Genomic DNA, 115,343 nt, shown 5'->3' on the forward strand with positions numbered 1-115,343 from the left:
TTTTTGTGATGAATAAAAAGAGCAGTGTATCAAGGGTGGTTTCTGAATAACACGCCTTAGATACTATTTAAATATATTATCTCTTTGCGTGCTATTCTTTTACCGCCTTATATGCATTTAAGGTTTAATAAAAAGAATAACATAATAAAGGAGATTGTAAAAATTGAGAAATTTTGAACGTTGTGAAAAGTATTATAATAAATATGGAAAGTTCTTCGAAGAAAACAAAATGCTTGGTCCAAATGCTATGTGGCTTATTGAAATCCTTTCTGAAAAGATGGAGCTAAAGCCAGGTATGCGTATACTAGATATGGGCTGTGGTATGGGACTTACATCAATATTTCTAGCTAAAGAGTTTGGTGTAACTGTATTTGCAAACGATTTGTGGATAAACCCTTCTGATAATTACCGTCGTTTTGTTGAAATGGGTGTAGAGGATAAGGTGTTCCCAATTCGCGCAGAAGCTCATGCTCTGCCATATGCTGATAATTATTTTGATGCAGCAATAAGTATTGATGCATACCATTATTTTGGTACAGATGAAATATATTTACCTAACTATTACTCTAAGTTAGTTAAACAAGGCGGGCAGTTTGGAATTGTGAGCCCTGGACTTACAAGAGAGTTTAGTGATGGATTACCAGAGTCCATGAAGGCACATTGGGAGCCTGATATGTACTGTTTTCATAGTGCAAAGTGGTGGAAGGATTTGTGGCAAAAAACTGGTATAGTTGATGTTACTTATGCAGAAACCATTGAAAATGGTAAGGACATTTGGAGAGCAACCGCTGATTATGATTTACATGATGCTGATACAGAAAACTATCTTACACTTATAGCAATGACTGCAACTAAGAAGTAAGGTCAAGTATTTAGAATCCTAGAGATTCAGATAAACTTAATAAATTCTATAGCCTTAACCGCGAATTGTATGTGGTTAAGGCTATTTTTATAAGTTGAAATACTGATCCATAAATAAATAAATAAATAAATAAGTAAAATTACTAGTATATTTTATTTGACTTTAGCCTAAGGCGAAAGTTTAGAATAAAAGAAGGATAAGTTCTAAGGGGGGGAAGATATGAATAAAGGTTACAATATTAGCGAAATAGCTGAAATGTTTAATATTACTACAAACAAGATTAGATTTTATGAGAAGAAGGGATTGCTGACACCCATAAGACAGGATGATAATCAATATAGAAGGTTTAATGAAGAGGATATTGTAAGGCTACAATCTATATTAACTTATAGATCCATAGGTATTAGTGTTGATTCAATTAAAAATATACTGAAAAGTAATGAAAAAGAGAATTATTTAACTCACTTTAATAATCAATGGCAATTGGTCAATGATGAAATTCATAGACTTAATACAATAAGAAAGTCTTTGGAGCAAGTGATTGATAAAATCTATGAAGAAAATGATGACTTTAAGGTGAAGGAAGATTTGTTAGAGATAGTAAGTGAAAGCAACAAACTGAATGATATAAAGAATCAGTGGAAGGATAAGTGGAACTTTAATAGCTGGGCAAGATCCTATGATAAAGATGTTAAGAGGGATATAGGAGAACTAAAAATATATAAGAATTACGATTTAATCCTACAGAAGGTATATGATTTAGTGGAGGCTTTGGGTAGAAAGGATCTTAAAGTTCTTGAAATAGGTGTAGGAACAGGTAACTTAGCAGAGAAGTTTTTAAATGGTGGCTACAATATCATAGGAATAGATCAGTCCAGAGAAATGCTTTCAGTAGCAAAGGAAAAGTATCCTATGCTTAAGGTGAGACTCGGAGAATTTTTGAAGATTCCTTATGACAATAAATCCTTTGATGTAATCATCTCAACCTATGCTTTTCATCATCTAAACGAAACTGAAAAATATATTGCTATAGAGGAAATTATGAGAGTACTGAAGGATGATGGAGTAATTGTTATGGGGGATTTGATGTTTGAAAGTAAAGCTTCTGAAGAGGAAGTTTTAAAAGCTTTACCTCAGTCCCAAGTAGAGGAGATAAAAGATGAGTACTACTCTTATATTGATTTGCTGAAAGCTGAATTTGAAAAATATAATAAGAAACTTCAGTATTATAGAATAGATAAATTTAACTATATAATAGAAGTGCTATAAAGTATGATATTATAAAAATAGATAAAAGAATATCCATTGGAGCAGGAATAAATTTTATTAGTAAGTGGTACATCTATATACAGCATAGGAGGAGCAATAAATGAAGTTTGATATTTATAAGATTGCCGATAATTATAAGTTAACTGAAGTAGAGAGACAAGTGCTTGAATATATAATTAATAATATAGATTTGGTACTTAATAAAGGCGTTAGAGAGGTTGCCAATATAAACTATACCTCTGCAGCTACAGTGATTAAATTATCTAAAAAGCTTGGATATACAGGATATACAGATATGATATATCGCTTGAATTTTATCGTTAAAAATCAGGAGAAAAATCAGGATAGAACCTCTGATATAACTAGCTTTATTGATGGAATAGATAAAGTTAAGATAGATGATTTTGTAGCTACTCTTATTGAGCATAGAGAAGATATTATTTTCATTACTGCCACTGGTTTTTCTGGACCTATAGCTGAATTTTTTTGTAGGAAAATGCTTGTGCTAGGTTTTAAGTGCATTAAGACTAATTCCTATGGGGTCTACGATAATAACCAAGTAGGTGGTTCTTTAGTTATAGGCATATCTAAAAGTGGGGAGACAGAGAGCGTTACTAAGGTTATAGATTATGCCTCTAAAAATAATTTAGATATCGTAAGTTTTACCGGAAATCAAACAAGTTATATGGCAAAGAAATCAACAATTCACTTTTCTATTTTAGATGATAAAGAGCTTGATGATAGAAATATAACTGCCAATTATTTTTATGCAAGAGTGATGATTGTAATGGAGTATTTACTAGATAAGGTTATGAACAGTTTGTAGAGTATTAAAGAGACTATCTTGAGTTTTTCTCAGGGTAGTTTTTTCTTTTTATAAATTGCAATTAAATTAAATAGGTGGATAAATAAGTGTAACTGCCTTAAAGCATAATATAAGTTAACGAATAAAAAGAAGAATTTGTTCTATGTAAATGTAAACATGTTCACTCTTTGGTCAACATGTTGCTGAAATGGCCAAAGCTATTAACAAGGGTTATTAAACATGTTATTCTAAGTTCAGGTAATTACCAAAGACAATTTATTAAATAGTAGAGGGGTATATTAAATGAAGGATAAGATTTTAAATGGCATGCAAAAGTTTGCCAAAGCTATGATCGGACCGGTCTTATTTTTACCAATAGTAGGTATGTCTATTGCATTAACTGCAGTTTTTACTAATACAACCTTTGTTACTGAAAAAGGTATGATTTGGACCATAGGTAAATTCTTTAATGGAATGCTATCGCCTATTATGGGTAACTTAAGTATTTTATTCTGTGTGGGAATAGCTATGGGAATGGCTAAAAAGAAAAAAGCGGAAGCAGCTTTCGTTTCTATAATGTCCTATATTTTATTTTTAGGTGCAAACAGTAAATGGTTAGAACTATCAGGCAAAATTGCAAAAGGGGATACGGCTGGAGCATTATATGGAACTGGACAAACAATACAACTTGGTTTCCATGTAACTGATATGGGTGTATTTCTAGGAATGATCTTAGGTGTTCTAGTTGCCTTAGTTCACAATAAATATGTAACAAAAGAATTTAAAGGTGCCATGGCTCCTTATGGTAACAGCAAGCTTGTATTTGTTATGATGATTCCTATAATTGCAGTATTTAGTATTGGTACTACTTATGTATGGCCAACCGTTGCTAGCGGAATTACAGCTTTAACAGGATTTATGAGCTCGGCAGGAGCTATTGGAGTATTTGTATATGGATTCTTAAATAGATTCTTAGTACCAACTGGATTACATCATTTAATATGGTCGCCATTCTTATACTCATCTGTTGGAGATCAGATGATGATAGGCGGACAGAATGTAATAGGTGCAAAACCAGTATTCCTTGCATTATTAAGTGATCCAAGTGTAACAATGATGAGAGATTCGGCAAGATTCTTAACTTATGGTTTAGTTAAAACCTTTGGTGTTATTGGTGTGGCCTTAGCCTTTTACTTCACAGCTAAGAAAAGTAAACGTAATAATTTAAAAGCTCAGCTTGTTCCATCAACCTTAACAGCAGTTATTGCAGGTATTACTGAACCTTTAGAATTTACCTTTATATTTGCAGCACCACTATTATGGTTCGTATATTCAGTGATTGATGGCTTGTTCCAGATGTTTGTTTACTTATTAAATGTAAGAGTTTGTGCTACAAATGGTATTTTAGATTTCCTTGTTATAAACTTACCAGCTGGAGTGAGTAAAACTCATTGGCCTATATATGTATTAGTTGGTCTTGTTGAAATCGTTGTAATCTTCTTTGTATTTAAATTTATGACTGAAAAACTAAATCTAAAAACTCCAGGAAGAGAAGATGATGACGCAGATACAGCTATGGATTTAAATGAAAATGCTGCAGTTGTAAAAAAACAAATGAAATCAGGTAGTAAGAATAATGAAGAAGCAGAAGATAGAGAAAAAGCTATAACCATCATAAAAGCTTTAGGTGGTAAAAAGAATATTTTATCTGTAGATAACTGTTTTTCAAGGCTTAGAGTAGAGGTTATTGATAATACCATAATTGATGAGAAAGCTTTAAAAAATACAGGAGCTTCAGGAGTAGTTAGAAAAGGCAATAATATTCAAGTTGTGTATGGACTTACAATAAATAAAATTAGAACAATCGTAGATGAAGCTTTAGAAACAATTGAAACATTGTAGTAATTTTAAGGAGGAATAAATAAAATGAAAACATTCAAACTAGTAATCGTAGGCGGTGGAAGCACATATACACCAGGAATCGTAAAAAGTTTACTTTCAAGAAAAGATGACTTTAAGATATCAGAGTTAAGACTATATGATATAAATGAAGAACGTCAAAATAAGGTTGGAGTAATAGTAAAAAAAGTTGTTGAGATGTTTGATCCAGAGGTAAAGCTCATATTTACAACAGATCCAGAAGAAGGCTTCAAGGATGCAGACTTTGTATTTGCTCAAATGCGTGTGGGTCTATATAAATTAAGAGAGCAAGATGAAAAAATTCCGCTAAAGTATGATGTAGTTGGACAAGAAACCTGTGGACCAGGAGGACTTGCTTATGGCTTAAGAACCATATACCCTATGGTGGAAATGATAGATTTCTGCGAAAAGTATGCAAGCCCTAACTATTGGATTGTAAACTATTCTAATCCTGCGGCAATAGTGGCAAAAGCTATGCATAAGTTAAGACCAAAGGCTAGAATTCTTAATATATGTGATATGCCAGTGGCTATTATGAGAAATATGGCTAACATTTTAGATTGTGATAGGCATGATATTGAAGCAGATTACTTTGGGTTAAACCACTTTGGTTGGTTTACAAAGATAAGAGTAAAGGGTGAAGATAAAACCGAAGAATTAAAAGCTTATGTAGCTGAACATGGATATATTCCGCCAGATTCAAGAAGTGAAGTAAGACATAATGATGCTTCTTGGCTTCATACCTTTGACAATGCAAAATATATAATGAGAATGTTCCCTAAGTATCTTCCAAACACTTATATGCAATATTATCTACTAGGAGACAGCATAGTTAAAGATGCAGATAAGAATCATACTAGAGCTAATGAAGTAATGGAAGGAAGAGAAAAGAAGATATTTGATTCTGTAGATCAATATAGTGCAACTGGTGAAATAGATCTTACTCAATTCTTCACAGGAGTACATGGAGAATTTATCGTTGAAGTAGCTATGAGCTTAGCTTTTGACTTGAGAAAGAGACATCTAGTTATGGTTGAAAATAATGGTGCTATTAAAAACCTACCAGATGATGCAATGGTGGAAATACCAGCTTACATCACGAAAGACGGTCCTGAAGCAATTAGAGTAGGCGAGATTCCAACCTTCTATAAAGGCTTGATAGAACAGCAAGAAGCTTGTGAAAAACTAGTGGTAGAAGCTGCAATTGAAGGTTCTTATGAAAAAGCCCTTATGGCATTTACCATGAACAAACCAATACCTTCAGCCTTTGTAGCTAAGCAGATCTTAGATGAGATGATCGAAGCTAATAAAGATTACTGGCCAGAATTAAAATAGTAGAGGTGGATATGTTTAAGAATTTGTTTAAAGGTGTAAACAAAAATAAAAAAGTTTTATATGCTTTTGTTAATGGGACAAGTATGGATTTATCAGCTGTTAAGGATGAGGTTTTTTCTCAAAAGATGATGGGAGAAGGTATAGCTATTTCTCCAGTAGATAACAAGGTTTATTCTCCATGTGATGGAAGAATCGTCACAATTATGAAGGAAAGTAAACATGCTGTTGGTATAGAGACCGAGGATGGAATGGAAATCCTGATACATGTGGGAATTGATACGGTAGCTTTAAAAGGTGAAGGTTTCAATATACACTGTGAAGAAGGCCAGAAAGTAAAAAAAGGTGAGCTTCTAATAAGCTTCGATAAGAAACTACTTAGGGATAAAGAATTAGATGATACAATTATGCTCATACTTGCAAATCAAAATGATCATGAGATTTTAGACTTATATGTTGATGAGAAAATGGCTGCAAAGGACAGTGTAATACTAGAATATAAATAAGGTATAAGAAAGCAGGCTTTCCTTTAGGGGAAAGCTTGTTTTCTTTTAAATAAGTATTTCTATGCCATAAGTATTTGATGAGTTGGTGATGGTATTATTTTTATGATAAACTATATTTGAAATGATAGTATAAATATTTTAATAAGGTGGGAAATAACAATGACGAAGACACTTGATGATAGTACATATGCTACTACACCGGGAAGTTCATCCAATAATTGCTGAGTTTGTATTGGATGATGTTGATGTTATTGAAATGAGAAAACTCAAGATAAATGAACAAATGTGGGATTATGTTTATAAACTAGGAATAGGGTATACTGAAAAATATCCCAATACATATAGGGATGGAAGACCAACTTACTCCATAAATCCTGCTATAATTAAATAGTAGCTATTAAAAATAAATAGATAATCTAGATTCTAAACAAACAGATTAGTTAAGAACGGTAGGATTCTGCATACTTATAGTCATGGGAAAAGGGTTAAAGGAGAGTGGATTTTATGGGACTATTTGGACCAAGTAAAAAAGAAATATGGCAGCAGCTAGCACGAGAAATTAATGCGGACTATGTATATAATGGAATTTGGAAAGGTGATAGAGTTGAGGCACATGTAGATAATTGGACTGTTGTGCTTGATACCTACGTAGTTTCCACAGGAAAATCAACAATAACCTACACAAGAATGAGAGCACCTTTTGTAAATCTTGATAATTTTTACTTCAAGATATATAGAAGTGGTATATTCAGTGGGATCGGAAAGATGTTTGGTATGGAGGATATTAATGTTGGATATCCACAGTTTGATGATGCTTTCATAATAAAAGGAAATAGTGAAAGCAAAGTAAAAGCTTTGTTTGCAAATGATAATATAAGAAGATTGATAGAATATCAGCCTAGTATAAGTCTTGAGATTAAAGACGATGAAGGATATTTCAAATCACACTTCCCTGATGGAGTTGATGAGCTTTATTTCAACGTTGTTGGTGTAATTAAAGATGTAGAAAGACTAAAAGAGTTGTACGAGCTTTTCGCAGAAGTGCTAAAAGAATTATCCGATATAGGGTCTGCTAGTACTGAAGAACCAGGGGTAGTTCTATAGATTATATAAGGCTATAGAGAGTGGAGAACTTATGAAAGTGTATGATAAAGATAAACAAAGAGAGCAGTGGCTTAAGCATGAAGCCATGGGAAAAGGTAGATTTTTAGTATTAACGACGGCAATATTAATTGGAAGTGTACTTATACCATTGATTGTATTTTATATAATTATAAGGAGTATATTTGGCGATTTAATAGATCTTAGTAATTTAACATTACTTTTAAAACTTTCAATTTATATAATTGCTATGGTGTTTTTCTCTATAAGGAAGGGTTCAAAAGCTTGGGACAAAGAAATGAGACTACTTCATGGATATGAAGTAGTTGAACTTGATGATGCTGAACTAAAGAAGCATATTTTAGATGGTGAGAAGATTAAAGCTGTTAAGAGGTATAGGGATATCACTGGTGCAAAACTAAAGGATGCTAAAAAATATGTTGATATAGTGTGCGAGAAGTATTTATAAAAGTTGAAGGTATATGCTTTGTGAATTAATGAACTAAAGAGTTCTTATTTCGAAACTTAATTTATATTTGTTTGAAAATCCAGTCTTTTGGTGATTATCTGGCATGTATAAATTAATAGTTGAGCTATGAAATTTTTATAATATATGAGTATAAGAAAAGTGGCTGTTGAATAACAAATAACAGCCACTTTTTGCTTTAAACTATGTTTAATTATAGTGTTCATATTATTAAATTTTTTATAAGAAACCTGTTTGTCTTTCTTACATTATATCTAAAAATTGCATGTTTTTAGATATAATGCAATGATAGTGCGTAAAGACAGCTACTTAGTATGAGAAGTCTATGACTTGGTAAACTATACTTTAAAAGTATCAATCTTAACCTTCAAGGCTTCAGCAAGCCCATGTATAACTCCTGTAGCACTTTCTATACTTTCTATTCCTGACAGCTGTTCTTCAGAAGCCGCAGCTACATGTTGAGCTTTATCAGAGAAGGTCTTAGCCATGGAATCTACTTCAGTGACAAGAAGTGAGACTTCCTGAGAACTAGCGGATATTTCTTCAACTGTTGCGGAAACGTCATGAATCTGTTCACTGACTTTTTTAGCAGAGTCTACGATACTAGTCAAAACATTTTCAAATTCATGTACTGTTTTTAGTTCTTCTTTTACGGATAGCATAACCTTGTTCATATTTACAACTGAGGAGTCTGTCTCACGTTGTATTGACATTATTATCTTTGATACTTCACTAGCTGACTGAGCACTCTTTTCTGCAAGTTTTTTTACTTCATCAGCTACTACGGCAAAGCCTTTTCCTTGCTCTCCAGCTCTTGCAGCTTCGATAGCAGCATTTAAAGCAAGTAAATTTGTTTGTGAGGCTATTTCTGTTATGGTAGCAATTATGCCGCTGATATCTTTAGATTTTGCACCTAAAGCTTGGATGATTAAGTTTGTCTCATTAACAGAAGTACTTACATTATTCATTTGTACAATAGATTGTCTTACAGAGGTATAACCTTGTTCTGCTTCTTCCTTCATCTTAATAGAGGCGTCAGTAACTTCTAAGGAATTTCCTGCTATATCTTGCATTGCTTTTACTATCTCTTCAAAAGAAGAGGAGATATCATTGCTTTTTTCAAGCTGAAGATCAACACCAGAAGCTACCTCCTGCATTGCGTTAGACACATGGTTAGCAGCCAAGGAGGATTGAGAGGTAATTACGGATAAATCCTTAGAAGAACTTGCCACTTCATCTGTAACTACTTTTGCTGAAGATACTATTGAGGCAAAGGCCTTTGCAATATTATTCAATGAGTCTATTACTAGTTTTGTTTCATCTTTAACTGGATGATTAATATGTACATTTAAGTCTCCTGAAGCAAGCTTGTTTGAAGCACCTTCAATAACATTTATAGTTTCCTTAATTGCTAAATAGAAACCAGCAAATAGATAAACTATAAGTAAAAGTGCTAAAATAATGACTCCTATAACTATATCTCTTTTCAAAGTTTCCTTTTGCATATCATTTTGCAATAGCTGAACTAATATATCAGAAGATTGATTAATTAAACCATATACATTGTCAATTACTGCTGTTGCCTCATTAAAATATTTATTGGAATCCAATGTAATGACTTCTTTTTCTATTAGTTCAGTATTTATTGTATTAACAAGAGTAGTTGTTTCATCTAATACGCCACCAGTAACATTGACTAATTTATCTTTAACCTCTGGATTGTTAGCATATATTATAGTCATGTCACGTCTAGTACCATGGATTGAATCTAGCATAGATTTAGTAAGGGAAAGAAGTCTATACTTTTCATCACTTGTGATATTTTTCTTAGTTGCGATACTAGAGCCTAAAGCTCTTGATTGTCCTATTTGTTCTGTGATATTAGGAAGTTTATTAATAACCATATCAGATAAATAGAATTCTCCAAGATTATTTAATAAAGAGAGTTTGGAGCCATCTGAAATATCCATTTTTAAATCCAAAGTGTTTGATATTAAGTCTGTATGTCTTTTAACTGAATCTGCTTGGGAAAGGTTAAAACTTTCATCCTCTAATTTTGCCCAAGTATCCTTTATTTCGCTCCACTTTGAGGAGGTTGAGAAAGCTTTACCATAGCTAGCATCTAGCTTTGCTATATTATCAACAATTTTATCGATCTCAGAATTTTTTTCAGTTATTGTTGACTTATTATCAGTCTTTCCGCTTAAATAGATAGACATTAACCCTCTGTGCTGTTGAAGCTTTTGAATTAATGAACTAACTTCTGCCCCGTATTTTAGACCGTTAAGTTGATTTTTGGATACGTTTACGGTGGAAGTTAGGTTTTCAATTTGAAAGAACAAAAGGATTGATAGTGGAATAAGGAATATGATCATTATAATTCCAAATTTTTGAGGATACTTCAATCTGTTCATAAGTCGTATTGCCGGCTTAAATAGGTTGTGCATGATATTTTCCTCCAATAAAGTTTCATCATTTGTTTGTTAAATATTAAAATTATACTATTATAGTGTAGCATAAAGGAGAGGCGTGATAAAGCCGTTTAGAAGCACTTTATGTTATGAAAGTAAAGGGGATATTAAGAAAAAAAGACATCTCTCACAGCAAATTACTACCATGGGGAATGACTTGTGTTATTTACAGAAATTTCTTATTTATGGAAGTTAACTTTATATATCAAGATTATTTTATTAAAGTATTTAAAATAATAAACGAAAAAGAATTAAATGGTAACTTTGTGGATATTATGTAAAAATTATGATGAGACGTTTTGAGTAAGAGTATCATAAAAATTAGAATTATAACATTTAGTACTTATTGGGTACATTATAAAGCTTTTGCAATTAAAATGTTTTATGAGGGGAGGAGTAGAACCTATCAAGGTTCTCAAGCTAAATGGAGATAAATAAAGTCAGTACAACAATACAAACGAAAGATTATTCAAACTATAGAAACGTAGAAAAGGATAAAGAAAAGCTTCAAGAAGATAAGCTAAATTATCTAAAGGATAACTTAGTATTATCCGAAAAAGGAAAACTACCTACTGCAGAAGATTTTAAGGAACTGTTTGACTGGACAGGAGAAATCGGAAATGCAGGGTATAAGGATGGCTATGTAAATGGCACAGTAACTAAGTATAATGAAATACTAAAGAAAATTGACGAAGCTGATTTTGCTGATGATATAAAGACTGAGAAAAAACAAAGACTTGAAAAAGCTTTTAATATGAACTCAGGTTTGTATGCTTCATCAGTGAAATGTAGAATATGGTTTATAGAAAACAAAGATAACCTAGGTATACATTTTGCAGGAACTTCTCCTCAAAAGTCCTATGAGCTTATGGATAAAGATACTGCAAAGCAAGTTGAGAGTGATGTAAGATCCATGTTTGATAATACAAAAAAATACTATAAAGAACATGGAAGCTTAAAAGGAATAAACTCAAAAATAATTACAGGTACTTCAAAGACTTTTTCTTCAGATGATTTAGGTTTATTAGAAAAGATGGAAAAACATATTGATGATTATTTCGGCAATACATATGTAGCTTCAGACTCTGTTGATGAGATAAAAGCACAAATGAAGCAAAAGGTTTCTGATGCAGGCTTTAGTAATTTTGCCAGTAATATATTCTTTGACTTTATAGATAAGAAATTTTCTAATTAAAACAAGAGTAGGCAGTTTTGTGTAAAAGCAAAGCTGCCTATTATATTAAAAGGAAAAATTTATACACCATATATTGACTTGCGAACGGGTGTTCTTATATAATAAGAATGATAAAATTTAGAGGTGAGAAAAATGGTGTTGAACAAGAATATTGAAATGGTAGCTGCCTTTAACAAGGATGGAAAGATAGTACCGGTAAGATTTAGAGTATTTTCAGAGGATGATAGTTATAATGTTTTCACTATAAAAAAGATATTAAAGGTTGATGAAATAAAGGTTGATAGAATTGAGAGCATCGTATTCAACTGCATAAGTACTATCAATAATATAGATAAAAACATTGAGATTAAATATATTAAGGAAACCTGTAAGTGGTACCTTTATAAGATGAGTGGTTAAGTTATAGGAAAATAGCCTGACATCAGAAGTATGATGTCAGGCTATTTTCTTACTAATGAGCTATGGATGTACCGCTTCGCAATAAAATTTATTGTTTTTAAATTCTCTCACCAGAAGCCGTGAGAGTTTTAAAAATAGATTGCGGTTCGAAAAATGGTACATCTATAAAACTAAATCATCAACTATTTTACCATCTTTAATAACTATATTACGCTTACAGTAAGAAGCGATACCGCTATCATGGGTGATGATAATTACAGTTTTACCTTGTGCATTTATATCAAGTAAGAGTTTTATGATCTCTTCTCCATTCTTTTGATCTAATGCACCAGTAGGCTCATCTGCAAGAATTATATCAGGATTCCCAACTAATGCACGAGCAATAGCCACTCTTTGCTGCTGACCTCCAGAAAGCTGAGAAGGTTTTTTCTTTTTACATTCTTCAAGGTTTACTTTTTTAAGATACTCTAAAGCTTTTATCTTGCTTTCTTTTAAAGGAATTTTTCTATATTTAAGAGGAATCTGTATGTTTTCTAAAACAGAATACTCATTTATTAATGCAAAGGATTGAAAAATAAAACCTATTTTTTTATTCCTTATCTTTGCTAATTGTTGACTATTTAGTTTAGACACCAATTCATTGTCTAAATAATAATCTCCAGAGGTAGGGATATCTATGCAGCCTAAGATACTAAGAAGAGTTGATTTACCTGAGCCAGAAGGTCCAGTTATTGCAACCATTTCACCAGCTTCAATCTGAAGACTTACATCATCCAAAGCTTTAGTGCTCACATCTCCGTTTCCGTATATTTTACTTATATTATTAATCTTGATTAACGACATAACTTTACACATCCTTTATAAGCTCAGAAGGCTGGAATTTTCTGATTCTAAGTATTGGAGCCAAAGAAACAAATGCAATGATTATTAAAGCTGTAGCTACTACAATGCTAATCGTGGTGCTACCAGTAGACTCTAAGTACACTTTATTACCATCATTATTTTCAGTAGATTTACGAAGTATTAGAATAATTGATGTAATTATTCCTAAAGACATCATAACTAAAAGTGAAACTTCAGCAAAAAGCATCAAACATAAATGTCTTATAGAAGTGCCCATGGCAAGCTTTATTCCAAATTCTCTTTTTCTTTTTAGAACTAAGGATAGATAAACCGCTATAATGCCTAGCAGAGCCAAAATTATAATAATAAAAGCAATTATTAATTCAGAAGAATAGAACTCTAATTCATCATGTATTCTTTTTTGTATTATATCCGCAGGTAACTTTATTCTAAAGGGCAGTCCTAAACGCTCAGCTTCCTTATCAGCTTTTTCTTTAAAGGCAGAGTAGCTGTTCATATCCTTTAACTCTATATATACATCTTGGTAGTACTTAGTGTAATTAACAACACTTTGCATGTCTTTTGGTAAATCTTTAGTTTCTAAATAATGAAGAGGAGTAACTATAAAGTTTTCATTAACAGCAGTAAAATTACTTATGTCATTATTTAGAGGAACAAAAACATTTGGTTTAAATATTCCTATTACTTCATATTTTGTTTTAGCATAGTCTTCAATTATGTCTCCAACCTTATGTTTAGATTTTAAGTCAGCTGATATGACAATAGGGATATACTCCTTTGTATTGTAGTCTTCAGAACTTAACATCCTGCCAGCTTGGATATTGTTTGAGAATTTATTTATGAAAGTATTATCAATTGCACATGCTTTAGTAAAGAGTTTTATAGCATCTTTATCAGTTGGCAATACATCTAATGGAATACCATTACTAGAGATATTTCCAGTGACTTTAACTTCGCTTAAAGACGTTGTGTAATCATACCATTGTTTAAGTTGTTCAATTTTTGAAGGTAAAGATTGTTCATGTGCTGGGTCAACTACACCTGGTCGTACCCAATTTTGATTTATGAAAGAAGTTGCTTTTTTATAATCTGCGATATAACCAATTTTGCTTGCTGCAAATATTGTTGAAAAAAATGTTATGGTTAGCTGTATATAAACCACCAAGTATAATTTCTTTCTGCTTTTAATTGAGGAAAATAGTTCACTTAAAAAATTCATTTTTCTATACCTCCTTACGATTTAAGCACAGCAGCAGGCTGCATCTTCATAACTTTTTTTAAGATTATGAAGGTTACTATGAATCCGCAGATTACTGAAAGTAGTAGTATAAGTATGAAATTGGCTAGTGAAGGAGTTATAGAAAATTTAAACAAATCTCCTAAGGAGTAGTTAATGCCATACTGAAGAAGTATTGATATCAATGCACCTGTAAGGCTTAAGGCTAGCATTTCTTTAAGTATTTCATAACCTAAAGTATAATTGCCAGCTCCAAAGGTCTTTTTTACTGCAAATTCTTTAGTTCTATCTAAAATCCAAAATACAGATATATTTGCTACATTTATTATACCTATTACTAGCATTAATAAAATTTCGAATATAGTATTTTTTAAACGGTCATTACCAAAGGAAGTGCTGATAACTCTTTCATTTTCTATAGTTGCATCTGGATCCATTTGTAGGATGCCTTCATTAAAGGCTTTCGATTCAGAAGTTGGTTTCATATCATTTTTTCTAATAAGCACAGATAACTGCATATCTTCATTTATTGTAGCTTGCATTGAAGTTGATAGAGCTTTAAGAGGTATGTAAAGGCTGTTAGCAAAGGTATCAGAATTCTTGGTTCTTCCCACAATGCCTATAATCTTAAAGGTATCATTTCCTATATTGATATATTTTTCATCACCTTTAGTATAGGTGCTTTTATCTAAATTTTTTCCTATTACAGCAACTTTAGCACCTTTCTCTATTTCAGTTTGATTAAAATATCTTCCATCTAAAATAGGAACTATATATTCAGGGAGAATCTTATAATAAACTGCAGTCATATTGGCGGTTTCAGATTTTGTTATACTTAAGCCTTGCCTAAATATTTGTACTTCAGCATTTTCACCAGTGGTTTCTGATAATTTAATAAACTTCTCAAAATCAATTGAATCAGAAAAGTTAATAGTTTTTCTAGCAATGTGATCAGGATTGCCATTATTAAAATCTAAATCAGATTGTTTGGCATATGTGCTGTAACTCAGTCCCAAGGAGAGAGCTAGGATGCACACTGCGTATGTTATTATGAGGAAAAAGGAACCTAATGGATGGGTCTTTATTTGAATTAGTAAGCTTTTCAACATAAGATAAGACCTCTCTTATTCGATAATTAGTTTTATAGAGTTGGAAATAGCAGTTAAATCGGAAGTTTTTTCCCAAGGAGCATGAACAAAATATCCAGTAAGATAGTATTCGCCAGGTTTATCTGGTGTCTTAATAGTAATCTTTTTGAACATTGGATTTTTCATATCTTTGAAATATAAATACTGTTGACCATCTATTGGAATTTGATTGCTGTTTAAAGTTAAAAAAAGTATCCCATCAGTTGCTGCTTGAGGAAATCGTAAAGCAAGAGAAATGTTTTCGTTTTTCTTTGCCTTAATCACAAGAGATGATCTTTCAATTCCATTACTTTTCTCGGTTTCTGGAATAAATTTTCGATTAATTATTAGAGTATTTTGATCAACAGCTCCAGGATAAGTAATATCCTTTCCAGAACTCTTCTTATCATTGGGATCATAGGAAGTTTCATTTCCTATATTTAAATCAACACTTCTACATATGGAATCACCAATACCTTCTCCAACATATTTGGTGCATTGGGATACTATGGTTAGCTTGTGGGTTCCAGCAAGTGATGAGGTGGGGATTGTCAAAGTAAGTTTATTATGATCATCGCTTTTTGATTTGTATATATATCTATTAATTTTTGATGTATCATTTCCTACAGAAAATTCCACTTGCTTATAATCAATATAGGCTGTAATAGCAACATCTATATCTTCTTTAGGGATTGGATTTACACCACATGAGGTTTCAAGAACAAACTTGAAATCTTTCGAGTTCCCAATATTTATAGATGATTTTGTGTACAGATTATTTTTTTCATCAAAAAAACCAAGTACTAACATAAGAGCACTAATGCTAGGGTGTTTCGTGAAATCACTTATATCTGTAGCATCATCTTTATTAATAGTTGAATTTGCATTAGATTGCTGCAAATCTGTATTTTCTAAGTTGTTAGAAGACTGAGTGCAGCCATAGAGTAACGTCACTGACATCAGTGTTATAAGCAGAAAAAAAGTTAGTATTTTTTTCATAGTATAGCCTCCTTAAAATTTCAGAGTTATAAAGAAGTAGCAATTATACTTGTTATAATAAACTAGAAATGTTACACAAAGAAAATTTATGTAACATTTCCAGTTTGAATATAATTAGTATGTGGCTGTATATAAAGTTGTACTGTAACCTGGAATACTGAAAGAATGAGTTCCATTTACGTGTGTAACGGATGAACTAAATGAATAAGATTGTGATGCTGATGCTGAGTTAGGACCAGCAGTGTATTGGTTTCCTACAATTGTACTATCAGAATAAGCATATAGTTTTACGTAAGCTGTACCTGAAGCTCCTGAAATGTAGCTTGAAGCACCAGCGGTAGTTATACCTCCTCCAGATGGTCTACTACAAAAAAGTGTCCCTGAGACAGATGCGCTACCTAGTTGTGCACTTTTACTATCTGAACCTGCGAATGCTGTTGTTGAAGCTAGTACAGCAAATACTGCTGTTAAAGCTGCTGTTTTTGTAAATTTTCTCATTTTTGTTCTCTCCCTTTAATCTTAATTTTTTATAATTTTCTAATCTTCGGCCGAAGATACGATGTAAATATCTATAAATTACAGTATAAACCAGTAAATACAGTTATTGCAGGGTGTTTTTTTGGACAAGGGTATAAAATTTTAGGAAATAAGTATTTTTTAGTGTCTTTGTATTGGAAAAGTTGTGAAAATTGAAGTTGGAAATTATATTTTTTGAACTATATTTGGATTATGTTGTTTGTAATATATTGTTCTTTTAAAAAAATAAGTACTTAAAGTATACTAGAAAATGAGTTTTGGTTATTTTTGAATTAGCAAAATCTAATTTGTTAAAAAGTTTCTATCATTAATTACTCTATTATGTTAGCAATAGGAAGCAATCTTGCTGGTATTGGTGATGATAATTATGCTCTTATGTTGATAGTTTATTTCTAGTAGGTATTGTTTTTTATCAGATAAGCCAATAATATATTTATTTGAAATAATAGGCGCACGATTTTCATAATCGATAAAGTTTTCAGCAACATCTGTTTTTGAAGTTGATATTTTGAAACTGAACTTTGAGCTCATGTACAATTTATGGACGGCCAATTATTTGTTTAGTAAGCGGCTATCACTCAATAATTAATTTTATAGACTCAGAAATAGCAGTTAAATCGGAAGTTTTTTCCCAAGGAGCATGAACAAAATATCCAGTAAGATAGTATTCGCCAGGTTTATCCGGTGTCTTAATAGTAATCTTTTTGAACATTGGATTCTTCATATCTGAGAAATATAGGTATTGATCGTTAGCTATAGCAATCTGTTCGCTATTTAGAGTTAAAAAAAATATCCCATCATTACTTGCTTGAGGAACTCGTATTGCTAGTGAGATTTCTTTTCCTTTTTTTGATTTAATTACCTTAGAAGATCTCCTAATACCATCACTTTTTTCATTTTCAGCTATAAAGTTTCTATTAATTATAACCATACGCTGATCTATACCTCCTAGATAGGTAATACTCTTCGCTGTAGTTTTTTTATCATCGGTTTTATATGTTGTTTCGCTACCTATATTTAAATCAAAAGTCTTACATATTGAGTCAATAAAGCCTTCACCTACATATTTAATATTCTGAGATATAATAGTTAATTTATGAGAACCTAAAAGTGAAGAAGTAGGAAGTATTAATGTAAGTTTATTAGATACATCATTTTTAGCTTTTGAAATATATTTCTTTAACTTTGTTGGATTGCCCTCTACAGAAAAATCCACTTGTTTGTAATCTATATAAGCTGTAATAGAGTAATCGATTTCTTGTTGTGGTTCAGGATTTACATTATATGAAGTATCAACTATTAACTTTAAATCCTTTGAAGCTTGAACATTTATGTGGCCTAAGGAAAATCTTTTATTATTCTCATCAAGTAAATTGATTCCTAATCCTAAATTACTAGTGCTTGAATGCTTATTATAATCAGAAATGTCTTCAGCAACGTCATTTGTAGAAACTTCAGTTTCTTCAGTTTGTAGTTGCTTGGAAGTGTTTGTGTCGATGTTTTTGTTACAACTAACCATCAAAGTTGCAATAAGTGAAATGGACAGTAATAAATAGAGTATGTTCTTTTTCAATGGATATCCTCCTTTTAATATAGACGAATCATTTTTTAGCTTCACAGTAAGTATTATTTTGAGTTTAGATACTGAAGTAGTGTATGACTGGCAAAATTGGTAATGCAGTTTAGTAAATAGGCACATAATAAGTAAATCTGTTAGCTTATTCAACAATTAGTTTTATAGAGTTAGAAACAGCAGTTAAATCAGAAGTCTTTTCCCAAGGAGCATGAACAAAATAAGCATTTAGCGTGTATTCACCTGATTTTTCGGGAGTTTTTATAGTAACCTTTTTAAACATTGGATTTTTGATATCTGAAAAATATAAATATTGTTGATCATCTATAGGGATTTGTTCACTATTTAGAGTCAAGAATAGTAGTCCACCGTTATCTGATTGAGGGAAACGTAGTGCTAAGGAAATACTTTTATCTTTTTTTGCTTTGAATATTTGGGGTGGCAGATCTATACCTTTATTGGGATCGGTTTCTACAATGAAATTTCTGTTAACTATAACTTGGCCTTGGTCTATATAAGCCTTTGGAGAAGTTATGTTTTTTCCAATACTTTTTTTACCGGTCAGTTCATAGGATGTTTCTTTACCAATATTTATATCAATACTTTTACATATGGATCCTGGAAAACCTTCGCCTACATAATCATTAATTTGAGAAACAATTAGCAAACGATGCGAACCTGTTAATGATATGGTTGGTATAGTTAAAGATATTTTATTAGACATATCATTTTTTGATTTAGATGTGTATCTTTTTAGTTTTGTATTATTAATTGAAAATTCTACTTGTCTATAATCTAAATAGACAGTAAGTGCATAATTTATTGATTCTTGATTTACTGGTTCGGCAAAGTATTTAGCGTCAACCACCAGCTTTACATCTCCACCAAAAGTAGTATTTATGCAATTATTTTTAAGTTCTTTGGAGTTTTCATCAAGTAGTTCTAATACATATCCTAAAGTGTTTATACTTGCATGCTTATTATAGTCTGAAATATCTATGATATCAGCATTGTCAGAAGTAGATGATTCATTAGTTTGTAGTTCCTCATTAGTATTCAAGTTTTTAGAAGTCCTTGTACAGCCAAAGAGAATTGGTAGTAGTATCAAAAGGATCGTAAGAAAACTAGCTAGGTGCCTCTTCATAATAACCTCCTATAGAAATATAAGTAACTATTAACTTACTCCACAATAAGCTTTATACTACTACATAAAGCAGTTAAATCAGATGTTTTATCCCAAGGGGCTTGAACAAAGAATCCATTAAGGGAATATTCACCAGGTATATCAGGAGTTTTTATAGTAAGTTTTTTAAACATAGGATTTTTCATGCCTGAAAAATATAGATACTTCTGCCCATCAATAGGGATTTGCTCATTGTTAATAGTTAAAAATAATATTCCGTCATCATTTGCTTGTGGAACTCGCACGGCAAGTGAAAGCTCTTTTCCTTTCTTTGCTTTAATCACTAGTTGGTTACTCATCATTGTTTTGTGGAAGTTTTTACCTCCCACTTATAATTATAAATGACATTTATTACGAAATTCTTTCGGGATTCTTTCAAAAATCTTAACATTTATAGGAAAAGCATATTTATTTGTAATATTTTTGACTGAAAATATTTGGTGATACATTTTAAAAGCTATAAAATGTACGTATCAGATATCAAAATTGAGATTTAAGGAGGTTAGACATAGGTAAGATGATTAGAGATGATGGTATGAGGGAAGGAAGAGAAGCTGAAAAAGTTGAAATACTTATTAAGTTGTTAATTAAGAAGTTTAAAAAGCTTCCACTTGAATATGAGGGGAAAATTAAGCAGTTACCTATAACAGCAATAGATGTTATTACCACAGATATTTTTGATATAGAAGCAATAGAAGATTTACAAAAGTATTTTTAGGAAAAAGATAATTAAAAAGAATATGGAAACACTAGTTCGTAGAGCGCTAGTGTTTTTCTTGTTTTTATGGTAAAATATATGTATGCAAAGGGCTATGCTTATAGGGTTCACATATAGAAACTTAGGTTATACTTGTTCGACTAATGCTATATTTAGTGATTATTGGTCTTATATAATTTGAAGGTTGAACTAGGAAGCCTATGAGTTATGTGCGGAAATTAAATAGTAAATCCATATAACATATCAAAACAGCCTAAGTAAAATATAAAAAAAGGTGAAGCAATGTATAATCATATAATAGCTTATTTAAAGACATATTTGAAAACATATAGTAAGAGAACAACAATAAAGTTAAATGAATTAATAGAGAATGCACCGCAAGGGTATGAACGTGAAGATTTAGCAAAGGCTGTCAAAAGAATTATGGCTAATAATATACTTATAGCAAAAAATATTAAAAACAATGATGGTAGAAAAGATCCTTTGCCACTTAGATTCACTATAAACAAAAATGAACTTAAAAAGGATTATATTAGAAAGATTCAAGAGTATAAATCTAAGCTGAGTAATGAACTAGATTTAGAACCATTTTATGATGAAGCAGAAGAAGAGTTCGATAAAGCGCTTCCGTACATAAATAAAGTGAATGAATACATAATTTCAAATGGTTTGCCTAAAGAAACTGCAACCTCTCAAGAGAGGTCTTTTCATATAACTGGTGACGAGAAGTGGATAGATGAAAATGGTGGAAAGTCAGTCCTAACAAAAATTAAGATATACGACAAGCTTAAAATACATAATGGTTCTGATCCACTGATGCTTGCAGTGAATGTTTTAGCTTTTGATAAACCACAGCACTATCACTTAATTGTAGAAAATAAGGCGACATTTATAGCTCTTTTAGAAGTTCTATCTGAAACAGAGTTTTGTTCCTTAATCTTTGGTAGTGGTTGGAAAATAGTGGGGAATATTAATATGCTTGAAAAGCAGACAGGATTAAAGGAAAATAATGTAGTATATTATTTTGGTGATATAGATAATGAAGGTTTAGCTATATATAATTCCTTAAGTGAAAAAGTATCAGTGAAACTAGCTACAGAGTTTTATAGAGCTTTACTTAAGACGGATTGTAAAGAAGGTAAGAAAAATCAAAAAAAGAAACCTTCTGCCTTGAAGAATTTTTCAAAGCATTTTGATTTAGAAGAGCAGAAGCTTATACTAGAAAAGCTAGACACTGGCTATTACTGGCCTCAGGAAGGCTTGAATAGAACAGAACTTCAGCACATATGGAGGAATAGTACATGGAAATAAACATAGGAAATGTAGTTGAGAACTACAGAGAAAGAATTCAAAGACTGGCTTTATTCGATCCTTTATATGCATTATCGAGAAAGGGAATGAAGGACGACAAAGGAAAAGAAGTTGATTATTTTAGTTTTGGTCTTTTAACCTTACTTTTCTTTTTTGAAAATATGCTTATAAGAAATAAGAAAACAGGGGTAAAGGAGCTAGCACTATTTTTGCAGGAGCTTAGCAAAGATGAAATAACTATGAATATTGTAGGTTATGAAAGAGTTGCGAGAACTATAATTGATACCTTTAGACCACCTACAGGAAAAAGAAATTCTAAGAGCTTTTTTAATTGGGAAACAAAGCAGCAAGAAACTGTTCAGTATTCCATATTAAAGGCTGCAAAGGCGGATTTAGAGACAAATACTCAGTACTATACTCTTGATGAGCAGGGACTTGAGCTTATATTTGCCACTAAGGAGTATTTTAATGAGTTTCAGCTTTCTATAAATCAGCTAGTACTTAGAAAGCAACTTGAAAAAGGTGAGTTTTCAGGTGCTCTAAGGCAGATAGATGAGATGAATCTAGATGTTAAGAATCTGCAGGATAGAATAGTGAGGATTAAGCATGAGGTCAATAGAAGTATTGTATCTAATGAAACCTATGAAAGATATAAAAATATAATTGAAGATATAAATAATAGACTTCAAATGGAAGATGAAGAGTTTGAAGAATTAAAAACCTTTGTAACGGAAACTAGAGAAAAGATAGCTGGAGACTTAAGCAAAGACGAAGATAGAAAGGCTTACGAGCTTATTATAAAGATAGATAAGGAACTGGGAGAGGTTCATTATAATCATAGAATGCTTTTTAAAGATAGCATTATCCTTAAAACCTCTGCACTTCAAGCAGCTCAAGAATCATTATATTATGTAGGGATAGACTCCTTTAATTTCAATCAAGAGATAACAAGTAGAGTATTTTCATCTCCTATTCCATTAAATGAAACAAGACTACTTATAGAGCCTTTTCTTTATCTAGAAAAAAGCAAGGTATGGTCACCTTTAGCGGTATTTTCTCAGCAGAGAATTGAAAAAACTGATAAGAGTGAAAATACACAGGACTTTTTAGCAGTTACAAGTGATGAAGAGATGAAGCTAGATATAAAGCTTCAAAGTAATAACTATAGATTGATTGCTTCCATAATACTTATGGCAATGAAGGCGGACACTGAAATAACTCTTGAGGCAATAGTTGAATATATGAGGAATAATTATTATGGTGAGATATTAAATCATAGAAGTTTTTATGACTTCTTTATAATACTTCATCAGAAATCCCCAGTAACACTAGAAGAGCAGCAGGAACAAGAGGAAGGATTATTTGGACAAGTTTATAAGCTGCTAGCTAGTAAAGGAAAGAAACTTTATGTAGAAGAACTAAGTAGCGTACTTAAAGTTACAGATAGATTTGAGATAAAAGACATGAGCTTTAGATTGGAGGAATTTTAATGACAGTTTACAGCAACGAGCAAGTGATACAAAGCTTTAAGCTTTATTCTACACTAGCTATGAAGGGATACGGAGAAAAAGAGGATTTAAGGCTTTATATGTCTGATGATGTTATTAGAGGACTTGTGGACCAGTTTGCTAGAGAGGTGGAGTGTACAATCTTCTCTTCAGGGGAAGTGATATATATGATTCCTATAGCTCACAATTCTATTTTCCATGTTTCAAATGAAGCTATAAGAAAAGCATATCTTCCAAGTAAGGCTGTTAACTTAGATTTATACCTAATGTATTTATCTGTGATAGTTTTATTTGGTGAGTTTTATGATAGCTATCAAACGAATGAAGCTACAAGGGATTTTATTACCGTATCTGATTGGCTGGATAGTTTAAATCAGAGAATTTATATATTAACAGAGCATGAAGAAGAAAAACTAAAAGCTCTTGATCAAGAGTTTGAATACAATTGGTCTTCTATAATCCAAAAGTGGACTGATATGGATGAAATAAAAGAAAAGGTAAAGGTTCAGGATGCTAGAACCATAAGCAGAAAGAGCTTTTTAAATACGGTTAAGAAGTTTTTAGAAGATCAAGATCTTATAAAGGATATTGGAAATGAAGAGCTTGAGCTTACTGAAAAAGCAAAGACTATAATCCAAAGATACTATATGGAGTACGACTATAATCGTGGAATACTTGATTTTATGTACAATATGGATAAAAAGAAAGGGGATGAAAGATAATGCCCGCAATCTCAAAGATTCGTTTTACTAATGTAGTTTATGAAAATGGTGAAAAAAGATATAATGATGATATTTTCGAGTTTGATAGTTATAACGGTGCTATACTCCTTGAAAACGGAGGAGGAAAAACAGTTTTCGTTCAAACAGCACTGCAAGCAATACTTCCAAATATTGAAGTGGCAGATAGAAAGGTTAAGAATACTTTAGCACTTCAAAACACCTCAGCACATATAGCAATAGAGTGGATATTGAGCGAAAGACCAAGAAGATATGCTGTAACAGCAGTTACCTTATTTATGAATAAAGAGTACATAGATTCTTATAAGTACGTATATGAATATCTAGAAACAGATGACAATTCTATTGATAAGCTTCCTTTTGTAAGAGAAAGTATTAATGGAAGTAAGAGGCCTTCAACTAAGGAAGAAATGGCAGAATACTACGGTTATATGAGTCAAAATAGAATGAATGCTAAAACCTTTAAAACTAATAAAGAATATCATACTTACATAGAAGATAATTTTAAGATAATACCTTCAGAGTGGAGGAAAATAGCTTTAATAAATGGTGCAGAAGGTGGAGTTGAAGCTTTCTTTGATGCGTGTAAAACCACTGGGCAACTAGTTGATAACCTTCTTATTCCTACAGTAGAGGAAGCTTTAGCTGGAGAAGGTACTAAGGATTTTGTTGAGATTTTTGAAAGACAAAGGGAACATTTTAAAAAGTACAGACAGCTGAATGCTAGAATAGAAGAAAGCAAAAAGGTTGAAGAGCAGATTAACTTATATTCAGGTGTATTTGAGCAGTTTGATGAAGCAAAGGCTGAAGAGGTAAAGGCTAAGGAAGAACTAAAAGCCTTAGATAACCAAATAAAGCTAGAGGCAGTTGTAATCAAGGATAAGCTTACTAAAAATAATAAAGAAACCGTAGCTCTATATGAAGAAGAAGAGCTTTGGAAGCAGAGAAATCTATCCTATGAGATAAAAAACTTCGAAAACAGTATGATTAAGGAAGAAAAAGCTTATAAAGAGGTATTGGAAGACTATGAAAAACTAAACAACACAAAGCTAGAAAAAGATAAGAAGTACTCTAGTTTGCAAATTGCAAAATATAAAAAGGATATAAAGCTTGAAGAGGAAAATGCTGAACTAATAAATAAGCAGCTAGAAGCTTTGGACAAAGATGAAGCTGTTGAGGATATTAAAGATAGATTATATGATAATGGCAGAAGAATTAGAGGCTACTACCTAGATAAGGAAGAAAAGCTGGAAAAAGAAAAGAGTATAATTGATGGACAGATAAGCAATATAACCCAGCAGATTAAAGCTAATAAAAATGATTTAGAAGCTATAAAAATTAAGGAAAAAGCTTTGTTAAAAAGTAAAAATTCACTTGAAGGAAAAATAGAAATTCTGATAAGTGATATCAATAGAATAAACAAGAGTATTTTAGATAATCCAAATGAAGCTAACATAAAAGATGAAGTTAAAGTATGGAAAAACAGAATAACTGATCTTGAAAATAAAATCTTCGAAGTTAATAAACAAAAAAGAATCATTATAGAAGAACAGCAGAACCTAAAGGAAGCTTTAGTTGAGCTAAGAAAGACTCTAGAAGGTGTTAAGGAAGAGAAAAACAAATTAGCAAATGAACTTGGAAACATCGATGAAAACAAAGTAGAGCTTCTAAGCAAAATAAAGGAATTTAGAAGTAGCTGGTTAAGCTTTGAGGCTGACTCTATATATTCAAAGCAAGCAACCATAGTTACCCAAGTTGAAAGTAAGTTATTTAAATTGAAGGAAGAAAAGGAAAAATCCATATTCCAGGAAAGATTATCTCATAGATATGCTGATGATTATAAGGATAGTGAGTACTATACTGCAGATGCCATTCTTGAGAAAAAGATAAGTGAATGGAGAAACAGCTTCAATTATTTAGAAAGTGGTACAAGATATCTACAAAGGATATGTAGAAATGAAGGAAAATCAGAAGAGGAGCTTATTAAAGCCTATGGTTACTGGCCGCTTTGCATAGTGACTTCAGATGAAGAAGTAGGAAAAGTAAAGGACAGAGTTAATAAGAATATTAAAGATATTTCTCACCCTGTAATAGTATTAAGTGAAAAACAAGCAAAAGATAGGATTGTTGGGGAAGCTGATTTAACAGAAAATAATATAATATATCCTTTAACTTGGGCTAAAAATATCAATCAAACATATTTTGAAAATTGGCAAAGAGATATTGTGGTAAAGGCTGAAGATACCACAAAGCTTCGTGAAGAAAAGGAAGCTCAGTTAAGTGATTGCCAAGCTTTACATAGAGATGTAACTATATTTTATAACAAATATCCATATGAACATTACTTAGAACTTTCAAAGGCTTTAAAGGATACTAAGGAAAAGGTAGAAGAAATCTTAGTATCAATAAAAAACCACGAAACTAGACTAAGTGAAATTGATATTGAACTTAAGAAGATAGAGGTTGATGTTAAAGAGTTTGGTGGAGAGCAGAGAAATCTTGAAGAAAAGGTAGTAAAAGCACAAGAGTGCTTAAGCAAGAGTAAAGAGAAAGAAGAAAATGAAGCTCAGATAAGCCTTATTAATAAAGATTTAGAGCGTATAGAAGGAGAAACTTTAAGAGCTGAAAGAATCTTAAAAGAAAATGAAGAAAGTAAAGCTCAGTTAGATCTTGAGTTAAATGATAAAAAAGGGGACATTTCAGCTTTAAAGGCTGAAGAACTTTATGAGGAAGTAAGCACCCTTCAGCCAGTTTTTTCTGATTCAAGTAAAGAAGTGTTGGTTAAGGGGAGGAAAGTACTTCAAGATCAGCTTAACAATAAGCAGCAAAATAGAGGTCAGTTGGAAGAACAGCTGAAAAGCTCAATAAACTTCAAAAAATATCATGAAAAGCAGCTATCAGACTTTATAAAGAAATTAGAAATCACCGTAGATGAAAAGCTTGAATTTCCTCTTAGTGGTGACAAGGAAATCACTAATTTACTTGATGAAATAAAAGCTTTAAGAGAGCCTTTGGAAAAGTTAAAGGCTGAAGTTGAAGAAGCTAGTAAGAAATTTGACAAAAGTAATACCTTGTATGAGCTAAAAAAAGAGGAGTATCTAAATTCTTATAAAGAAATAGTAAGTTTTAGTTTAGAATTAGAACTTATAAAACCATTACTTTCAAAAGAAAAAGAAGAGCTGAAAAAGAAAAGGGTTTATCTATCAAGTGAAAAGGAAAGACTTGAGAAGGAAGAAAAAAGTATAGAGAATATTCTACGAAACTTAGAACTTTTCAATGCAACTTATGGATATTTAAGTGAAGAGATAGAGCTAAAGGATTTATCAGAAGAGCAAGTTCAAAAGCTTCCTTATAATAGGATAGAGATTGTTGAAGCAGCAAAGAAAAAGTTAGAGGCTGCAAAGAAGTTCTTAGATAAAAAGTATTCTGAGGCAGAAGAGCAAAAAAATGTGTTTGTGAAATTCTGTGAAGCTGAGATCCTTGATGTTAAGCTAAAAGAGATGGCTACAGCAGGAGTTAGATTTAAAAACACCTTTAAAGATATAGTTGAGTGGCAGAAGATGATGAGTGAGAGAATCTCCCGTACCATAGAGATTGCTCAAAATGATATACGTGAACACGATAAAGAAGTACAACAATTTATCAATCAATTACATTCTTATCTAGTGACAATGGTTCATGAACTTAAAGCTATTCCTAAAAAGACAAGAATAAAGGTTGAAGAGGAATGGAAGGAAGTATTCATCTTTAATGTTCCTGAGTGGGAAGAAAAAGAAGGTAAGGAAGAGCTGGCAAAACATATCGATTGGATGTTAAATCAGCTTGAAGGAGATCGCTTTAAGGATGAAAATGGTATGGAGCTTGCAGAGCAGGCTAAGAAAGAAATAGAAAAATGGCTTCAGTCAAAGCAGCTTTTACAAATAGTAATGAAGCAAAATACCATCAAAGTTAAATGTAGAAAAGTAACCAATGACGGCAAGATGAGAAGTGCACCATTCTCTTGGGAAGTATCAAACTCTTGGTCTGGAGGAGAAAAGTGGAGTAAAAATATGTCCTTATTCTTAGGAATATTAAACTACTTAGCTGAAAAAAGAAAACAGATAATGCCAACAACTAGACACTACAGAACAGTGATTGTGGACAACCCGTTTGGTAAGGCTTCCAGTGACCACGTTCTTGATCCTGTTTTCTTCATAGCAGAGCAACTAGGCTTCCAGATAATAGCCCTTACAGCTCATGCGGAAGGAAAATTCATAAGAACTTATTTCCCAATAGTATATAGCTTGAGACTTAGAAGTTCTAGTGATAACAGCACTCAGATAATGACTAAGGAAAGGGAAATAAAGCATACCTTCTTTAGAGACAATGATCCTGATACTTTAATAAGACTTGGAGAAGGAAGGCAGTTAGGCTTTGATTTAGATAGCTTGTTTAAAAACAGCGAAGCTTAAGCTATATAGATGAACCACTTCATAATTGAATCTATATTTTCAAATTCTCCTCTCAGAACCCAGAGGAGTTTTGAAAATAGATTTCGGATTGAAGTGGTTCATCCTTATATAAACCAGTTCCAAATAGAATCTATAAATAAAGTAAACTACCATTAATAGTCAAATGACTTCTAGTATATTTAAGTTTATAGAACTGGTACATCTATATAATAGAAACTATTGTATTAACATATATAAGTACTATTAATGAGATACAAAAAAATGTAAAGCTAAAATATATAAAAGATTCATGTAAGTGGTATATGTAAAGAAATAAGCTGGTAAAATTAAAAAATTGTAGCCTGCAATCAATTATTATGGTTGCAGGCTAATTTTCTTATTATTTATTTTTAAAATTCTCTTATTATCCCTATCATTATGATTTGAATAATTATATCAATTTATAAATTAATACTTTTTATAAATTCCAATACCTTTTTATGTAAAAATGGTTGAATCAAAGGATAAGTCAAACTATCAGGAATATCATCAAACAATTTAATTTCACTTATCTCGAAATGAGGTAGATTATCTAATGTTTCTACTTCTGAATAAAATAGCTGTCCAAAAGATTCAGTGTAATCAACATATTCACTTCGCTCAACAGCATAGGTGCATATTGGTATTAACTTAAATTTTATTGCCCCCGTTTCTTCAAATAATTCTCTGGAAGCAGTATCGTTAATATTTTCATTTTCTTCTCGATGACCTCCAGGAATTTCCCAAGTATTCCTTTCCTTATGTCTTACATAAATCCACTGTCCATTAAATTTTGTCATTATAACAGCAAAAGATAATTTATTGTCTTCGATTGTATTCAATTCATAAAAGTTTACTTTAAGCATACAATGCCTCGCTTTCTTAATTCACCATAATCTATTAACTCCACTTTATTATTTAAAGTTATATATGCACTATTTCAATAATTAAACTCCATATAATGCTATTACTACTATATTGATCTTAAAGATAATAGCATTAGCTCAAAGGCAAATACCAAATACAATTCAACCTGTATATAGTTCATAATATAAATAAACTGCTTTATATTAGAATCAATACAAATGAAAATTTGTAGAACTATTGAAATCTTGAGTTGGAGTTTAAAGAGTAAACTAGTTTATTTTTATAAGCTTCTGTATTAAATAAATGTTGGTATTTTATAGCCTGTCCTTCTAGGTAATTGTAACAACATTTATTTAATACATAGTAGAAGGCTTTAATTATAGTAATATACAGCAAGCACTTTAAGTCTAATTTTCGCAAAACTTCAAAGTATATTAAGGCTATAGATAATTCTTATATTGATTTTAACAATATCTATATATTAGTTTTCACAACTTTATTTTTTGCTAGCAAAACTATTGTATCTATTACATCTAGAACAAAACATAGTTGCAGCAGAATGTGCAATACTAGTTTTCCTGTCTTAATCCTTTTTTCTTTATATAAAATTAATGAGAAACCTATTCCATAACTTGCAGTAAATATCACTGTAAGGTATGCAAAAAAAACAGGAATTAAAAGTAATAATGGTATAGGTGTGAAGATAAAAAGTCCTCTGGATGCAGCAAAAAATAGTAAGAACAATAAAACATATATAATAAAATTGATAACAAAGTAAGGAATCACTCCAAATTTAAGTGCTTTCATATTCTTTCGCATTGAGGTATAGTCACCGTTTTTTAAAAGAATAAAAGAATTTACAGCGTTTATTCCTGCAAAAACTATATTAAAAATTTCTGAAACAGTAAGTGCAAACACTAATAGCCACTTCAACCAACTGCTATTGTTAAGATCTATTAGCCATCTCACCCAAAAAACTAATGTAAATATTACTATAAAGAGGTTGAAGTATAATCCTATCAGTGCGTTTCTAACATTTTTCATATATCTACTCCTATTAATAGTTTATAAGTAATGCATAATATATAGACTTAAAGTCTAAAGATTGCAGCAAAATATGTTATTATCCAGAATACCATTAATAATATATATAGATATTTGTATAATGGATTTATATTTACTAACGCTTGATTCATATGAGAATCGTTTGCTGTTTTTTTATTTTTATTATAAATCCAGATGTTGTGAAAAATCTTTATTAAAGAACATACCATTACGATTATGAAGGAAATCCTAAATAAACCTTCAGGAGCTATATTCATAAGAAATAAGATATTGATTACAGTGCTAAATATAAAAGCGGTTATCATCAGTTTATAATTTGTAATTTTCATAATAACACCTCAGATTAATTTGAATATTTAATTAAAATACAATATAATGTGCAGTAAATGTAGTCATAAAAGTAAGTGTTACTTTACCGCTTTGATTAACGAAGCTCTAGTCCATCTTTTCTCTACTGAAATATTACTGAAACCTATATCAGAAAGGAGAGTAAGTTCAGTATCTAAGGCAAGAGGAACATCAATATGAATAGTTCCAAATGGAACTTGCTGCTTTTTATATAGCTCTTCTGCATTTCTAAGTAGGTTCGTCTCAGTGTCTTTATCTTTACAAACAGTGTCACCGTTTATGAAATAGGCACCAGTTTTTAAACAATCATATATTTTTTTATAGAGTGTAGTTTTCTGCTCTATATTAAAATGATGCAGAGAATAAGTTGATAACACAAGGTCAAAGCTATTTTCTGCGAAGGGAACATCAAAATATGAACCGCAAATTGTATTTAAGGTTACCTCTGGATGCAAGTCCTTTTTCTGCAGTTGTTCTAGCATGCCTGGAGATATATCGATGGCACTAACATTTGCCGAATATTTAATTCTTTCTATTTCTAACCCTGTACCACAACCAAGAACTAAAATATTTTTAGGTTCTCCACATAAATTGAACTGGTTTTCGATTTCATCATAGAATTCACCCATACCGAGATCTTCATAAAAGTTTCTGTCATAATCTGAAGCACATTTATTGAAATGAGCATCCATATTTTCTACTTTAAACATAATCATTTACCTCCTTAAGTTTTAAAAATTTTTAATGAAATAATTATTTATTTTTTACATATTGCTATAAGTGGTATCTTCATTTCTTTTTCAGTCATTCCAGCATGATTGGAAATGAACTGCTTTGAGTCTTCAGAATATACAATACCTTTATCACTAATTGCTATTGCTAAATAGTCTCCTATAAATTCTTCAAACTTAGGATGTATTTTTCCATCACCAAATATGTTCTTTTCGATAACTTCTTCCTTTGAATAAAGTAAAAAGTCGTCGCCAAAATTATTATTGAATTCAATAGGAAAGTCATCCAAATGTTCATCTTTTATATAGAAGGCTGTAGCTCTTGTTTCAATAGAAGTTGGACGTTTTAACATATTAAGTAGATTAGGATAATCACTCAAAATATAGTGTTTCAAATTACAATGTCCATGATCTGCAGTAACAATAACCAATGTATCGGATAAACTTTTGCACATATCTGCTACTTTTTCTTCAAGTTCTTTTATATTCTCAGTAACCACACTGTTATAACAACCAAACTCATGCATTAAGCTATCAGGGGTTTCCCAATATCCATATATGTATTTTTTCTCGGAGGTAGAACATAACCGTTTGACTTCATCAGTTAATTCATCAAAGGTTTTTATTTTATTACTTCCGAATTTTGATACACTATATGCGTTAGCAATACCAGCAGCTTTTATTTTTTCGTAAATACTTTTATACGGTATAATTTTACTGGCAACATGATAATCTGCAGCCTGAATTTCTGTGTCTTTTTCAGTATTGATAAATGCGTTCACAATTTTATCTAGTTCACTAAAATACAAGCTCCATCCTAACCAGCCATGTTCCAAAGGGGTTAAACCAGTTTCTATAGATGTGGTTGCTGATGTAGTAGTTGGAGGAAACACAGATGAATATTCCTTAACTAAATTCTTTCGAAAAAAACTATTTTCTGATAAATGATATTGTAATGCATCAACTCCTAGTCCATCCAATAGCAAGACAACTACATTTTTATATTGATATTTCAAAAGCTCATCCACTTCTTTTAGTGTATTATGTTCACTGTCGGCACCAAAATGTTCTAAGATAGAGCAAGCAAGATTCACGATACTATTACTATAATCAACAAACATATTTTTCTCCTTCTGCTGCAAAAGATTATTGTAAATAATCTTTAATCTACTATTAATGGCAATTGTATTTTGAAACTAATTATACATAATATGTATAATTAAGTATATAAGTTGATTTTAATTTTCAACACTATTCTTTACCAAAGTGTAAGTTTAAAAAGAAATATTTTCAGATAAGAATTATATAGATAAACTACTTCATATTAGAATTTATCCAAATAAAGCTTCGTAGAACCATCGAAAGCTTTATTTGGAGTTTAAGGACTGAAGTAGTTTATCAGTTCAGCGGAATAGATAATCCAGTTCTATCTAATAAAACCAAGTAATACTTCTATTAACTATTAATGATAATAGGGTTATCAACTATAGATTTTATTTAGAACTGGTTTATCTGTAGTTAATGAAAGTTGAAATTTATATGGTGATTACTGTACAATAAGGATATAACATGCATATTTAATTTAATCAGAGGCTCTGCTTAAATTTAATTTTAATGCAGTATTTTAACAGTGCTTAGTTAAAAGAAAGAGGTTTTTCATGAACGATAAAAATCAGTTAAATTTCTCATTTATCCTGCTGATCGGTATTATAATGTTACTGCCTACGTTTATTATATCTTTTGTCCAAAAAGGCAATCTTATAGATAAAGCATTCTTTTTCATTTCTTTATTAGGGTATGTTCTAATAATAATTTCAGCAATATTAGGATATAGGAAAAATTTAAAAATTAAATATAAAGATTAATGATAAAAGAAGACAAGCTTAGTGCTTTTATAATTTAAGCTATATAGCTTGTATGGATGGTAAATTTTATAATTAAATTTATATTTTTAAAATATTTCATAAGAACTAATAAAAGTTTTAAATATATGTATATATACAAAATAGTTTATGGAATTAAAAAACTAAAAATAATAAATAAAAGAGGGACGAGATATATAATGGGAGAGAAAGCAAAAACAAGTAGAAGAGGCTTTATAAAAGGCTTTAAATATGGATTTTCAAAAAGAATGAGGGAGGGAGCGGCTAATAGACTTATAGAAATATTAAAAAAGCAGTTTGGTGGGATACCTACAGAGTACATAGAGAAGATAAATGAATTGCCTTGGGAAACTCTAAAACTTATAACAAAGGAGCATTTAACTTTAGAAGCCTTAAAGGATTTGGAGAGATATTTCTAAAGTTTCTCTGGATCCTCAACATAAAATTTGAACACATAAGCTTTAATATGATAATTAGCTATAAGAATTTTAAAGATAAATAGGATTAAAAAGAGATGTGCGAACGAATGTTTGCATATTTTCTTTTTTATTGGAAATAATATCATGTATAAAGAAGTGGAAAGGATAACTATCTATGGATTATAATAAGATTGAAGATGCTGTATTTAAAAAGGCTATGGAATTTTTCAAGGATAATGCAGTAAACTTCTTCGGAATAGACACAAAAATAGTTGCTCCAGCAGATACTGAGATTAAAAATGTTGATATCAAAACAAATTATACTGATTATCTTTTTTACACCGAAGACAATAATTATCTTCATTTTGAGTTTCAGACTACAGATAAGAAGGAAGATATAAAAAGATTTTTGTACTATGATGCATCTTTATTTTATAAAGATAGGCGTAAAATAAGAACAGTTGTTATATATTCAGCAGATATTGATGAAGCTCAAGTACATATCGACGCAGGAAGTATAAAGTATGACATAGAAGCATTTTATATGAAGAATTTAGATGGTGATGAAAAGCTTGAAATATTGAAAAAGAAAATCAATAATAAGGAAAAACTTACTAATGAAGATATATTGAATTTAAGTTTCTTACCATTAATGAGTAGTAAGGTAAGTAGAAGTGAAAGAACATTAAAAGGAATAGAATTAGCAAACTCAATCGAGGAACCTGACGTAAAGTTGCAGTGCTTAACTTTATTATATGCGTTGTTTGATAAGTTTGGAGATCAAATATCAAAGCAAAGATTTAAGGAGGTATTTAGTATGACTGATATAGGTAAGATGATTAGGGATGATGGAATGAAGGAAGGAATGGAGACAGGAAAAGCTGAACTTCTTATAAAATTATTAAACAAAAAGTTTAAAAAGCTTCCACAAGGATATGAAGAAAAAATCAAGAAGCTTCCAACATCTACAATAGAGCTCATAGCTACAGATATTTTTGATATAGAAGCTTTAGAGGATTTGGAGAGATATTTCTAGCAGTAATGTAGATAAGTAAATGAAGGTTATAAATAAGCAGCCTGCCAGGTTAAGTTTAATATGGCAGGCTGTTTTGCTTTATAATTTTAGAGCAATTTCGTTTAGTTTTTCTGCCATTGAAGTTATTCCTTCGAGACTTGCTGCCATTTGTTCAGTTGCGGCTGCTTGGTCTTGGCTTGAAGAAAGAGAACTTTGGCTCTTTGTACTTGACTCGGTGACTTTAGCTATAATCTTGTTAGTTAAGTCTTGAATTGTAGGGACTGTGCTTTTTGACTGTTCTGATAGTTTTCTGATTTGAGTTGCAACAACTCCAAAACCTCTTCCTGATTCACCAGCTCTTGCAGCTTCTATAGCTGCATTTAGGCCAAGCATCTTGGTTTCATCTGCTATTTCCTTTATAAAGGAAGAGATTTCGTTTATTTGACGAGAGAGAAGGATTATTTCATTGATGCTTTTGTTTAGTTCTTGTTCATTTATATGTATATTTGAAGCGGAGGAGGCCAACTCTTCCACGGTAGATGCTATTTCTGATAAGCTCTTTTCAAGGCTTGTGGACATTTCCTTAAGATGTTCTGCGGTTACTTTAGGGATAATAAGGCTAAAGGTTCCTACAATTTCATCATTGTTTTCATCCATCAAAGGATAACCAACAGATAAAACTGGTACTCCATAGAAGGAATCGTCATATTCTTTAGATACAGGGCTTTTTGTTTTAATAGCTATCTCTGCAACTCCACCTTTATTAAGAGCATGTCCAACTTGTAACTGAGGAAGCTTAAATTGATTGGAATGCTGTATATCTATAAAATCAGATAAATCTGAGGTGGCCATAACTGCACCATCTGGAAACATTTCAGCTAAGATTGGAGCAAAGTCTTTAAAAGCTTTTATCACTGGATGCACCACGGGAAATATGGTAGAGAAGGCTCCTATAACTTGCCCATCATCATCTATTATTGGTTCAGAAGTGATTTTTAGCCTTATACCATACAATGAACGTGGAACATTTGCTGTAATTGTTTCTTTTTCTCTCATGGCTTTAGCTGCAATACTGTTTGAAATAACTTTTTCGCCAACGTGAAATATATCAAGATCAAATTCCTTTGAAGCTCTTCGCCAAACAATGGAGTCTTCGCCTGTCATTACATATATAACACCTCCAGGTATCATATCTGCTTGAGTCTCACATAGACTTTTAATAAATTCAACTGCCTTTGATAAAATCATAAAATACTCCTCCTTATAAGTAATTAAATGTTTTGATGTTAATTTTAGATAATCTTGTTTAGGCAATATAATTTATAAAAGATAAAAATGCCATTGGCTTCTAGGTATTACTATTTATGATGACATTTAGGCTGAAGTTTTGCTAGAACTATTGAATAGAATATTCTTTAGATTTTAAGATGTTTATTATTACGATTATTGCTGCTGCAATCTAGTGTAAAGAAGCTATATAGTATTTTTATCTGTAAATAAACGAAAGTTTTCAGTATTCTTTATTAATAATTTTTTGATACTGTAATAATAGAATGTAGAAACATATACGTACAACTATTTAACATTATACAATACAATGATGTAGAATGCACCATAAAATGACAAAATATTTGTAACTTTAAAAATATATAGAGTTATTTTTAAAATTAAATGACATAAAGAGATTAAAATTATTGCGTTAGAGTCTATTTAAAGTTAAACTATATGGAACTAATTGGGTCAGGATGATATAATTACAAGTGGTTAACAAAAGTGACAAGATCTGATTAACCAATAATTTGAGATAAAGTAGAAAAATATAAATTTAAATTAAGTGTAAGGTTAAAAGGGAAGGTTGAGAGATAAATGGAGATTAATAAGATTTTAGAACATTGGAATATGGAAAATGAACCTAGTAAGCAAATTTATAGTTCTGCATGGCAGATTGGTGATAAATATGTGTTAAAAACAGGTAATGATATGGATAAGCTTCGTAGTAACTTAGTAATTATAAAAGCTTTATCAGAGCAAAATATACCGGTAGCTACAGTGGTAAAGACTAAGAATGGGTTAGATTATATAGTTGAAGATAATGCTTATTATTTTATAAGTAGGAAGATTGATGGAGAGCATTTAACTAATATTTATGATGATGATTACTCCGAATGGGCGCATTTAATTGGACAAGTAATCGGAAGGCTGCATATAGCTTTTAGAGCATGTCAAACTAGGATTTATTGCTATGATAATGACTTTTATGATGAAATTGTTGGATGGGTAACTCAAACCTTTAAAGATAAAAATATTACTTTGATACCAGATCATATTCTAAATGAAGTTGTTTCTGGATTAAAAGATATATATCCGAAGTTACCTCGCCAGTTAATACATAGGGATATACATCCTGGAAATATGCTTTTTCAAGATAAGCTATTAACTGGTTATATAGATTTTGATCTAAGTCAGATCAATGCACGAGTTTTCGATTTATGCTATATGGCTTTGAGCTTCTTGATTGATAATACTGATGATAAGGAAAAGACAACAAAATGGTTTGAAATGCTAAATAGCTTAGTGGATGGGTACGGTACGATAACACCGTTGACCTTAGAGGAGAAAAAAGCTGTTCCAGTTATGATGATGGCTATAGAAATGCTTTTTGTTGCGTACTTCACTGATAATAATGATGCTGAATGCACTGAAGGCGCTGCAAAAATCTTATTGTGGGTATGGGAGAATAAAGAAAAGATCCAACTACAATAAAATTAAAGTGGAGGATACAGATAATGATAAGGAAAGCGAATATTAATGATAGTAGGCTAGTGGCAGAATTGGCTATATTACTATGGCCCAACCATGAAATCAATGAATTAGAAGAAGAGATGATAGAACATATTAATTCAGAGAATGAAGCAGTTTTTATTTATTTTAGCGAAACTGAAGCAGCTGGATTTGCACAGTGTGGTTTAAGGAACGATTATGTGGAAGGAACCGATAGTAGCCCTGTTGGTTACCTTGAAGGTATTTTTACAAAGGCTGAGTATCGAAACAGAGGTGTAGGAAAAAGTCTCCTTACTCAATGTGAACAGTGGGCAAGAAGCAAGGGGTGCAGTGAGTTTGCAAGTGACTGTGAACTAGACAATACAGAAAGTCTAAAGTTTCACTTGAAAATTGGTTTTGAAGAAGCAAATAGAATAATTTGCTTTAAGAAAGGTTTGTGAAAGAATGATTATTATGGAAAACTCCTTTGAGAATATTGAAGGTTTTATTGAGCATCTAAAGAAAAATGAAAATATCATTGGTATTGTTGAATATGGTGGAAGAACTTATAAAGACATGTCTATTGGTGGAGATTACGACTTAACTGTAATTTTTGATAAACCAGTATCTAAAAATTTTTCAGGAGTGCATTTTCGAATCAAAGATATCCCTGTTGATTGCATGCTTTTATCGAAAGAGGATTTCATGTCAGACATGCCTCTGGATGAATTTATGTTGGTTCATCTTAATTGCAAGATATTATATGATAAGGACAATACAATCTCAGAGTTAATAAAAAGAGCCAAACTACATGGGGTGCTTCAAGAGAGTTATCAGATTTTGAGAAGATGATTTTTAGATTTTCTTTTAAACATGTACTTGATAAACTAGAGAATAGATTGTATGATAATGAACTATATACAAAATATTTTATTTACTCATCAATGGATTGGTTCTTATCCTGTTATGCTAGAATTAAAGGATGGGAAATCGGAAAGCCTAAATTACACTTGAAACTTATCGAAGAGCAAGAACCTGGATTATTTGAGGTTATTTCAAATTTATATTCAGAAAACTGCTTAGATAAACAGTTTGAGTTAATTAGTCAATGTGCACAGTATATGCTTGATTCTATTGGTGGTCCTTGGAAGGAAGAGGAGATTATATTTCACCTACTACCAGATGGGGAAAATGATGAAGCTGAGCAAAATGAGTTTTTGGAAATTTTGATGAACTAAAAGATTCCTGTGTTGAAACTTAATGTATATTTGTTCCAAAGTTAATTAACTATGATTTTTAGAATGTATAAATTCATAGTTCAGTTAAGAACTTTTTAGTAAACACTAATAATACTAGCAATCAACTGATAAATAAAAGGAGAAATATTATGGAAATTAATAAAGTAGTTGAAAATAAAGTAGAAATAGCAGTGGTAAAAAGCAGTGAAGTGCTGATAACAGATGTTCAATCTGCTTTGGATTTAATAGCTACTGTAAGCTATGAGACTGGTTGTGATGCTATGATTTTAGATAAGCCATCAATAGTAGAAGAATTCTTTGATCTAAAAACAAAATTAGCAGGCGAAGTTCTTCAAAAATATATAAACTATCGCATGAAGCTTGCAATAGTAGGAGATTTTTCAGGCTATACAAGTAAGAGCCTTAGAGATTTTATTTATGAAAGCAACAATGGAAAAAACATATTCTTTTTAAGCAGTGAAAAAGAAGCTTTAGAAAAGTTAAGTAGAGTATAAATAAAGGCAACCCATCGAGGTTGCCTTTCAAATTGAAAATTCTAAAATATGTTTTAAATATAATGTATTTTTAAAAATATTAATATAGTAATACTTTATAATCCCTTAATAGTTTTAGTAAATTCATCTTTTTCTTCTTGATCATCAAATAGATTAAACCAATCATATATTTCTATGGCGAAATCTATAAAAGCTGTTCCTTGAGCGGTTATGATATTTCTGTCTTTTACAACTCTTGCATAAGAGAAATTTTCTCTTGGAAAAGGGTCTTTCTCACCAAATACTTTAATATGATTTTCAGTCCATTCAACAGCAGGGGTGGTGTATTTTACATCATTAAGAATACCGGATTTCGCTAAAAATACTGTACCTGCACCGCATATACCAGCTATTAATTTTTTCTTTGAATTTAAACTATTAATTAATTGCAGTAATTCAGGTCTAGTATCACCATACCATCCACCGCCAATAACTAATCCATCTACATCTTCATCCAACACTTCGCTTACTAATTTTGCAGGTTTGTACAAAAATCCTGAACGGCTTTTTATGATTTTATCTTCGTATGCAATTGTAATTATTTCTTTACCTGCACCAGCTCCAAGTAAGTGAGTGGTAAAGGTAACTTCATAATCGGCCATTGCATCAAAGATAAACACTAGTATCTTTTCCATGTAATATCCTCCTATCTTGTATGTAGGTTATAAAAAGTTTTAATATTGCTGACTATAACATTTGTTAGTGCTATTTTAAAATCTCCTCAAAAATAGGATTTGATTTTTTATTTATAAACCAAGTTGAAGATCCATCCATTAAAACTCCTCGTGTATTTATATCTTCGCCTACCCATAGCATATAATCCTTAGTAGAATTGTCTTTAAAATATATAGTTACAGTATAATCACATGATCGTATATCAATTTTCGCATAAGTTTTCTTGTTATCATTTAGTGCTTTTGTAAATCTATCTATAGTAGTGTTATCTGAAAGTGTCCATTTTTTCTTGTCCGACTGCCTAATTACTTCAATTGAACTGATTTCCTTACTATTAAATACAGTATTATTGATATAAAGTGCAAATGATGCAATTAGCACAACGAAAAAAAGTAGGATTAGAAAGATTTTTTTCATATTTATCACCCCTAAAAACTTATTAAGAAAAGATAATAGAGAATTATATGTTCATGTTTCAATATTTAGCTTAGAAATTATAATTAGTTTTATTAGTGTTTTTTGTTTTTCTGAAATTGTACAAAAAGACCAAAGGAATAGATATTAGTAATACTGCAATTCCTACAAAGAATGATGAATAAATAAGTCCAAAGTTAATATAACCAAAGTACTTAGTTTTGTAGTAGTCTCTTCATGTTTGTCATATCAAATGCCATAATTGAATCGGCAATACAGTGCATTATTAAGGAAACAAAAATTTTGAATTTACTGGATGTAATATGAATTTATTATCCTATAAAATTTTTATATATACAAGTAATTCCAATTACAAAGTGCTAGAATACTGATTGAAGGATCGAACTTCACTAACACTAGATATTCATAGGAATTTTATTGTAATATGACAGTATGATGACGTATTATGTGTGATATCTTATAGATATGGATGTACCACTTGCTAATAAAATTTATTGTTTTAAGTTCTCTCACCAGAACTCGTGAAAGTTTTAAGAACAGATTTAGGTTCGAAGTGGTGAATCTATAGATTAACTTTAAAAAGAATATATAAATCAAGGAAAATTACATTATTAGTTAATATGTCTTCTAGTGAACCTTAAATTCATGGAATTAAAATGATTATATTTAGAAACAAGATATATAAGGAGAGTAATTATGAAATACGAATGGAAAAAGCAAGAAAAGAATTTATATTTACCAAAAGATAAACCAGATTTAATTACAGTACCAAAGCAAAAATTCTTTATGATAAAAGGAAAAGGAAATCCTAATGACGAAGATTTCGCTGAAAGAATAGGGGTATTATATTCGTTAGCCTATGCTGTTAGAATGATGCCAAAGCAAGGTTACACGCCAGAGGGGTATTTTGAATATACTGTTTATCCGCTTGAAGGTGTATGGGATCTTACAGAAGAGGGAAGAAAGCTTGATACCTTAAATAAAGATGAACTATTATATACCATAATGATTAGACAGCCTGATTTTGTCACTGAGGAAGTTGTAAGTAAAGCCTTTGAAAATGTTAGAAAGAAGAAGCCAAATCCTTTATTAGAGGAGGTAACTTTTGAGACTATGGAGGATGGATTATCAGTTCAGATGATGCATATTGGTTCTTATGATGATGAACCACAAAGCTTTGAACAAATGAAAAATTTTATAAAGGAAAATGACCTTGAAATTACAACACTAGTACATAGAGAAATCTATATTTCAGATACAAGAAGAACTGAAAAATCCAAACTAAAAACTGTTTTAAGGTATAGGGTTTATCGTAGGTAATAAACCATTAAAATATAGGAACATCAACATAAATATTTTTAAAGTGCAAAGTAATGTGACCACTAAAAAGATTGGTTATTACTTTGCACTTTATTATCAATAACTTTAGTAAACATAGGCTAAATAAAGACTTTAAATATAAATATTCTTTGGGAATGTAAAGCTTACACCTGTAGCAAAATAAAATTCTCAGCATATAGTAATATTAGATTACTTAATAGTAGAGGGGAATTATGGCAGGTTTTAACAGAGTTATAGTAGATAAGAAATTCTTAAGAAGAAATCTAGTTGAGGAAGAGGATATATCTAAATCTCTAAGCAGGTTCATAGATAACTCCATAAACGCTAGAAGAGAAGTGACAACTAGTGAAAACCCTTGTAAGATTTATATAAATATAAACAATGACTTACTACAAATCAGTGATAATAGCGGAGGAATCCAGAGTAAGATCACAGACAAAGATATCTTTAGAATAGGTTTTGAAAATGGAGATCATATTTCAGGATTAGGTATCAAGAAATCATTTTTTAAGCTGGGAAATAAAATAGAGATATTTTCAAACAAGAAAAGATGCTCTAGAAAATTTTCCTTAGATCTTAATTCAAAAAGCGATGAGCTTGAATCCCAAAGTGAAAACTTAGCTTATGATTCAAAAATAGTAGAAGGAACTACTATCATAATCAGTGACTTAGAGAAAAGTTTGAAGAAAGAATTAGATAATAGATACTTTATGGATAAGATCTTAACGAGACTTGGCAGGATGTATAGTAAGTTTATCGAAAAGGGTGAGCTTATAATTTTGATTAATGAGAGAGAAGTAGCGGCAAGAGGAATTATGGCTAAAAAACTTAATTCCTGCAGGATATTAGGCGGCTATGAAGTGACTTTATATAAAGGTTCTAAGGAAGATTATTCTGGAATTGATTTGTTCATAAATGACTTTATGGAATACGAAAGAGTGAAGAATAGAGAAGTTAAGTGGAATCTACTAAATGAACAAAAACACACTTACACTGACTGTATTGTTGAAATAAGCTATCATGGTGATAAGGAAAAATTCTTAGATGAAAAAGAGCTGCTATTTACGGAAGTTATAAAATTTATAAAGGATAATAAAATGTACTTCCAAAGCAGCACTATAATCATTCAATATGATATGCCGATTGGAAAAGTAGAAGAGTTAAAGGAATACTATGACGAAGACACTGCAAAAGCCATAGGAATTAGAGGGTTTGATAGGTTATATGAGGAGTATCTTCATGGAAAGCTACAAGATCATAAGTAGAAGAAAATTCCTTAATGTTTAATATTGACTAATTTAGCTGCTTTTGATAGCATTATAGATATTAAAAGAAACTTAATAATATAATGTTTTATAGGGTTCCGCAGTTTTAATTTTGAAGCTGGTCTGGTCCAAGATAAAACGCACAGCTTGCTGTGTTCACGGAAGGATAAAAGCCTGGGAGATATTTAATTATATCAACCATGGCTTTTTTTATTCTTTAGTAATTTATACCACAATTATATGTGTAGATAATTATGTGAACATACTTAAGACATAATATAAGTTGAAGAATAAAAAAGAATAATATGTCGCCTGTAAGATTCTTCACATACGCTTAAGAAAAGGCAGGTGAACAAAACAATCCACTAAAGAAAATCGCTTTTGCGAGTTTTTTATTTTAAGGAGAGTGAAGAATATGAAATGGTTATTTTTAGTTATCGCAGGTCTTTTTGAGGTATGCTGGGCAGTGGGCTTGAAGTATTCAGAGGGATTTACAAAGGTTATGCCAAGTATAATTACAGTAGGTGGCATGATAGCAAGCTTTTATTTTTTATCATTGGCACTTAAAGATCTGCCACTAGGTACTGCATATGCAATTTGGACAGGAATTGGTACTATAGGAACGGTTATTTTAGGTATAATATTGTTCAAAGAACCTATGGACATCATAAGATTGATCTGCATTGCATTTATAGTAGCAGGAATAATAGGCTTGAAGCTAGTCTCACACAGTTAAGGCTCTTGATGGTTCGATATAAAAAACAGTATTATATGGTTGTACTAACTCATGGTAAAACTTATTATTTTTTAGTTCTATCACCAGAACCATGAGAGTTTTAAAAATAGATTTCGGATTGAAGTGATACATCTCTTTAAAGGTCGTGTACTTAGGAAAAATGTTTTCCTAAGTACATGGCTTTTATTTTTAAGGAAGATTTAGATATTATTTTAAACTTTCAATATTAAATAGAAGTGGTAAGGTAAAGGATTAGCTGACATACATAATTTAATAGTTCAGTTAGAAACTCTATAATAAGCTAAATCTAAATATAAATCTTGTGGAATAAATTGGACGCAGTTGATATAATTACAAGTAATTAACAGATTTGTGTATGAGTTTTATGAGAAGGTTATTGGCCTTTTTAAAATAAGCTAAGAGAAGAAAGGAAGAGATAAGGATGGAAAAAAGTCTAAAGTTATTTGGAGGACTAGTCGCAGGGTTAGTCTTGGTGTATATCAATACGGTAATATCTAGTTATGATATTCTAGATAACGCATTTGGATTTGTTTTAAATGGGGTAATGAGAGGAATGTCTCTTATGGGGCTTATAATAGTTGAAGTGACAGGTGTGCTTCTATTTATTGAAAGCATAAAAGCTTTTTCTAAAAAATCATAGGTATTATGTGCAGATGTTTGTTGACTTTAATTTTCAACTGCTTAAAGGCTATTTATGAGAAAAAGAAGTAAAAGGAATTAACTATACTTAGATAGCACAAGTACATTATTTATAATCATAGGAGGAAAACAATGAAAGATAAATTTACTAAGTTTATGTTAGCAGGAATATTACTTTGTCTAATAGTTATTGCAGATAAACCTACTAGTAATCAAAATGGTACATTTAATCCGGCCACAGTTAATGTTAATACAGGGCAACAGGTTATACAACTTGCACCTAATAGAATTGCTGTTGTGGACAATAGTAGTAATTCTGGTATGGAAGGAACTATACTAGTTTTTGACTACGATAGTAATACTAAAAAGTTTAATTACTCAGGAACTATGAATTATTATGATTATTTTCGAAATCCTTCTAAATATGGAGTATTTAAAAATTAGTTTCGGTTAAAGAAAAGAGCTATTCCCAATTTTGGATTGTTTTTTGGATTCATTGCATAAGAAATACAATCACAACTATATTATTAGCATTACATTTATTTTAAGAAAGTTGAAAGTTCATAATTAAATTCGTAAAAAACATTATAATAGATGATTTAATAGGTATGAATTATTTGCAAGAAGCCCTCAAACCCTGATTTTGTAAATAACTTTTTAAATAGTTATATATTTTAATAGATATATTTTTAAAAAGGTAACTATTTTTGATTTTATAATTTTTTATAGGGAAATTCTTTTATATTTATCTATAGATCCCATCTCTATATATAAATACATTCAGACTTTTAAGAAATTAAGTGATTAAAGGAGAAAAATGCTACAACATAAAAATTTAAAAGCGATTTTATTTGATTCTGGACGAGTTCTTATTGATCCGCGAACAGGAGACTGGTTCGTGCCTCTAAATTTTAACAGGTATGTTGATAAAAGCAAATTTGATTTTCTAGATGAATTGCTGATACAACTGTCTTTTTACAACTCTATAAAGTTTTTAGAGGGAAAGAGCATTGTTTTAACTGAAGAAGAGGAGTTTGAACACTTTGTAGAATTTTATAGAGTTTTATCAAATGAGTTACCAGGTTTAGAGCTAAATGAAAACCACATCGTTGAAATAGCTAGGGATACAGTGTTTAATGACGAAAAATTTTTATTTTATGAAGATGTGTTTGAGGTTATACCACAGTTAAGCAAAAGCTATAAGCTTGGAGTAGTATCAGATACTTGGCCTTCACTAGAGCGAGTATTTAAGAATGCTGGGCTAAGAGAGTATTTTTCAACCTTTGTTATGTCATCAAAGATAGGCGTTATAAAGCCAGATGAATTAATGTTCACTACCGCTTTATCTGAATTAAATATTAAGCCAGAAGAAGTAATCTTTATTGATGATAATATAAAAAATATTGAAGGTGCAGCTAAGTTGGGTATGCAAGGCGTTTTGATGATAAGAGATAAAAATATTAATGCTTGCACAGAGTATGAAACCATTAGCAATTTAAAGGTGCTTCTAAGTTTATTAGGGTAGATAAATATTCTAGAGTTTGAAATGAGGAAAATATAAAACCAAACTGAAAGTGGTGAAAAAATGAGTAGAGATATTATATTTAAAACAGAGGAATATGTGTTCAGCTATAGGGTTGCAGGACTTTTGATACAGAATGGAAAAGTCTTATTGCAAAAACCAGTAGATGATACGGGATATGCAATTCCTGGAGGACATGTTGCACTTGGCGAGACAAATGAAGAAACATTGATTCGTGAGTTTAAAGAGGAAATAAATGCAGACATTAAAGTAGACAAACTAAGATGGGTAGGAGAATTATTCTTTCCGTGGGGAGATAAACCTTGCCACCAAATATGTCTATTTTATGAGGTTTCATTAGCAGGAGATATTAATATACCACTTGATGGAACATTTTTTGGTACTGAACAATTAGAAGGAAAGTCCTTCAAATTAGAGTTTTCATGGGTTGATACTAAGGCTATAAAAAACATAGAATTATACCCTATTGAGGCAAAAGAGTATCTTTATGAGGGATTAGATGAAATAAAACATTTTGTGTACAAACAGGATTAAGGATGCAAATTTTAAATTATAAAAAGTTGTATACAAGTATTTATGTATAAGGGGAATTTTTATGAAAAACTTTATGATTGGAATGTATGGAAAGTTTGATAGTAGAAAATTTCATAGAGATTTTAGAGATAACTTTTATGGAATAGAAGCATGTCTTTTTGAACATGAAAGTGATATAGAAAAAACGAAGAGAATATATAGCAGTTAAAAAATAAGATATAGTGCTTTTTATAATAAGTTTTTTATGGGTAAGTTAATTAGGTGGTGGTATACATGGTAAATGAGTTAATTTATGAGTTAAATACCCGTGGTGTTGATTTTATCAAGGTAGTAGATATATCAATGCTCTCGAAAAAAGAAAATAGGGGATACAACATCGCTATTTTAATAGGAATAGTTTTAAGTCCTGATTATATTTTACGCATTTCAAAAGAGAATAAAGTAGATCATTCCGAGTTTGGAGAAAAGGAAGATAAGGCAGGTGACCTTTCAGAATGGACGGCTGATTTTATCATTAAAAAAGGATATAAAGCCTTTGCTCAATCGGATAGAAATCTAATACATGGATTTTTTGATGAAATTACGAAAACTACTCCACTGCCACATAAAAAAGTTGGTATATTAGCTGGATTAGGTTGGATTGGGAAAAGTAATTTGTTAGTTACCTCGGAATACGGAAGTGCATTGTGTTTGTGTACCGTTTTAACAAATGCCCCGTTGCCAACTGAAAATAGGAAACTAATAATGCCTAAATGTGGTGAGTGTACTGTTTGTAAAGACATATGTCCGTCGAGTGTAATTCATGGTACTACTTGGGAACCAGGTATGAATAGAGATTTGATAGTTGACGTGTACAATTGTACTGGCTGTTTAAAATGTTTAGCCAGTTGTCCATGGACGCAAAAGTATATGGACAATAATATTGCTAAGCAAGATCAGTGTAAGTCATATTAATTCGCAACTTTCTACTAGGGTACAACAATGGAATAATGAGAAAATTAGAATTTATATTTTATTTAGGGGGTACATTATGCAATGCAAGATGTGTGAACAACACAAGAACATCTCAACTGATCCATATTTTATTATGGAATTAGAAACTGGATATGTCATTTTAGGATGGTATCAGAGGTTCAAGGGATATACTGTTTTTAACTGTAAAGGACATGGCCCAGAATTACATAATTTAGAGCGTAATTTTAAAATTAAACATCTTGAAGAAATGTCCATAGTTGCAGAAGCTGTTTCTAACGTGTTTAAGCCAGATAAAATGAATTATGAGCTGCTTGGAAATGGATGTCCTCATATTCATTGGCATCTATACCAAGGGTGAAGGGTGATACTCCTACCGTAAGCTCAGTTTATCAATTACCGAATAGTATATTGTTTGATGAATCCACAAGACCAAGCGATGAAGTAAGAAAAGATTATATAAATAGAATTAAGAACGAAATTGAAAGATTAATCGCTGCAAATTTTATTTCTTGAAGTGAATCGGATATTCTTATGTGGAAATATATATTTAAATATTATTTTAAGAGGAGATCTATATGGAAATTATTTTGTTGCTTATTGCAATTATTATTACATACTTTACCATTAAACTTGCAGTGAAAAATGCAATATATGAAAGTTTAGAAGATATAAGAGGTAAAATCAAAGAAGCAATAACTGACGGATTATATAAGATCAATATAGATATCAAAGCTTTTTGCTTAATATCTAGTAAGGTGTAATTTAGGAGGACTATTATGGGAAGATTAAGAGCTCAAGCTATTGTAGTTGAGGAGGATAGAATATTACTAGTAAAAACACATCTTGGCAACAGGTATGATTATGAACTACCTGGTGGTGGAATTGAAGAAGGGGAAACCCCAGAAGAAGCTGCTATAAGAGAACTATTTGAAGAAACAGGAATAAAGGGAGAAATAGTAAGGCTAGCTTCAAAATATTATAATGGATTTTCGCAAGAATATAATTATTCTTTTTTAATAAATAGAATAGATGGTGAAATTACACAACAATATAATGCGGTAAACGAGAAAAATTATATTTGTGCAGTCGAATGGAAAAAGCTTAATGAAATTAGTGAAAAGAACAGAGCAGAACTTTTTAGTGCAGGGGTTATGTTCAGTGGTTTCTGTGACGAAGTAGTATCGTGGGGAGCAAAAATTAGTTATCCTTCTGAAAAAGATGAAACAGTGAAATATTAGAATAGCTCGTAGTTTATTATTTGAAACACCTCATTATCCACAATGGATCTTGTGGTGTTTTTTATCTATCAATATAAAAAATGCCACTTAACTAATGAAATAACAAATGATAACAATGTTCTTTTAAAATCGAATAATACAGTGAAAATATATTATTAAAATCGGAATTTCACTATACAATGCTGGGATAAATTGGGTTAATATGTTATAATTACAAGAGATAAAGTGGTAGTAGTAAAGTTTGAAGAACTAATTCATGTGTTTTTAGGAACTGATTGATAAGTTTTAATTAGATTGTAATATTAATTTTATCTGTAAATCTATTTTTGAGTTAGATAACAAAGAATATGACTTTATATATGATAGTGGTTGCTTTCATCACTTACCTCCACACAGAAGAATTTCATATGTGGAACTGTTAAGAAACTCATTAAAGCAAGGTTCTTACTTTGGTCTAACATGTTTTGCTTGGGGAGAAAAATGTGCAGATGAAGTTACAGACTGGGAGTATTATGAAAAGCACCGAGTGGGTGTTGCCTTTACCAAGGAAAAACTTGAGCAAATATTTTGTAAAGACTTTGAAATTATAGAGATAAAAAAATATGAAGAGGGAATAGAAGGTGCATTACAAGGCTTAGGTTTTATGTGGACAGCCTTATTTAAAAAGAAATAACTTTTGATATAGTGAACAATATTTATGTTATTAAGTTGAGTAATAGATTATATATGATATTTTTTGTGAAAATACATATATGGATTTGTAATTTTAAAAAAGCCTTCTACTATGTATTAAATAAATGTTGTTACTGCCAAGTTAGGGGACAAGCCATGAACTACCAACATTTATTTAATATATAAGTAAGGGTATAAAAATATATATACATACGGGTTCTGCTGTATGAGGTATTAGTGCATGAGTAATTTATATAAGATCAAAATAGAAGTTGTCTTATGTGGAATTTGAAGATTATAAATATAAGGTGGTGCAAAACATGAAAGTAAGAAAAACGGTTAACGAGGATATTGACCTGCTCATAAAGATTCGCATGGAATACCTATCTTCAGAAAAAGGTGTGTCTTCTTCTGAAGAAGTACAAGATATTAGGACTAAATTAAAAGAATATCTTACTAAGCATCTTAACAACGGATTTATTGCTATCATTGCCGAGGATGAAAATGAAGTATTAGCAACTGCATTTATGTCAATCGTGGAAAGACCTCCGATAATAGCGTTTTCATCGTATCTTGTCGGTACTGTATACAATGTTTTTACATACCCTCAATATAGAGGAAAAGGCATTGCAACTAAAGTTATGACTGAACTTTTATCGGAAGCAAAGCTATTAGGCGTTGCTGCAGTTGATTTAATGTCTACTGAAAATGGGAAAACATTATATAAAAATCTTGGATTTCGAGTATCAAATTATACATCAATGAATAAGTTCCTCTGACTCCAGCAAAATATAAGCATGATCAGGAGTTATATTAAGTCACAATATGAAAAATATTGTGACGTAGCTGATGAAAGTAAAAATAAGAATTATGCTCTTTGATAACTGAATAATGTAGTGGGAAAATAAAATTTAAAATCTTCAGTTATCTAAAAATCATAATGAATTATTGGTAATGATATAATATAATTACCAATGATTAAGCTGGAATCGTAAATTATTATGAGAAAGAGGTAGATGACAATATGAAATCAACTTTTTTTAATGATGTAAAATCTTTTTATAATAAGTATCAAGTATCTTCTTTGTTTTCATTATTCTGCTTGGCTATGTTTGTTGTTTATGAATTCGGCAAATCTTTAGGAATTATTATTGCACAAATTACTTATTTTATAAATCATTAACTAAAGATATGATTTATAAACAACATTAAAATTTAACGTCACAAAGATAAAAACTGAATAATTACTTAAAACACTACATTATTCATAATTGAGTTTTGCAGTATTTTTACGGCGTAATACAAAAATATGGAGATAATAACTTTAACAATATATAAATTTGGATTTAATAATAAAAACAATAGAGGAGATGTTTAAAAGTGGGAACTTGGGGATATGGAATTTTTGATGACGACACTGCTTCAGATATAAAAGGGGATTTTGATGAATATATAAAGGAAGGACTGTCTGTTACTGAAGCAACAGAGAGTATATTAGAAGAATATCAAGAGATTATTGAGGAAGATGAGGAGGATGGTCCTACTGTGTATTTAGCGTTAGCATCTCTTCAAATGACACATGGACAATTACAAGCAGATATTAAGGAGATAGCGTTAGAAATTATAGAAAGCGGAAAAGGGTTTGAGATTTGGGAAGAGTCTGGAGAAAATGAATTGGATGAACGAAAGAAGGTATTAAACCAGTTAAAGCTACAATTATTGAGACAATAGGCAAGATATACTTTTCTGAGTTAACCTTATATAAATTAAAAATGAAAGATTATTTGAAACACCGCATTATTCATACTTGAATTTTGCGGTGTTTTTTCGTCGCTGTTGAGGCCTAGTTCAGCTTAATAAAATAAGGTTAAAATACGTAAAAGTTCTTTAGATATTGAATAATTATATGAAAATACTGTAAAAATATTCATTCTCTATAGATATCATAGTAAAAAGTGTAATATAATTACATTTGTAAAATAAATACATATAAGAATGTTATATACTTTGTGGTTAGGAGAGATTTATGAATAAAAGAATAGGAATGTATTCAGCTATAGTTACATTAGTTGGAGTGGTTGGATTTGCAGTATCAATGTTTTTAGGAAGAGATGCAGGAGGTTATCTTTTCAGTCTTTTTATTTCTTGGGGCTTTGTTCCTATGATATGTTCTTTTTCTGCAATTGGTAATAAAGAAAATAAAGCTGCAGCATATACAGCAATTGCTTTTTCTTCTGTTTATGCAGTTTTGGTTGGATTAGTTTATTTTGCCCAATTAACAACAATTCGGCTATCTGAATTAAATGAACAAGCACTTGCTATATTAAATTACAAGAATCTTGGCAGTCTATTTTTCAACTATGATTTATTTGGTTATGCTTTCATGGCTTTATCAACATTTTTCATAGCTTTTACCATAGAAGTTAAGAACAAAAAAGATAAATGGTTAAAAATACTTTTACTAGCTCATGGAGTTTTTGCAGTGTCCTGTGTAGCAATGCCTATACTTGGTGTCTTTAATGGAAGTACAGAATCTGGAAATGCCAGCGGAGTTATAGCTTTAGAATTTTGGTGTGCTTACTTTATTCCTATATGTATCTTGTCTTATCAATATTTTAAGAAAAATCAAGAGAACTAATTACTTTTATCTTAAAGGAGTTTTATATGTTGAAGAAGGATAACAATGTTAAAGTTAGATCTATAAGAAGTAATATATTTAGAGTTAGTTTTGATGAAGAAGTAAAAGACTTTGTTACCAAAGATGGGATAGCAGCTATAGCCTACTTTTTTTATAATATGTTGATTCTTTATTTATTTGGTTTGATGATGTTTAAGACGAGGATTTATTCCGAGTTTAGAACTTATTCTAATATAAGTAACGATATGATATATAGGTTCATTTTCTATATACCTATAGTAATTTTGCAGTTAGCTCCAGTGTTTATATTTATTAAAGTACGGAAGCAAGGTTTGAGAAGCATAGGATTAAAAAAAGACAAAATTTTAAAATCAATATTTCTTGGAATTATATTTTCAATGCCGTTTAATATACCGTTAATAATCAGTGAAATTAGCGAAAAAGGAAAAATCCTAGGATTAACTAACTTGATTCTTACTTTCGTATACTTTTTTATAGAGATTGCGCTAGTTGAGGAAATTAGCTTCCGTGGTTTTATTCAAACAAGAATTCAAAGTCTAATAAAGAGTAAATGGGTAAGTATACTGGTTGTAGGAGTTATGTTTGCTCTTATGCATATACCTTTTCAGATTATTAAAGCAAATATGCCTTTAGGTGATTTTATAGTAAAAGATTCATTTCATTTAGTATTTACATTTGTTATTCATGTATATCTAGTTTATATATACACTCGAGATAATAATATCATTTCTTCTTCAATTACCCATACTTTAATTGATTTCATACCATCAATATTTATTTAATCAATTAATTTCAATACAATACATTAGCAGTCGTAGATTAATATAGAAAAAAGAGGTGAATACAATGGCAGTGTTAATTAAGCCATGCTTTATTTATGACCTATTATGTTATGCTGGACAAAGATTTTTCGAGCTTGGCGAATATTACTTAGAAGATCAAAAAGACTTAATTTATAAAACCAATAAAGAGCTAGAAAAGTATAACATAGATGACTTTAATTTAAGTGGACCAAGCATGTCTTCAATGTGCATGGTACTCAGTTGTTTTACAGACAACAAAGATATAGATAAGTTAACCATAAAAGATCTTATAGAAATTATAAAACATCCGGAAAATTTATCACTAGTGGTAAATGAAAGATTAAAGGATAATGATTTTTTACTTAACGACGCCAATTATACGATTAAATGGCTTAAAGAGGGCGGAACTGATGGATATGTTAAACTTCTAGAGGCATTAGATGAAATTAATTTTTATAAAAGCTGGGTAGATAATGCCTTACCTAGAGTTCTAGAAGAATGTGAAAAACTAAGAAGTAAGATAAGCCAATATAATTTGGATAATATTTTTGGGGACATCCTCAAAATAAGGAATGAGAATAGGATTGATGACGTTAATATATTTGTATCTTTGTATAGTCATCCAGTATGTTTCAGTCTTTACAATAAGAGCTTTTTAAGTAGCTGTATTTCAGACTTTGTAGATGGTAAGATGTTTGTTCAAATTATTGCCCATGAATTAATGCATGGTTTTTCAAATAATGAAACAATTAATATCTTAAGGGAACTTGTTAGCAGAGATGATTTTCTTAAGAAGACCTACAAGACCTTAGTTGAGAAATATTCTGGAGCTGAAGAGGAGCAATTTGTAGTAGCAGCAGAGTATTATTTAGCTGTAGTAAACGGATTAGCTACATATGAGGATATTATTGAAACAGCAAAACAAAGATATGGAGGCTGTATGCCGCTTTCACTTATTATTTTTAACTTACTAATTCAAGAGAAATCAGTACCTGTAAACTACAACCTTTGGCTATCACAAAAGTTTAAATTAGGCTTTATAAATGGTGAAAATATAGAGAAACAAGTCGAAGAAATAGCTCCAGGCTTCGTGAATTGCTATGAACAAAGTTAGGTTTGCAGTATTTACTGATTTACATTATGAGCATATTCATGATGGGCAGAAAAGAATTGAAGATTTTGTAGTCAATGTAAGAGACATAGATATTGATTTTGTTATTCAATTAGGAGATTTTTGTGAACCAAAGGATAGTAATAGATTTTTACTAAATATGCTTGATAGCATAGGACAACCTCATTATCATGTGATTGGGAATCATGATTCTGATCTATACCCAAGAGAAGAAGTCATGAAATTTTTGAAAATGGACAACAGTTACTATTCCTTTAATAAAGGGAAAGTTAAATTTATTGTGTTAGACACCTGTTTCATAAAAACTAAAAAGGGCTACGAGCCTTATTGCAAAAAGAACTATGACAAAACAAAAGACATATATCCTATACTTCCAGATTATGAACTTAAATGGCTGGAAGAGCAGCTAAGTGATGATAGTGAGTACTATATAATTTTTTCACATCATAGCTTTGAAAATGAATTTGCTAAAAGAGGAGTATACAACAGGGGAGAAGTGAGAGATTTAATTAACAGAGTGAATAATACAGGTAAAAAAGTTCTTTTATGTGTTAATGGACATGATCATGGAGATTCACTTGAAAAGATAGAAGAAACCTATTATTTTGGTCTTAATTCTATGTCATATATATGGGTTGGCCCAGAGTACGAGCATTTCTGCTATTCAAATGAAGTTCACAATAAATATACTTTTATAAAAGACTTGGTATTATATAAAGATGGCTTATATGCTGTTACTACAATTACTGAAGATGGTGAACTTAAAATAGAGGGCGTAAATGGCGATTACCAAAACATCTCACCAAAAGAGCTAGGACTAAGTGACAGGTGGAATGGTCGTTCTATACTGCCCATAGTTTCTTCGTTAGACACGAAAAAATGATAAAAATATAAGTTTATGGGGTGTGATTATGTTAGTATGTCCAAAATGCAAATGTGAATATGAAGAGGGGTATACAGTCTGCAATGATTGTAACTGTAAGTTAGTTCATGGACCTATGGATACTGATAAAAATATATCTACTAAAGATAAGCCAAAGATAATTGGATTAACAGGAAGGATATTAATTTTCGGAGCTATATTTGTTATAGGAATTATAATTTTGATGAATAACACTAAGTTAGCTGATTCTGATATGACAAATATTATGAAGGATCATGGTGGAAGCATGGACACTAGCTATTACTTGATTTATTTGGAACAGTCTATAATAAAATACAGAACACTAGGATGTATATTATCAGTACTTGGCGGTTTGGGTGTATTGGTAAATACAAGGATTAGGGAATGATGTAAAAGCTATGGTTAATATAACTAATTTACTGTGAGGTGAAATCTCTGGACGTGGAACAATTAATAATAGCAGGAATATGTAGTATTGCATTAGTTGTAACAGTAATGATAAAAAGAAAAAATAAGAAATATGAATGAAAATTTGAATTGAACAGGAGAATAAAGATGGTAAAAAAAATAATAAGTACTGATAATGTAATCATTAGAAAAGCACAAAGGAAGGATGCTTCGGAAATTATACTATTAGTTAAACATGTTATGAGTGAAGCTCCATTTTTTCCAAGAACTCCAGATGAGTTTGATTTTACTACTGAGCAGGAAGAAGAATATATAGATAATATAGCACTATTTTTAGTAGCAGAAATAGATGGAAAGATAGTAGGTTCAGCCACTTTAGATAGGAGCAATTTAAGTATGTTAAGTCATACTGCTGATTTTGGAATAACCATCTTGAAAGAATTTTCTGGACAAGGTATAGGTAGCTTATTACTGGAAAAAGTTATAGACTGGGTGGAACTAAAAAAAGTTGAGAAAATAAATTTAGAAGTTTTTGAAGATAACTTGCCTGCTATATCACTTTATAAAAAATTTGGATTTATAGAGGAAGGTAGAAGAAGAAAAGCTATAAAAGCAGGTGAAGCATATAGGGATGTAATTTTAATGGGCAGATTTTCTAATGAATAATAATATAAAAACATGCTTATTTTAAGAAATATTTGAGGGAAAACATGTAAAAGAATAATCCAAAATGGAAAAATTAGAATCAAAGTTTATCCGTATTGTCATAAGGGGGATGTATATGAACAATAATATAGAAATTGTAAAAAATCTATACTCTGAAGAACATGCAATAGTTGGTATGCGCGATTACACTAATAAAAAACTAAAAGTTTGGGAAGATGAAGTAGTTTCCTATTTTCCAGCTAAAGCATCGGTTCTAGATATAGGTTGTGGCATGGGCAGAGAAGCATTTTGTTTGTATGATAAAGGATTTAAAATTACGGCTATTGATATTTCTGAAAATGTTATAGAACCAGCAAAGCAATTTGCGATAGAAAGTAAACGGGATATTGAGTTTTTATTAACAAATGGACTAGATTTACCCTTTAAAAACAATACTTTTGATGTTGTAATAATATGGGCACAGACTTTTGGCCTTTTTTATGGAGAAGATAATAAGATACATATTTTAAAAGAATGTAATAGAGTTTTGAAAAGAGATGGAATGCTTAGTTTTTCTGGACATGATAAAGAATTTATAGAATATAAATATCCTCAATATCTTGATGGTAAAAAGTTCTTTGCTTATGCAAATACAGATTGTTATTGGGAAGTTTTTACCACAAGTGAGATGGTAGATTTATCTCAAAAAGCTGGATTTGAAGTTATGGAGTGTAAAAGAGGTATGGTTTATAAAGAAGAAGATGGTCCAATACTTCATTGTGTATGCAAAAAATGCATGTGAGGATAATAGGGTGCTAGGGGTGATCGGAGGATTTCATTTATTTGAAGTAGATGAACAAGTTAAGAATACTGTTGATTATTTAAAATCATATAATATAAAGGAACTTTATCCTTGTCATTGTACTTCATTTGCAGTTAAAGCAGAGATACATAGAGTTTTACCTTTAAAAGAAGTCGGAGTAGGTCTTGAAATTAATTGTTTGTAATATAAACTTTATAGTATACACAATATTGTTTTGAAACGAAATTACTAGTAAAACAGCATATATATTTTAAACACCGCAGTATTCAGAAGTGAATTATGTGGTGTTTTTCGTTTCAATATAAGAATCAACACAAGTAAATTAAGATATATGACATAGTTGAAAATTCATATAAAAGAGCAAAAGAATCCCAATAATTAATCTTTTGCTTTTTTATAGGTTTCAAATGCGTTGTCAAGTGCTTGAACAGCCTGTTCAGTAGGCATGTTTTTTAGTAAAGCTGCGCACTTATTGCAAAGTACACTTCCTTTACCCTGAAGAACATCCTTACTTCTTATATCACTACATGGATTACGGTATATTGGTACATTGCATAGCTCACATCTTTGATGTTTTTCATATTTACCGTGTGTTTCTGTACTACTTTGATCATTCATAAAATCATCTCCAATAAGCTTAATTCTATTATATCTTATGCAAAAATAGATTTAATAACCTGGAAAAATGCAATAAGTTAATGAAAAATGAAAACATATTAGGATGCAATACGAGAAAATTCTAGATAGATTGAAATTTAAAGTAAGGACAATATACGTGGAAATTCAATAATGAAGAATTTTAATAAAAATAATCTCCATTTATAGAAATAAATTTAAGTTATATGGTATAATTGACAGTGGACTGTTTTTAGTGGTAAATAACTACAAACTATCTAAAATTTATATTTTACGGAGGTGTAAAAATGGATTTAAGACTTACATTTAACGAAGTTGCGTCTGAGTATGACAGAATGAGACCATTGTATGCTGAGGAGTTGTTTGAGGATGTTATAAAATATACAGACTTAGACAGCAGCAAAAATGCACTTGAAATTGGGATTGGTACGGGTCAAGCTACATTACCTTTCTTGAAGAGTGGCTGCAAGGTTACTGCTATTGAATTAGGGAGTAAGATGGCAGCGTTTACAAAAGAGAAATTCTCTGAGTTTGAAAATTTCAATGTTATTAATGATGATTTTGAAAGTATTGTCCTTGAGAATAATTCATATGATTTAATTTATTCTGCTAGTGCTTTTCAATGGATAAATCCGCAAATAGGGTATCCAAAAGTTCTTGAGCTTTTAAAAAGCGGAGGAGCATTTGCAAAGTTTAGTCATTCACTTTATCAAGAAGAGGAATTTGCAGCTGTAGCTTCTGCAATGGACAAGGTCTATGATAAATATAGAAATGATTTTTACACTGATCCAAGGATAAGTTTAGATAAGGTCCATGAAGGATATAAAAAGGTGTTGACATCTATGAATCCACCTTCACCCCATAACAAAGAAAGAAGCCTAGAACATGCTAATTGGATTAAACAATATGGATTTTCAGATGTGATATATAAGTGCTATCATCAAACTTTAACATATGATTCAGAAAGCTACGTATCATTAATAAGTACTTATTGCGATCAGATAGCCTTGCCTGAGAACACAAGAAAACAATTTGCAAAAGAAATAAAGGAAGCAATTGATAGTAATGGAGGAAAGTTTGGTCTTTCTGATACTATAGATTTATATTTAGCTATAAAATCTTAATTATATTAGTGTATATAATTTAATATCAATAAAAACACTACATGATTCATAATTGAATTATGTGGTGTTTTTTATAGAGAGCTTTATTTGGTATAAAACGATGTTATTAACTATGTTTTAATGTAACTAAATTGTATTATTTTGGAGATAGCATATGTTATAATTTTGTATATTACAACACTTTAATAAAATAATTCAAGTTGATAAAAGTTTATATTTATAAATTATATGATGAAAGCAGTAGGAGAAAGGATATGGAAAAGTGGGAATACAAAATTATCATTTGCCAAAGGAAAAAGGGTTTTTTTCATATGATGGTTGGGACAAAGACATACAATCACTTCTACCGGGACTAGGACAAGATGGATGGGAGCTTGTAAATGTGGTAGCAGTGTGCTCATCATGGGATAATTCAGGAGCAACTACTGAGGAAAAATGGATTTTTAAAAGACCGAAGAGTTAAGAAGTGAAGGCTTGTATGAAATTCAAAAAGATCTAAAGATACTAGTCTTTATAAGAATATAGTTACGAAAGAGGGCGGATTGTATGGAATGTTTATGCAAAGAAGAGAGTTTTGATTTAAAACTTCAAGCAAATCTAACTCCTGACCCATTAGGGTGTGAGCGATGTGACTGCATTGTAGACATGGATGATATGTCGTTATCAGATGAGCTTAGAAGAGAAATACGAATTTGGCTTTATAACTATAGTGAGTTGGTAAGCAAACAAGTAACTCCAGAGGATTTATTTAAATATTATCAGCAACATAATAATAGAGGAGTGGTTCTAGCCGAAAGAATAGAAATTGAACTGGGAGATAAATTTAAAGTTTCTTATTATCCGTCTTGATTAAAATTTTAACATCTATGGTTGCGATGAAAAGGAAAAAGCAATAGCACAAGCTGAAGTACATTTCTAAGTGAAGAAAATATAAGATTATTTTCTTTGAGGATTGTAATTCAAATGCAAAAGTGAGTACGTAGAGAGCAATTTGATTTTAGGAGGATCTATGAAAAATATAACTAATGGTCTTGTTAAAACAATATTTTTAAGTTTATGTAGCATATTTTACTTCTTAGAATTCTTTCTTTACTATGTTTTTTCATCTCCAGTTGATCCAGGCTTTGAAGAAAATCCAGCTGGGGATCTAAGAGTTATGCTGATTTTATGTTTTATAAAACTAGCTATAGTCATAACATATATCATGATTTTAAATAAGTTAAAGCTGGAACACTTAAATAGCTATATTTTGATTTTTATCTTTTCTATAGCTGGAGTTGGGGTTGTTTTACCTGAGATTCAGTATAATCATAATTTGAATATATTTGTAGCAATGAGAGTCTCCATACCAATTGTACTCAATGTAGCAATAGCCAGTGTACTAGGATTTAATTTATGGAAGAGCATGCCTTTAGCTAAAAGGCAAAGGCAGTAGATAAAATTATTTTAAAAAGATGACGTGATCAAAATATAAGTATGTTCTTGAAAAAGTGAATCTAGAATGATTCTTTAAAATAGAATATTTTTATATGTAAAAATATTCAGTTGACGTAAAGATGGCATTATGCTAAATTAATTTTAGTAAGTTGCAATTTATGAATTATAAAAACTTAATATATTTTAGTTTTCTAGGGTTCCGCAGTTTATAACTGGCTGGTCCAAGAGAAAACGCACAGTTAAATGTGTACACGGAAGGATAAAAGCCTGGGAGATATTTTAATAATATTTCCTTAGGCTTTTTTTATTGTATTATAATCCTAAATAAAGGCTAAAGCTTAACAAAGTATAATGAAAAAAGTGTTGAGTCAGTAGCTTGTGATTTTTAATTATTTTAGAATAATGCTTCAAAAATTAGAAAAGTTAGGAGTGATATTTGTGAAATTTCAGTACGCCCCAATTTTGTTGGTGATTTTATCTAGCTTATGTTATCATCTATTTCAAAAATCAATGCCATCAAATCTAAATCCTATTGCTGCACTAATTGTTACTTATGCTTGTGCATTAGCTGTATCTATTGTAGCTTTCTTTATCTTTGCACCTAAAACCAACTTAATTCAATCACTTGGTGGTGCAAATTGGGCAAGTTGTTTATTAGGACTAGCTGTGGTGGGAATAGAGCTTGGATTTTTATTGGCATATAGATCAGGGTGGAGTATAAGTTCGGCTAGTCTTTTATCAAATATTATGGTAGCACTTTTACTTATTCCAATAGGACTTTTGCTTTACAAGGAAAAGATTTCTTTGACAACCATTGCAGGTGTTATATTATGTATAACTGGCCTAATACTTATTTCGAAAAGATAATAGTTATGTGGTTAAGAAGCTGTTGATCAGACTGTTTTATAAATACTAATAATCAAATTATGCTAGACGGAACGACAAATCAACAATAAACAAGTAACGATAGAGTATATGGAGGAATAAAATTTATGGAAAACTTCGTGATAAAAGAATGTGGTTTAAAGGAAGCAGAAAAAATTAAATATATTGGTGAAAAAACCTTCTACGAAACTTTTTCTGATGAGAATTCAAAAGAAGATATGGAAAACTATTTAAGAGAAAATTTCTCTTATGAGCAAGTTGAAACTGAAGTGAAGAATAGTTTTTCAAGATTTTACATAGTGGAAAATAATGAAAAAGTAGTTGCGTATATGAAAGTTAATTTTGGTAAAGCACAAACAGAGGAAGGTCATGATAACAGTTTAGAAGTCCAAAGGATTTATGTATTAGAAGAGTGTAAAGGTAAGCAGATCGGCAAGCGACTAATACAAAAAGCAATAGAGTTTGCAAGAGAAAATAACTTAAATTATGTTTGGCTTGGAGTATGGGAACACAATATAAATGCAATAAAGTTTTATGAAAAGTTAGGATTTGAGAAGTTTGATACACATATTTTCAAATTGGGTGATGATGAGCAGACAGATAATTTAATGAAACTTATATTATAAGCTTTGTTAAGGTGTTATTTTTAAATTTAGTAGTTAACAATCTAATGATTAAAGTCACTAACCAAAGGATATTTATATTAAGACACCGCATTATTCATGAATTTGAGTTTTGTGGTGTTTTTCTATTGTAATATTATAAAATTCAGTAGGGTCAATGAATGAAAATTACAATTAATATTCTTTAAAATTGAAAGATGTGACAAAAATAAAAGTTAGTAACTAAGCAAACTATAGAGTATATGGAACCAATTGGATTAGAATGATATAATTACAAGTAATTAGACGAGAATTGTAGGAAATTGGATCATAAAGATTTCTTGATTAATGTTTGTCCAGTAGGATTTTATATTGAGGTGGGTAAAAAATGTTTGATATTAGATTTGTAGAAAGCAGCGATAAGGAATTTTGGTATACACTAGATAAACATTTGCCTGATAAAGAATTTGAGAAAAAGGTTCGAGACAAAATGGGTTATGTTATTTTGCAAGATGAAAAACCAATAGGAGTACTACGATACAATCTGTTTTGGGATAACACTCCATTCTTAACACTGATTTTTATGGATTGGCCTTATCAGAAAAAAGGTTTCGGCTTAAAGGCTATGGATTCTTGGGAAGAGGAAATGAAAAAATTAGGTTATGGAATGACTATGGTTTCTACGCAAGTAGATGAAGGGGCACAGCATTTTTATAGAAAATTGGGATATAAGGATTGTGGCTGTCTAGTTGTAGACATTCCAAATTATGAACAGCCTATGGAAATGTTTATGGTAAAACAATTGTAATGAAAATTATAATTTGTATATTTGAGTTAAATGAGAACCATATGAAATAAATTTGATACTAGATTAAAGGCTTAATTTTTATAAATGAGGTACTGATTGTTAAGAAATGTGGTTAGATAATATTTTGATGGTATTGTCAAGTTAGGTTTAAACATTTTTAATATTAATAGGGGTGACATAGTGAAAAATAAAAAAATATTAAGAGTATCAATAGCAATGGTTATAGCATTAGTTTTTATAGGAACTATCTATTATTTCAAGACGCGCATTTCGATATGGCAGTTCAATATTTCTAAAAGTGAATTAAAGGATGTATTAATAAACACTAAAGATAACAATTATATTGTTACAAATCCAAAGTTGATATCTGAAATATCGGAAGAAGTATCTAAGATGAAGAAACTTAACAAAGTTGAGATGAATAACTTTCCACCTAAAGAAAAGAATATTGGATACACGAAACTAATGATACAAACTAAGAATAATTACACCTATGGAGGCTCATTTTGGAATGATGATAATAATGGAATAATGTTAGACAGTAATGGATATTATTGGCATGTGAGTAGTGATTTAATTGAATTGATAGATAGGTCAATAAATGATTCTAAAAAACTATAAGTATAATAAACAATCTTACATAAGAGTTTAATTCATTAGGAAATCTTTATTAGTAAGTGTAAGTTTGGTAAATAAGTCCAATATAAAATTCAAAAAAAATAGTTAAACAAAGGAGGCTATAATAATGTTCAAAAGCGGCAATGTAACAATAATAGTAAATGATTTTAATAAAGCAGTAGAATTCTATGTAGAAACCCTTGGGTTAAACTTGCAGTACAAAATAGAAGGCCATTTGGCACAAGTAAGCGTGCCAGGATTAACAATTTTATTGATTTATCCTAATGGGGAAAATGGATCAAAGCAAGTAAAGTCCGATAGTGTTTCAATTGGTCTTGAGGTAAAAGAATTAGATTCAGCTGTGGAATTGCTAAAATCAAGAGGTGTTAAGTTTTATCATTTCATGGACTCAGAAACTTCTAGATTTGCCTACTTTAGTGATCAGCAAGGTACTTCACTATACTTAGTTGAGCTGAGAAAGCAACCTAATGCGAGTGATATTTAACGATTAAAGATATGCGATAGTAAGATCATGATGTATGGTTTTATTATCGCTATTTATATTTTAAAAGTTTCCTTTAACAATCATGATGAGTTTTTAAAATTGTTTTTGGATTTAATTGGCAAAGCTTTAGATCAATTTTATATAAAACAAATTGGGCATGGAGATAAGTATGAAAGCGATAAATGAAAAATCGAATTTTATAATATTAAGAAATACCAAAGAAAGTGATTTGGATTTTGTAGTTAATTCTGAACGTAATCCTGAAAATGCTAAGTATATCGGGCAATGGACAAAAGAGCAGCATAAGGATTCATTATTTCAAGAGGACATTCTGCATTTAATAGTTGAAGAAAAAGCTACAAATAAACCTATTGGTTATGTGATTCTAGCAGGTATTACAAATAAAAATAAAAGTATAGAATTTAGAAGAATTGTAATCTCTAGTAAAGGTAAAGGATTAGGAAGAGAAACACTAAAATTAGTTAAAAAAGTTGCTTTTGAAAACTTACATGCCCATAGGCTATGGCTTGATGTTAGATATAAAAATCAAAGAGCGCAAAGGCTTTATAAATCAGAGGGATTTGTGGAGGAAGGAATATTAAGAGAATGTATTTTGTATGATCAAAACTATGAATCTTTAATAGTAATGTCAATTCTGAAAAATGAATATACTAGTGAGCTTAATTCGTAAAAATCTTTATGTAGCTCAAGATATTTAAATATGGATGTGCAATCTAACTTAAGTATATTAAAAAAGGAGCAAACTAATGGGAATAAGCATAGAACTAGTATCTGAAAATAATGCAGCAGAAATTTATAGTTTTGAGATAGATAATAGGGAGTATTTTGAAGAAATCTTACCATCAAGAGGAGAAGAATATTATAGGCCAGAAGTATTTGAAAAAATAATAAAAGAAATAATTGAAGAGCAAAATCGAAATGAATGTTACATGCATATTATTAGAAATGAAGCAGGAAAAATGGTTGGAAGAATTAATTTTTTCTCTATAAGAGGAGAAAATATTAAAACAGCAGAACTTGGGTATAGGATTGGGGAAAATGATGATAGGAAGGGTTATGCAACAGAAGCAGTGGAAATTGCTATTGATAAAGGTTTTAAAGAATATAACTTTAAAAAGATTGAAGCAGGCACAGCTTCGGATAATATTGGATCGCAAAGAGTGCTAGAAAAGAATCAATTTGTACTAGTTAAAAAAATCGAGAAACATGTCCAATTAAATGATAAATGGATAGATAGCTTTATATATGAAATAAATAAGTAATTAAAAAGGTCATATGAAAGTTAGAAGATGATGACTGTTTTATATGGAGGTTTTAGTAAGATGGAGCTTAGTAAATTTATACTTCATGGAGAAATATTATCTTTGCAAGGTAAAATTGATGGGACAGATTATAGATTCGGCGTAAAATGGAAAGATCCTAAAAAGCCATACGATGAAACTTGGGAGCTTAAATCATATTCAAATATTTTAACTGGTGAAAAGAATTTAACTGAAGAACAAATTAAAACATTTATGGATACGATTAATGCTAGATGGAATTGGAACATATCAGATAATTAATAATTGTCTACATACATAGAACGTAGAAATAAATTTATATTTTTAACGTTATTAATAAGAAGCAATGGTTGTCTTAAAATAGAATTCTAATATATGGGGTGATGGTATGTTGATCTTAACTTCAAATGGATTGTCTTCAGATAAAATTATTGGGGAAATGAAGGAACTCTGCGAAACTCTTTCTAAGGCAGTGATAGTTACAACTGCTTCAGCTGAATATAAGGAAAATGATTGGCACATTCCACGATTGACTGGAGAGCTAAAGTCAGTTGGATTAAGTGTAGATTATTTTGATTTTGATTATGAAAAACCAGAGTTACTTCTAAATTATGATGTTATTGAAATAAACGGCGGTAATCCGTTTTATTTGTTGAGCTCTATGAGAAAATCAAATTGTGAAGACATTATGGAAAGATTGATTCAAGAGAAGATAGTTGTTGGTGTAAGTGCAGGTTCTATTGTACTGCAAAAGAATATAAATTTAATTGCTCAGTATAGCCCTGAGTTAAATAAGGATGTTCATCTAGAAGATTTTTCAGGTTTTGGATTTTCTCCTATAGAATTATTGCCTCATTATAGCAGATTTATAACAAAGTTTGATAGATTTGAGGAAAAGGCAAAGGAATATGAGCTTGCTAATAACTGCAAAGTAATAAGAATTGATGATGGACAAGCGGTTGTAGTCAATTCAAAGGATTATTGGATAATTTAAATCATATAGAAGATAAAATATTTAATAAAAATATAGAATGTTTTAGAGTTCTGTAACCTCAAGTAGTTGAGTTAGTAGTATAAGTTACGATGCAATAGTTGAAAATTACTGATAGAAAATAAGGGGATGAGAATTTTGAGAATTGGGATAATAGGGCCAAGTGAGAAAGAAATAGCAGGGTTTATAAATAAAATAACAGAGAGAGAACAAATTGAACATGCTATGCTAAAGTTTTATTCAGGTATTTATGAGAAAATCGAAGTGGTTTCAGTAGTTTGTGGAGTATGTAAGGTTAATGCATCAATAGCTACACAAATTTTGATAGATAAATTCGAAGTTACTCATATTGTGATGATAGGAGTTGCAGGAGCATTAAGCAGTCAACTTGAAGTAGGAGATATAGTTATTTCAAATGAAGTTGCATATCATGATGTTGCAAGTGGAATTTTAACAGAATATCATCCTCGGATGGAAGATGTATATTTTAAAGCAGATAGTAAATTAATAGAGTTGAGTATGGAGGCCGCAAGACCTTTGTCGGTTACAAACAAGATTTATACTGGAAGAATAATTACTGGCGAAACATTTATAACTCATAAAGAAAGAGAGTATTTAGTTCAGCAATTTGATCCTTTATGCGTTGATATGGAGAGTGGTAGTGTAGCTCATACATGCTATGTTAATAATATACCTTTTGTAGTCATTCGTTCAATGTCAGACAATGCAGATGAAAACAGCTCAGAACAATTTAAGATTAATGCTGAGACAGTAGCACAAAATTCTATAAAAGTAGCTGAAGGAGTTATAAGAAAGCTGAGTTTATCTTTAGTATAGAATGACTTGAAATAATCAAGTTATAGCAATTAGTTATGACGCAGTACCTAATAAATATTAATAGAAAGTAAGGAGATATAGTTATGATTTTGCCAACGCATATAGTAGCCTCTGGGGGAGTGGTTACCAATGAGAAGGAGGAAGTTTTGCTTATTAGGAATCCGCGTAAAGGTTGGGAGTATCCAGGTGGAATTATTGAATCAGGTGAAACAGTTCCACAAGGGTTAATTAGAGAAATTAAAGAAGAAACAGGAGTTGTAGTAGAGATAATTAATGTTATTGGTATTTATTCAAATACTAAAAAGAAAAAGGGATATAATGGTGTTGAAGAAGTACCAACAATTGTAAACATAGATTTTGTTTGTAAGTACATTTCTGGTGAGTTAAGAACCAGTGATGAAAGTGTTGAGGTAAAATGGTTTTCCAAAGAAGAGGCGTTAAAGATAATAAAGCCTAAACAAAAGTTAAGATTTGAAAGGGCATTAAATTGTGAATCAGGCTTTTCTTGTTTGGGATATGAAGTTAATTCATTAGATGAAATCGATGTACATGAAGAATATTTATTTGAGAGATAAAGGGATTGTTATAAACGATGGTTAAAATATGAAGATGTAGAGATATGGTCAAAATTATGTGTCCAGTTTGTAAAAGTAACATAGAAGATAAGGTGTTAAAAAATGATTATGAATGCACTAATTGTAAGGCCAAGCTTAATATATCCAAAAAGTTTAAGAGGCTTTTAATAATTACTCCAGCGATCTCAGCGTTTATATTTCCATTAGTAGGTTCTATACTTGCTCAACATTTAATACCAGATAGACAAGGTGGGATAACATACATTATTGCGCCAATAACAGCAGGATTATTTGCAGGAAGTATAAGTTTTTTACTAATGTTGCTATACCCACATAAACTATCTAAAGCACAATGATAAATATTTTTAAGATAATATGCAATTAATTTATTTTTGATTCATGTAATCTTCTTATTTAATGTTAAAGTAGGTAAAACTGAATATGGTTAAAACACTCCATCATTCAAATCTGAATTATGGGGCGTTTTTAAGTTGCATTATAGGGATATTATTATATAAAAAACGAAGTTTTAAATAGCAAATTGATATTTAGCAATCAAATAGTGACATGGTAAGAGGTGCCTATTATTTCGTGATTTATTAAAAAATTGGCGTATATATAACAATAATATGATATAATTACCATTAATTAGGCTAAATGTACATAGTAGTTCACCGTATGAAGTTGGAAGTGGTGAATTAAAATGATTAAGATTGGAGATTGAATATGATTACTTCTTTTATATTAGGATTGATTGTTTCAATACTAGTTGTTTCTATAATAATATTTAACTTAGAAAAATTTAAGGTTTTTATCAATAATAGATTACTTCTTGTAATAATGTTTGTTTGTCTATTTGCTATTGATGTACTTATACGCAGCATATTTCCATTAAGTAACCCTGTTAGGGCAATTATTAGTGGAGTTATATCTCCGTTGGAGATTATTATATTTTTGGTTTTTATTGTAAATAGGAAAAAGATAAATAATACATAGCGACATACATCTTGTTTCTTATTTTGCCACCATAATGAGACAGAAGGTAACTAAAGGATCAGTAAAAATTCTGTTGTGGCTATTAAAAAATAAAGAAAAAGTCAGCTTTCAAATCGAGTTATATTGAGTTTTAATATACCTAAATTGCATTAGAAAAATTGATGAAAAGCTTTTGGAAAGGAAATGTTATATGAATAGTAAAGACATATGGAAGATAGCGATGGAACAGTCGGCTATAGACTTAAACTGCAAAGCTACTGATTTCATGAATAAAGGAAGTACTGTTGTAATATCAAAGCTAAATGAGGGAAGAAAAAAGTGTTATAAAAAACCATTGTTTTGCGCACTGGCTTATTATGGTGAAGGGCTAGTTGCTTCAGTGGATGAAAGAATAAAAGAGTTTATGGAAGGTTTTATTAGTAGACATTCTGAATATAGATCCTTTGATACACCGCAGTTAATTGTATTAAATAGAGAGTTTGAAAAATACGGTAAATGTGTATGTTTTATTGCTGAGTTCTTTCTGCCTGATTTAGATAAGCAAGTATTAATTAATGAAAGTATTGAAGTTAGAATATTTAGAGAATATGAAGTTTTAGCATTATATGAAGATGATAGATTTCATATGGCACTAGGCTATAATACTGACAGCGATAAAAAAGACGTGTTAGCAGTAGTGGGATATGTAGATGGAAAGATAGCAGGTGTGGCAGGTGCAAGCAATGACTCTGATACAATGTGGCAGATAGGCGTAGATGTTTTACCTGAATATAGACGATTAGGAGTTGCATCAACACTTACAAAGATTTTAACAGACGAGATTATTAAACGTGGGAAGGTACCATTTTATTGTACTGCGTGGTCCAATATTGCGTCAAAAAGTAATGCTGTTAAGTGTGGATATAAAACCGCATGGGTAGAAATGACTGCTATTGATAAAGAAGATGCTATGAAAATGATTGATGAGTAAGTAAGTTATTGAATAGTATGTATAATAGGAGGGCTAAATATGAAGATATTAGTTATTGGTGGTACTCGATTCTTTGGAATACATTTGGTTAACTCGCTGCTAGCTAGAGGTCACAATGTGACAATAGCTACTAGAGGTAATGCAAAGGATGTATTTGGTGACAAGGTTGAAAGGATTATAATTGAAAGAAATGATCCAAGTAATTTGAAGGAAACAATAGGCAGAGATTATTATGATGTTGTATATGATAATATTGCGTATAGTTCCAATGATATAAAAGGTTTGCTGAATTCATTGAAATGCGGCAGATACATAATGACTTCTTCAGCTTCTGTTTATACGAACCAGCATCTCCAAACTTCTGAAAGTGAATTTGATCCTACCTCTTATCCACTTAAATGGTGCTTTAGAGAAGACTTTCCTTATAATGAAGCAAAGCGTCAAGCAGAAAGTGCCTTGTTTCAGATATATCCTCAATTTGAATCTGTTGCTGTCCGTCTTCCTTATGTAATTGGTCAAGATGATTATACAAAGAGACTTTATTTTTATGTTGAACAAATTATTAAAGGCAATCCAATAAACTTAGATAATCTCAATGAACAAATTGGTTTTATAGATTCTGCTGATGCTGGAGACTTCCTAGCATGGATGGCAGATCAAAAGTTTGCTGGAGCAATTAATGGTAATAGTAATGGGACAATCTCTTTAAAAGAGGTAATTGATTATGTAGAACTTAAAACCAACAAGAAAGCAATCTATTCGGCTGAAGGATTAGAAGGACCGTATAATGGTCAAAAATCCTTTGATCTTGATGTAAGACTTGCAAATAAATTAGGTTACAGTTTTACTGAATTAAATTCATGGATATATGAATTACTTGATAAATGTATAATAATGATGGAGGAGGATATATGAATATTGATATAAAGCATAAAAAAATTTTAGAAATTGTTAAGGAAAGATTAACCTGTTCAGCCCATAATTTAGATCATGTGCTCAGGGTTCTTAATCTTTGCGTATTAATTGCAAAGGATGAGGAGAATGTTGATTTAGAGATTCTCATTCCTGCAGCATTACTACACGATATTGCAAGAGTAGAGGAAAGCGAAGATAAAACTGGACAAATTGACCATGCTGTCTTAGGTTGTGACATCGCTGAAGATATATTAAAAGAACTAGAATACGAAAAAGAAAAGATTGATAAGATAAAACACTGCATCAGTGCTCATAGATTTAGGACTGGAAATGAACCAAAAACAATAGAGGCAAAGATACTGTTTGACTCAGATAAACTTGATATAATAGGAGCAACTGGGGTCGCTCGTAGTTTTATGTTAGCAGGACAATTTGGCCAGAGATTAACAACAGACACACCACTTAGCGATTATCTAAAAGCTAATACTGTTGAAAATGGAAGAATAAAAGAAGTATCAAAACACACACCTTTTATTGAATACGAAATCAAATTCAAGAAAATTCCTAATAAATTATATACAAACACCGCAAAAGAAATTGGTAAAGTAAGACTGAAATTCATGGATGAATATTTTAAAACACTAAGATCAGAGATTGATGGTGTAAATGAGGTTTTATATGTATAAATATGAATTTGTAAGAGTAGAGTTGAAGAAGTTCTCACTAAAGGAATTAAAACCAAAGCAAGATTATCACCAAATAATTGAGGAAAATGCAAAAAGAGGCTGGAGATTAGTTCAAATTTTAGCACCTCCAACTGGTATATACGGATCTGCAACACATTATGAACTGATTTTTGAGAAGGAAGTTTAAGGCTAAATGTTACCATAGGTAATGATGCGGAGCATTTTTATAGTAAATTAGGCTTTGTTAGCCTAGCAGAAAAGGGGTATATGACTAGGAAAGTTGAATCTTAATTTACTATGAAATATAGGATAAGGGATTAATATTTAATTTTTATGTCTACTATATTGATATCAGTTTATTTAAGTTTTAAGCTTACTAAAAATAAAAATTTTAAAGAAATAAGGTGATTTAAATTAGTTATTTAGAAAAAGCAATATGCTTAGCAGTAGAAAAACATAAAGGCCAAACCGATAAAGGTGGGATGCCGTACATATTACATCCAATATATGTGATGAGCAAGATGGAAACTGAGATAGAAAAAATTGTGGCAATATTACATGATGTAGTTGAAGATACAGATACAACTTTTGAGGATCTTAAAAATATGGGGTTCTCCATGGAAGTTTTAAGTACATTAGAATGTTTAACAAGAGGAGAAGAAGAGGATTATTTTCATTATATTGGTAGAATTAAAGTAAATCCTTTAGCAATCAAGGTGAAATTAGCTGACCTTGAGCATAATATGGACTTTAGAAGAATTAAGGATATAACGGATGAAGATATAATTAAACGTACAAGAAAATATAAGCAGGCTTGGGATGAACTAAAGAGCAGCATATAATATTGACTTTACCCCAAGGGAATAGTCTAAATTTAGTTTTAGAGGTGATATAAATGAAGATAAATGAAGTTATGAAGATTACTGGATTGACTAAAAAGGCTATTTATTATTATGAAAATGCAGGACTAATAAATCCTATAAAAGATGATGAAAACAACTATAGAATGTATACAGAAGAAGATATAGATGTACTAAAGAAAGTGGATCTACTTAGAAAATTGGAGGTGCCAGTAAAGGACATTGCAATAATTCTAAGTTCTCCATTTAAGTTAAACGAAGTAATGGTTAAGCAGCTCCACTCAATCGATGAAAGAATTAAATTGTTAAATAAATCTAAGAATATAATAGAAAGCCTTCTTAAGAATTGTGATGATATGAACAAGATTCAAAGAACTGATAGTTTTGAAAAATTAAGTTTATACTTAGACATTGATAAAAAGGCTTGTGAAGGTTATATGAAAGATGAGCTTAAAAGAATCTTTCCAGGCAATTTTGGCAAAGCAATGTCATTTTTTTTGAATGCTTACTTAGATGAGCCGATAGATACTGAGGAAAAAGAGAGAGCTTGGTATAGCTTAGTGAATGTACTTGATTCAGTTGAAGAAATAAAGTTTCCAGATGATATAAAAGTTATACTAGATAGGTTATATGAAAATACAAGTAATCAGGAAACATTTCCAATACTGAACAAAGAGAAAATGGATAAGTTTGTAAGTGAACTTAGTAAAATGTCAACACAAGAAAAACAGGCCTTAAAAAGTAAAATGGAAGATTCAGTGGAAGATGATAAAAGCAGTAGAACAAGAGAAGATTTTTCGAAATTAAGAAAATTCTTTAGTGAAAATCAAGTGGCATTGCCTAAAGAGTGTAGTATTTACTTGCGAATCTTGAGTAAGAAATACAATGAATTTTGTGAGTATATCTTAAATGTGCAAAAAGTTATGGGATAGGTTTTTGAAAATCAAAAGATAAAAAGTAGTTATGTATTTAAAAAATTGTGAAAAACAGGAGTAACTTTTATGAGAAATATATTATTGTGTGGGGTAATATTGATCTTTTTTTTAATATTAAGATTTGTAAAGCAAAAGCAAATTACGGGATTTGGATACAAATCGAAACTTTCAATGCAGAATTTGACTACCTGGAATGAAGGAAATAGATATGTTTCTAATTTTATTATTGTAGGAAGTTTATTATCAATTCTTTTAGGTTTTATTCTAAATTATATGAATTACAGCAATATGTATATAGTTCTATATATTAATATTGCATTTGTGTTAATATCTTCTTTATTTACAGAACTTCATTTGAGAAAATTATTTAATAAAGATGGAAGTCCAAAGTAATATATTGAACAAACTTTGAAAAGTAAATAAAAATGAGGTGTGTTATGGTTGCTAATAATATAAAAGCATTATTATGGTACATTTTTTTAAGGATAGTGACCTTAGTTTCAAATTTTGTTATTGGCTTTAATTCTTCCAAGTTTGAATCACAGCAAGAGGGACTAAATAGAATGAACTTTCAAATAGCAAAGACATGGACTATAGCTATTATTGTAGTGATTTTATATTATCTCATAGGAAGATTTACTCTAAAAGATCAAGGCAGTAGGATGAGAAATATAATGTCAGTTAGTCTTATCTCTATTGTAGGATTGATTCTTTGTATTATGATATCTTTAGGTTTTCTTAAATCTGAATCCTTGTACTATATGTATACATCAGCTTTTTCACCACTTCTTACTAGCAATATCAAAGAAGGTGGACTACTAATGCAATTACCGTATGCAATAATTCCTCGTTTGTTTATTGGAATTTCAATCAAGAATACTGGAGTGAAAATACAAAAAAATGTAGATTAAACATTATATATGTATTGGAGATGAATTTATGAAAAGTTATAGGCTTGGATTTTCACTGAAAGGTTTTGTAGCTTTTATGGTAGTGATGATTCCCAACATAGTATGGATAATTGCACCGCCAGTGAACGATCCCATTGCTGGAAACAATGCGTTATACCCAATAATTGATATATTATTAGTGGCTAGTCAAGTGATTATGATTGCTTTACTAATTATTATAATTCCCAATGAGAACATGAATAGTAAAAGTATAAAAATATATTTTAAATTAGCATGTCTTTGTTTGCTTGGATACTATGTCTCATGGTTTTGTTATTATACAGGAATGGTATATCCATTGATGCTTGTTGGTATGGCAGTATTACCATCAATATATTTCATACTTATCGAATTATGGCTAAAAAACTATATTGCTATTATTCCAAGTATAATCTTTGGAATAACACACATTGCAATTACCTGTTCCAACTACATAAGTTAAGGGAAATACATAATGCGAAGTTGGGACATTTCACAGATTTATCACAATATGATGTAAATATAAAAATAACAAATATAAGATAAAATAAACTTAAAACTATTGACTCTTACCTTAGAGGAGACCTTAAGATTATAAACGAGGTGAGGAATTATGCTATACACAGTTAAAGAAGTTGCAAAATTAACAGGAGTAACTATAAAGGCACTCCATCATTATCACAAAATAGGATTACTACAGCCCTGTGAGATTACAGATGCCGGCTATCGTCTCTACGGGACAAAAGAACTTGAGGTTTTGCAGCAGATATTATTTTATCGTGAACTTGATTTCTCTCTCGAAAATATCAAAAAGGCTTTGGAGGATGAACCTAGTCGTTTAAAATGTTTAACAAAGCAACAGGAACTGCTACTTGCGCGCAAGCAGAGAATTGATTGTTTGTTAAAAACGATATATCAATCCATAGTCCTCAGTAAGGAAGGAGAAATTATGAATACAACAGATATGTTTAAAGGATTTAACAAAGATCAATGGGAGGATGCACTTTCTGAGCAAAGCGAATATATCAAAGATAAATATGGCTATGATATACCAGAGGTGCAGGAAGCTGATGTTCCAAATATGAATGAACAAGCTTTGGAAGCGCAGCATTTTATTAGATATATGGGAGATGCTTTAAAAAGTGGATTGAGGGCAAATGACGAAAAGGTACAAGAATTATTAGAAAATCATATTCAATTTTTGACAAGGCATGGTCATAATATTGACGCAAAGGCACTTGCAGCTCAGTCGAAATTCTTTTTAGAGGATGATTTCCATAGAGGTATGCTTGAAGGTCAGCAGGTAGGACTTTCTTATTACTTATGCATAGCAACTGACATATATGCAGCATCAAGACAATAAGGGATTTCAATAGTTCTAAAAAGGATATAGTTTTTATGATATCCACACAAATAAAACTTAATAATTTTAATATTGTTATGAAATGAATAAAAGGCTTAAATAATACGGAAGTCATGGGTAAATATAGTGATAAATACTATATTGCCATGACTTTTTTTCATATTCAAGTGATATTAATTAAAAGATTATCTTAAATAATTTACTCGTAAATGATGATGTTATAAACTATGTGCGTAAATTCAAAGTATTTGCTGATATCAAACAATTTATTAATCTTTACTATCATAAAGCTTATTTTGATAGCAATCCATTTATATATGACGAAAAATAGCTAGTTTTGTTGAAAATATAGAAAGTTATACAAAATTATGTATAATCGAAGTTGAGAAAGAAAGTTTAGACGAAAACAGTAGGAATAAGCACATACTTTTTAAGTAAATTAAAAATTAAGGAAAAATTATAAAGAGTACTGCAACTCAAGTTGATCAAGGATTTGAAACATATCATAAATTGGCTGTTTAATGTTCATGCACATTATAAAAACTTTATAGAGAATTTCAATAAAAATTTATATAAATAACTTGAAAAGCAATAATCAATAATTTATAATATGGTTATAAATACTTCATTAGGAGGATTCATGGAAACTAATAAATTAAATATCAATGCAATCAAATCTTGGTTTATTTCAAGAGCCATAGGCACAGTAGTAGTTTCAATCATTTTAATAGGAGGGACTTATCTTTTAAGAACAAAATTCGATTTTCTTGAAGGAACAGCTAGTATATATTTGTATATTGGAATTGCAATCATAATAGGATTATTACTTTTAAATACGATAGTATATCCAAAACTAGAATATAAGCAATGGACTTATTCAGTAACAAAAGATAAGATAGAATTTTCAGAGGGAATCTACTGGGTTAAAACAGTAGTAATACCAATTGTAAGAGTTCAACATATTAAGATAAATCAAGGACCTATAAATAGAAGCTTTGGTTTAGCAGATCTACAGATATTTACAGCAGGGGGAGCACATAAGATTCCTAATATTGAAATGGCTAAAGCAGAAGAGATAAGTGAATTTTTGAAGGATAAAGTTAAGGAAAAGGTGACAGCAGATGATAGATAAACCTACTAGAAATCATTGGATTGTTATAGTACAAGATGTATTAAAATCCCTGAGACAATTTTGGTTTTTATTAATATTACTAATATCTGGTCACAATAAATATATCTATATTGCTGGAGCAATAATAGTAGTTAGTACAGTAGTAATACAAATAAAAAAATGGCTTAACACTGAATATTACGTCTCTGATAATATATTAGTATACAAAAGTGGCGTATTTCAAAAATCTAGAGAGGAAATACCATTTGATAAAATAAATACCATTGATATGGGGCAAGGAGTATTTGATAGAATTCTTGGACTATGTACAGTTAAAATAGATAGTGGAAGTGCTATTGGAAAAGAAGCCGAGTTAAAACTAAAGATTAAATATAAAATAGCAGAAATGCTTAGAGATACTGTATTAAATATAAAAAATAGTACAGTAGATAATGATTTACAGGAAGAGAAGAAAGAAGAAGCAGCACCTAAAAAAGTGATTTCTATAAGAGAAATTATGATCTATGCAATAACTAAAGGAAAACTAGGATGGGCGCTTGGTGGATATTTTGCAGTAATGAATTTTGCAGATGATATAGAAAAAATCACAAATACTACTATAGTCAAGAATTTGACTAGTTCAATTGATATGAATAATTTAATTCTGCAGGATAGAGTAAAGCTTGTATTTCTGATTATAGGCATGCTTTTAGCTGTATATATTGTTATGACCTTGTTATCAATAATTTTTGAAATAGTTAAACTATATAGGTTTACTATAAAAGTTCAAGATAAAAACTTTAATATAAGCTATGGACTACTAAGTAAAAAGGAATATTCAATTCCAATAGATAAGATTCATGCATTAAAGTACAAACAGGGAATACTCCAACAAGTATTAGGTATCTATACTATTGAAGCAATAACCATAGGCTATGGAGATGAAAAGAATGAAAAAGCAATTCTATATCCTATAGCAAATGATGATTTTAAGCAAAGGTTTTTAGCTTCACTACTTCCAGAGATGATCTTCTCAGCTGATATCAAAAAACCTCCTAAGCATAGCTTAAAAAGATTTATTGTCATGAGGGTTTTGTTACCATTTATTGTAATGATACCTCTATATTTCTTAGTTAAACCTGTACCTAGCGAATTCAAAATAGTAGTCATCTTAGTAATAACTTTAATTAATATATTATTTGGATATTTAAACTATAGAAATACTTCTTTAGGCGTAACAGATAAGCTAATACTTGCTAGTGAAGGAAGCTTTGTAAAGACAACAACAATAATTAAGCAAAGCAGCGTTCAATCAGTAGAAAGAAAACAAAATCCATACCAGAGGAAAGCTAAGGTATGCGATTATTTGGTAAGTGTGTATTCAACTTCACTGCCTGAAGCTGTCAAGGTAAGACATATGAATGAAAATCTTGATAAAGAACTGTATGGAAATTTGATTATGTAATGAAGTTAGATTGAGGAATAAATGAAATTAATACTATGCTATAAAATATAAATAAACTCAGGTATTGTGTGAAACAGCGTAATATTATCTTTATCAAAGAAGAGAGGGAGCAATGATGGTTAATATAATACTATTTGTATTTTCATATATTATATCATGTTGTATACTGATTTTTTTAGGTTCTAAATTGAACTGGAAAAAATGGTTTAGCAAAAATAATATAAGAAGGGTAGTTTCTTTTATAATATCTTTTTCAATATATATGGTTGGCTGTATAATTATAGGCAGGATTAATATTACTGATAACTTAAACACTGTTTTGAGAGGAATATTACTTTCTACAATTATTATTCCGATAACTTTTGGATCATCCAATGTATCAAAAGTCAAAAAGATTGATTAGTGATGCACGTAAAAAGTGAAACAATAGAATCTAAATGTGTTCAATTGAAAGTAGTTATATAAAAGTAGTTAAGATTTTAAAATATTCAATTCAATATGGTGGCGTTTAAAAATATATAGACATACTACTTCAAATTTAAATCTATTCAAATAAAGCTTTATAGATCAATCGAAAGCTTTATTTTGAACTAGAAGATTGAGGTAGTATGTCTGTTCGTATGAATGGATATTCCAGTTGTATTAATGTAACACATTGACTTGAAGGCTATTATTACAACTCTCATACTCCTTATGAGAGAATTTTAAATATAAATTCTAGAGACAAGTGGATAAATTAATATAGATCTAGGTAAGACTATCTCAAATCACTAAGGTTATGTATTAAAGAAATGTTGGTGATTTAACATTCTCGGGTTGTCCACTAAGTTGAAAGACAATCTAAGTAGATAATAGTGCAAATAAGAAGTAAATCATGAGAATATATAAACAGTAAGTTGAAAAAGTGTAAAAAATACTTCTTTGTTACCCTAACAACATTTTTTAAATACATTAGTATGGTTAATTTCACATGTTTACATATAGGAGTATTTAATAGAAGTTAATATTTGAAAACCTTCGTTTCAATGCAAAAGTATACTTAATATCTGGATATCCGAAAATGACTAAAATGCCGTTTTTGTTTTTCAGTGGTATACCATACTTTTGTTTTATTTTTTTACCGAAGAAATTTAATAATAAATTTGGTGTGCCAAGCATACAACTTCCTAAGCCTAATGAGTGTGCTGCTAACATAGCATAGGTTGCAGGAATGTATGAATCTACAGGGTCGGCATAAGGAGATGAATGAAAAAGTATGGCTAAAGGTGCAGAATAGGTTAGCCAATTTGTTCCTTTATCATAATTTGTTACGAACGTGTCTATAGCAGTTGATGCGAAAGTTTTTAAGGAATCATAATTAGCTTTTCCAATAAAGGGTCTATAAATTTTAAGCATTATTGGAGAGAATAACCACTTATTTCTTTTTAAAACGTTAATTAATTCTAAAGTGAATTCTTCAACCTTTTCATTTCCATCCAGAACTAAAATTTCAACATCAGAGCTACCTAGGCCATTAGGTGCAGTTGATGAAGCATCTAGTATTTTATCTATGATTTCAGGCTCAATTCTTTTCTTCTTAAAGTCTCTTACACTTCTACGCGATAACATTAATGACTTCAAACTTTCATAATCCGCTCTATCTGGAGTTTTAGGCAATTCAATTACATCATTTGGTGTCATATCTCTACCATTAATTTTTATTGCTCTGTTTGGACAAACTGCCATACATTGTCCACAAGCAATACATCCAAATACTCTATTTTGGTCTACCTTTACCATTTTTTCTTCTAGATATAATGGTGCGCCTTTACATACTTTTACGCAAAGCCCACAGACGGTGCATTTATCTTTATCTATTTCAACATCTGCACATTCATAAAATCGACCTGTTTTTAAAGGCATAAATATCTACATCCTTTTATTAAAATTTTTACTTAACAATAAGTTCTTCCATATAAAATTTTTTAATAACGCATTTATGAAACTAAGGATAGAATTTTTAAGTATTTGCAGTATTACGAAGTACTAACAGGTTATATATAGATACATATTTTCTAAATAAGTTATATAGAAGAGGTTTCTAAACTAATTTTTAAAGTAAGTGATGTTTTTAGTTTTTTACTCAAATATATTTTCTATATGGTATAATACTACAAAAAAGCTGATATGCAGTGTGGATAATACGTATTCAATTAAAATGTTCATTTTATATACGTTATATACTTACAATTATACAATGAAGATAAGTTAGATTCATCTTAAAACCGATGAATTTGATTTTTTTAAAATATGTTTAATCATCTAAGATTAATAACAATAAAAATCATGAATTTGGAGGCAATTTATGAAAGTTGTAGTAGCTATTGATTCTATGAAGGGAAGTCTCTCTTCAATGGAAGCAGGAAATGCAATAAAGGAAGGTATTTTGAGAGTTAAACCTGATGCTGAGGTTGTAGTAAGACCACTGGCAGATGGAGGAGAAGGAACAACTGATGCATTACTGGAAGGTCTTGGCGGAGAAAAAGTCAGTGTTATAGTTACTGGACCTATGGGGAAATCTGTGAAAACCTATTATGGTTATCTTACTGAAAAGAAGGTTGCAATAATGGAAATGGCTTCAGCGGCAGGTATAACCTTAGTTAATGATTCGGAGAAAAATCCAATGGTTGCAACAACCTTTGGTTTAGGTCAAATGATAAAACATGCGATTTTAAAAGGAGCACGACATTTTATTATTGGAATCGGAGGCAGTGCAACCAATGATGGTGGGATTGGTATGCTTATGGCCTTAGGTTATGAGTTCTTAGATGTGAATGATCAAAAGGTTGGAGAAGGGGCACAGGACTTAGATAAAATAATACGTATTTCAGACGAAAATATAATGAAGGAACTAAAAGAGTGTAAGTTTCAAGTAGCCTGCGATGTTAATAATCCTTTATGTGGACCTAATGGGGCCACCTTTGTTTTTGGACCTCAAAAAGGCGTAACAGAAGAGATGAAGAAAGATTTAGATGAAGCTATGAGGAATTATGCGAAAGTTTCAGAAGAATTCACAGGAAAAAGATGCTCTGAAGCAAAGGGAGCAGGGGCTGCAGGGGGACTTGGTTTCGGATTTATGGAATTTTTAAATGCAGATTTGACCCCTGGCATTGAGCTTATATTAAAGACCATCGAACTTGAAAAAGAGATAATTGATGCTGATTATGTAATAACTGGTGAAGGTCGATTGGATTTTCAAACTGCAATGGGTAAGGTTCCTGTTGGACTTGCAAAACTCGCAAAAAAATATAATAAGAAAGTTATAGCTTTTGCAGGCAGTATTACTAAAGAAGCCAAGGAATGCAATAATGTGGGGATCGATGCTTTCTTTCCAATTGTAAGAGGTGTTACAACTTTAGAGGAGGCAATGAATCCTGAAAATGCAAAGGTAAATATGATGGATGCTGTAGAGCAGGTATTTAGATTGCTTTAAAAAATAGATTCTCAGCTTTTATAGTACTGAGAACTTGTAGCATAGTCATAGAAAAAAATATATATAATCTAAAATAATGCATAAAAAGTAAAGATTTTTAATACAATAATTGAAAGGCAACAGGATAGATATAGTTATCTATCCAATTTTTTGAGTTATATACAGCGAAAATTCAAGTAGCGAGCTCACATAACCGCCATATTCATTTATAAGCTCCTTGATTTCATTTTTCATATTCTTTATTATTTCGTCATTTAAACCATCAAGTATAGAAGCAAATGCAGGAACTGATTCCATAACTTGTAGATACTGTTCAGCATTATTTTGGGTTTCATGATAATACTCTAGTTTATCTATTAGTTTAAACAGACCTGACTCCTTAATTTCGATTATTCTCTCATCTTCCTTATATACTCCATCGTGCTCACGTCTTTGTGGTTTTATATTACTTTCATAATAATTAGACACATATTTATTAATTATAATGTCAATCTTTTCTTGTATTTCTTTTGTTTTAGGTATCTTTTCGTCGCAAGAGTTATACCAAAATAGAACCAGGTAGCCATTATCATTTAATATCTCATAACATTTTTTGTATTTAAAATTTTTATCTATCCAGTGAAATGCCTGAGCGGAATAAACCATGTCATATTTTTCATAACTACTAGAATCCCAGTCTTCAAAAGATACTACGTCAATTATAACATTAGGAAATAGAGTACACTTTTCTTTTAGAATTTTAGCCATATCTTCGCCTAGTTCAATTGCATGAATATTAAAAGCTTTCTCCGCAAATTGAACAGTAGCTTTTCCTGTTCCTGCGCCAATTTCAAGTAACCTATCATTGGAATTTACTCCGGTTATTGATATAACATCTTGTATTAATTTTTCAGGATAAGAAGGTCTCATTTTATCATATGCAGCAGCTATGCCTTTGTATGGTTCTACTTTCTCCATTATAGGTATCTCCTTAAAAGATTATTTATAATATATAGGTATATTTTATATTTATTTCCAAAGTGTGACAATAGCATATTATTAAATAGATTCATAATATTTTTCATGCTATAGATGAAATAATATTAGTTCTAATGCTATTTTGTAATGAGCAAGAAAGGATAACTTTTTTCAACAATTGATATTAAGCATTAAAGTTTTACAAGCTATAATTAAATTCGAAGAACAGCTAAAGTATTTGGGTATTTCTAGTAAGTTGGGAGTACATAACTTGTTGAAACGTTGTCTACTTAACAATATTGACAAGCTCTGGAAGATGTGAGATATTGGAGTTGTTGTAGAAAAATGCAATATTTTAGGGAAAAAGTGAGAAGGGATGAAGTAGACTTTGAGAAGATACGTAAGATGGAATAAGTTACAAAATGGAAATTACCTAAAGATGGTATTCAGACAAGAAAAAACAGGGCATAAAACTATAGGTTGGAAGGTTGAGGCTGTTATTGCAAAGACAAAAAGACAATGTAATGATTGCTTTAACAAATCACCAAAGAGCCATAAGATATTGTGGGGAAAAAGCACAAATGCTGGAAGTGGTGCATATGCCTTAAGTATTGCTTTCTCACATGTAAAGGAGTTCGAAAAAAGATTACCGCTAGGATCAGAAATATTTATTTGCGCTTACGATGAAAAGCGTTTAAGAGTTTATAAACGTTTAATAAGATACGGATTTGAGATAGTGAAGAATGATTTTAAAGTTAGAAATTTAGATATTTGTTTAAAGAAGGTTAAAACGTCATATTAATATTATAAATGAGGCTGACATTATGCTTTGTGTTGATAAAACATTGGTTGAAAGCATAGAATAATTTAAGCTTTCACAAATTCAACCGATAAGTTAAAAGTGAAAAAATATAAGGGGAAGGCAGTGAGTTTAGCTGCTATACGTAATATGAAAAAATTATTTAAATTATTGTTTGCTTATTTGATATGGATAATAGTTTTCGCTGCAATTTCGGTAGGGGTTGTATTTTTTGTTGTTCCATTTAGTTATGATTTGACTAATGTAGTAACATATACGCTTGTAATATCCATTTTGCTTTTTATTCTGTTCTTTATCGTAGGTATGATAAGAGGAAAGCTTAGGATTCTTAGGATATACAATAGAAGAAGTCTGATTTATAGAAGCGTATATTTTTTATCTGTGCTAAGCATATTTGTAATCGTAAGCGTGTTACAAATGGGAGTTAGGGCTGGTTATATACAGATTAACGGAATGCATGAGTTGACTAGTAAAGAAAAAGTTAAGTTTATAAAAGATGTGTACACCAATCTTAATACTATAAAATCTAGGGATGAACTTACAAAAAGCATGAATGTTATAAAGTATAATAGTATAGAAGTATACTTTTACGACGAAGATAAGAAATCAGCAGAAGATATAGTAAATAAGATACCGAATTTAAACAAAAATCTTAATTCAGTTATTAACGTGAAAGATCTAGAACCATTAAAAATTATAGTGTATAAAGATAAACAAGAGTATAATAAATATACTATCTCACCTAACGGTGCAGATACTCTTGGGCTTTATAATAATGGTGTAATAAACCTTCATAACTTAAAAACTATTAAAGAAATAAATAGTGAAAATGCTATTGATGAGAGTAGTGAAGAAAGCTTTTTTAAGACAGTAACCCACGAATATACCCATTATTATATAAGAACTTATTTAAAGGAGAATAATTTGTCTAGCGCTTTGCCACCTTGGCTTGATGAAGGCTTTGCGCAGTATATGGAGTATGAACTGTATAATAAAGATTTTCAATTAGAAACAAAGCCAATAAAAGGACCATTAATACCACTTAGAGAGTTATCAACACTAGGACAATGGGAAAGTCAATGGAAAGATAGAGATAGTATAGAAAAGATTTATACTGAATCAGTTTTGGCCGTAAATTACATATTTGATTCAAAGGGAAATGAGATATTAAAGAATATTTTGGCCCAGTCAAATGACAATAAGATATCTGAAGTTGATTATCAAAGTAATTTTGATAAAACCATTAAGAATAATTTAGGATTAACACTAGATGAACTTCAAAATAAAGCCATTAAATAATTAAAATAAAAGCATTAACAGATATATTATTAATATAAGCTGCTAATGCTTTTATTTTTAAATATAAATGGACAATAAAGAAAAAGCATTCAGCAAATATAATAAAAAAATAATATTTATTAGTCTTTAAATATTTTAGCTTAAAACTTTAACAGTCACTCTATTTCTGCCACTCTTCTTAGAATCATAAAGTGCTTCATCAGCAAGCTTTAGTATTTCACCAAAAGTTTTAAGTCTTCTATCATATACTGAAATTCCAATACTCAAAGTGAAATAGATAGGTTTATTTCCGCAAATAATAGGTTTTTTAGAAACCATATCGCAGAAGAATTCAGTTATGTTTTTAGCTGCATCTAGGCTGGTTGATGGTAATATTACAGCGAACTCTTCCCCTCCTAAACGGCCTATTATATCAGTCTTTCTAAAATACTGTTTCATCTCACATCCTAAATGTGCTAGAACAGCATCTCCTGCAGCATGACCATTGGTGTCGTTGATATGTTTAAAGTGATCTATATCAATCATTAGAAGTGTAAAGCTCGTATTATAATCTAATGAGCACTCCATTTGAAGGTTGGCTAGCTGCATAAATCTATTTCTATTATATAGGTTAGTAAGAGCATCTGTTGAAGCAAGTATTTTTAGCGCTTCCTGATCATTTTTTCTTTCAGTAATATTTATAAGGTTTATAAGCCTACCAACAATATTACCAAAATCATTTTTTATAGTCACTGTTTTCACTTCAAAATATCTATAGCTATCACCACTAGAAATCTTTATATCGCTACTGTCATTAGTATTTAATACTTTAAGAAGATCAATTTGATTGCCTAATATGAACTCAATGGTTTTGCCTTTCATTGAATTGTTAAGTTCTTGAAAAAGCTCCGCAGCAGCAGGATTGTAATCCATAAGACGACTTGTATTGTCTATTAAAATCATGGCATCAGAACTTCTATCAAACAAAACATCTCTAGCTAAAGTTCTAAGTGCTAAGAAATCATATTTAAATAGGGCGATAAGTATTAAAGAAAAAGAAAATGGAAGTATTAGGGCTATATAATTAATGCTCACATTCCCTGGATTTATTAAAATTAATTCAAAACTTATAAAAGGAAGCAGAGAAGCTAAAATCATAATCCTATAGCCGGAGCGTTCGAAGTCTGCAACCTTTCGATAATTCTTTACATAACATGATATAGCTATGAGGAAGTATAGTGTTATATAAATACAGTAAAACAAATACCAAGGCTCTTTATCAACTGTAAGAAAATTTAATCCTAAAGCTTTCTTTAGCATAAGTGATTTATAGTAATGGTGATGCATTGGACTTGTCAACTGCATAAAAGAAATCAAAATAGGAACTGTGAATATAATCAAAAAAGTATTGCGGCTAAAGGTTTTAATTGTCTTTGTATAAATCAGAGATAGCAAAAGCCACAAGGCTGGGTAAAATGGTATCCCTATATATTGAATCTGGTTCCAAAACATCATTTGAGGTAAAGTACTACTGTTAAGTTCCAGAAGATAGCCAAATAAATAAATACTAACAAGTAGACAAAGTGAAAAGAAAACTTTTACTATTGTGGTTGTTCCCTTTGATATGGCATATGCGGCAAAAAATACTGATAGTAATGCGCATAGGAAAAAGTATATACTAAGGAACGCAAGTGTAAATGACATATAATAAACCTCTCTTTAAGATTATTGATTTATCAATATAAACCTACAAAACTATATGTATTGATATACATGATAGTATTTAAGCAAAACAAAAAAAGACTTTATATATCAATATTCGACATAAAACTACAAAACTTAATGAAAATAATGAAAAAAGTGTAAAATAGTAATATAAAATTAAAATTGGTAGAGGTTTTCAAAATGAGAAAAGTAACTTATTTCTTTTTATGATAAACTTTTAATATATTATAAAGAGTTTTATTTATAAGGGAGTGGGATTATATGGGGAACAAGATAACTTTTTTAGACATCGATGGAACCTTAGTGGATATGCCTTCAGGAATGATTGAACCAGCGCAAAGTACTATTGAGGCTCTAAAAAAATTCAGAGAAGATGGTAACTATACTGTAGTAGCTACAGCGAGATCAGCAGTTCCTAAAACTATATCAAAATTAAACTTTGATGGGTATATATTTTGCAATGGGAATTACATAGTATTTAACAACGAGGTATTACATGATAATTATTTTTCAATAGAAGATATCCAGTATATAGTGAATCTCTGTGATAAATGTGATGCACAATATTTGTTAAGTGGTCACCAAGGTGTATGGTGCAGCGATCTTGACCATCCATTGTGTGTCAGGCAAAGAGAATTATTCTTAGGTGGACCGGATAAACCTAAGGAGTCTATAGAAATATGGGAAGTTGAAGATGTACATGCTAATATGGGGACAATATTATTTAAAAATGAAAAAGATATGGAGGATTTTAAAGAAAAGCTTCCGAAAAATTGGGTAGTACATGCTTATGTTGAAGCTAATATTAGAATGGATATACACTTGCCAGGTTTTTCTAAAGGATCAGCGGTTGAATTCTTATTCAAAAAATTAGGAATAGACAAAGAAGATACCTTTGCTTTTGGTGATGCTCAAAACGATATTGAAATGTTGAAGCTTGTGAAGCATGGTATAGCAATGGGAAACGGTACAGATGAGGTTAAGTCTATTGCATACTATGTTACTGATGAAGTTAACAAAGATGGCATTGCAAATGCATTAAAGAAATTTAGAGCAATATAACAATAATCAGTGTTAAGAGGTATTAATAGTATAGTGATTAGTTGTTATTATAAAAAAACGCTATAAGAATGTATTAAAAAAATGTTGTTGGAAATTTGCGGATAACCAACAACATTTTTTTAATACATAAACATGGTGAGTTTTAATATATATAGATGAATCACTTTGTAATAAAATCTATATTTTCAGATTCAATTTAAGATTTGTACATAGCCAAGCGAACCGTTCACAAGAATTCTATCGCCAGTCTTTATAAGTTTTGTTACATTTTCTACACCAACCACTGCTGGTATACCATATTCTCTGGCTATAACGGCACCGTGAGTCATAAGACCTCCAATCTCTGTTACTAATGCTTTTGACGATACAAATAGAGGAGTCCATCCTGGGTCTGTAAAGGGTGCAATGAGTACTTCGCCTGGTCTAAAATATGCATCATTAGGGTTTAGAATAACTCTTGCTATGCCTTGGAAAGTTCCTTGGGAAACAGCAATACCTGGAAGAGCCTTAATAGGAATATCTTTGCTTTCATAATTGCCGTAGAATGCTTCACCATCACTTGTAAGTACTCTTGGAGGATTTAGATTTGAATATCTTATAAAAGATTCTTTACGCTTTTCTATAGTAACTAGTAGATTTTCTTTTTGATTTCCAGAAATAGCATCATGTATTTCCGTAAGAGAAAGATAGTAAATATCTTCTTTTACTCTTATAATTCTTCTGTTAACTAGATGAGAGGCTTCCTTAAGTAAGGTTTTCTTTATAATCCAAAATATACGTATATCACAGAATTTTTGATGTTCTCTTAGGGCAGCTCCAGTTCTATAGGTATCTATCAGTCCGGTTAACTTTATTATCTTATTTTCATTTAATCCACTAGCTTTTGCTTTCGAAATGATTTCTTTTTTTACCTTCTCTGCCTGTTTAAGTCCATCATCAAAATCTTTTTTATGTTCATTGGAAGACTTTGAGTTAATGAAGTTTAATATTGAAGGAAGCAGGTTAAGTGGATTTTCAATCCACCTATCAACTGTAATATCTATCTCACCAGGGCATCTCATGCCATATTTATCAAGAAACTGCTCCATAGCATTAGCAAATTCTAAGCCACCCTTAATTTTTTTAACACCGTTTATATAATAAGGGGTATTTGCTGCTTTTAAATACTTAACAACCTCAGGAGATTTTCTAGCAATATCAGCTAAGTCTCCAATTGCTAACCCCATTTCTGTAGTTACATTGCCTTTTAAAGATTTATTTAAAGGAGAAATATCAATTGATTCACCAAGCCATTTTTTACACTTTTTTTCAAGATTAATTTTAGCCATCATGGCAACTTGATTAGGTGGAAGTAATGTAGTAATTATATTAGCCATAATTGAAGGAAGATTAATTTGAATATACCGTATGGCTTTCGCTCCAGACTGCTTTTCTAATTCTGCTTGAAAATTGTTGCAGAGACTATCCATAAAATTATTTGCTCTTTCTAAAACATCTTTATTGTTATAAACATAATTTTCTCTTAAGATATTTATTGACATTGTACTAAAAAGTTTCAAATGGCATAGTTCTATTTTTTGCCTTTCTGTTTTTCTTGTCTTAAAATCTTCACTACTTACAACTTCTTTAACTGCATTGCTCATAAGAACGTCCATTATGGAAAATTTATCCAAGAAAATGTTCTTAAGGATAGGATTCTTAAGAGTTCGGGTAATATCAGCATAGATTCTATTTCCAGCTTCAACTAAATTAGGGTTTTGATCGTAGTTATATTTTTTAGGGACAAACGGAAAGAAAGAGTTTAGTATACATATTCCAAGAGGCTTAATGGCATTTGTCATCATCTGCTGATGCCCCGTGGACATATATACATGGTACAAATCATCTTTAAGCTCTGGTAGTGGATATAGTGTAGTGATTTCTCTGCTTTGAAGAATATAAAATTTTCCCATGTAATAGCCCCATTCTATGTCTTGAGGAGCATTGTAGTAATTTTCTATTTCTTTACCTAACCTTGAAAGAAGCAGAATATTATTGTCATTAAGAACTTGAGACTTCCTTTGCAAAGATGATAATGGTTTTGTGATTATGCCACCTTCACTAGTAGTATTTATTGAGATAGATTTTTCTTCAATAAGTTTATGAATAATTTTACTGTTCTTTATTTTATACAAGTCAGGTGAAGCAATTCCTTGCACCAGTGATTCTCCTAGACCATAAACAGCATTTATGCAGACAATTTTCCTATTTCCTGTTATAGGGTCTGCAGTAAACATTACACCTGAAGACACAGAAGGAATCATTTCTTGTACTATAACGGAAAGAAGGACTTTTTTATGATCAAAGCCATTTTTTATTCTGTATGTGATTGCACGAGCAGTGAACAGAGAGGCCCAACACTTCTTTACATGCTCAAGTATGCTATTTATGCCAATTATATTTAAATAAGATTCATGTTGTCCTGCAAAAGAAGTACCTGGTAAATCTTCAGCTGTGCCGCTTGATCTTACAGCATAACTCAACTTTTTATCTAAATTATCAAAAGCTCTCAAGATTGTTGATTCAATTGCATATGGAATATTTAAAGCTTCTATATATGAAATTATATCTTTACTAGTTTTATTTATGGAACTTATATCGGTAGATTTTAAAGTGTTAAGCTTTAAATAATAGGCATTCATTGATGTCGATGAGTTTATGAAGGTTTTAAAGGCTTCAGTTGTAATCACAAAGCCATTAGGTACATTAAAGTTGTTTTTCGTAAGTAATCCTAAGTTTAAAGCTTTACCACCAACTAAAGAAAGACTGTTTTCTTTTATATTATCAAAGTTTATTACGTACATTAGGGTCAGCATCTCCAAGAAAATATTAACAACATACTATATTCGATTTAAGTATGTATGGTTACCGCATGTTATTAAAGGGTTCCATTACGGAAACTTAATAGTTAAAGTTGGAACCAGATAGTGTATTTTTAACAAAGTTTTAAAGCTAATTTATCAATAGCTTAACAATTAGTGAGCTTGAGTTAACCTCTTTAATCTATACTATAATTGAATTTATAAATATGCTTATACTCGTATAGGAAAATTAGCTTGTATGATTATCAAATAAATATAAAGCATGTTATTATGGAGGGATTTTGAAACAAAGACTATTTTATTTTTTATAAGTAAGTAAAAATATAGAAAATGATATATTAAATTAACTAATAAATAGTTATGGATAGGGGAGCTAATTATGAAAATAAAGACTCATGTAAAATTAGCAGAGTTGGCCTTTAGAAAAAATATTAATGATATACCTATAGGATTTTCAAAGCTTATGTTTAATTTCGGTCTTGTAATCATTGATCAGTGTTGGCATGTAAAAACTCATCCTCACTATATGCAAAAATCTATTGGATATATAAATAATAAGATAGAAAAGCTTATTACAATAAATAAATTTAATTTGTATACTTCGATGCAGCTAGGAATAGTTGCTCACTATTTATGTGATTTTTGCTGCAACGCACACATTTCAGGAGGAGTTGGAAATATCTCTTTGCATCTAAAATATGAACGTAATCTTCAAAAGTATTTATTTGAGAATTATGACTTAATAAATGAATATATAGGTGAAATATCAGAAGAATTAAAAGGTAAAATAGAAAGCATGAGTTCATTAAAAGAATTACTTCAGAGTAAGCTTACTGAATACATGCAAGGAGAAGCATCCTATCTATGGGACATAACTCAAAGCATTGAGATAGTGTCATTGGTCTGTTTTATGATTTTTGAGCTGAAAAACTCTACCAACGATAATTATAATTGCAATAATAGAAAGTTTAACTTAATGAGGGGAAAGTCGTATAGAGAATTAAAGCAGGAGAATATAAAACTAATGCCTAAATAAATAGATATTAATGTTTAAGATACAAGAAACAAGATGTATAATTTAAGTAAAAAGGGGGGGATTCGCTATGTTAATTAAGAAAATTCAACTATGGGAAGAAAATGAGCAGGTAAGTCTATTTACTTATATTTTGGACAACTCAATGGAGTTTCAAGTTAATAAAAAGAGACCTTGTATAATATTATGTCCTGGAGGAGGTTATCTTGGGACTTCAGATAGAGAATCAGAGCCTGTAGCAATGAGATTTGCAGCACAAGGGTATAATACTTTTGTGCTTAGGTATAATACATGCTTTAGCAAAATGGAAATTGACTTTAATAATCTACCAGAAACTAATGAAAAGGCAGTTTATCCAGGTCCGTTATTTGATCTAGCAAAAGCAATGATGATTATAAAAGAGAATTCAGATGAATGGTTTGTAGATAGTGATAAAATCAATATATGTGGATTCTCAGCAGGTGCACATTTAGCTGCTAGTATGGGGGTTCATTGGCAAGATGAATTACTAAAAGAAAGATTCGGAGTTAGTAATGAAATGTTTAAACCTAATGTAGTGATTTTAGGATACCCATTGCTTGATTATAATTTGATGAAGAAAGAAGTTGAAGAAATCGGCAATGAATGGGTAAGAGAATTTTGGAAGGTTTCAAATAAAGCCATATTTGGAAAATCAGATCTTACAGAAGAAGAATTGGCAGAGCTTAGTCCAACAAATTATGTTACTTCCAATACACCTCCAACTTTTATTTGGCATACTGCAGATGATGGATTAGTTTATGTATCAAACTCTTTAAAATTTGCAGCTGAATTAACTAAGAACAAAGTGCCATATGAACTTCATATTTTCGAAAGTGGAGTTCATGGATTATCATTATGTGATGAAACTACTGCCTCTGAGTCTGCACACATAAATCCGCACTGTGGGCATTGGTTTGATCTAGCTATAGAGTGGCTGAAACAATATCAGTAATATTAGAATTAAATATCGTTACTATTACGAAAGAGGTTAATGAAAAATAATTTTGTTAGCATATTCACGACCTAGTGAAATGAAGGATATGGATATAAAATAGGGAAATTTGCTAAATAATAAGCTTATTTGAATTTGTAAGTAAATGTTTTCAGGCATATAATTATATTGTCACTATATAGTGACAATATAATTTTTTTTATAGTTTACAAAATTGAAATTAAAATACTATAAAAGATGAAAAAATGCAAGCAAATTGGGGGGAAGAACATGGGCACTTATAAGTTTGCAATTAAGATGCTAAAGACTGATTTAAGGCAGACTATTTCTTATTTATCATCAATAGCTTTTTCTTCATCAGCATTATTTTATGCCTATAATTTAATGGATGATAGTAAGAATATACCTGTTGGAAGTACTATTTGGGAAACATTTCAAATGTTGTTATTCGTTTTGACTCTTCTGTTGATGTTTGTAGTGTTTTTTACTAATTCGTATTTTATGACTGAAAAATCCAAGGAACTTGCTATTGCAGAATTAAATGGGGTCTGTTCCTATAAGATGATAGGTCTGATAAGTTTTCAAAATCTTTTAATTGGACTAGTAGGTAGTGTGATTGGAATAGCCTTTGGGATAGCTACAATGCCAGTTTTGTCAGGAGTGTTATTTAAACTTTTGGGAATGAATGTAAGTTCATATCATTATTCAAAAGATAGTCTGGTACTTACTATAATAATAATTGCGTTTATAGTATGTCCTTACATAATTATTGGAGATTATACCTATGTATTCAACAAAGAAATAAAAGATTTAATTTATGGGAAAAGACAACTTTATACACCAAAAACTAAGAGCTTTGGTAATCTAGATGTTCCAGAGGGTTTGAAAAATATTTTTGGAGGAAATTCTAAGAAAAGAGAAGGTAAGAAATTTCATCTTACATCTACAATATTATATTTTATTCCATTAACGGCCATATTCTTAAATTCGAAGACTTTTCATTCGCTGCTATTTCTATATATGTTTATTTCGGTGGCAGGAATACAGAGATTGTTACGTTATTATTTTCCAGAAAAGATTATGGAGCTAAAGAGGGATAAGTATTCTAATGACAAAATTAAAATGATTTCCTTAAGCAATCTTCATTATTCATTAAAAAAAGTAAATTTTTTAATTGTGACTTTAGCAGTCTCAACAGTTATCCTTATATATATGATAGGGATGAATGAGAAAATATATCAAATAAAGGCTGCAGGAATATTTGTATATGTTTGTGCATTAGTGTCTTTAGGTGTAAGTATTCTATATAAATTTATAATAGAAGCTTCTTATAGAAAACACATATATAGGCAGTTAGGGTTAATTGGGTATTACAAAAAGCTCATAAAGAGGATTATAAAAGAAGAAATAATGATGCTTTATGGAATCGCAATAATTATACCATTAGTACACATAGTTGTTTATCTATTTAAGTTCGCGTCCTTTGGAATTATAACTGTTCAGCTTGCTATGATTTTATTAGGTATATTTTTAGGAATATTTTTTTTGATGACTGTAAGTTCTTATTTAGTATATAAAAAATTGGTAATGTAATTTAAACTGCAAATTTGGAGGTATTGAGATGAAAGAGATAATAACTGTAAAAGATTTAGTTAAAATCTATGGAGGAGAAAGTCAAGTAAAGGCACTCAATGGAGTTAGTTTGGCAGTAAATGAAGGAGATTTTATATGTATAATGGGACCATCTGGTTCTGGAAAATCAACTTTCTTAAATATATTGGCGAATATAGATAATCCAACTAAAGGCGCAGTGCTTTTCAATGGAGAAAGTATCTATAAGATGTCTGAGAGAAAAGTTGGGGAGTTTAGAAGAGATAATATAGGATATATTTTTCAGGATTTTAACTTAATTGATACATTGACAATAAGAGAAAATATAAATGTACCATTAGTTTTAGCAAATAAATCAAAGGCTGAGATAAAGGAAAGAGTTGAAAATATAGCAAAGAAACTTAATATTTTCGAGTTTTTAGACAAGTTCCCAGTAGAATGTTCAGGTGGACAGAGACAGAGAGCTGCTGCAGCAAGAGCTTTGGTTTCAGAGCCTAGAATGATAGTTGCAGACGAACCAACAGGAAATTTGGATACAAAGAATTCGCATGATATGCTTAAGTTACTTAAAGAGCGCAATGTGAATGATGGAATTGCTATAGTTATGGTTACTCACGATTCAATGGTAGCAAGTTATGCAAAAAGGCTTTTATTCTTAAGAGATGGAAAAATAGATGATTCTATTGACAGAGGGGAATTGACTCAGAAAGAATTTTTCTATAAAATTGTTGATGTAACATCAAAAGAATCACAAGGTTTATTTGATGTAATAGAAGAATAGAAGAAATCTTTGGAAAAATTATTAGCTATAAATTTGCCTATGTAAAATAAAACTAGTGAAGGTTACACTTAATAGAACTAGTTCATTATTATATAATTTACTTTTTCATAAGATTCGCGGAAGGAAGATGTTATGAGTGGTATTAGTATCATTACAATAGAAAATAGAAGGCTTTATCCAGTTAAGGCTTATGATACTGAAGAAAATAACGAAATAACACCAATTATAGATATTGATAGTATTTATGATTTGTTAAATAGAAGGGAAAAAATATTTTTTATATCAAATCAGTATGATCAATATGGACGTGAATTAGATAATTTTTATGGATATATAGGTTCAGAAGATATAAAAGCGTTATTTTATGTCAATGATGAAGAATTAGACCGTAATTTAAGTGCTATAATGACTTTATCCGAAGCTGCAAAAAAGTGGGGATTTTCAGATGGCTCCACTATTAGAAAGGCTATAGAGAGAGGAAAGTTTGAAAGGCATGAGATAAAACAAGCTGGAGATATATGGATTACTACCTATGATGCCATGGAAAGAGTATTCGGAAAGATTAAAAATGAAGAGAATGAATTAATCATTTATGATGATTTTGAAAGCAATTTATATAGGCTTTTTCTTAAGGATGTACAACGAGATTACCTAAGGGAAAAGGTTAGAGAAAGAAATTTGAAAGAAAATGAAATTTTATATAATAATATAAGAGAGGTTCTTATAAGTGCTTTAGTTGCCATAAGGAAAGGTAATAAAGTAATAATAAAGAATAAGCGTAGTAACAAGACTAAGCAGGTCATAAATACTGAAAGAGAACTTTTTGTATTTATTGAATTGTTCAGTCGAAGAAATCTTATGACAGAACTACGAAATAACCAGCTTTTGGAGGATTTCAAGAAAATATAATATCTGTGTTATTTAGTAAAGGGCTTTTGCGAGATTAATAAAAGCTTTTTATAAAAATGAAAGCCATGCATAACTCAAGGAAGATAAATTTCCTTATATGTATGGCTTTTTTAATACAAAATTTTCTGGAGAAATGTATGCTAATAATAGGTTTTGTAATATAATGGATATATCAATGTAAAACAAGAAATCAAGTGATATTTTTATTGCCATTTAAGCAAATAATATGGGGATAGGGGGATTTAAATGAAAGAGAATGAGAGCGGAAATAGGTCAAAAAAGAAATGTATAATTTTAGCAATAGTTATATTAATTCTAGTACTTACTCCATTTTTACCAAAGATAACTTATAATATAGATTCAAAATTAGTTTCTAAGGATATGAGTCCTTTATTTGCAATAAGTAAGGATAAGGTTAAAGATGGTGGAACCACTGAATATAGGGGACTTGGATATCAAGTTATTAGGTGGAATAGATTTGTAGCAGAAGGAACTGAGTACGGGTATGAAATATATAAAGCCCCTAATTATAGGGATTTAAATGACGGACCATCTAAAAAGCTTACTATTATTAAAGATATAAATAAGTAAATGGGTAATAAAAATATTCAGTAATACTGGATCTTTTATTCTTGATGGAGTATAGTGATGAGTTTCTATTATTAAGGTATATTGATTTTATAATAGTTTTTTCATATAAGAAACCTAAAAATGAAATGAATTTAGGTTATTTTGTTATCTTTTTTAATGGGACTCCCAGGTAGTATAGTATTCTGTGGTTACAGTACCATTTGAGTTAGTAATATTTCTAATATGTTGACTTCCGCAATAAGAATACACTTTATCTCCATAGGTCATTCTTATAAATACCTGTTCATTAGTTTTAGATAGTTGATTCTTTATATCTTCATCTGCTGTGATAAATTCATCAGTTGAATTAAAAATGTCGATTAGCTCTTCAGATTTTGGAGAGCTTTTTAGTTTATAATCAATATTTAGACTGGCGTTTTGATTGTAAATATCAACTTTTTTTATAATAGTATTAGATGCTTTGATTTGATTTTTAAACTCAACAGTACCTTTATTATTAATATGGTTTGGTCTATTTGACAATAAACTTATAAATATAAAAGTACATGAAAAGAAGGCAAAAATCAGGCATAAGATTATTATAACTAACAATGATTTTTCAAAAGCAAACCAAGCTATATGGCTAAAGAAAAAGTTTACAAAACTTATTTATAATGCTTGTTTTTTATTTTTTTATATAATATAATTGAGTTAACAAAATAAAGAACGGGACATGTGACTGGTAATGCAGGCAGGATCCATAAAGATGATAGTTTTTTTGTCGTCTTTAGGGGTCTTTTTTTGTTGGTTATTGTTTTGGCCAAAATGTAAACTATTAAAAATTTAGAGAAGGAGAATTTAAAATGGATTACAAACAAACAGCAACTGACATCTTAAAACTTGTTGGTGGTGAGAATAATGTGTCTCACTTAGAGCATTGCTCAACAAGATTACGTTTTACACTTGCAGACGACAGTAGGGTAAATACTGAAGAGATTAAGAAGGTTCGTGGAGTTTTAGGAGTAGTAATGGCTGCTCAGTGCCAAGTAATTATAGGAAATAATGTTATTGAGGTTTATGATGAATTAGTTAAGATTGGAAAGTTCGGAGGGCAAGGTAGTACTACTGGACCAAAGGTTAAGAAAAAAATTGGAGCTGTAGTTTTAGATTTTATAGTTAGTGTATTTCAGCCCCTAATACCAGCAATCGCAGGAGCTGGTATATTAAAATCCTTACTACTTTTATTAAATATGTTTAAACTTATAGATAAAACAGGACAGACCTATCTTATCTTAAGTTATATCGGAGATGCAGTATTTTACTTCTTGCCAATAATGGTTGCAATAACTACAGCAACAAAATTAAATGTGAATAAATTAGTTGCAGTTGCTGCAATGGGAACTTTATTATTTCCAAATATGACTACACTTTTAGGTAAGGGAGCATCATTTTTATCTTTGCCCATAACTAATGTGGCATATGCATCACAGGTATTTCCAGCAATACTTGGTACCTTGTTCTATGCATATATGGAAAAATTATTTACAAAGATATCACCAAAACCTATTCGTATTTTCTTTGTACCAATGATGTCACTGCTTTTAACAGTTCCGATGACTTTATTACTTTTAGGCCCAATTGGATTTAAGGTTGGAACAGTATTAACAGCTGGTATATTATTTATATTTAATAAGTTTGGTTGGATTGCAGTAGGGCTTGTTGCAGCCATACTTCCATTCATGATTGCAACTGGTATGCATAAGGCTTTAGTTCCATATGCAATATCTTCTATTACTGGAATGGGAAAAGAACTATTATACTTGCCAGCATCTTTAGCTCATAATATTTCTGAAAGCGGAGCTAGTTTTGCAGTAGCAATTCGAACTAAGGATAGTGAGCTTAAATCTACTGCTGTATCTGCTGGTATTTCTGCATTGTTTGGTATCACTGAGCCAGCACTTTATGGTGTGACACTTCAAAGAAAACGTGTACTAGCAAGTGTGGTAATATCAAGTTTAATAGGTGGTTTGTTTGTTGGTATATTTGGAGTTGCTGCATTTGTCGCTGTAGGGCCTGGACTTGCAAGTATGCCAATGTATATTGATGAAAATAATAGTAAGAATCTTATATATGCAATTGCTGGTTTTGCGGTTTCTTTCGTAGCATCTTTTGTGATAACGTTTATTTCATGGAAGGAAGACAAAAAGGAAGCTGATGATTCTAATGTTTCAAAAGTGACGACTCATAATAAAAGGACATTTAAAAATTCTAACTCAAATGAAAATATAAGTAGTACAATTGATATAAAACAACCAATAATGGGAGAGGTCGTATCTCTTTCAGAAGTTAAAGACGATGTTTTTTCCAAAAAGATTTTAGGAGATGGGGTTGCGATTGATCCCACAGAAGGAAAATTATATGCTCCTTGTGATGGTGAAGTTGTAATGTTATTTGACACAAAGCACACCTTGGCTTTAAGAGCTGATAATGGTGCAGAGGTTCTTTTCCATATTGGGATTGATACAGTTCAACTTAATGGTAAGTTTTTTGAACCAAAAGTTAAAGTTGGAGATAGAGTAAACACAGGCGATTTGCTAATGAACTTTGATATTAAAGAAATAAAGTCAGCTGGATATGAGACTGTAATTCCAGTTATCATAACAAACAGTGATAAGTACCTAGTTGATAAAGATTTAGATACTAAAGAAAAGAATGAAAATACTATTATGAAAGTATCAAAATTGGAGGTGTAGATATGAAAGATTTATTTCCTAAGGATTTTTACTGGGGCGGTGCCGTAGCAGCAAATCAGTGTGAAGGTGCATATTTAGAAGGTGGAAAAGGTGAAAGTACTCAAGATCATGTAAGCGCAGCAGCTTTTAATAAAACTAGACAGGTATATGAGAATATTGAAGATGGTGTATATTTTCCTTCTCATGAAGGCATAGATTTTTATCACACTTATAAGGAAGATATTAAATTATTTGCCGAAATGGGCTTTAAGATGTTTCGTTTATCAATAGCTTGGTCAAGGATATTTCCAACAGGAGTAGAGGACAGTCCTAATGAAGCAGGTCTAAAGTTTTACGACGATGTATTTGCAGAATTAAAGAAATACAATATTGAGCCACTTGTAACAATTTCTCACTATGAGTCCCCATTCTATTTAACTAAGAAGTATAATGGATGGTATGGTAGAGAAGTGATAGAGCATTTTGTAAGATACTGTGAGGTTTTATTTAATAGATATAAAAATGACGTCAAGTATTGGATTACCTTTAATGAAATCAATTGTTTAACCTTGGATATTAAAGCCTTCCAAGGAGGAGCAATACTATATAATGAAAAAGGTGAAGCTGTACAACCAAAGGAAATTCCTGAATATATGCGTTATCAAGCTCTTCACCATCAGTTTGTAGCTAGTGCTAAGGTTGTAAAATTGGCTCATGAAATAAATCCGGATTTCAAAGTAGGATGTATGCTTGCATATATATGCCAATACCCATTGACCTGTAAGCCTGAAGATATGATTCTTGCTAATGAAGCAATGCAGCTGAGAAATTATCTATGTGGAGATGTACATGTTAGAGGATATTATCCATCCTTTGCTAAAGCTTATTATAAAAAACATAATATTAATATAAATATGGAAGCAGGCGACGAGAAAATTCTAAGAGAAGGAACAGTGGATTTTTGTGCTTTCAGTTATTACCAAAGCATTTGTGTAAGTACAAATCCAGATGAAGAAAGAATTCAAGGAAATATATTAGACGGGATTAAGAATCCCTATGTAGAAGCTAGTGATTGGGGCTGGCAAATTGACCCAGTTGGATTAAGATGGAGCTTACATCAGTTATATGACAGATATCAAATTCCTCTAATAATTGCTGAAAATGGTCTAGGTGCAAATGATATTTTAGAGGAAGACGGAACAGTAAAAGATCCATATCGTATAGATTACTTACGTTCCCATATTAAAGAAATGGGTAAAGCAATTTCTGAAGGTGTTGATATAATAGCATATACTTGGTGGGGACCTATAGATGTAGTTTCTCTAGGCACAGGAGAGATGAAAAAACGTTATGGATTTATATATGTAGATCGTGACAATAGAGGAAAGGGAACTTTAAAGAGATATAAGAAACAATCCTTTGAATGGTACAAAAAGGTCATTGCAAGTAACGGAAATGATTTAGATTAAAAAGTATTGGGGGAGTTGCGTTGTATACAATCGAGAAAGTATTAAATTCAAGTATAGTTCTTGCACAGGATGAAAAAGGTAAAAACTTTATTCTGCTCGGAAAAGGTATAGGTTACGGTAAAAAAACTGGTATGATAATTGAAAAGCAGAATGTTGAGCAGATTTTTATACCTGTGGATAACAACGAACTTGACAAGGTTAGCTACTTGATGAATTCAATTCCACCAGAACTTATAGAGGTAACACAGGATATAATAACTTACGCTAAGAATGTATTAAATGTTAAATTCAAGGACAGTATTTATTTTATATTAGCAGATCATTTAAATTTTTCTATAAAAAGGTTTATAGAAAATATAAACATAACAAATAGAGTATTTTGGGAAATTAAAAACTTCTACTCTAAGGAGTTTGCTGTTGGACTTTATGCTATTAAGCTTATGAATACTAAGTTTAAAATAGCTTTGCCTGAAGAAGAGGCAGCTAATATAGCCTTTCATCTTGTTAATGCTCAAGATGAAAAAGATGAATCTATGGACACCATGAAAGCAGCTAAATTAGTTGGAATTATAGTTAATATAGTAAGGTACTCAATTAAAGATGAATTTGATACGGAAAGTATTCATTATTCAAGATTTATCACCCATATCAAATACTTTGTTGAGAGATATTTTGCTAATCGACTTCTAAATGAAACGGATGATATTTTATATAATCAAGTAAGCAGTAAATATAAACAAGCCTTTGATTGCTCACTGAAGATTGATGATTATTTTTATGAAAAATATCAAACTCATCTGCCTCATGAAGAATTAGCTTATCTAGTTGTTCATATTCAGAGGCTTATAATGAAAGCTTAGTAAGAAGTTACAAAGCGACGTATTAAATAAAGGTCATGCATAAATGTGTAAAAATAGAATGTTCTTAAATAAGGTACATTTTATGATTACACATATGCATGATTTTTTATTGCGCAAAACTAATAACTAGCTATTTTTATGATAATGTAACTTTGATAAATGATTAGGAATTAGTTTTTTATTCTTAAATTTTCGTTAACTTATATTTTTTATGAAAGTGTTCAGAAAAATGTGGGTATAATTTGAAATGAAGAAGGTTATTTCGCATAATACATAAACAATATATTGGTAAAAAAGTAGTTTGTTAATGGATATACCAAGTAAAGAACTGTGATTTAAAAGGAGACAACAATGAGAAAAACAGCAATTATAATAAGTGGAACTTTAATATTTTTAATTAGTATTTTTCTAGGATACAGGGTAATTAAATTCTATTCAACCGATAATTATACGATTTCGGAGGATGGTAGTATCATAACTAGCAAGAGCGGACAGAAATATGTACACGATAATAGCGATTTATGGCTAGAGGCAATAGCAACCGATAAACAGATAGGCAAGATAAATGACTCTGGATCAATATATTCATTAAAGGATCAGCCTAATTTAGATTGGATTGCAGTGAATACAACTGATGAAATGGTCTTAACTCAGATTTACCACAAGAAAGAGATTAATGATTTTTCTATAATTAATAAAACCATTAAGCAGATTAGGTTAATTGAAAACAAGGGCTTAAAGCAAGCCGTTGGCAAAGCTGTTGCTACAACAGAAGAAAAAAGCATACTTAAGGAACTTAGCGAGAGTTTCAGTAAAGCTAAAACTAAACAACAGATTACTTCTAAGAATATAATGTCGCTTCAACTACTTTTTGATGATTACAAAGGAATTTCCTATGATATAAATGTAGTGCTTACTGATGATAAACAGGTGTATCTATCAGAAATAAATGAAGACAATGTAGTAAAAGCGGGACCACTAGTGACTAATTGGGTACAAGAGAAATCTTTAAATTAAGATTTTTTAGTACCAAAATTCATTGAAACCATGATTTGAGGCATAACTTTTTAAATTATTATAAGTTTTTCTAGTTAAAATTTTACATAGTTAAATTTTTTATAGGTTTATGATAAAAGCATTATATATGGATTTGAAAAGTTATTCACCTGCAAGTATAATCATACGCATTTGGAAAGTCAGATACGAAAAAAACTTATTAGATTTACATGTTTTATGTATTTATATTCAGAAAGATAGATGTACAAAAAATCGTTGAAGATAACTTCAGCGATTTTTTTTATAAAACTAAAACCGTTTTGCCGATTTTATAGTCTAATTGATGTAAAATATAAATTACGCGTAGTTTAAGATTTAAGGAGCATAAATATGATTACAGAAGAACAGGTAAAATCAGCAATAAAAGGCGATGAAAAAGCTTTTGAATATCTTATGTATCAATGCAAGGAAAGTCTGTATAGGACAGCCTTTGCTTATACAAAAAATGAGCATGATGCATTAGATGTACTTCAAGAGTCTGTATATAAGGCTTATATATCTATAGATAAATTAAAGAACCCAAAATATTTTAAGACTTGGCTTACAAAGATACTTATAAATAATGCTATTGATTTTATTAATAGGGAAAAGAAAATCATATCCATAGTTGATAATATGAAAGTTAGATCAACGAATAGTGAAGAGAATAGAGTGGATGAAAAATTAGATATTATAAGATCTATTGATAGACTTGAGGACAAGCATAAGAAGGTAATCATTTTGAAGTACTTTCAGGATCTTACCATAACTGAAATTGCAGAGGTTATGAATTGCCCAGTAGGCACAATAAAAACTTATCTAAATAAAGCACTAAGCAAACTTAGAATAACTATGGGGAAGGAGATAATTTAGTATGGATAACTTAGATAATATAAAAGATTATATTGATATTCCAAAAGATCTAAATTTAGCTATTAAGAAAGGTATTGAAAGAGGAAGAGAAGAAAAGAAGAAAAATGTTAGTAAGATAAATTTAGCTAAAGATAGGAAGAAGTTTAAGAAATCAGCCATAATTGCAGCAGCTGCAGTAATTGGTATTGTCTCAATAGTGGGAGTTGTTAATCCTAATGTGGCAAAAGCTATTCCAGGAGTGCAATCAATTTTTAAACTTATAGATTATAATGGATATGGAGAAAAGCTTAGTAAATTTGAGCCATTTTCAACTAGTGTAAATAAGACAGTAGAGAAAAATGGAATAAAAGTAACTATAAATGAAATTACTATAGATGATAATTCCTTAGCTATTACTTCTACAGTTGAGGGGACGAATCTTAACAAAAATAAAACAGAAATTGGAAGTATAAATTTAAATGGTAAAATGGTCGAAAGCTTTGGAAATGAGACAAAGAAGATAAATGATAATGAGATAGTGATGGTTACTTACGCCAATGTATCTGATATTAATTTATCCGATAACATTGAGGTAGAACTAAATACAGTGTGGCTTTCAGATGTAATGGGACCATGGGATTTTAAGTTTACGGTTCCTAAGGCTAATAAACAAAGTAATTCGAAGATTATAACTTTAGATAAAACTATTAAAATACCCGATAGTACTTTAAAGCTTGATAAACTTGTAGTAAGTCCACTGGGCAACACAATAAATTATTCTGGTGTTTATGATAAGGAAAATCCGAGTATGAAGGATGGTATATATAATTTTTTAGTTTTGGACGATAAGGGAAGGACTCTTCAAGCTGAAGGCTTAGGTTCGAGTTCAAATAAGAATAAATATGAAGGAAAAATACAAATAGAGGATGATTTATCAGATATTAAATCAATTACTGTAGTACCAATATTTAAATATTTACCATCTAACTATAGGAATATCAATGGAATAACTTATGAAGCTCTTCAAACTACAATAAATAGTGATAACTTTAATATTCCTCAAGAAGTGGTAACAAAGACTAGACCTGTAACTGCTGAAGAAAAATCAAAGGGATATGCTTTAGATAATGTAATTCATGTCTATAATATGGATAAGACAAGAGAATTTGTATCTTTAGATAAATTAATTAGTCAGAAAATAAAGGTTGGGAAAGATATCACAGCAACTGTTAAAAATATTGAAACTACAGATAAATACACAAAACTTACTTTTAAGTTTGAAGGTAATGGAGTATATGGGCCACAAGATATAAATAGGGCTGTCATTTTAGATGAAAACTATAATGATATTGAGAGAGCAGAGGACGGAGATGTTGCTGTAGAGGAAGACATAAAGGATAGAATTATATCTATAAAGCTTCCACCTATTGATAAAAACAAGAAATATAAGATAGCCCTTCCTACAGTTAATGAACCGGAAATTTTAGATCAATATAAAGTGAAAATAGATTTAGAAAAATAAAATTATATTACAATAATATAGATATATATTTTTTTAAAACATACAAATATAAACTAGTCCAGTCTTAAATGCAAATTATAAATCGGACTAGTTTATATTTTATAGAAAATTCCTTAGTTTGAAATTAACATAGTAGTAGTTTGTACAAATATATTTAACAACATTTATTTAATACATTTCCATAGTTTATTTAAAAGTTATATAATATATACAATAGAAGAGGATTCTAATGTTAGAGATTATTTGCAATGTTATATCATAATTTGTAGATGTCTGATTCGATTATTACAAAGATAGGAGAGATTATTTTGTTGAATGAAATACTAAATCGTAGAAGTATTAGAAAATATAAAGATGAGATGATTGAAGACGAGAAGATAATTGAAGTTATAGAGAGCGGAAGGCTTGCCCCATCTGGAAGCAATACTCAACCATGGCATTTCGTAATTATAAAATCACAAGAAGTCAGACAAAAACTTTCGGAAGTTTCGCATAATCAAAAATGGATGATGACAGCTCCTGTTTTTATTGCTTGTGTTGGTGATATAAGATCTAGAATTGATGAGTCAGTAGAAATAAAGATAGATGAACAAAGCCCTCAAGAAGAAGTTAAGCAGATTATAAGAGACACTTCTATTGCTATAGGGCATATGCTTCTTCAGGCTGAAAATTTAGGATTAGGTACTTGTTGGGTAGCTTGGTTTACACAAAAAGAAATTAGGCCAATACTTAATATCCCTGAAGATAAATACTTATTAGGACTTATTACCTTAGGCTATGCTGATGAGCTTCCAAAACCACGTCCAAGAAAGAATATTGAAGAAATAATTCACTATGAAAGATGGTAACTGCAGTAATTTTTAAAACTTAAAATTAGACTAAGAATAAGGTGGGTTATATGGATACATATGTAGCTTTATTGAGAGGAATTAATGTTGGTACAAAAAATAGAATTAAGATGGCGGATTTGAAACAGCTATTTGAGTCACTAGGTTATGTTAATGTTAAGACATATATTCAAAGTGGAAATGTGATTTTTAAATCGGGTGAAGATGAAGAAGCCATAATAAATAAAATTGAAGAAGCATTTGAAGCTAAGTTTGGATTTAGTAGTAAGATAATTTTGAGGTCTGGAAAAGAATTAAGGGATATAATAAAAAACTGTCCATTTTTAGAAACTGAAATAACGGAAGCAAAAGCTGCTGCTGAAGGAGAATGTTTATATGTATCTCTTATGAAGTTTGCACCTTTAGAGAAAAAAATTCAGTTGATAAATAAATATGTGGATGAGGACAACAAATATAAAATCATTGGCAGAGATATATTTTTACTATTTAGCAAAAGCATAAGAAATTCTAAGCTTGCTAATAATCTGGGTAAGCTAGATGTACCTGATACAGTTAGAAATTGGAATACAATAAATAAGCTCATAGCAATGTTAGATGAGGAATAAATAGGTTAATCAAGTACATAAGGTAAATATAAATAAAGTTCAAAAAAATCTGTAAACAAGATATAACATATAAATTCTAACTAATAGGCTTCATCAATGAAGGCATTACTGCATTATTGCTTTAATATCTTAAACTTATTTAGCCATATAAAGTAAAAGTTAAAAACTAGAGCGGAGGTATTAAATTTATTAAAACCTTCGCTCTAGTTTTTTTATATTAAAGAATGGATTGATAAATATTAGGCATTGATATCAAAGTAAATCAAAAGGCTTAACGTATGCTAGTTATATTTATATAGATTTATATACTTTCAAAGACAGGTATAATAAAGTTATTTGTTAAACATTGTAATATAAGTAAGTTAATATTGAAAAAAATGCATATATACACTATAATGCAGTTAAGTAAACTCTTAGTTTACTTGAGGGTGCGTCTAAAATATAATTATGCTGAGGATTTGGAGATTTAAGATTATGGGAGCAGAGGAACGTAAAGAAAAGGAAAAAGAAATACGAAGAAGAGATATTATAGATGCTGCTGAGAGAGTAATTTTCTCTAAAGGCTATGATGTTGCGACTATGGATGATGTAGCAAAAGCAGCAGAGTTCAGTAAAAGGACAGTGTATGTCTATTTTAAGAGCAAGGAACAGATTTACTTTGAAATAATGATTAGAGGTTATAAGATTCTAATACAAATGATAGATGATTATGAAAAAAAGGCAAGCAATGATACTGGAATATATAAGATAAGAAAACTTGGATTAATTTTCTTAGAATTTAGTAAACAATATGAGGATTATTTTAGTGCAATAATGAATTATGAAAACGGTGAAATGGACTTTTCTACTGGAGTAACAGACATGGCTAAACAAGAATGCTATGAGCTCGGAGAAAGAATATTTGATTATCTTACTTGTTCATTAAAGATAGGAATTGAGGATGGAACTATTGATAATGAAATAGATATTACAAACACTGCTTTAGTATTATGGTCGTGTACCTTAGGGGTATTTAATACTTTAAAAGTTAAGAAAAATTATATTCAAGAGTATCATAAGCGCAATTCGGAAGATATTTTGGAAGATGCTTTTTATATGATTACAAAAGCCATAAGGAAATAATATTATAAGTAAGCTTACTGTGATATAAGAAAAGGCTTAATTTGAGTGATTAAGGTTTATACAGAAAATCTTTCGAAACTATTGCAATAAGCGACTGTAATTTGAAAAATTTCTAACACAATTAAAATAAAAAAGGGGGAGATGCAATGAAGTATAGAGGTGTTAAGAATTTGAGGAAGGTATTATTAATATTATTTATAGGATTAATCATGTTATTTTTAGTAGTATTTACAGCTGGCGGGGCATTTGTAAAAGACAAATATTTGGAGCCATGGGATAAGAGCTATTCTGATAAATTCGAAGATAAAAGAATAAAACTTATATCAAATGGTATTCTAGCTGCCAGTGGTCATAATATGCAACCATGGATTATAAAGCTAGACCAAGACAAAGATGCTTTTTATTTATATGCAAATAGCGATTTGTTAACCTCAGAAGTAGATCCTTTTGCAAGACAAACAATGATAACGCAAGGAACATTTTTACAATATATTGTGGTTTCAGGACAACACTTTGGATATAAGGTAAATATAGATTTCTTTCCAAAAGGACAATATGATGAACAAAATTTAGCTATAAGTATGAAGGAAAGACCAGTGGCTAAAGTAACTATTTCTGAAGCTAAAAATAAAGAAAGTAAGTTATATGATTTTATGTTTTTACCTGATACAAATAGAGAAGTTTACGAGAAAACTAAGTTAACAAAAGAACAGACAGAGCTCTTTTTAAATTTAAGTGATGAAGACGTCAAAGTAAAAACATTTGATGATGAAAATAGTTTGAAAAGGTTAGGCGAATATGCCATGAAGGGTGCTGAAATTGAAGCAAACATCCATAGGATGAATGAAGAATCAGCTAAGGTGTTTCGTGTCAATGAGTATGAGAAGAATAAATATAGATATGGTTATTCCTTTGAAGGACAAGACATAACTGGTGTAAAAAAGTACTTGATGCAAGGGCTTATAACTCTTATTCCTTCAATGAATAGTGAAAAAGCTTCAAGTGATCTATACATTAAGTCCACTAAAACAGCAGTAGAAAACACCTCTGCATATGGTATGGTAATCACAAAAGATAACAGTCGCATTGGACAAGTGAAAAGTGGAATGATATATAGTAGTTTGGTGCTGAATGCGCACTCTTTAGGACTAGTTATGCAGCCGCTAAGTCAGGTATTAGAAGAATATCCTGAGATGAAAGCTCAGTATGAAAGTTTTCATAAAGATTATACTAATAAAGGTGAGATAATTCAGATGTTTTTTAGAGTTGGAAGAAAGGCAAAGGAAGTACCCAAGAGCATGAGAAGAGATGTTATGGATTTTATAAATAAGTGATTTAACAAGATTATTTTTAGTTTAATAATCAAAAGGAGTGATATCATTAAAAATTTAATTATTACTACATTAACAACCTCAATTTTAATTGTAGGTATTACAAATTTTGAACATGAAATTTCTTTTGGATTTAAGCAAGTTAGTGTAACTGAAGATTTTTTATATAATAGCGAAAATCTAAACAATAAAATTGATACGAAAGAAGCCATGCATATTCATTTATGAGCAATCTATGCATGGCTTTAATTATTAGTAAACGATTATTTACTATGTATTAAGGCACTCTTTTTAACTCCTACTAGATTTCTAAGCTTATATTTTATTATAGTTGTAGGAATGTTTTCATTTTCCTTATGTGATGTGGTTTTAGTCCAAAAGTAAAAATCTCTAGGACTTACCTCTAATTTTGCTATTGGTTTTACTGGTTTTTCACAAATCCACTCATCAAAGTGTATAGAACCATTACTAACTTTATTAAAACAGTCAGATGGAAGCAGATATATCATTCCAGATGTCCAAGGCTTTTTTCTTAAATCATCGTTTGAAAGAGAAAAAAAGTAAAATTTAGGACCAGTTTTTATCTGAACACAGCCATTTCTTATACTATGTTCAAGCTTAGTTCTATCCAATACTGCATAAAATACTGGCCATATACCATCTTTAGAAGCAAATACAGCTTCAGTGATTTTTCCGTTAAAAAGTGTTTGTATTCTAGGTTCAAATTCTTCAATGTTTTTATTGTTAGTACCGTGAAGTATGAAGTTTTCTTTCAAAGAAAGGTATTGTATAAATCTATATTTAGGAAATCTACTATTATATCTTATAAGAAAGCTATTAGGTTCAGAAATAATACTTTCATACTCTTGTATCTCTTCTTCTGAGAATTCTATATTAGGTTTTGAATAAAAGACTAGTTGTAAAAATAATTTAGATAAATAATCTACTAACAATTAAGATTCTCCTTATCAAGTGTATTTCTTCTACTTATATATCCTTATATAAGTATGGTGTTTTACAGGTCGATGTATTCAAGAATCTATAAAAATAATGAAAAAAGTACTTTTGCGATGCCTGTACGTAATAAAAGTTTTATTTCTAAATTCTCATCTCGGAACTCAGAGAGGCGTTGGGAAAAATTTCTGATTGAAGTAATACATCTTTAACTTATATTAAATCAGTAGAGTGGTTATCTTTAAGTAGTTTGTTTTTACACATAATGGTAGTAGATGTTATAATAAATGTTGAAGTGCGTACCATGGTTAAATTAAGATTTGAAGAAGAAAATCCTATAAATAAAATGAAATTTGTATGAGTTTCTTTTTTTATTATGATTCCAGTTATGTTTTTCGGATTAATATGGGTGTTGGCAAAACAATAATAAAAGAGAGGTTAGAAGGTTATGGTTGAAAGCAGTTTATATGAAAAGTTGGCAAAGTTGTTTGAAAATGAAATGAATTTAATACTTTCAAAATCCATTCTTGGTACAACAGATGCTGTGAGCTTAACAAAGTTTGTTGATGATTTTTGCAAGACTTATCTTAAAAGTGAAGTTGGTGAGTGTTTATACGCAGGGCTTAGTGTTGGGGTATCTTTTGGATTAAAGTTAAAGAATGGACAAGAAATATTTCTGAAGATTAATAAGCCAAATAATGATGATTCAATAGCTCAATGTTCCTTTGAGGGAATGAATGCTATTTCTAGAGTTCAAGAGAAGCTTTCAGAATACAAATTCCCGTGTCCTAAAATTATTATGCCACCTATTGAATACAGAGATGTGATTGTGACAGTGAATAGCTATGAAGATATTGGAACACAAAAAGATGCACATAATCCAAGTATCAGAAAAGTTATAGCAGAAAAGTATGCTGAGTTGATAAAGCTTACAAATCCATATATCAACACTGATGGATTTAAATACTTTAATTTCTATAAAAACGAAAAGCTTTTTCCAGCTCCTCATAATGCATTATTTGATTTTAATAAGGCAGGAACAGCTGCCACTTGGATTGATAATATTGCCTCAAGATCAAAGGAAATAATAAATTCTATTCCTGAAAATTTGGTGTTAGGACATTGCGATTGGTCTTTAAAGCATTTCCGCTTTATTAATGATGAAATAGTAATGATTTATGATTGGGACAGTTTATCTCTTCAGGACGAATATCATTTACTTGGCATAGCTGCAAGTACTTTTACCACTACTTGGGATATTCCAGTTAAGATAACTCCGTCGCAAAATGAAGCCTATGAATTTGTAAGAGAATATGAAAATGTCCGTGGAAAAAAGTTTACAAAAGAGGAGCTTATGAAAATATCAGCATGTTCAACTTATATAATGGCGTACACCGCTCGCTGTGAACTTGCTGTAGATCCAAATAACAATAACTTTGAAGGTTCTTTTAGACAAGCCTTAAGCAAGATGGTCGGAGATAATTATCTTGGAATTTAGTCTTGAGTATAATGTTTTTAAGCTGCTAAATTCCACCTGAAAAAAATCTCAAATGAACTTCATTTCTCTATAAAGTGTAAATTAAGTTTTAAATTCAACTGTTAAAATATTTATGCAACAGTTGCAGATGTGTATTATTCAAATATGTATAGCTTATGACTTTGTAATGGAACACTATAAGTATAAACTTTTAAAATATAAGTTTTAATAGTGATAGCTACATCAATAATAACACAGAAAAGAAAGTAGGAGAGCCTATGAAGAAGATTATTTATGTACTGGTTATTTTATCGTTACTTTTAGTTGGTTGTAAGAATAAAGAAAATGCGGTAAGGAACACTGTAATCAACTATGAAGGAAAAAGTCCAAATTGGGAAGTAACTTATAAAATAGAAGGAAACGAAAAGAAGCATGATAGCTATTATACCTTTAAATATATTGGAACGGATGAAAAACCAAAAACTGAAGTTCAATATTCTATTGATGGACCTAAAGAAGGAGAAAGCAATCTGTTTCTGCTTAAGGACAAAAATGAATATACTGGTAAAATGAAAAACACTGGTGGAATGCCAAGTGATACTGATAGAGGAATAAAGGTTAAGATTGAATGGGATGGAAAGACAGAACTACTAGGGCTAAGCAAAATAAAATAAAATCATATCTCCCTTTACGAATGAATATGAGGAAACTTTGAAAGTCAACAAGATTTATTTTTGCTGTATAGCCATAAAAAGCTTCTAAAGCCGTTGAGATATCTAGGTTTAGACATATTGAGGTAATAATTTATAAAGTTAAATTTAATATATAAGTAAAAATGAAGGGAGGGTTAGTGCTTATAGTCTAAATTTTTAAGTTAAGCATTAAGTGATTTTATGAATAGATTAGAAAAAGTTCATCAAGTAGTAGATAATATTTTAATGAAACAGTCTAATGCAGAAATAAGACGTCATGGGTATGTTCACCTATATGGAGTATCTGCTAACTGTAGTATTCTTGCATTAAGGCGGGGAGAAAATTCAGAAATAAGTGCTGTTTCAGGTATGCTACACGATATTTATACCTATAAAGCTGGAGACAGTTATGAACACGCAAAACTAGGTTCTATAGAAGCAAGGAAAATTTTAAATGAACTTAAGTTGTTTACAGAAGAAGAAGTTAATACTATTTGTAGGGCTATTTATAACCATAGTAATAAAAATGATGTAGGCGGGATATATGAAGAAATTCTTAAGGATGCGGACGTACTTCAGCATTATTCATATAATACAACATTTCCTGTAGCTGAGCATGAAAAAGAAAGATTAGCGAAAGTATTTAGTGAATTAGGTATTGATAAGTAACATTAGAAAAGGGGTGTTTTTATGAACTATGAATGGTTAGATGAATATTGCCTTTCGAAGCAAGGCGCAATAAAAGACTTTAAGGAAGAATGGAATGCTACAAGATATTTTGTTGGAGAAAAAATTTTTCTTATGGTTGGAGGAGATAAATATAATAAGTCTATTATTACAATAAAGTGTGAGCCCTTCTTTGGACAGATGCTTAGAGATGAGTATGAACATATTGTTCCAGGATATCATATGAATAAATTGCATTGGAATTCAGTATATTTTGACGGCAGTGTACCTGACAATGTGGTAAAGCAGATGATAGATATGTCCTATAGGATAGTGCTAAATTCTCTGAGCAGGAAACTTCAGAACGAAATTCTTAAAGATGCATAAAACAATCTGACATCATTTGCACTAAAAATATAAGAGATAAAAGGAAGAGTTAGGATTTCATTTGGTCATATATGGAGGTTTAGCTTTAATTATAATTCAATATAATACTTCTTAAAAGGTGAGAAACTTTAAGACTAAGTTTTTTACCTTTTGTTTTTCATAAAATTCTCAAGAATTATCTAACATTTAGAAAAAGGGGCATAGCTTCATATTACTAGGTTGCTTTTCTTTTTATTGTAGCTACAAGTAAATTAAGTTATAATTATGTACATTAATAGAATATTATGGTAGAAAGTTAGATCTTAATTATTTAATTATCGGGAGGAATGTTTTGAGGAAGAAATATGTGATATTTGCGCTAATATATATAGTTATAAGTATAGTAAATATACTCTATCCAAATATATTTACTAATGAAGATAGCATTTTTCAGACTAAAACAGGTAAATATTATGCAAAATCAAGCCATATAGGAAATGGTAGTAAAGTTGATGTTAGTTGGGATATATCCATATCTGACAAAGATACAAGAAAAAATGTAATAGAAAATAGTAATAATAGTGAGCTTCTTCATAATTTTAAAACCGTAATAATTGATATAAAAAAGACAAAAGCAAATGCTATATCTAGTAGTATATTAGTAATTTTATTAATATGTCATTCAGCATATTTTTTTGCAGATAAAAGCATTAAGTTTAATAAGTTTATGAAATTATTAGTAATATTGCCTCTTTTAATTCTAAGTTTTGTCATTATTAACATGGAACAGGAAAGCTTAGGTAATTTGAAAAACTATGAAAAGAGCGTTGAGTACACTTATAGCTTAATACAATAATAATACTAACAGAATTAAATTAGAATTTTACAATTTAGAGTTTTTTAAATAATTAAGTTTGACAGAATCTAGTAGTGTTGAGTTTCAGATATTGAGTATAACATAAAGCAAAGTCTAGGCGACCGCTGTTAAGGAGATAAATAGAATGAATGCTGCTAATAATAAAGTAGAGAATAAATATTTGTTTGGAGAAATTAAAAATTCTAATGAAGAAGCTGAAAATAAGCTTAACTTAAGAGTAGAGACAGAGCATTTTATAGTGTGCTTTAGAGAAAATGATACTGAGTGCATAGGCAAAGTTATAGATTCACTAGAAAAAAATTATAGCAGAATAACAATTAACTTAGAGCAGAAACTAGAAAATAAATTAATTATAGAGATTTATTCTAATCTTAAATCACTTCATAATGCTTTAGGGCTACAAGATGCTCCAACTTGGATAAGAGGAGGGCTTGGAGCTGGGAAGATTATAATAGCATCACCTCTAAATCCACCACCAGGATCTAATTTTCACAATGTAGTAAATACTGCAATTCATGAATTTGTACATATTTTAGTTAATAAAATAAATAGTAATACTCCAAGGTGGTTAAATGAAGGAATTGCTTGTTATGAAGCCAAGGATAATAGTGAAAGTTGGATAAGACAAACGGTTAGTGAAGGGCTAAGTAATGGGAACATTCCAACGTTCAAAGATTTAGATACTGGAGAAGATTTTGAAGCTTTCTTTGCTCTTGATGGTTATCAATACTCCTATACTATGGTTGAGGCTATAGTAAATTTGTTTGGCTATGATAAATTAAGAAAGCTAGTAAAGGCACCTAATAAGATTGATGAGGTTCTTCATATAAGTGAGACTGATCTTTATAAGAAATATGTTGATTTCATAAAAATAAACTATAGAGTTAGCACTTCTTAAGAAGGGGAATTATTATGAGAATTTTAATTGGACAACCAATACATGAAAAACAAATTGAACAGATGAAGAATGATATAAAAGCTAAGGATAGTATTGATTTAGTATTATATCCTGAAGGATATCTGTCAGATGAAAATGCTTTAGAAGAGGCTTGTAAACTGGCCAAAGAGTATAAAATAGCAATTGTGTCATCATACAGAAAAGATAACAAAGATAGAGCTGTAATAATAAGCTGTGATGGTGAAAAAATCTTAGAAAGAGCTAAAACTATACCGGATGAAAATGTAGAATTACATGAGCCTTTAACTGTTTTTTATAATAATAATTCAATTGGCTACATATTATGTATGGAAATACTAAAGGCTAATAGAGATTTAAAAAGAGTAGAAGAAAAGATAGATTTTATTGTCCATCCGATTGGAGTAGGAATGTTTAGTGAAGAACAGTTTGAGCAGTGGGTGAGAGAAGCAAAGGTTATTGCAAAAACTTATAAAACAATTGTGATTGGAACAAGTCATGCTGATGGTTCTTACAGAAACTGTGGGGTTTCAATTCCTATTTCATATTGTATTGATAGTAATGGAGAGCCAATATTTATTACAAAGTCAGATATTAGAAGTAGAATTGTAGACTTAGACTCAAAAAAGTTTGAGACAATTGGATAAAATTAATAGTTGCATAAAAAGGATTATATTTTAAAGCATAGGTTTAATGTATAAAAACTTTTTTCTGAGTATTTTATAAGGGAAAGTGACAAATATCATGATATTAATACCAAACTATCTTTATCATTACTATGAAGCTGAAGTTGGGCCTTTTAAAACCTTATCAGATTTATTAGAGGAACAGGCTGAAAAGGAATTAGAAAATCTTCGCAAGAGCGGACAAACCTTTGCTAGTAAGAGACCGAAAGATTACATGCTAATTAGAAGAGAATTAGAGCGAATGGTTAGAACACAGTTTATTGAAAAGGGTGGTAAGCCATTAAGAAGCACACCTATTTCTATGACCTTAGGACCATGCCAATGGATTAAACAATGGTATAAAGATGGACAAGAACTCAAAATTCCAATAGAAGTTTTTGATCATAACACTATTAGTTTTACCTACGGGGATATTTTCCCTGCAATGCGATATAATGACCACAAGCCTTATCGGAAAAAGGTTTACACATTAGAAGAGATTAAAGAAGTTGTATCAATATATGGAATGCCTCAAGAATGGAACAAAAATGGTGAAAACGGACCAGATAGATATATAGAAGTTCAAGTTTGGTGTGATGTAGATATTGATAATATGTCTGTATTTAAGTGATATGTGATTATAATAGAAATTAGAGATCAAGTTATTAGGAGATGGATGATGAAACAAAGAACAATAAGTTCAGTTATCGGCTTACCAATTTTAATCGGAATAATGGTTAGCAAAAATTCAATACTTATAAATGTTGCTCTTCTCTTAATTATAATTATAGGACTTAGTGAATTTTATAAAT

Annotated in this window: 129 protein-coding genes, 1 pseudogene and 2 riboswitches (1 of these 132 only partly in view); of the genes and pseudogenes, 106 read left to right on the forward strand and 24 right to left on the reverse strand. The window is 30.4% G+C overall.

Annotation, left to right across the window (positions count from 1 at the left end; genetic code table 11):
- Positions 1-163: 163 nt before the first annotated feature.
- From JHL18_RS21390 to JHL18_RS21430, 9 genes are all read left to right on the forward strand, one after another.
- Complete coding sequence (locus JHL18_RS21390; RefSeq protein WP_200273010.1) at positions 164-862, forward strand: SAM-dependent methyltransferase; 699 nt, start codon at positions 164-166, stop codon at positions 860-862.
- Positions 863-1,081: 219 nt separating this feature from the next.
- Positions 1,082-2,131: a MerR family transcriptional regulator gene (locus tag JHL18_RS21395; protein ID WP_200273012.1), complete on the forward strand. Its 1,050-nt coding sequence runs from the start codon at positions 1,082-1,084 to the stop codon at positions 2,129-2,131.
- A 100-nt stretch (positions 2,132-2,231) separates the two neighbouring features.
- Positions 2,232-2,957 (forward strand): MurR/RpiR family transcriptional regulator, encoded by a 726-nt coding sequence (locus JHL18_RS21400; protein ID WP_200273014.1) that lies wholly within the window; start codon positions 2,232-2,234, stop codon positions 2,955-2,957.
- 282 nt (positions 2,958-3,239) lie between these two features.
- Entirely contained in the window at positions 3,240-4,838 is a 1,599-nt protein-coding gene (locus JHL18_RS21405) for a PTS transporter subunit EIIC (protein WP_200273016.1), read from the forward strand.
- 24 nt (positions 4,839-4,862) lie between these two features.
- Complete coding sequence (locus JHL18_RS21410; RefSeq protein WP_200273018.1) at positions 4,863-6,191, forward strand: 6-phospho-alpha-glucosidase; 1,329 nt, start codon at positions 4,863-4,865, stop codon at positions 6,189-6,191.
- Positions 6,192-6,202: 11 nt separating this feature from the next.
- Complete coding sequence (locus tag JHL18_RS21415) at positions 6,203-6,694, forward strand: PTS sugar transporter subunit IIA (protein WP_200273020.1); 492 nt, start codon at positions 6,203-6,205, stop codon at positions 6,692-6,694.
- Positions 6,695-6,869: 175 nt separating this feature from the next.
- Positions 6,870-7,085 (forward strand): hypothetical protein, encoded by a 216-nt coding sequence (locus JHL18_RS21420; protein ID WP_200273022.1) that lies wholly within the window; start codon positions 6,870-6,872, stop codon positions 7,083-7,085.
- A gap of 113 nt (positions 7,086-7,198) precedes the next feature.
- Positions 7,199-7,798: a DUF3137 domain-containing protein gene (locus JHL18_RS21425; protein ID WP_200273024.1), complete on the forward strand. Its 600-nt coding sequence runs from the start codon at positions 7,199-7,201 to the stop codon at positions 7,796-7,798.
- 31 nt (positions 7,799-7,829) lie between these two features.
- Positions 7,830-8,264, forward strand: a complete 435-nt coding sequence (locus tag JHL18_RS21430; protein WP_200273026.1) for a hypothetical protein — start codon at positions 7,830-7,832, stop codon at positions 8,262-8,264.
- A gap of 356 nt (positions 8,265-8,620) precedes the next feature.
- On the opposite strand, the gene JHL18_RS21435 is transcribed toward JHL18_RS21430, so the two are convergent.
- Entirely contained in the window at positions 8,621-10,729 is a 2,109-nt protein-coding gene (locus JHL18_RS21435; protein ID WP_200273028.1) for a methyl-accepting chemotaxis protein, read from the reverse strand.
- A 113-nt stretch (positions 10,730-10,842) separates the two neighbouring features.
- On the opposite strand from JHL18_RS21435, the gene JHL18_RS21440 reads away from it, so the two are divergent.
- From JHL18_RS21440 to JHL18_RS21450, 3 genes are all read left to right on the forward strand, one after another.
- A complete protein-coding gene (locus JHL18_RS21440; protein WP_200273030.1) occupies positions 10,843-11,034 on the forward strand; it encodes a hypothetical protein in 192 nt (63 codons plus the stop codon).
- Between the two features lie 143 nt (positions 11,035-11,177).
- Complete coding sequence (locus JHL18_RS21445) at positions 11,178-11,948, forward strand: hypothetical protein (RefSeq protein WP_200273032.1); 771 nt, start codon at positions 11,178-11,180, stop codon at positions 11,946-11,948.
- A gap of 138 nt (positions 11,949-12,086) precedes the next feature.
- The gene (locus tag JHL18_RS21450) at positions 12,087-12,347 is read left to right on the forward strand and encodes a hypothetical protein (RefSeq protein ID WP_200273034.1); all 261 of its coding nucleotides are present in this window, start codon (positions 12,087-12,089) and stop codon (positions 12,345-12,347) included.
- Between the two features lie 162 nt (positions 12,348-12,509).
- On the opposite strand, the gene JHL18_RS21455 is transcribed toward JHL18_RS21450, so the two are convergent.
- The 8 genes from JHL18_RS21455 to JHL18_RS21490 form a co-directional block, all read right to left on the reverse strand.
- Positions 12,510-13,190 (reverse strand): ABC transporter ATP-binding protein, encoded by a 681-nt coding sequence (locus JHL18_RS21455; RefSeq protein WP_200273036.1) that lies wholly within the window; start codon positions 13,188-13,190, stop codon positions 12,510-12,512.
- A gap of 4 nt (positions 13,191-13,194) precedes the next feature.
- Positions 13,195-14,430: an FtsX-like permease family protein gene (locus JHL18_RS21460; RefSeq protein WP_200273038.1), complete on the reverse strand. Its 1,236-nt coding sequence runs from the start codon at positions 14,428-14,430 to the stop codon at positions 13,195-13,197.
- A 14-nt stretch (positions 14,431-14,444) separates the two neighbouring features.
- Positions 14,445-15,557 carry an ABC transporter permease gene (locus JHL18_RS21465; protein ID WP_200273040.1) on the reverse strand — a complete coding sequence of 371 codons (1,113 nt, stop codon included), beginning with the start codon at positions 15,555-15,557 and terminating at the stop codon, positions 14,445-14,447.
- A 15-nt stretch (positions 15,558-15,572) separates the two neighbouring features.
- Positions 15,573-16,574 carry a hypothetical protein gene (locus JHL18_RS21470; RefSeq protein WP_200273042.1) on the reverse strand — a complete coding sequence of 334 codons (1,002 nt, stop codon included), beginning with the start codon at positions 16,572-16,574 and terminating at the stop codon, positions 15,573-15,575.
- Positions 16,575-16,688: 114 nt separating this feature from the next.
- Complete coding sequence (locus JHL18_RS21475) at positions 16,689-17,072, reverse strand: hypothetical protein (RefSeq protein ID WP_200273043.1); 384 nt, start codon at positions 17,070-17,072, stop codon at positions 16,689-16,691.
- Between the two features lie 613 nt (positions 17,073-17,685).
- Positions 17,686-18,684: a hypothetical protein gene (locus JHL18_RS21480; RefSeq protein WP_200273045.1), complete on the reverse strand. Its 999-nt coding sequence runs from the start codon at positions 18,682-18,684 to the stop codon at positions 17,686-17,688.
- A gap of 145 nt (positions 18,685-18,829) precedes the next feature.
- Entirely contained in the window at positions 18,830-19,828 is a 999-nt protein-coding gene (locus JHL18_RS21485) for a hypothetical protein (RefSeq protein ID WP_200273047.1), read from the reverse strand.
- 35 nt (positions 19,829-19,863) lie between these two features.
- Positions 19,864-20,166, reverse strand: a complete 303-nt coding sequence (locus JHL18_RS21490) for a hypothetical protein (protein ID WP_207753085.1) — start codon at positions 20,164-20,166, stop codon at positions 19,864-19,866.
- Between the two features lie 218 nt (positions 20,167-20,384).
- On the opposite strand from JHL18_RS21490, the gene JHL18_RS21495 reads away from it, so the two are divergent.
- The 5 genes from JHL18_RS21495 to JHL18_RS26100 all read left to right on the forward strand — a co-directional run bounded on the left by JHL18_RS21495 (position 20,385) and on the right by JHL18_RS26100 (position 28,595).
- Positions 20,385-20,585 (forward strand): DUF4351 domain-containing protein, encoded by a 201-nt coding sequence (locus JHL18_RS21495; RefSeq protein ID WP_200273051.1) that lies wholly within the window; start codon positions 20,385-20,387, stop codon positions 20,583-20,585.
- A 282-nt stretch (positions 20,586-20,867) separates the two neighbouring features.
- Positions 20,868-21,896, forward strand: coding sequence for a Wadjet anti-phage system protein JetD domain-containing protein (locus JHL18_RS21500; protein ID WP_200273053.1), 1,029 nt, complete (start codon positions 20,868-20,870; stop codon positions 21,894-21,896).
- A complete protein-coding gene (locus tag JHL18_RS21505; protein WP_200273055.1) occupies positions 21,887-23,386 on the forward strand; it encodes a replicative DNA helicase in 1,500 nt (499 codons plus the stop codon). The genes JHL18_RS21500 and JHL18_RS21505 overlap by 10 nt, the downstream gene beginning before the upstream one ends.
- Positions 23,386-24,126, forward strand: a complete 741-nt coding sequence (locus JHL18_RS21510; RefSeq protein ID WP_200273057.1) for a DUF6063 family protein — start codon at positions 23,386-23,388, stop codon at positions 24,124-24,126. Before JHL18_RS21505 ends, JHL18_RS21510 begins: the two co-directional genes overlap by 1 nt.
- Positions 24,126-28,595: a coiled-coil domain-containing protein gene (locus JHL18_RS26100; RefSeq protein WP_243278093.1), complete on the forward strand. Its 4,470-nt coding sequence runs from the start codon at positions 24,126-24,128 to the stop codon at positions 28,593-28,595. Before JHL18_RS21510 ends, JHL18_RS26100 begins: the two co-directional genes overlap by 1 nt.
- Positions 28,596-29,035: 440 nt before the next feature.
- Here JHL18_RS26100 and JHL18_RS21520 read toward each other — a convergent pair whose 3' ends face one another.
- The 5 genes from JHL18_RS21520 to JHL18_RS21540 form a co-directional block, all read right to left on the reverse strand.
- On the reverse strand, positions 29,036-29,479 hold the full coding sequence (locus JHL18_RS21520; protein WP_200273059.1) for an NUDIX hydrolase: 444 nt from the start codon (positions 29,477-29,479) through the stop codon (positions 29,036-29,038).
- Positions 29,480-29,954: 475 nt separating this feature from the next.
- Positions 29,955-30,524, reverse strand: coding sequence for a DUF6652 family protein (locus JHL18_RS21525; protein WP_200273061.1), 570 nt, complete (start codon positions 30,522-30,524; stop codon positions 29,955-29,957).
- A gap of 47 nt (positions 30,525-30,571) precedes the next feature.
- Complete coding sequence (locus JHL18_RS21530; protein WP_200273063.1) at positions 30,572-30,874, reverse strand: hypothetical protein; 303 nt, start codon at positions 30,872-30,874, stop codon at positions 30,572-30,574.
- Between the two features lie 78 nt (positions 30,875-30,952).
- Positions 30,953-31,603, reverse strand: coding sequence for a class I SAM-dependent methyltransferase (locus tag JHL18_RS21535; RefSeq protein ID WP_243278095.1), 651 nt, complete (start codon positions 31,601-31,603; stop codon positions 30,953-30,955).
- 47 nt (positions 31,604-31,650) lie between these two features.
- Complete coding sequence (locus JHL18_RS21540; RefSeq protein ID WP_200273064.1) at positions 31,651-32,745, reverse strand: alkaline phosphatase family protein; 1,095 nt, start codon at positions 32,743-32,745, stop codon at positions 31,651-31,653.
- 941 nt (positions 32,746-33,686) lie between these two features.
- Between JHL18_RS21540 and JHL18_RS21545 the strand changes: the two genes are divergently transcribed.
- Together JHL18_RS21545 and JHL18_RS21550 are read left to right on the forward strand one after the other, a co-directional pair.
- Positions 33,687-33,926, forward strand: a complete 240-nt coding sequence (locus tag JHL18_RS21545; RefSeq protein WP_200273066.1) for a DUF4351 domain-containing protein — start codon at positions 33,687-33,689, stop codon at positions 33,924-33,926.
- A 175-nt stretch (positions 33,927-34,101) separates the two neighbouring features.
- On the forward strand, positions 34,102-34,962 hold the full coding sequence (locus JHL18_RS21550; RefSeq protein WP_200273068.1) for a DUF4351 domain-containing protein: 861 nt from the start codon (positions 34,102-34,104) through the stop codon (positions 34,960-34,962).
- Between the two features lie 78 nt (positions 34,963-35,040).
- Here the strand turns inward: JHL18_RS21550 and JHL18_RS21555 are convergent, their stop codons facing one another.
- Positions 35,041-36,189, reverse strand: coding sequence for a methyl-accepting chemotaxis protein (locus JHL18_RS21555; protein WP_200273070.1), 1,149 nt, complete (start codon positions 36,187-36,189; stop codon positions 35,041-35,043).
- 618 nt (positions 36,190-36,807) lie between these two features.
- Here JHL18_RS21555 and JHL18_RS21560 point away from each other — a divergent pair.
- The 5 genes from JHL18_RS21560 (at position 36,808) to JHL18_RS21580 (ending at position 39,454) form a co-directional block, all read left to right on the forward strand.
- Positions 36,808-37,704 (forward strand): phosphotransferase enzyme family protein, encoded by an 897-nt coding sequence (locus JHL18_RS21560; RefSeq protein ID WP_200273072.1) that lies wholly within the window; start codon positions 36,808-36,810, stop codon positions 37,702-37,704.
- Between the two features lie 23 nt (positions 37,705-37,727).
- A complete protein-coding gene (aac(6'), locus tag JHL18_RS21565; RefSeq protein ID WP_200273074.1) occupies positions 37,728-38,162 on the forward strand; it encodes an aminoglycoside 6'-N-acetyltransferase in 435 nt (144 codons plus the stop codon).
- A gap of 4 nt (positions 38,163-38,166) precedes the next feature.
- Positions 38,167-38,553: a hypothetical protein gene (locus tag JHL18_RS21570; RefSeq protein WP_207753087.1), complete on the forward strand. Its 387-nt coding sequence runs from the start codon at positions 38,167-38,169 to the stop codon at positions 38,551-38,553.
- Positions 38,550-38,939: a hypothetical protein gene (locus JHL18_RS21575; protein WP_200273078.1), complete on the forward strand. Its 390-nt coding sequence runs from the start codon at positions 38,550-38,552 to the stop codon at positions 38,937-38,939. The genes JHL18_RS21570 and JHL18_RS21575 overlap by 4 nt, the downstream gene beginning before the upstream one ends.
- A gap of 149 nt (positions 38,940-39,088) precedes the next feature.
- Entirely contained in the window at positions 39,089-39,454 is a 366-nt protein-coding gene (locus tag JHL18_RS21580; protein ID WP_200273080.1) for a DUF4180 domain-containing protein, read from the forward strand.
- Between the two features lie 95 nt (positions 39,455-39,549).
- On the opposite strand, the gene JHL18_RS21585 is transcribed toward JHL18_RS21580, so the two are convergent.
- Both JHL18_RS21585 and JHL18_RS21590 read right to left on the reverse strand, forming a co-directional pair.
- Complete coding sequence (locus JHL18_RS21585) at positions 39,550-40,128, reverse strand: DJ-1/PfpI family protein (RefSeq protein ID WP_200273082.1); 579 nt, start codon at positions 40,126-40,128, stop codon at positions 39,550-39,552.
- Between the two features lie 70 nt (positions 40,129-40,198).
- On the reverse strand, positions 40,199-40,585 hold the full coding sequence (locus JHL18_RS21590) for a YhfM domain-containing protein (protein WP_200273084.1): 387 nt from the start codon (positions 40,583-40,585) through the stop codon (positions 40,199-40,201).
- Between the two features lie 714 nt (positions 40,586-41,299).
- Between JHL18_RS21590 and JHL18_RS21595 the strand changes: the two genes are divergently transcribed.
- The 24 genes and pseudogenes from JHL18_RS21595 to JHL18_RS21705 form a co-directional block, all read left to right on the forward strand.
- Positions 41,300-41,923, forward strand: coding sequence for a GyrI-like domain-containing protein (locus JHL18_RS21595; RefSeq protein WP_200273086.1), 624 nt, complete (start codon positions 41,300-41,302; stop codon positions 41,921-41,923).
- A gap of 233 nt (positions 41,924-42,156) precedes the next feature.
- On the forward strand, positions 42,157-43,209 hold the full coding sequence (locus JHL18_RS21600) for an ATP-binding protein (RefSeq protein WP_200273088.1): 1,053 nt from the start codon (positions 42,157-42,159) through the stop codon (positions 43,207-43,209).
- Between the two features lie 79 nt (positions 43,210-43,288).
- Positions 43,289-43,392: riboswitch (guanidine-I (ykkC/yxkD leader) on the forward strand.
- A gap of 232 nt (positions 43,393-43,624) precedes the next feature.
- Positions 43,625-43,945: a quaternary ammonium compound efflux SMR transporter SugE gene (gene sugE / locus JHL18_RS21605; RefSeq protein WP_200273090.1), complete on the forward strand. Its 321-nt coding sequence runs from the start codon at positions 43,625-43,627 to the stop codon at positions 43,943-43,945.
- A 442-nt stretch (positions 43,946-44,387) separates the two neighbouring features.
- Positions 44,388-44,606 (forward strand): hypothetical protein, encoded by a 219-nt coding sequence (locus JHL18_RS21610; RefSeq protein ID WP_200273092.1) that lies wholly within the window; start codon positions 44,388-44,390, stop codon positions 44,604-44,606.
- Positions 44,607-44,737: 131 nt separating this feature from the next.
- Positions 44,738-45,049 carry a hypothetical protein gene (locus JHL18_RS21615; protein ID WP_200273094.1) on the forward strand — a complete coding sequence of 104 codons (312 nt, stop codon included), beginning with the start codon at positions 44,738-44,740 and terminating at the stop codon, positions 45,047-45,049.
- A gap of 373 nt (positions 45,050-45,422) precedes the next feature.
- Entirely contained in the window at positions 45,423-46,130 is a 708-nt protein-coding gene (locus tag JHL18_RS21620) for an HAD family hydrolase (protein ID WP_200273096.1), read from the forward strand.
- 60 nt (positions 46,131-46,190) lie between these two features.
- Positions 46,191-46,682 (forward strand): NUDIX hydrolase, encoded by a 492-nt coding sequence (locus JHL18_RS21625; protein ID WP_200273098.1) that lies wholly within the window; start codon positions 46,191-46,193, stop codon positions 46,680-46,682.
- A 61-nt stretch (positions 46,683-46,743) separates the two neighbouring features.
- A complete protein-coding gene (locus tag JHL18_RS21630) occupies positions 46,744-46,890 on the forward strand; it encodes a hypothetical protein (RefSeq protein ID WP_200273100.1) in 147 nt (48 codons plus the stop codon).
- A 65-nt stretch (positions 46,891-46,955) separates the two neighbouring features.
- Positions 46,956-47,636, forward strand: a complete 681-nt coding sequence (locus JHL18_RS21635) for a 4Fe-4S dicluster domain-containing protein (protein ID WP_200273102.1) — start codon at positions 46,956-46,958, stop codon at positions 47,634-47,636.
- Between the two features lie 76 nt (positions 47,637-47,712).
- Complete coding sequence (locus JHL18_RS21640; protein WP_338025498.1) at positions 47,713-48,015, forward strand: HIT family protein; 303 nt, start codon at positions 47,713-47,715, stop codon at positions 48,013-48,015.
- A complete protein-coding gene (locus tag JHL18_RS26530; RefSeq protein WP_338025499.1) occupies positions 48,012-48,170 on the forward strand; it encodes a hypothetical protein in 159 nt (52 codons plus the stop codon). The genes JHL18_RS21640 and JHL18_RS26530 overlap by 4 nt, the downstream gene beginning before the upstream one ends.
- 62 nt (positions 48,171-48,232) lie before the next feature.
- Positions 48,233-48,418, forward strand: coding sequence for a DUF6019 family protein (locus tag JHL18_RS21645; RefSeq protein WP_200273104.1), 186 nt, complete (start codon positions 48,233-48,235; stop codon positions 48,416-48,418).
- A 15-nt stretch (positions 48,419-48,433) separates the two neighbouring features.
- Complete coding sequence (locus tag JHL18_RS21650) at positions 48,434-48,895, forward strand: NUDIX hydrolase (protein ID WP_200273106.1); 462 nt, start codon at positions 48,434-48,436, stop codon at positions 48,893-48,895.
- A 409-nt stretch (positions 48,896-49,304) separates the two neighbouring features.
- Positions 49,305-49,568 carry a hypothetical protein gene (locus JHL18_RS21655; protein ID WP_243278102.1) on the forward strand — a complete coding sequence of 88 codons (264 nt, stop codon included), beginning with the start codon at positions 49,305-49,307 and terminating at the stop codon, positions 49,566-49,568.
- A gap of 373 nt (positions 49,569-49,941) precedes the next feature.
- Positions 49,942-50,346 (forward strand): GNAT family N-acetyltransferase, encoded by a 405-nt coding sequence (locus JHL18_RS21660; protein WP_207753088.1) that lies wholly within the window; start codon positions 49,942-49,944, stop codon positions 50,344-50,346.
- Positions 50,347-50,947: 601 nt separating this feature from the next.
- The gene (locus JHL18_RS21665; protein ID WP_200273110.1) at positions 50,948-51,298 is read left to right on the forward strand and encodes a DUF4259 domain-containing protein; all 351 of its coding nucleotides are present in this window, start codon (positions 50,948-50,950) and stop codon (positions 51,296-51,298) included.
- Positions 51,299-51,593: 295 nt separating this feature from the next.
- Complete coding sequence (locus JHL18_RS21670) at positions 51,594-52,205, forward strand: hypothetical protein (RefSeq protein ID WP_200273112.1); 612 nt, start codon at positions 51,594-51,596, stop codon at positions 52,203-52,205.
- Between the two features lie 26 nt (positions 52,206-52,231).
- Entirely contained in the window at positions 52,232-53,008 is a 777-nt protein-coding gene (locus tag JHL18_RS21675) for a CPBP family intramembrane glutamic endopeptidase (protein ID WP_200273114.1), read from the forward strand.
- Between the two features lie 64 nt (positions 53,009-53,072).
- Entirely contained in the window at positions 53,073-54,143 is a 1,071-nt protein-coding gene (locus JHL18_RS21680; RefSeq protein WP_200273116.1) for a hypothetical protein, read from the forward strand.
- Positions 54,130-55,044 (forward strand): metallophosphoesterase family protein, encoded by a 915-nt coding sequence (locus tag JHL18_RS21685; protein WP_200273118.1) that lies wholly within the window; start codon positions 54,130-54,132, stop codon positions 55,042-55,044. Before JHL18_RS21680 ends, JHL18_RS21685 begins: the two co-directional genes overlap by 14 nt.
- Positions 55,045-55,072: 28 nt before the next feature.
- Complete coding sequence (locus JHL18_RS21690; RefSeq protein ID WP_243278104.1) at positions 55,073-55,453, forward strand: hypothetical protein; 381 nt, start codon at positions 55,073-55,075, stop codon at positions 55,451-55,453.
- A gap of 167 nt (positions 55,454-55,620) precedes the next feature.
- Positions 55,621-56,139, forward strand: coding sequence for a GNAT family N-acetyltransferase (locus tag JHL18_RS21695; RefSeq protein ID WP_200273120.1), 519 nt, complete (start codon positions 55,621-55,623; stop codon positions 56,137-56,139).
- Positions 56,140-56,314: 175 nt separating this feature from the next.
- Positions 56,315-56,920 carry a class I SAM-dependent methyltransferase gene (locus JHL18_RS21700; protein ID WP_200273423.1) on the forward strand — a complete coding sequence of 202 codons (606 nt, stop codon included), beginning with the start codon at positions 56,315-56,317 and terminating at the stop codon, positions 56,918-56,920.
- Positions 56,895-57,125, forward strand: a pseudogene (locus JHL18_RS21705) (MBL fold metallo-hydrolase); the annotation flags it as partial. The gene JHL18_RS21700 and the pseudogene JHL18_RS21705, both read left to right, overlap by 26 nt.
- A gap of 194 nt (positions 57,126-57,319) precedes the next feature.
- On the opposite strand, the gene JHL18_RS21710 reads toward JHL18_RS21705, so the two are convergent.
- Positions 57,320-57,559 carry a hypothetical protein gene (locus tag JHL18_RS21710; protein ID WP_200273122.1) on the reverse strand — a complete coding sequence of 80 codons (240 nt, stop codon included), beginning with the start codon at positions 57,557-57,559 and terminating at the stop codon, positions 57,320-57,322.
- A gap of 305 nt (positions 57,560-57,864) precedes the next feature.
- Between JHL18_RS21710 and JHL18_RS21715 the strand changes: the two genes are divergently transcribed.
- The 29 genes from JHL18_RS21715 to JHL18_RS21855 all read left to right on the forward strand — a co-directional run bounded on the left by JHL18_RS21715 (position 57,865) and on the right by JHL18_RS21855 (position 77,490).
- Positions 57,865-58,701: a class I SAM-dependent methyltransferase gene (locus JHL18_RS21715; protein WP_200273124.1), complete on the forward strand. Its 837-nt coding sequence runs from the start codon at positions 57,865-57,867 to the stop codon at positions 58,699-58,701.
- Positions 58,702-58,984: 283 nt separating this feature from the next.
- Positions 58,985-59,164, forward strand: a complete 180-nt coding sequence (locus JHL18_RS21720) for a hypothetical protein (RefSeq protein ID WP_200273126.1) — start codon at positions 58,985-58,987, stop codon at positions 59,162-59,164.
- Positions 59,165-59,247: 83 nt separating this feature from the next.
- Entirely contained in the window at positions 59,248-59,550 is a 303-nt protein-coding gene (locus JHL18_RS21725) for a hypothetical protein (protein ID WP_200273128.1), read from the forward strand.
- Positions 59,551-59,710: 160 nt separating this feature from the next.
- Complete coding sequence (locus tag JHL18_RS21730; protein WP_200273130.1) at positions 59,711-60,136, forward strand: hypothetical protein; 426 nt, start codon at positions 59,711-59,713, stop codon at positions 60,134-60,136.
- 182 nt (positions 60,137-60,318) lie between these two features.
- Positions 60,319-60,414: riboswitch (guanidine-I (ykkC/yxkD leader) on the forward strand.
- Positions 60,415-60,540: 126 nt separating this feature from the next.
- Positions 60,541-61,005: an EamA family transporter gene (locus JHL18_RS21735; RefSeq protein WP_207753089.1), complete on the forward strand. Its 465-nt coding sequence runs from the start codon at positions 60,541-60,543 to the stop codon at positions 61,003-61,005.
- A 125-nt stretch (positions 61,006-61,130) separates the two neighbouring features.
- Positions 61,131-61,649, forward strand: a complete 519-nt coding sequence (locus tag JHL18_RS21740; RefSeq protein WP_200273133.1) for a GNAT family N-acetyltransferase — start codon at positions 61,131-61,133, stop codon at positions 61,647-61,649.
- A gap of 364 nt (positions 61,650-62,013) precedes the next feature.
- A complete protein-coding gene (locus tag JHL18_RS21745; RefSeq protein WP_200273135.1) occupies positions 62,014-62,433 on the forward strand; it encodes a GNAT family N-acetyltransferase in 420 nt (139 codons plus the stop codon).
- A gap of 180 nt (positions 62,434-62,613) precedes the next feature.
- Positions 62,614-63,054, forward strand: coding sequence for a hypothetical protein (locus JHL18_RS21750; RefSeq protein WP_200273137.1), 441 nt, complete (start codon positions 62,614-62,616; stop codon positions 63,052-63,054).
- Positions 63,055-63,178: 124 nt separating this feature from the next.
- Positions 63,179-63,556, forward strand: a complete 378-nt coding sequence (locus JHL18_RS21755) for a VOC family protein (RefSeq protein WP_200273139.1) — start codon at positions 63,179-63,181, stop codon at positions 63,554-63,556.
- 169 nt (positions 63,557-63,725) lie between these two features.
- Complete coding sequence (locus JHL18_RS21760) at positions 63,726-64,247, forward strand: GNAT family N-acetyltransferase (RefSeq protein WP_200273142.1); 522 nt, start codon at positions 63,726-63,728, stop codon at positions 64,245-64,247.
- Between the two features lie 76 nt (positions 64,248-64,323).
- Positions 64,324-64,839: a GNAT family N-acetyltransferase gene (locus tag JHL18_RS21765; RefSeq protein WP_200273144.1), complete on the forward strand. Its 516-nt coding sequence runs from the start codon at positions 64,324-64,326 to the stop codon at positions 64,837-64,839.
- A 60-nt stretch (positions 64,840-64,899) separates the two neighbouring features.
- Positions 64,900-65,139, forward strand: a complete 240-nt coding sequence (locus tag JHL18_RS21770; RefSeq protein WP_200273146.1) for a hypothetical protein — start codon at positions 64,900-64,902, stop codon at positions 65,137-65,139.
- Between the two features lie 106 nt (positions 65,140-65,245).
- On the forward strand, positions 65,246-65,851 hold the full coding sequence (locus JHL18_RS21775) for a Type 1 glutamine amidotransferase-like domain-containing protein (protein ID WP_200273148.1): 606 nt from the start codon (positions 65,246-65,248) through the stop codon (positions 65,849-65,851).
- 135 nt (positions 65,852-65,986) lie between these two features.
- Positions 65,987-66,685, forward strand: coding sequence for a 5'-methylthioadenosine/adenosylhomocysteine nucleosidase (locus JHL18_RS21780; protein ID WP_200273150.1), 699 nt, complete (start codon positions 65,987-65,989; stop codon positions 66,683-66,685).
- A gap of 83 nt (positions 66,686-66,768) precedes the next feature.
- On the forward strand, positions 66,769-67,260 hold the full coding sequence (locus JHL18_RS21785) for an NUDIX domain-containing protein (protein WP_200273152.1): 492 nt from the start codon (positions 66,769-66,771) through the stop codon (positions 67,258-67,260).
- Between the two features lie 44 nt (positions 67,261-67,304).
- Positions 67,305-67,616, forward strand: a complete 312-nt coding sequence (locus tag JHL18_RS21790; protein ID WP_200273153.1) for a hypothetical protein — start codon at positions 67,305-67,307, stop codon at positions 67,614-67,616.
- 370 nt (positions 67,617-67,986) lie between these two features.
- Positions 67,987-68,256, forward strand: a complete 270-nt coding sequence (locus JHL18_RS21795; protein ID WP_200273155.1) for a hypothetical protein — start codon at positions 67,987-67,989, stop codon at positions 68,254-68,256.
- Between the two features lie 190 nt (positions 68,257-68,446).
- Positions 68,447-69,226 carry a GNAT family N-acetyltransferase gene (locus tag JHL18_RS21800; RefSeq protein WP_200273157.1) on the forward strand — a complete coding sequence of 260 codons (780 nt, stop codon included), beginning with the start codon at positions 68,447-68,449 and terminating at the stop codon, positions 69,224-69,226.
- A gap of 39 nt (positions 69,227-69,265) precedes the next feature.
- Positions 69,266-70,141, forward strand: coding sequence for an NAD-dependent epimerase/dehydratase family protein (locus JHL18_RS21805; RefSeq protein ID WP_200273159.1), 876 nt, complete (start codon positions 69,266-69,268; stop codon positions 70,139-70,141).
- Entirely contained in the window at positions 70,138-70,827 is a 690-nt protein-coding gene (locus JHL18_RS21810; protein ID WP_200273161.1) for an HD domain-containing protein, read from the forward strand. The genes JHL18_RS21805 and JHL18_RS21810 overlap by 4 nt, the downstream gene beginning before the upstream one ends.
- Positions 70,820-71,014, forward strand: coding sequence for a DUF4177 domain-containing protein (locus JHL18_RS21815; RefSeq protein ID WP_200273163.1), 195 nt, complete (start codon positions 70,820-70,822; stop codon positions 71,012-71,014). The genes JHL18_RS21810 and JHL18_RS21815 overlap by 8 nt, the downstream gene beginning before the upstream one ends.
- Positions 71,015-71,339: 325 nt before the next feature.
- Positions 71,340-71,669, forward strand: a complete 330-nt coding sequence (locus JHL18_RS21820; protein ID WP_207753090.1) for a GTP pyrophosphokinase — start codon at positions 71,340-71,342, stop codon at positions 71,667-71,669.
- A gap of 53 nt (positions 71,670-71,722) precedes the next feature.
- The gene (locus JHL18_RS21825; protein WP_200273165.1) at positions 71,723-72,619 is read left to right on the forward strand and encodes a MerR family transcriptional regulator; all 897 of its coding nucleotides are present in this window, start codon (positions 71,723-71,725) and stop codon (positions 72,617-72,619) included.
- 69 nt (positions 72,620-72,688) lie between these two features.
- Positions 72,689-73,015 carry an SdpI family protein gene (locus JHL18_RS21830; protein WP_200273167.1) on the forward strand — a complete coding sequence of 109 codons (327 nt, stop codon included), beginning with the start codon at positions 72,689-72,691 and terminating at the stop codon, positions 73,013-73,015.
- Between the two features lie 44 nt (positions 73,016-73,059).
- Complete coding sequence (locus tag JHL18_RS21835) at positions 73,060-73,533, forward strand: hypothetical protein (RefSeq protein WP_200273168.1); 474 nt, start codon at positions 73,060-73,062, stop codon at positions 73,531-73,533.
- A 28-nt stretch (positions 73,534-73,561) separates the two neighbouring features.
- Positions 73,562-74,014, forward strand: a complete 453-nt coding sequence (locus tag JHL18_RS21840) for a hypothetical protein (protein WP_200273170.1) — start codon at positions 73,562-73,564, stop codon at positions 74,012-74,014.
- Positions 74,015-74,164: 150 nt separating this feature from the next.
- A complete protein-coding gene (locus JHL18_RS21845) occupies positions 74,165-74,914 on the forward strand; it encodes a MerR family transcriptional regulator (RefSeq protein ID WP_200273171.1) in 750 nt (249 codons plus the stop codon).
- Between the two features lie 640 nt (positions 74,915-75,554).
- Positions 75,555-76,046 carry a PH domain-containing protein gene (locus JHL18_RS21850; protein ID WP_200273173.1) on the forward strand — a complete coding sequence of 164 codons (492 nt, stop codon included), beginning with the start codon at positions 75,555-75,557 and terminating at the stop codon, positions 76,044-76,046.
- A complete protein-coding gene (locus JHL18_RS21855; protein ID WP_200273175.1) occupies positions 76,036-77,490 on the forward strand; it encodes a PH domain-containing protein in 1,455 nt (484 codons plus the stop codon). Before JHL18_RS21850 ends, JHL18_RS21855 begins: the two co-directional genes overlap by 11 nt.
- 990 nt (positions 77,491-78,480) lie before the next feature.
- Here JHL18_RS21855 and JHL18_RS21860 read toward each other — a convergent pair.
- Entirely contained in the window at positions 78,481-79,392 is a 912-nt protein-coding gene (locus JHL18_RS21860; protein WP_200273177.1) for a nitroreductase family protein, read from the reverse strand.
- 442 nt (positions 79,393-79,834) lie between these two features.
- On the opposite strand from JHL18_RS21860, the gene JHL18_RS21865 reads away from it, so the two are divergent.
- Positions 79,835-80,962: a glycerate kinase family protein gene (locus tag JHL18_RS21865; RefSeq protein ID WP_200273179.1), complete on the forward strand. Its 1,128-nt coding sequence runs from the start codon at positions 79,835-79,837 to the stop codon at positions 80,960-80,962.
- 138 nt (positions 80,963-81,100) lie between these two features.
- Here JHL18_RS21865 and JHL18_RS21870 read toward each other — a convergent pair whose 3' ends face one another.
- Positions 81,101-81,919: a class I SAM-dependent methyltransferase gene (locus JHL18_RS21870; protein ID WP_200273181.1), complete on the reverse strand. Its 819-nt coding sequence runs from the start codon at positions 81,917-81,919 to the stop codon at positions 81,101-81,103.
- Between the two features lie 388 nt (positions 81,920-82,307).
- On the opposite strand from JHL18_RS21870, the gene JHL18_RS21875 reads away from it, so the two are divergent.
- Positions 82,308-82,721: a hypothetical protein gene (locus JHL18_RS21875; protein ID WP_200273183.1), complete on the forward strand. Its 414-nt coding sequence runs from the start codon at positions 82,308-82,310 to the stop codon at positions 82,719-82,721.
- Between the two features lie 147 nt (positions 82,722-82,868).
- Positions 82,869-84,038 carry a collagenase gene (locus JHL18_RS21880; RefSeq protein ID WP_200273185.1) on the forward strand — a complete coding sequence of 390 codons (1,170 nt, stop codon included), beginning with the start codon at positions 82,869-82,871 and terminating at the stop codon, positions 84,036-84,038.
- A 135-nt stretch (positions 84,039-84,173) separates the two neighbouring features.
- Here the strand turns inward: JHL18_RS21880 and JHL18_RS21885 are convergent, their stop codons facing one another.
- Complete coding sequence (locus tag JHL18_RS21885; protein WP_200273187.1) at positions 84,174-85,721, reverse strand: histidine kinase N-terminal 7TM domain-containing diguanylate cyclase; 1,548 nt, start codon at positions 85,719-85,721, stop codon at positions 84,174-84,176.
- 282 nt (positions 85,722-86,003) lie between these two features.
- Here JHL18_RS21885 and JHL18_RS21890 point away from each other — a divergent pair, with 282 nt between their 5' ends.
- Positions 86,004-86,804: an HAD family hydrolase gene (locus tag JHL18_RS21890; protein WP_200273189.1), complete on the forward strand. Its 801-nt coding sequence runs from the start codon at positions 86,004-86,006 to the stop codon at positions 86,802-86,804.
- 191 nt (positions 86,805-86,995) lie between these two features.
- Here JHL18_RS21890 and JHL18_RS21895 read toward each other — a convergent pair whose 3' ends face one another.
- Complete coding sequence (locus JHL18_RS21895; RefSeq protein WP_200273190.1) at positions 86,996-89,647, reverse strand: phosphoenolpyruvate synthase; 2,652 nt, start codon at positions 89,645-89,647, stop codon at positions 86,996-86,998.
- Positions 89,648-90,044: 397 nt separating this feature from the next.
- Here JHL18_RS21895 and JHL18_RS21900 point away from each other — a divergent pair, with 397 nt between their 5' ends.
- The 6 genes from JHL18_RS21900 to JHL18_RS21925 all read left to right on the forward strand — a co-directional run bounded on the left by JHL18_RS21900 (position 90,045) and on the right by JHL18_RS21925 (position 95,563).
- Positions 90,045-90,701: a zinc dependent phospholipase C family protein gene (locus tag JHL18_RS21900; protein WP_200273192.1), complete on the forward strand. Its 657-nt coding sequence runs from the start codon at positions 90,045-90,047 to the stop codon at positions 90,699-90,701.
- A 67-nt stretch (positions 90,702-90,768) separates the two neighbouring features.
- Positions 90,769-91,671, forward strand: coding sequence for an alpha/beta hydrolase (locus tag JHL18_RS21905; protein WP_200273194.1), 903 nt, complete (start codon positions 90,769-90,771; stop codon positions 91,669-91,671).
- A gap of 270 nt (positions 91,672-91,941) precedes the next feature.
- Positions 91,942-93,264, forward strand: coding sequence for an FtsX-like permease family protein (locus JHL18_RS21910; RefSeq protein WP_200273196.1), 1,323 nt, complete (start codon positions 91,942-91,944; stop codon positions 93,262-93,264).
- Between the two features lie 28 nt (positions 93,265-93,292).
- Positions 93,293-94,063: an ABC transporter ATP-binding protein gene (locus JHL18_RS21915; protein WP_200273198.1), complete on the forward strand. Its 771-nt coding sequence runs from the start codon at positions 93,293-93,295 to the stop codon at positions 94,061-94,063.
- 132 nt (positions 94,064-94,195) lie between these two features.
- Positions 94,196-94,972 (forward strand): helix-turn-helix domain-containing protein, encoded by a 777-nt coding sequence (locus JHL18_RS21920; protein WP_200273200.1) that lies wholly within the window; start codon positions 94,196-94,198, stop codon positions 94,970-94,972.
- 246 nt (positions 94,973-95,218) lie between these two features.
- The gene (locus tag JHL18_RS21925; RefSeq protein WP_200273202.1) at positions 95,219-95,563 is read left to right on the forward strand and encodes a hypothetical protein; all 345 of its coding nucleotides are present in this window, start codon (positions 95,219-95,221) and stop codon (positions 95,561-95,563) included.
- A 153-nt stretch (positions 95,564-95,716) separates the two neighbouring features.
- On the opposite strand, the gene JHL18_RS21930 is transcribed toward JHL18_RS21925, so the two are convergent.
- Entirely contained in the window at positions 95,717-96,085 is a 369-nt protein-coding gene (locus tag JHL18_RS21930; RefSeq protein WP_200273204.1) for a hypothetical protein, read from the reverse strand.
- Positions 96,086-96,405: 320 nt separating this feature from the next.
- On the opposite strand from JHL18_RS21930, the gene JHL18_RS21935 reads away from it, so the two are divergent.
- The 10 genes from JHL18_RS21935 (at position 96,406) to JHL18_RS21980 (ending at position 107,921) form a co-directional block, all read left to right on the forward strand.
- Positions 96,406-98,295, forward strand: a complete 1,890-nt coding sequence (locus JHL18_RS21935; protein ID WP_200273206.1) for a beta-glucoside-specific PTS transporter subunit IIABC — start codon at positions 96,406-96,408, stop codon at positions 98,293-98,295.
- Positions 98,296-98,297: 2 nt separating this feature from the next.
- Positions 98,298-99,743, forward strand: a complete 1,446-nt coding sequence (locus JHL18_RS21940; RefSeq protein WP_200273208.1) for a glycoside hydrolase family 1 protein — start codon at positions 98,298-98,300, stop codon at positions 99,741-99,743.
- A gap of 20 nt (positions 99,744-99,763) precedes the next feature.
- Positions 99,764-100,603: a BglG family transcription antiterminator LicT gene (licT, locus tag JHL18_RS21945; protein ID WP_200273210.1), complete on the forward strand. Its 840-nt coding sequence runs from the start codon at positions 99,764-99,766 to the stop codon at positions 100,601-100,603.
- 351 nt (positions 100,604-100,954) lie between these two features.
- Positions 100,955-101,620: a hypothetical protein gene (locus JHL18_RS21950; RefSeq protein ID WP_200273212.1), complete on the forward strand. Its 666-nt coding sequence runs from the start codon at positions 100,955-100,957 to the stop codon at positions 101,618-101,620.
- A gap of 369 nt (positions 101,621-101,989) precedes the next feature.
- Positions 101,990-102,511 carry a sigma-70 family RNA polymerase sigma factor gene (locus JHL18_RS21955; protein ID WP_200273214.1) on the forward strand — a complete coding sequence of 174 codons (522 nt, stop codon included), beginning with the start codon at positions 101,990-101,992 and terminating at the stop codon, positions 102,509-102,511.
- Position 102,512: 1 nt separating this feature from the next.
- Complete coding sequence (locus JHL18_RS21960) at positions 102,513-104,012, forward strand: DUF4179 domain-containing protein (protein ID WP_200273216.1); 1,500 nt, start codon at positions 102,513-102,515, stop codon at positions 104,010-104,012.
- Positions 104,013-104,281: 269 nt separating this feature from the next.
- On the forward strand, positions 104,282-104,860 hold the full coding sequence (locus JHL18_RS21965) for a nitroreductase family protein (protein WP_420839237.1): 579 nt from the start codon (positions 104,282-104,284) through the stop codon (positions 104,858-104,860).
- Between the two features lie 50 nt (positions 104,861-104,910).
- Positions 104,911-105,465, forward strand: coding sequence for a DUF1697 domain-containing protein (locus tag JHL18_RS21970; RefSeq protein ID WP_200273220.1), 555 nt, complete (start codon positions 104,911-104,913; stop codon positions 105,463-105,465).
- A 474-nt stretch (positions 105,466-105,939) separates the two neighbouring features.
- Entirely contained in the window at positions 105,940-106,587 is a 648-nt protein-coding gene (locus JHL18_RS21975; RefSeq protein WP_200273222.1) for a TetR/AcrR family transcriptional regulator, read from the forward strand.
- 146 nt (positions 106,588-106,733) lie between these two features.
- Positions 106,734-107,921 carry a hypothetical protein gene (locus JHL18_RS21980; protein ID WP_243278108.1) on the forward strand — a complete coding sequence of 396 codons (1,188 nt, stop codon included), beginning with the start codon at positions 106,734-106,736 and terminating at the stop codon, positions 107,919-107,921.
- 260 nt (positions 107,922-108,181) lie between these two features.
- On the opposite strand, the gene JHL18_RS21985 is transcribed toward JHL18_RS21980, so the two are convergent.
- Positions 108,182-108,871, reverse strand: a complete 690-nt coding sequence (locus JHL18_RS21985; protein WP_200273224.1) for a hypothetical protein — start codon at positions 108,869-108,871, stop codon at positions 108,182-108,184.
- A gap of 449 nt (positions 108,872-109,320) precedes the next feature.
- On the opposite strand from JHL18_RS21985, the gene JHL18_RS21990 reads away from it, so the two are divergent.
- The 9 genes from JHL18_RS21990 to JHL18_RS22030 form a co-directional block, all read left to right on the forward strand.
- Positions 109,321-110,370: a hypothetical protein gene (locus JHL18_RS21990; protein WP_200273226.1), complete on the forward strand. Its 1,050-nt coding sequence runs from the start codon at positions 109,321-109,323 to the stop codon at positions 110,368-110,370.
- 257 nt (positions 110,371-110,627) lie between these two features.
- The gene (locus JHL18_RS21995) at positions 110,628-111,023 is read left to right on the forward strand and encodes a hypothetical protein (RefSeq protein WP_200273228.1); all 396 of its coding nucleotides are present in this window, start codon (positions 110,628-110,630) and stop codon (positions 111,021-111,023) included.
- Between the two features lie 219 nt (positions 111,024-111,242).
- A complete protein-coding gene (locus tag JHL18_RS22000) occupies positions 111,243-111,710 on the forward strand; it encodes an HD domain-containing protein (protein WP_200273230.1) in 468 nt (155 codons plus the stop codon).
- A gap of 21 nt (positions 111,711-111,731) precedes the next feature.
- Entirely contained in the window at positions 111,732-112,094 is a 363-nt protein-coding gene (locus JHL18_RS22005; RefSeq protein ID WP_200273232.1) for an MmcQ/YjbR family DNA-binding protein, read from the forward strand.
- 331 nt (positions 112,095-112,425) lie between these two features.
- Positions 112,426-112,929: a hypothetical protein gene (locus JHL18_RS22010; protein WP_200273234.1), complete on the forward strand. Its 504-nt coding sequence runs from the start codon at positions 112,426-112,428 to the stop codon at positions 112,927-112,929.
- 145 nt (positions 112,930-113,074) lie between these two features.
- Entirely contained in the window at positions 113,075-113,848 is a 774-nt protein-coding gene (locus JHL18_RS22015) for a peptidase MA family metallohydrolase (protein WP_200273236.1), read from the forward strand.
- Positions 113,849-113,862: 14 nt separating this feature from the next.
- Positions 113,863-114,513 (forward strand): carbon-nitrogen hydrolase family protein, encoded by a 651-nt coding sequence (locus JHL18_RS22020; RefSeq protein ID WP_200273238.1) that lies wholly within the window; start codon positions 113,863-113,865, stop codon positions 114,511-114,513.
- Positions 114,514-114,610: 97 nt separating this feature from the next.
- Positions 114,611-115,162 carry a hypothetical protein gene (locus JHL18_RS22025; RefSeq protein WP_200273240.1) on the forward strand — a complete coding sequence of 184 codons (552 nt, stop codon included), beginning with the start codon at positions 114,611-114,613 and terminating at the stop codon, positions 115,160-115,162.
- Positions 115,163-115,210: 48 nt separating this feature from the next.
- On the forward strand, positions 115,211-115,343 hold the beginning of the coding sequence (locus JHL18_RS22030; RefSeq protein ID WP_200273242.1) for a phosphatidate cytidylyltransferase. Its footprint extends 686 nt past the window's final position; the window shows 133 of its 819 coding nt (coding positions 1-133); the start codon lies at positions 115,211-115,213; its stop codon lies beyond the right edge, outside the window.

The sequence above is a fragment of the Clostridium yunnanense genome, assembly GCF_016595795.1.
In the GTDB taxonomy this organism is placed as follows: Bacteria; Bacillota; Clostridia; order Clostridiales; family Clostridiaceae; genus Clostridium_AR; species Clostridium_AR yunnanense.

Excerpts from the sequence above, each read along its gene's own strand:
- JHL18_RS21395 (WP_200273012.1), top strand. The coding sequence starts at position 1,082 with ATGAATAAAGGTTACAATATTAGCGAAATAGCTGAAATGTTTAATATT.
- JHL18_RS21400 (WP_200273014.1), top strand. The coding sequence starts at position 2,232 with ATGAAGTTTGATATTTATAAGATTGCCGATAATTATAAGTTAACTGAA.
- JHL18_RS21405 (WP_200273016.1), top strand. The coding sequence starts at position 3,240 with ATGAAGGATAAGATTTTAAATGGCATGCAAAAGTTTGCCAAAGCTATG.
- JHL18_RS21410 (WP_200273018.1), top strand. The coding sequence starts at position 4,863 with ATGAAAACATTCAAACTAGTAATCGTAGGCGGTGGAAGCACATATACA.
- JHL18_RS21415 (WP_200273020.1), top strand. The coding sequence starts at position 6,203 with ATGTTTAAGAATTTGTTTAAAGGTGTAAACAAAAATAAAAAAGTTTTA.
- JHL18_RS21420 (WP_200273022.1), top strand. The coding sequence starts at position 6,870 with ATGATAGTACATATGCTACTACACCGGGAAGTTCATCCAATAATTGCT.
- JHL18_RS21425 (WP_200273024.1), top strand. The coding sequence starts at position 7,199 with ATGGGACTATTTGGACCAAGTAAAAAAGAAATATGGCAGCAGCTAGCA.
- JHL18_RS21430 (WP_200273026.1), top strand. The coding sequence starts at position 7,830 with ATGAAAGTGTATGATAAAGATAAACAAAGAGAGCAGTGGCTTAAGCAT.
- JHL18_RS21435 (WP_200273028.1), bottom strand. The coding sequence starts at position 10,729 with ATGCACAACCTATTTAAGCCGGCAATACGACTTATGAACAGATTGAAG.
- JHL18_RS21440 (WP_200273030.1), top strand. The coding sequence starts at position 10,843 with ATGAAAGTAAAGGGGATATTAAGAAAAAAAGACATCTCTCACAGCAAA.
- JHL18_RS21445 (WP_200273032.1), top strand. The coding sequence starts at position 11,178 with ATGGAGATAAATAAAGTCAGTACAACAATACAAACGAAAGATTATTCA.
- JHL18_RS21455 (WP_200273036.1), bottom strand. The coding sequence starts at position 13,190 with ATGTCGTTAATCAAGATTAATAATATAAGTAAAATATACGGAAACGGA.
- JHL18_RS21460 (WP_200273038.1), bottom strand. The coding sequence starts at position 14,430 with ATGAATTTTTTAAGTGAACTATTTTCCTCAATTAAAAGCAGAAAGAAA.
- JHL18_RS21465 (WP_200273040.1), bottom strand. The coding sequence starts at position 15,557 with ATGTTGAAAAGCTTACTAATTCAAATAAAGACCCATCCATTAGGTTCC.
- JHL18_RS21470 (WP_200273042.1), bottom strand. The coding sequence starts at position 16,574 with ATGAAAAAAATACTAACTTTTTTTCTGCTTATAACACTGATGTCAGTG.
- JHL18_RS21475 (WP_200273043.1), bottom strand. The coding sequence starts at position 17,072 with ATGAGAAAATTTACAAAAACAGCAGCTTTAACAGCAGTATTTGCTGTA.
- JHL18_RS21485 (WP_200273047.1), bottom strand. The coding sequence starts at position 19,828 with ATGAAGAGGCACCTAGCTAGTTTTCTTACGATCCTTTTGATACTACTA.
- JHL18_RS21490 (WP_207753085.1), bottom strand. The coding sequence starts at position 20,166 with ATGAGTAACCAACTAGTGATTAAAGCAAAGAAAGGAAAAGAGCTTTCA.
- JHL18_RS21495 (WP_200273051.1), top strand. The coding sequence starts at position 20,385 with ATGATTAGAGATGATGGTATGAGGGAAGGAAGAGAAGCTGAAAAAGTT.
- JHL18_RS21500 (WP_200273053.1), top strand. The coding sequence starts at position 20,868 with ATGTATAATCATATAATAGCTTATTTAAAGACATATTTGAAAACATAT.
- JHL18_RS21505 (WP_200273055.1), top strand. The coding sequence starts at position 21,887 with ATGGAAATAAACATAGGAAATGTAGTTGAGAACTACAGAGAAAGAATT.
- JHL18_RS21510 (WP_200273057.1), top strand. The coding sequence starts at position 23,386 with ATGACAGTTTACAGCAACGAGCAAGTGATACAAAGCTTTAAGCTTTAT.
- JHL18_RS26100 (WP_243278093.1), top strand. The coding sequence starts at position 24,126 with ATGCCCGCAATCTCAAAGATTCGTTTTACTAATGTAGTTTATGAAAAT.
- JHL18_RS21520 (WP_200273059.1), bottom strand. The coding sequence starts at position 29,479 with ATGCTTAAAGTAAACTTTTATGAATTGAATACAATCGAAGACAATAAA.
- JHL18_RS21525 (WP_200273061.1), bottom strand. The coding sequence starts at position 30,524 with ATGAAAAATGTTAGAAACGCACTGATAGGATTATACTTCAACCTCTTT.
- JHL18_RS21530 (WP_200273063.1), bottom strand. The coding sequence starts at position 30,874 with ATGAAAATTACAAATTATAAACTGATGATAACCGCTTTTATATTTAGC.
- JHL18_RS21535 (WP_243278095.1), bottom strand. The coding sequence starts at position 31,603 with ATGTTTAAAGTAGAAAATATGGATGCTCATTTCAATAAATGTGCTTCA.
- JHL18_RS21540 (WP_200273064.1), bottom strand. The coding sequence starts at position 32,745 with ATGTTTGTTGATTATAGTAATAGTATCGTGAATCTTGCTTGCTCTATC.
- JHL18_RS21545 (WP_200273066.1), top strand. The coding sequence starts at position 33,687 with ATGGGAGAGAAAGCAAAAACAAGTAGAAGAGGCTTTATAAAAGGCTTT.
- JHL18_RS21550 (WP_200273068.1), top strand. The coding sequence starts at position 34,102 with ATGGATTATAATAAGATTGAAGATGCTGTATTTAAAAAGGCTATGGAA.
- JHL18_RS21555 (WP_200273070.1), bottom strand. The coding sequence starts at position 36,189 with ATGATTTTATCAAAGGCAGTTGAATTTATTAAAAGTCTATGTGAGACT.
- JHL18_RS21560 (WP_200273072.1), top strand. The coding sequence starts at position 36,808 with ATGGAGATTAATAAGATTTTAGAACATTGGAATATGGAAAATGAACCT.
- JHL18_RS21570 (WP_207753087.1), top strand. The coding sequence starts at position 38,167 with ATGATTATTATGGAAAACTCCTTTGAGAATATTGAAGGTTTTATTGAG.
- JHL18_RS21575 (WP_200273078.1), top strand. The coding sequence starts at position 38,550 with ATGATTTTTAGATTTTCTTTTAAACATGTACTTGATAAACTAGAGAAT.
- JHL18_RS21580 (WP_200273080.1), top strand. The coding sequence starts at position 39,089 with ATGGAAATTAATAAAGTAGTTGAAAATAAAGTAGAAATAGCAGTGGTA.
- JHL18_RS21585 (WP_200273082.1), bottom strand. The coding sequence starts at position 40,128 with ATGGAAAAGATACTAGTGTTTATCTTTGATGCAATGGCCGATTATGAA.
- JHL18_RS21590 (WP_200273084.1), bottom strand. The coding sequence starts at position 40,585 with ATGAAAAAAATCTTTCTAATCCTACTTTTTTTCGTTGTGCTAATTGCA.
- JHL18_RS21595 (WP_200273086.1), top strand. The coding sequence starts at position 41,300 with ATGAAATACGAATGGAAAAAGCAAGAAAAGAATTTATATTTACCAAAA.
- JHL18_RS21600 (WP_200273088.1), top strand. The coding sequence starts at position 42,157 with ATGGCAGGTTTTAACAGAGTTATAGTAGATAAGAAATTCTTAAGAAGA.
- sugE (WP_200273090.1), top strand. The coding sequence starts at position 43,625 with ATGAAATGGTTATTTTTAGTTATCGCAGGTCTTTTTGAGGTATGCTGG.
- JHL18_RS21610 (WP_200273092.1), top strand. The coding sequence starts at position 44,388 with ATGGAAAAAAGTCTAAAGTTATTTGGAGGACTAGTCGCAGGGTTAGTC.
- JHL18_RS21615 (WP_200273094.1), top strand. The coding sequence starts at position 44,738 with ATGAAAGATAAATTTACTAAGTTTATGTTAGCAGGAATATTACTTTGT.
- JHL18_RS21620 (WP_200273096.1), top strand. The coding sequence starts at position 45,423 with ATGCTACAACATAAAAATTTAAAAGCGATTTTATTTGATTCTGGACGA.
- JHL18_RS21625 (WP_200273098.1), top strand. The coding sequence starts at position 46,191 with ATGAGTAGAGATATTATATTTAAAACAGAGGAATATGTGTTCAGCTAT.
- JHL18_RS21630 (WP_200273100.1), top strand. The coding sequence starts at position 46,744 with ATGAAAAACTTTATGATTGGAATGTATGGAAAGTTTGATAGTAGAAAA.
- JHL18_RS21635 (WP_200273102.1), top strand. The coding sequence starts at position 46,956 with ATGGTAAATGAGTTAATTTATGAGTTAAATACCCGTGGTGTTGATTTT.
- JHL18_RS21640 (WP_338025498.1), top strand. The coding sequence starts at position 47,713 with ATGCAATGCAAGATGTGTGAACAACACAAGAACATCTCAACTGATCCA.
- JHL18_RS21645 (WP_200273104.1), top strand. The coding sequence starts at position 48,233 with ATGGAAATTATTTTGTTGCTTATTGCAATTATTATTACATACTTTACC.
- JHL18_RS21650 (WP_200273106.1), top strand. The coding sequence starts at position 48,434 with ATGGGAAGATTAAGAGCTCAAGCTATTGTAGTTGAGGAGGATAGAATA.
- JHL18_RS21660 (WP_207753088.1), top strand. The coding sequence starts at position 49,942 with ATGGAATACCTATCTTCAGAAAAAGGTGTGTCTTCTTCTGAAGAAGTA.
- JHL18_RS21670 (WP_200273112.1), top strand. The coding sequence starts at position 51,594 with ATGAATAAAAGAATAGGAATGTATTCAGCTATAGTTACATTAGTTGGA.
- JHL18_RS21675 (WP_200273114.1), top strand. The coding sequence starts at position 52,232 with ATGTTGAAGAAGGATAACAATGTTAAAGTTAGATCTATAAGAAGTAAT.
- JHL18_RS21680 (WP_200273116.1), top strand. The coding sequence starts at position 53,073 with ATGGCAGTGTTAATTAAGCCATGCTTTATTTATGACCTATTATGTTAT.
- JHL18_RS21685 (WP_200273118.1), top strand. The coding sequence starts at position 54,130 with ATGAACAAAGTTAGGTTTGCAGTATTTACTGATTTACATTATGAGCAT.
- JHL18_RS21690 (WP_243278104.1), top strand. The coding sequence starts at position 55,073 with ATGTTAGTATGTCCAAAATGCAAATGTGAATATGAAGAGGGGTATACA.
- JHL18_RS21695 (WP_200273120.1), top strand. The coding sequence starts at position 55,621 with ATGGTAAAAAAAATAATAAGTACTGATAATGTAATCATTAGAAAAGCA.
- JHL18_RS21700 (WP_200273423.1), top strand. The coding sequence starts at position 56,315 with ATGCGCGATTACACTAATAAAAAACTAAAAGTTTGGGAAGATGAAGTA.
- JHL18_RS21710 (WP_200273122.1), bottom strand. The coding sequence starts at position 57,559 with ATGAATGATCAAAGTAGTACAGAAACACACGGTAAATATGAAAAACAT.
- JHL18_RS21715 (WP_200273124.1), top strand. The coding sequence starts at position 57,865 with ATGGATTTAAGACTTACATTTAACGAAGTTGCGTCTGAGTATGACAGA.
- JHL18_RS21725 (WP_200273128.1), top strand. The coding sequence starts at position 59,248 with ATGGAATGTTTATGCAAAGAAGAGAGTTTTGATTTAAAACTTCAAGCA.
- JHL18_RS21730 (WP_200273130.1), top strand. The coding sequence starts at position 59,711 with ATGAAAAATATAACTAATGGTCTTGTTAAAACAATATTTTTAAGTTTA.
- JHL18_RS21735 (WP_207753089.1), top strand. The coding sequence starts at position 60,541 with ATGCTTCAAAAATTAGAAAAGTTAGGAGTGATATTTGTGAAATTTCAG.
- JHL18_RS21740 (WP_200273133.1), top strand. The coding sequence starts at position 61,131 with ATGGAAAACTTCGTGATAAAAGAATGTGGTTTAAAGGAAGCAGAAAAA.
- JHL18_RS21745 (WP_200273135.1), top strand. The coding sequence starts at position 62,014 with ATGTTTGATATTAGATTTGTAGAAAGCAGCGATAAGGAATTTTGGTAT.
- JHL18_RS21755 (WP_200273139.1), top strand. The coding sequence starts at position 63,179 with ATGTTCAAAAGCGGCAATGTAACAATAATAGTAAATGATTTTAATAAA.
- JHL18_RS21760 (WP_200273142.1), top strand. The coding sequence starts at position 63,726 with ATGAAAGCGATAAATGAAAAATCGAATTTTATAATATTAAGAAATACC.
- JHL18_RS21765 (WP_200273144.1), top strand. The coding sequence starts at position 64,324 with ATGGGAATAAGCATAGAACTAGTATCTGAAAATAATGCAGCAGAAATT.
- JHL18_RS21770 (WP_200273146.1), top strand. The coding sequence starts at position 64,900 with ATGGAGCTTAGTAAATTTATACTTCATGGAGAAATATTATCTTTGCAA.
- JHL18_RS21775 (WP_200273148.1), top strand. The coding sequence starts at position 65,246 with ATGTTGATCTTAACTTCAAATGGATTGTCTTCAGATAAAATTATTGGG.
- JHL18_RS21785 (WP_200273152.1), top strand. The coding sequence starts at position 66,769 with ATGATTTTGCCAACGCATATAGTAGCCTCTGGGGGAGTGGTTACCAAT.
- JHL18_RS21790 (WP_200273153.1), top strand. The coding sequence starts at position 67,305 with ATGGTCAAAATTATGTGTCCAGTTTGTAAAAGTAACATAGAAGATAAG.
- JHL18_RS21795 (WP_200273155.1), top strand. The coding sequence starts at position 67,987 with ATGATTACTTCTTTTATATTAGGATTGATTGTTTCAATACTAGTTGTT.
- JHL18_RS21800 (WP_200273157.1), top strand. The coding sequence starts at position 68,447 with ATGAATAGTAAAGACATATGGAAGATAGCGATGGAACAGTCGGCTATA.
- JHL18_RS21805 (WP_200273159.1), top strand. The coding sequence starts at position 69,266 with ATGAAGATATTAGTTATTGGTGGTACTCGATTCTTTGGAATACATTTG.
- JHL18_RS21810 (WP_200273161.1), top strand. The coding sequence starts at position 70,138 with ATGAATATTGATATAAAGCATAAAAAAATTTTAGAAATTGTTAAGGAA.
- JHL18_RS21815 (WP_200273163.1), top strand. The coding sequence starts at position 70,820 with ATGTATAAATATGAATTTGTAAGAGTAGAGTTGAAGAAGTTCTCACTA.
- JHL18_RS21820 (WP_207753090.1), top strand. The coding sequence starts at position 71,340 with ATGAGCAAGATGGAAACTGAGATAGAAAAAATTGTGGCAATATTACAT.
- JHL18_RS21825 (WP_200273165.1), top strand. The coding sequence starts at position 71,723 with ATGAAGATAAATGAAGTTATGAAGATTACTGGATTGACTAAAAAGGCT.
- JHL18_RS21830 (WP_200273167.1), top strand. The coding sequence starts at position 72,689 with ATGAGAAATATATTATTGTGTGGGGTAATATTGATCTTTTTTTTAATA.
- JHL18_RS21835 (WP_200273168.1), top strand. The coding sequence starts at position 73,060 with ATGGTTGCTAATAATATAAAAGCATTATTATGGTACATTTTTTTAAGG.
- JHL18_RS21840 (WP_200273170.1), top strand. The coding sequence starts at position 73,562 with ATGAAAAGTTATAGGCTTGGATTTTCACTGAAAGGTTTTGTAGCTTTT.
- JHL18_RS21845 (WP_200273171.1), top strand. The coding sequence starts at position 74,165 with ATGCTATACACAGTTAAAGAAGTTGCAAAATTAACAGGAGTAACTATA.
- JHL18_RS21850 (WP_200273173.1), top strand. The coding sequence starts at position 75,555 with ATGGAAACTAATAAATTAAATATCAATGCAATCAAATCTTGGTTTATT.
- JHL18_RS21855 (WP_200273175.1), top strand. The coding sequence starts at position 76,036 with ATGATAGATAAACCTACTAGAAATCATTGGATTGTTATAGTACAAGAT.
- JHL18_RS21860 (WP_200273177.1), bottom strand. The coding sequence starts at position 79,392 with ATGCCTTTAAAAACAGGTCGATTTTATGAATGTGCAGATGTTGAAATA.
- JHL18_RS21865 (WP_200273179.1), top strand. The coding sequence starts at position 79,835 with ATGAAAGTTGTAGTAGCTATTGATTCTATGAAGGGAAGTCTCTCTTCA.
- JHL18_RS21870 (WP_200273181.1), bottom strand. The coding sequence starts at position 81,919 with ATGGAGAAAGTAGAACCATACAAAGGCATAGCTGCTGCATATGATAAA.
- JHL18_RS21880 (WP_200273185.1), top strand. The coding sequence starts at position 82,869 with ATGAAAAAATTATTTAAATTATTGTTTGCTTATTTGATATGGATAATA.
- JHL18_RS21885 (WP_200273187.1), bottom strand. The coding sequence starts at position 85,721 with ATGTCATTTACACTTGCGTTCCTTAGTATATACTTTTTCCTATGCGCA.
- JHL18_RS21890 (WP_200273189.1), top strand. The coding sequence starts at position 86,004 with ATGGGGAACAAGATAACTTTTTTAGACATCGATGGAACCTTAGTGGAT.
- JHL18_RS21895 (WP_200273190.1), bottom strand. The coding sequence starts at position 89,647 with ATGTACGTAATAAACTTTGATAATATAAAAGAAAACAGTCTTTCTTTA.
- JHL18_RS21900 (WP_200273192.1), top strand. The coding sequence starts at position 90,045 with ATGAAAATAAAGACTCATGTAAAATTAGCAGAGTTGGCCTTTAGAAAA.
- JHL18_RS21905 (WP_200273194.1), top strand. The coding sequence starts at position 90,769 with ATGTTAATTAAGAAAATTCAACTATGGGAAGAAAATGAGCAGGTAAGT.
- JHL18_RS21910 (WP_200273196.1), top strand. The coding sequence starts at position 91,942 with ATGGGCACTTATAAGTTTGCAATTAAGATGCTAAAGACTGATTTAAGG.
- JHL18_RS21915 (WP_200273198.1), top strand. The coding sequence starts at position 93,293 with ATGAAAGAGATAATAACTGTAAAAGATTTAGTTAAAATCTATGGAGGA.
- JHL18_RS21920 (WP_200273200.1), top strand. The coding sequence starts at position 94,196 with ATGAGTGGTATTAGTATCATTACAATAGAAAATAGAAGGCTTTATCCA.
- JHL18_RS21925 (WP_200273202.1), top strand. The coding sequence starts at position 95,219 with ATGAAAGAGAATGAGAGCGGAAATAGGTCAAAAAAGAAATGTATAATT.
- JHL18_RS21935 (WP_200273206.1), top strand. The coding sequence starts at position 96,406 with ATGGATTACAAACAAACAGCAACTGACATCTTAAAACTTGTTGGTGGT.
- JHL18_RS21940 (WP_200273208.1), top strand. The coding sequence starts at position 98,298 with ATGAAAGATTTATTTCCTAAGGATTTTTACTGGGGCGGTGCCGTAGCA.
- JHL18_RS21950 (WP_200273212.1), top strand. The coding sequence starts at position 100,955 with ATGAGAAAAACAGCAATTATAATAAGTGGAACTTTAATATTTTTAATT.
- JHL18_RS21955 (WP_200273214.1), top strand. The coding sequence starts at position 101,990 with ATGATTACAGAAGAACAGGTAAAATCAGCAATAAAAGGCGATGAAAAA.
- JHL18_RS21960 (WP_200273216.1), top strand. The coding sequence starts at position 102,513 with ATGGATAACTTAGATAATATAAAAGATTATATTGATATTCCAAAAGAT.
- JHL18_RS21965 (WP_420839237.1), top strand. The coding sequence starts at position 104,282 with ATGTCTGATTCGATTATTACAAAGATAGGAGAGATTATTTTGTTGAAT.
- JHL18_RS21970 (WP_200273220.1), top strand. The coding sequence starts at position 104,911 with ATGGATACATATGTAGCTTTATTGAGAGGAATTAATGTTGGTACAAAA.
- JHL18_RS21975 (WP_200273222.1), top strand. The coding sequence starts at position 105,940 with ATGGGAGCAGAGGAACGTAAAGAAAAGGAAAAAGAAATACGAAGAAGA.
- JHL18_RS21980 (WP_243278108.1), top strand. The coding sequence starts at position 106,734 with ATGAAGTATAGAGGTGTTAAGAATTTGAGGAAGGTATTATTAATATTA.
- JHL18_RS21990 (WP_200273226.1), top strand. The coding sequence starts at position 109,321 with ATGGTTGAAAGCAGTTTATATGAAAAGTTGGCAAAGTTGTTTGAAAAT.
- JHL18_RS21995 (WP_200273228.1), top strand. The coding sequence starts at position 110,628 with ATGAAGAAGATTATTTATGTACTGGTTATTTTATCGTTACTTTTAGTT.
- JHL18_RS22000 (WP_200273230.1), top strand. The coding sequence starts at position 111,243 with ATGAATAGATTAGAAAAAGTTCATCAAGTAGTAGATAATATTTTAATG.
- JHL18_RS22005 (WP_200273232.1), top strand. The coding sequence starts at position 111,732 with ATGAACTATGAATGGTTAGATGAATATTGCCTTTCGAAGCAAGGCGCA.
- JHL18_RS22015 (WP_200273236.1), top strand. The coding sequence starts at position 113,075 with ATGAATGCTGCTAATAATAAAGTAGAGAATAAATATTTGTTTGGAGAA.
- JHL18_RS22020 (WP_200273238.1), top strand. The coding sequence starts at position 113,863 with ATGAGAATTTTAATTGGACAACCAATACATGAAAAACAAATTGAACAG.
- JHL18_RS22025 (WP_200273240.1), top strand. The coding sequence starts at position 114,611 with ATGATATTAATACCAAACTATCTTTATCATTACTATGAAGCTGAAGTT.